The 108985-nt window shown below is 62.1% G+C and carries 69 protein-coding genes and 8 pseudogenes; 36 read left to right on the forward strand and 41 right to left on the reverse strand.

The annotated features are described in order from the left end of the window. From ABIN98_RS12790 to ABIN98_RS12815, 6 genes are all read left to right on the forward strand, one after another. Window positions 1-3305: beta-ketoacyl synthase N-terminal-like domain-containing protein (locus ABIN98_RS12790; RefSeq protein ID WP_346910486.1), on the forward strand; the 3305-nt coding region annotated here is incomplete at its 5' end. Next, entirely contained in the window at window positions 3302-4636 is a 1335-nt protein-coding gene (locus tag ABIN98_RS12795) for an NAD(P)-binding domain-containing protein (protein WP_346910487.1), read from the forward strand. The genes ABIN98_RS12790 and ABIN98_RS12795, both read left to right, overlap by 4 nt. Further along, a complete protein-coding gene (locus tag ABIN98_RS12800; protein ID WP_346910489.1) occupies window positions 4633-25215 on the forward strand; it encodes an amino acid adenylation domain-containing protein in 20583 nt (6860 codons plus the stop codon). Before ABIN98_RS12795 ends, ABIN98_RS12800 begins: the two co-directional genes overlap by 4 nt. Window positions 25216-25312: 97 nt before the next feature. Then, window positions 25313-26179, forward strand: a complete 867-nt coding sequence (locus ABIN98_RS12805) for a prohibitin family protein (protein ID WP_346910491.1) — start codon at window positions 25313-25315, stop codon at window positions 26177-26179. Between the two features lie 70 nt (window positions 26180-26249). Beyond that, the gene (locus ABIN98_RS12810) at window positions 26250-27584 is read left to right on the forward strand and encodes an ABC transporter substrate-binding protein (protein ID WP_346910493.1); all 1335 of its coding nucleotides are present in this window, start codon (window positions 26250-26252) and stop codon (window positions 27582-27584) included. Next, window positions 27581-27784, forward strand: a complete 204-nt coding sequence (locus ABIN98_RS12815) for a hypothetical protein (RefSeq protein WP_346900160.1) — start codon at window positions 27581-27583, stop codon at window positions 27782-27784. The genes ABIN98_RS12810 and ABIN98_RS12815 overlap by 4 nt, the downstream gene beginning before the upstream one ends. 136 nt (window positions 27785-27920) lie before the next feature. Here ABIN98_RS12815 and ABIN98_RS12820 read toward each other — a convergent pair whose 3' ends face one another. The 5 genes from ABIN98_RS12820 to ABIN98_RS12840 form a co-directional block, all read right to left on the reverse strand. After that, window positions 27921-28511 carry a DUF697 domain-containing protein gene (locus ABIN98_RS12820; protein WP_346910495.1) on the reverse strand — a complete coding sequence of 197 codons (591 nt, stop codon included), beginning with the start codon at window positions 28509-28511 and terminating at the stop codon, window positions 27921-27923. Between the two features lie 264 nt (window positions 28512-28775). Next, complete coding sequence (locus ABIN98_RS12825; RefSeq protein ID WP_346910497.1) at window positions 28776-29438, reverse strand: YcjF family protein; 663 nt, start codon at window positions 29436-29438, stop codon at window positions 28776-28778. Then, window positions 29435-30091 (reverse strand): ParA family protein, encoded by a 657-nt coding sequence (locus ABIN98_RS12830; RefSeq protein WP_346910499.1) that lies wholly within the window; start codon window positions 30089-30091, stop codon window positions 29435-29437. Before ABIN98_RS12830 ends, ABIN98_RS12825 begins: the two co-directional genes overlap by 4 nt. A gap of 119 nt (window positions 30092-30210) precedes the next feature. Beyond that, window positions 30211-31263 (reverse strand): DUF3089 domain-containing protein, encoded by a 1053-nt coding sequence (locus ABIN98_RS12835; protein WP_346910501.1) that lies wholly within the window; start codon window positions 31261-31263, stop codon window positions 30211-30213. Window positions 31264-31449: 186 nt separating this feature from the next. After that, complete coding sequence (locus ABIN98_RS12840) at window positions 31450-32733, reverse strand: gallate dioxygenase (RefSeq protein WP_346910503.1); 1284 nt, start codon at window positions 32731-32733, stop codon at window positions 31450-31452. Between the two features lie 186 nt (window positions 32734-32919). Between ABIN98_RS12840 and ABIN98_RS12845 the strand changes: the two genes are divergently transcribed. The 7 genes from ABIN98_RS12845 to ABIN98_RS12875 all read left to right on the forward strand — a co-directional run bounded on the left by ABIN98_RS12845 (window position 32920) and on the right by ABIN98_RS12875 (window position 41586). Further along, complete coding sequence (locus ABIN98_RS12845) at window positions 32920-33813, forward strand: LysR family transcriptional regulator (RefSeq protein WP_346910505.1); 894 nt, start codon at window positions 32920-32922, stop codon at window positions 33811-33813. 88 nt (window positions 33814-33901) lie between these two features. Continuing rightward, window positions 33902-34663: an ABC transporter ATP-binding protein gene (locus tag ABIN98_RS12850; protein ID WP_346910506.1), complete on the forward strand. Its 762-nt coding sequence runs from the start codon at window positions 33902-33904 to the stop codon at window positions 34661-34663. A gap of 18 nt (window positions 34664-34681) precedes the next feature. Then, window positions 34682-37045, forward strand: a complete 2364-nt coding sequence (locus ABIN98_RS12855; RefSeq protein WP_346910508.1) for an FtsX-like permease family protein — start codon at window positions 34682-34684, stop codon at window positions 37043-37045. Window positions 37046-37057: 12 nt separating this feature from the next. Then, the gene (locus ABIN98_RS12860; RefSeq protein WP_346910510.1) at window positions 37058-38263 is read left to right on the forward strand and encodes an HlyD family efflux transporter periplasmic adaptor subunit; all 1206 of its coding nucleotides are present in this window, start codon (window positions 37058-37060) and stop codon (window positions 38261-38263) included. 203 nt (window positions 38264-38466) lie between these two features. Then, window positions 38467-39819, forward strand: coding sequence for an aspartate aminotransferase family protein (locus ABIN98_RS12865; protein WP_346910512.1), 1353 nt, complete (start codon window positions 38467-38469; stop codon window positions 39817-39819). A 2-nt stretch (window positions 39820-39821) separates the two neighbouring features. Continuing rightward, window positions 39822-40898, forward strand: coding sequence for an anhydro-N-acetylmuramic acid kinase (locus ABIN98_RS12870; RefSeq protein WP_346910513.1), 1077 nt, complete (start codon window positions 39822-39824; stop codon window positions 40896-40898). Between the two features lie 70 nt (window positions 40899-40968). Continuing rightward, window positions 40969-41586: a GntR family transcriptional regulator gene (locus ABIN98_RS12875; protein WP_346910604.1), complete on the forward strand. Its 618-nt coding sequence runs from the start codon at window positions 40969-40971 to the stop codon at window positions 41584-41586. Window positions 41587-41593: 7 nt separating this feature from the next. Here ABIN98_RS12875 and ABIN98_RS12880 read toward each other — a convergent pair whose 3' ends face one another. From ABIN98_RS12880 to ABIN98_RS12905, 6 genes are all read right to left on the reverse strand, one after another. Beyond that, a complete protein-coding gene (locus ABIN98_RS12880) occupies window positions 41594-42331 on the reverse strand; it encodes a hypothetical protein (RefSeq protein ID WP_346910515.1) in 738 nt (245 codons plus the stop codon). A gap of 95 nt (window positions 42332-42426) precedes the next feature. After that, window positions 42427-43818 (reverse strand): L-serine ammonia-lyase, encoded by a 1392-nt coding sequence (locus tag ABIN98_RS12885; RefSeq protein WP_346910516.1) that lies wholly within the window; start codon window positions 43816-43818, stop codon window positions 42427-42429. A gap of 128 nt (window positions 43819-43946) precedes the next feature. Further along, window positions 43947-44060, reverse strand: a complete 114-nt coding sequence (hemP, locus tag ABIN98_RS12890) for a hemin uptake protein HemP (RefSeq protein ID WP_346910518.1) — start codon at window positions 44058-44060, stop codon at window positions 43947-43949. A gap of 452 nt (window positions 44061-44512) precedes the next feature. After that, complete coding sequence (locus ABIN98_RS12895; RefSeq protein WP_346910520.1) at window positions 44513-44974, reverse strand: Rrf2 family transcriptional regulator; 462 nt, start codon at window positions 44972-44974, stop codon at window positions 44513-44515. A gap of 138 nt (window positions 44975-45112) precedes the next feature. After that, window positions 45113-46150: a LacI family DNA-binding transcriptional regulator gene (locus ABIN98_RS12900; RefSeq protein ID WP_346910522.1), complete on the reverse strand. Its 1038-nt coding sequence runs from the start codon at window positions 46148-46150 to the stop codon at window positions 45113-45115. A gap of 79 nt (window positions 46151-46229) precedes the next feature. Then, a complete protein-coding gene (locus ABIN98_RS12905; protein ID WP_346910524.1) occupies window positions 46230-47408 on the reverse strand; it encodes an NAD(P)/FAD-dependent oxidoreductase in 1179 nt (392 codons plus the stop codon). 182 nt (window positions 47409-47590) lie between these two features. On the opposite strand from ABIN98_RS12905, the gene ABIN98_RS12910 reads away from it, so the two are divergent. Further along, window positions 47591-48646 carry an AraC family transcriptional regulator ligand-binding domain-containing protein gene (locus ABIN98_RS12910; protein ID WP_346910526.1) on the forward strand — a complete coding sequence of 352 codons (1056 nt, stop codon included), beginning with the start codon at window positions 47591-47593 and terminating at the stop codon, window positions 48644-48646. Between the two features lie 5 nt (window positions 48647-48651). On the opposite strand, the pseudogene ABIN98_RS12915 reads toward ABIN98_RS12910, so the two are convergent. Next, window positions 48652-48927 (reverse strand): annotated as a pseudogene (locus tag ABIN98_RS12915) (aldehyde dehydrogenase family protein); the annotation flags it as partial. Between the two features lie 88 nt (window positions 48928-49015). On the opposite strand from ABIN98_RS12915, the gene ABIN98_RS12920 reads away from it, so the two are divergent. Then, window positions 49016-50050 carry an AraC family transcriptional regulator ligand-binding domain-containing protein gene (locus ABIN98_RS12920; RefSeq protein ID WP_346910528.1) on the forward strand — a complete coding sequence of 345 codons (1035 nt, stop codon included), beginning with the start codon at window positions 49016-49018 and terminating at the stop codon, window positions 50048-50050. A 47-nt stretch (window positions 50051-50097) separates the two neighbouring features. Here ABIN98_RS12920 and betB read toward each other — a convergent pair whose 3' ends face one another. The 3 genes from betB to betI are packed head-to-tail and all read right to left on the reverse strand — an operon-like array spanning window position 50098 to window position 53863. After that, window positions 50098-51561 carry a betaine-aldehyde dehydrogenase gene (gene betB, locus ABIN98_RS12925; RefSeq protein WP_346910530.1) on the reverse strand — a complete coding sequence of 488 codons (1464 nt, stop codon included), beginning with the start codon at window positions 51559-51561 and terminating at the stop codon, window positions 50098-50100. A 17-nt stretch (window positions 51562-51578) separates the two neighbouring features. Further along, on the reverse strand, window positions 51579-53237 hold the full coding sequence (gene betA / locus ABIN98_RS12930) for a choline dehydrogenase (RefSeq protein WP_346910532.1): 1659 nt from the start codon (window positions 53235-53237) through the stop codon (window positions 51579-51581). Next, a complete protein-coding gene (gene betI / locus ABIN98_RS12935) occupies window positions 53234-53863 on the reverse strand; it encodes a transcriptional regulator BetI (protein ID WP_346910534.1) in 630 nt (209 codons plus the stop codon). The genes betA and betI overlap by 4 nt, the downstream gene beginning before the upstream one ends. A 207-nt stretch (window positions 53864-54070) precedes the next feature. Between betI and ABIN98_RS12940 the strand changes: the two genes are divergently transcribed. The 3 genes and pseudogenes from ABIN98_RS12940 to choV all read left to right on the forward strand — a co-directional run bounded on the left by ABIN98_RS12940 (window position 54071) and on the right by choV (window position 56976). Then, window positions 54071-55015: a choline ABC transporter substrate-binding protein gene (locus tag ABIN98_RS12940; RefSeq protein WP_346910536.1), complete on the forward strand. Its 945-nt coding sequence runs from the start codon at window positions 54071-54073 to the stop codon at window positions 55013-55015. An 86-nt stretch (window positions 55016-55101) separates the two neighbouring features. After that, window positions 55102-55950, forward strand: coding sequence for a choline ABC transporter permease subunit (choW, locus tag ABIN98_RS12945; RefSeq protein WP_346910538.1), 849 nt, complete (start codon window positions 55102-55104; stop codon window positions 55948-55950). Further along, window positions 55947-56976: pseudogene (gene choV / locus ABIN98_RS12950) on the forward strand (choline ABC transporter ATP-binding protein). Before choW ends, choV begins: the two are co-directional and overlap by 4 nt. Before the next feature lie 42 nt (window positions 56977-57018). Here the strand turns inward: choV and ABIN98_RS12955 are convergent. The 9 genes and pseudogenes from ABIN98_RS12955 to ABIN98_RS12995 all read right to left on the reverse strand — a co-directional run bounded on the left by ABIN98_RS12955 (window position 57019) and on the right by ABIN98_RS12995 (window position 66462). Beyond that, window positions 57019-58032, reverse strand: a complete 1014-nt coding sequence (locus ABIN98_RS12955) for an adenylate/guanylate cyclase domain-containing protein (protein ID WP_346910606.1) — start codon at window positions 58030-58032, stop codon at window positions 57019-57021. Window positions 58033-58274: 242 nt separating this feature from the next. After that, window positions 58275-58802 (reverse strand): hypothetical protein, encoded by a 528-nt coding sequence (locus tag ABIN98_RS12960; RefSeq protein ID WP_346910542.1) that lies wholly within the window; start codon window positions 58800-58802, stop codon window positions 58275-58277. A 42-nt stretch (window positions 58803-58844) separates the two neighbouring features. Further along, entirely contained in the window at window positions 58845-59045 is a 201-nt protein-coding gene (locus ABIN98_RS12965; RefSeq protein ID WP_394701492.1) for a PKD domain-containing protein, read from the reverse strand. Beyond that, entirely contained in the window at window positions 58978-59472 is a 495-nt protein-coding gene (locus ABIN98_RS12970; protein WP_346910544.1) for a PKD domain-containing protein, read from the reverse strand. The genes ABIN98_RS12965 and ABIN98_RS12970 overlap by 68 nt, the downstream gene beginning before the upstream one ends. Continuing rightward, a pseudogene (locus tag ABIN98_RS12975) lies at window positions 59435-62875 on the reverse strand (PKD domain-containing protein); the annotation flags it as partial. The gene ABIN98_RS12970 and the pseudogene ABIN98_RS12975, both read right to left, overlap by 38 nt. Further along, entirely contained in the window at window positions 62865-63743 is an 879-nt protein-coding gene (locus ABIN98_RS12980; RefSeq protein ID WP_346910546.1) for a hypothetical protein, read from the reverse strand. The gene ABIN98_RS12980 and the pseudogene ABIN98_RS12975, both read right to left, overlap by 11 nt. Before the next feature lie 17 nt (window positions 63744-63760). Beyond that, window positions 63761-64573 (reverse strand): Ig-like domain-containing protein, encoded by an 813-nt coding sequence (locus ABIN98_RS12985; RefSeq protein ID WP_346910548.1) that lies wholly within the window; start codon window positions 64571-64573, stop codon window positions 63761-63763. Window positions 64574-65243: 670 nt separating this feature from the next. Then, window positions 65244-66122, reverse strand: a pseudogene (locus ABIN98_RS12990) (FecR domain-containing protein); the annotation flags it as partial. Between the two features lie 91 nt (window positions 66123-66213). Then, window positions 66214-66462 (reverse strand): hypothetical protein, encoded by a 249-nt coding sequence (locus ABIN98_RS12995; protein ID WP_346910552.1) that lies wholly within the window; start codon window positions 66460-66462, stop codon window positions 66214-66216. Here ABIN98_RS12995 and ABIN98_RS13000 point away from each other — a divergent pair. Then, complete coding sequence (locus ABIN98_RS13000; protein ID WP_346910554.1) at window positions 66461-67186, forward strand: gamma-glutamylcyclotransferase; 726 nt, start codon at window positions 66461-66463, stop codon at window positions 67184-67186. The two genes, ABIN98_RS12995 and ABIN98_RS13000, sit on opposite strands and share 2 nt — an antisense overlap. Window positions 67187-67226: 40 nt before the next feature. Here the strand turns inward: ABIN98_RS13000 and ABIN98_RS13005 are convergent, their stop codons facing one another. Then, complete coding sequence (locus ABIN98_RS13005; RefSeq protein WP_346910556.1) at window positions 67227-67727, reverse strand: DUF4405 domain-containing protein; 501 nt, start codon at window positions 67725-67727, stop codon at window positions 67227-67229. A 305-nt stretch (window positions 67728-68032) separates the two neighbouring features. Between ABIN98_RS13005 and ABIN98_RS13010 the strand changes: the two genes are divergently transcribed. Next, complete coding sequence (locus tag ABIN98_RS13010; RefSeq protein ID WP_346910558.1) at window positions 68033-69244, forward strand: GGDEF domain-containing protein; 1212 nt, start codon at window positions 68033-68035, stop codon at window positions 69242-69244. Window positions 69245-69278: 34 nt separating this feature from the next. Here ABIN98_RS13010 and ABIN98_RS13015 read toward each other — a convergent pair whose 3' ends face one another. From ABIN98_RS13015 to ABIN98_RS13045, 7 genes and pseudogenes are all read right to left on the reverse strand, one after another. Next, window positions 69279-70442: an iron-containing alcohol dehydrogenase gene (locus ABIN98_RS13015; protein ID WP_346910560.1), complete on the reverse strand. Its 1164-nt coding sequence runs from the start codon at window positions 70440-70442 to the stop codon at window positions 69279-69281. Between the two features lie 303 nt (window positions 70443-70745). Next, on the reverse strand, window positions 70746-72134 hold the full coding sequence (locus ABIN98_RS13020; RefSeq protein ID WP_346910561.1) for an aldehyde dehydrogenase family protein: 1389 nt from the start codon (window positions 72132-72134) through the stop codon (window positions 70746-70748). 63 nt (window positions 72135-72197) lie between these two features. Continuing rightward, window positions 72198-73566: pseudogene (locus ABIN98_RS13025) on the reverse strand (glutamine synthetase family protein). Window positions 73567-73659: 93 nt separating this feature from the next. Then, window positions 73660-74711, reverse strand: a pseudogene (dctP, locus tag ABIN98_RS13030) (TRAP transporter substrate-binding protein DctP). Window positions 74712-74833: 122 nt separating this feature from the next. Then, window positions 74834-76156, reverse strand: coding sequence for a TRAP transporter large permease subunit (locus ABIN98_RS13035; RefSeq protein ID WP_346910562.1), 1323 nt, complete (start codon window positions 76154-76156; stop codon window positions 74834-74836). After that, window positions 76156-76752, reverse strand: coding sequence for a TRAP transporter small permease subunit (locus ABIN98_RS13040; RefSeq protein ID WP_346910564.1), 597 nt, complete (start codon window positions 76750-76752; stop codon window positions 76156-76158). The genes ABIN98_RS13035 and ABIN98_RS13040 overlap by 1 nt, the downstream gene beginning before the upstream one ends. Then, window positions 76745-77539 carry an N-formylglutamate amidohydrolase gene (locus tag ABIN98_RS13045; protein WP_346910566.1) on the reverse strand — a complete coding sequence of 265 codons (795 nt, stop codon included), beginning with the start codon at window positions 77537-77539 and terminating at the stop codon, window positions 76745-76747. Before ABIN98_RS13045 ends, ABIN98_RS13040 begins: the two co-directional genes overlap by 8 nt. 254 nt (window positions 77540-77793) lie before the next feature. Here ABIN98_RS13045 and ABIN98_RS13050 point away from each other — a divergent pair, with 254 nt between their 5' ends. Next, window positions 77794-78660, forward strand: a complete 867-nt coding sequence (locus ABIN98_RS13050; RefSeq protein WP_346910568.1) for a MurR/RpiR family transcriptional regulator — start codon at window positions 77794-77796, stop codon at window positions 78658-78660. A 77-nt stretch (window positions 78661-78737) separates the two neighbouring features. Here the strand turns inward: ABIN98_RS13050 and ABIN98_RS13055 are convergent, their stop codons facing one another. Continuing rightward, complete coding sequence (locus ABIN98_RS13055) at window positions 78738-78950, reverse strand: cold-shock protein (RefSeq protein ID WP_346900084.1); 213 nt, start codon at window positions 78948-78950, stop codon at window positions 78738-78740. A gap of 476 nt (window positions 78951-79426) precedes the next feature. Here ABIN98_RS13055 and ABIN98_RS13060 point away from each other — a divergent pair, with 476 nt between their 5' ends. The 3 genes from ABIN98_RS13060 (at window position 79427) to ABIN98_RS13070 (ending at window position 81137) form a co-directional block, all read left to right on the forward strand. Next, complete coding sequence (locus tag ABIN98_RS13060; RefSeq protein WP_346910570.1) at window positions 79427-79759, forward strand: BA14K family protein; 333 nt, start codon at window positions 79427-79429, stop codon at window positions 79757-79759. Between the two features lie 344 nt (window positions 79760-80103). After that, window positions 80104-80448: a BA14K family protein gene (locus ABIN98_RS13065; RefSeq protein ID WP_394701493.1), complete on the forward strand. Its 345-nt coding sequence runs from the start codon at window positions 80104-80106 to the stop codon at window positions 80446-80448. A gap of 344 nt (window positions 80449-80792) precedes the next feature. Beyond that, window positions 80793-81137: a BA14K family protein gene (locus ABIN98_RS13070; RefSeq protein WP_394701493.1), complete on the forward strand. Its 345-nt coding sequence runs from the start codon at window positions 80793-80795 to the stop codon at window positions 81135-81137. 84 nt (window positions 81138-81221) lie between these two features. On the opposite strand, the gene ABIN98_RS13075 is transcribed toward ABIN98_RS13070, so the two are convergent. Together ABIN98_RS13075 and ABIN98_RS13080 are read right to left on the reverse strand one after the other, a co-directional pair. Then, window positions 81222-81680: a YaiI/YqxD family protein gene (locus tag ABIN98_RS13075; protein ID WP_346910572.1), complete on the reverse strand. Its 459-nt coding sequence runs from the start codon at window positions 81678-81680 to the stop codon at window positions 81222-81224. Further along, a complete protein-coding gene (locus ABIN98_RS13080; protein WP_346910574.1) occupies window positions 81677-82900 on the reverse strand; it encodes a TIGR03862 family flavoprotein in 1224 nt (407 codons plus the stop codon). Before ABIN98_RS13080 ends, ABIN98_RS13075 begins: the two co-directional genes overlap by 4 nt. Before the next feature lie 266 nt (window positions 82901-83166). Between ABIN98_RS13080 and ABIN98_RS13085 the strand changes: the two genes are divergently transcribed. Continuing rightward, window positions 83167-84366: an HD domain-containing phosphohydrolase gene (locus ABIN98_RS13085; RefSeq protein ID WP_346910575.1), complete on the forward strand. Its 1200-nt coding sequence runs from the start codon at window positions 83167-83169 to the stop codon at window positions 84364-84366. A 6-nt stretch (window positions 84367-84372) separates the two neighbouring features. Here ABIN98_RS13085 and ABIN98_RS13090 read toward each other — a convergent pair whose 3' ends face one another. Beyond that, a complete protein-coding gene (locus tag ABIN98_RS13090) occupies window positions 84373-85167 on the reverse strand; it encodes a glycosyltransferase family 2 protein (protein ID WP_346910577.1) in 795 nt (264 codons plus the stop codon). Window positions 85168-85769: 602 nt separating this feature from the next. On the opposite strand from ABIN98_RS13090, the gene ABIN98_RS13095 reads away from it, so the two are divergent. Then, the gene (locus tag ABIN98_RS13095) at window positions 85770-86936 is read left to right on the forward strand and encodes an acetyl-CoA acetyltransferase (protein ID WP_346910579.1); all 1167 of its coding nucleotides are present in this window, start codon (window positions 85770-85772) and stop codon (window positions 86934-86936) included. A 333-nt stretch (window positions 86937-87269) separates the two neighbouring features. On the opposite strand, the gene ABIN98_RS13100 is transcribed toward ABIN98_RS13095, so the two are convergent. Next, window positions 87270-88001, reverse strand: a complete 732-nt coding sequence (locus ABIN98_RS13100; protein ID WP_346910581.1) for a LytTR family DNA-binding domain-containing protein — start codon at window positions 87999-88001, stop codon at window positions 87270-87272. Continuing rightward, window positions 87989-89131, reverse strand: a complete 1143-nt coding sequence (locus ABIN98_RS13105) for a histidine kinase (protein ID WP_346910582.1) — start codon at window positions 89129-89131, stop codon at window positions 87989-87991. Before ABIN98_RS13105 ends, ABIN98_RS13100 begins: the two co-directional genes overlap by 13 nt. Before the next feature lie 205 nt (window positions 89132-89336). On the opposite strand from ABIN98_RS13105, the gene ABIN98_RS13110 reads away from it, so the two are divergent. The 3 genes from ABIN98_RS13110 (at window position 89337) to ABIN98_RS13120 (ending at window position 98464) form a co-directional block, all read left to right on the forward strand. Then, window positions 89337-96053, forward strand: a complete 6717-nt coding sequence (locus ABIN98_RS13110) for an autotransporter outer membrane beta-barrel domain-containing protein (RefSeq protein WP_346910584.1) — start codon at window positions 89337-89339, stop codon at window positions 96051-96053. A gap of 272 nt (window positions 96054-96325) precedes the next feature. After that, complete coding sequence (locus ABIN98_RS13115) at window positions 96326-96472, forward strand: hypothetical protein (protein WP_346910586.1); 147 nt, start codon at window positions 96326-96328, stop codon at window positions 96470-96472. Window positions 96473-96739: 267 nt separating this feature from the next. After that, window positions 96740-98464, forward strand: coding sequence for a HAMP domain-containing methyl-accepting chemotaxis protein (locus ABIN98_RS13120; RefSeq protein ID WP_346910588.1), 1725 nt, complete (start codon window positions 96740-96742; stop codon window positions 98462-98464). 87 nt (window positions 98465-98551) lie between these two features. Here the strand turns inward: ABIN98_RS13120 and ABIN98_RS13125 are convergent, their stop codons facing one another. Beyond that, a complete protein-coding gene (locus tag ABIN98_RS13125; protein WP_346910590.1) occupies window positions 98552-99640 on the reverse strand; it encodes a hypothetical protein in 1089 nt (362 codons plus the stop codon). A 215-nt stretch (window positions 99641-99855) separates the two neighbouring features. Here ABIN98_RS13125 and cysG point away from each other — a divergent pair, with 215 nt between their 5' ends. From cysG to ABIN98_RS13160, 7 genes are all read left to right on the forward strand, one after another. Next, complete coding sequence (gene cysG, locus ABIN98_RS13130) at window positions 99856-101301, forward strand: siroheme synthase CysG (RefSeq protein WP_346910592.1); 1446 nt, start codon at window positions 99856-99858, stop codon at window positions 101299-101301. Window positions 101302-101314: 13 nt separating this feature from the next. Continuing rightward, window positions 101315-101614, forward strand: a complete 300-nt coding sequence (locus ABIN98_RS13135; RefSeq protein WP_346910594.1) for a DUF2849 domain-containing protein — start codon at window positions 101315-101317, stop codon at window positions 101612-101614. Between the two features lie 66 nt (window positions 101615-101680). Further along, window positions 101681-103339 carry a nitrite/sulfite reductase gene (locus tag ABIN98_RS13140; protein ID WP_346910596.1) on the forward strand — a complete coding sequence of 553 codons (1659 nt, stop codon included), beginning with the start codon at window positions 101681-101683 and terminating at the stop codon, window positions 103337-103339. Continuing rightward, the gene (locus tag ABIN98_RS13145) at window positions 103326-104087 is read left to right on the forward strand and encodes a phosphoadenylyl-sulfate reductase (protein ID WP_346910598.1); all 762 of its coding nucleotides are present in this window, start codon (window positions 103326-103328) and stop codon (window positions 104085-104087) included. Before ABIN98_RS13140 ends, ABIN98_RS13145 begins: the two co-directional genes overlap by 14 nt. Window positions 104088-104109: 22 nt before the next feature. Then, window positions 104110-104643, forward strand: coding sequence for a DUF934 domain-containing protein (locus ABIN98_RS13150; protein ID WP_346910599.1), 534 nt, complete (start codon window positions 104110-104112; stop codon window positions 104641-104643). 60 nt (window positions 104644-104703) lie between these two features. Further along, complete coding sequence (locus ABIN98_RS13155; RefSeq protein ID WP_346910600.1) at window positions 104704-105315, forward strand: NUDIX domain-containing protein; 612 nt, start codon at window positions 104704-104706, stop codon at window positions 105313-105315. A 48-nt stretch (window positions 105316-105363) separates the two neighbouring features. Beyond that, window positions 105364-106125 carry a glucose 1-dehydrogenase gene (locus ABIN98_RS13160; protein ID WP_346910602.1) on the forward strand — a complete coding sequence of 254 codons (762 nt, stop codon included), beginning with the start codon at window positions 105364-105366 and terminating at the stop codon, window positions 106123-106125. A gap of 306 nt (window positions 106126-106431) precedes the next feature. On the opposite strand, the pseudogene ABIN98_RS13165 reads toward ABIN98_RS13160, so the two are convergent. Together ABIN98_RS13165 and ABIN98_RS13170 are read right to left on the reverse strand one after the other, a co-directional pair. Continuing rightward, window positions 106432-107822 (reverse strand): annotated as a pseudogene (locus ABIN98_RS13165) (aspartate aminotransferase family protein). 47 nt (window positions 107823-107869) lie between these two features. Further along, window positions 107870-108985, reverse strand: a pseudogene (locus tag ABIN98_RS13170) (glutamine synthetase family protein); the annotation flags it as partial.

Consider the following 108985-nt stretch of genomic DNA (forward strand, 5'->3'; position numbering starts at 1 on the left):
CCGAAGACCTGATGATCGATGTCGCCGACATCCGTGACGACGACAGCTTCCTCGACCTCGGTCTCGACTCCATTCTGGCCGTGACCTGGATCCGCAAGCTCAACACGACATACGGCATCGACCTGCCCGCGACCGCCGTCTACGCTCACCCGACCGTCGGCGCTCTGATCGCCCATGTGGCGAAGCTGATCGGGGAGCGGCCTGTTGCAGAAGCGGTCGCGCCCGTACCGGTGCAATCCGAGCCCGTTCAAGCCACGCCTTCGCAGACAAAAAGCGTCGTCGGTCGCCATCGTCAGAAATTGCGCGCTGAGATCGTGTCGTCCCTCGCCGAGGACCTGATGATCGAGACGAGCGAGATTACGGACAGCTCCGGCTTCCTGGACCTCGGTCTCGATTCCATCCTGGCGGTCACCTGGATCCGCAAGCTCAATAATCGCTACGGCATCGAGCTGCCCGCGACTGCCGTCTATGCCCATCCGAGTGTCGGCGGGCTGGTGGATCATGTCGCGACGCTGGTGCCGGCTGCGGCTTCGTGGACCGTTGAGCCCGAGCCCGTTTGCGCTGAAGCCGATCAGAGCCCGGCAGACCTGCCAACCGCTCCGGCCACTGCCCCCACCCAACCGGCGGAAGCCCGCCATCCATCCACCGACGCCATCGCCATCATCGGCGCGTCCGGAAAATTCCCCAAGGCGCGGGACCTCGGCGAATTCTGGGAAAACATCCGCTCCGGCCGCGACTGCATCGACGAGGTTCCTCCCTCCCGCTGGGATATCGGCAAGTACTACGATCCGGACCCGCAGGCGCCGGGCAAGAGCTATTGCAAGTGGATGGGCGCGCTCGACGGCGCCGGGGAGTTCGACGCCCGGTTCTTCAACATCACGCCGCTTGAGGCGGAACTGATGGACCCGCAGCAGCGCCTGTTCCTGGAAACAGCCTGGCATGCCATCGAGGATGCCGCGATCGACCCGGCAAGCCTCGCCGGCAGCCGCTGCGGCGTCTATGTGTCCTCCGGCCCGAGCGGTTACGAGGACCTGATCAGCGAACGCAACACCTACAGCCTGCTCGGCAGCTCTGGCTCGATCCTGGCGGCACGCATCTCCTATCTGCTTGATCTGTGCGGTCCGTGTCTTTCCATCGACACCGCCTGCTCCAGCTCGCTCGTCGCCCTGGCCGAGGCCTGCGAAAGCCTTGTGTCCGGAACCTGCGACATGGCGCTTGCCGGCGGGGCCTGTGTTCTGGTCGGACCGAACATGTTCATCGACACTTCCAAGGTCAGCATGCTGTCGGCCGATGGCCGCTGCTTCTCCTTCGACGAGAGGGCCAACGGCTTCGTTCCGGGTGAAGGCGTCGGTGCGGTCCTCTTGAAGCGCCTCGCCGATGCGGAGCGGGACGGCGATCCGATCCACGCGGTGATCCGGGGCTGGGGGGTCAACCAGGACGGCCGCACCAACGGCATCACCGCGCCGAACCCGAAGGCGCAGACGGCATTGTTGAAAGACGTCTATGAGCGCTTCCGGATCGACCCGGCGACCATCGGCCTGATCGAATGTCACGGCACGGGAACGCCGCTCGGCGATCCGATCGAGGTCGAGGGGCTGACCGATGCCTTCGAGGGCGTGCCGGCCGGCGACCGCTGCGCCATCGGCTCGGTGAAGAGCAATATCGGCCATCTGCTGGCCTCCGCCGGCATCGCCGGTACGCTGAAGGCAATGCTGGCGCTGGAATACCGGCAGGTGCCGCCGTCGATCAACGTGGAAACCCTGAACAGCCATATCCCCTTCGAACGCACGCCCTTTGCCGTCAGCCGGTCCCTGCGGGACTGGGACGGCCCGTCCGGTTCTCCGCGCCGCGCCGGTGTCAGCGCCTTCGGCTTCAGCGGCACCAATGCCCATGCGGTGCTGGAGGAATATGTTCCGGCACCGGCCGCCGCAGGCGGAGGCACGCCGAAGATCTTCGTCCTGTCGGCCCGCAATAGAGACCGTCTGACCGACTATGCCGGCGACATGGAACGGTTCATCACAGCAAGGCCCGATCTGGATCTGGATGCGCTGGCGCGCACGCTGCAGACCGGCCGCTCACACTTCGGCGAGCGCCTCGCCTTTGCCTTCACGAACCGGGACGATCTCCTGCGCAAGCTGTCCTCGGTGGTTGCCGGCACACCGCTCGAAGGCGTTTATCTCTCTGCTGGCGATCCGAACGCCGTCGCGCTTTTCGGCTCTGACGACGACGCAAAGGCGCTCGTTGCAAAATGGCTCAGATCGGGAGAGGCGAACGGCCTGAACAAGGCGGCAGAGCTCTGGGCCAAGGGGCTGGCGGTCGACTGGCCGACGTCTTCTGCTGCCCGGCTGCATCTGCCTGGCTATCCGTTCGAGCGGACCAGCTACTGGGTGGAACCGGCGGAAGACACGCAGCAGCCTGGTGTCACCGTGATCCGGCCTATGACGGGTTCGCTTCTGGGCAAGGTTCCGAAGGAAGGCGAAATCGGCCAGGTTGCGGTGCGCATCAACGGCGATGAGCCGTTCCTGACGACCCATACAAGCGGCACGGAGCGGCTGATGGCCGGACTGTTCCTGCCCGAGATCGCCCGCAATGCGCTGGAGCGGCTGTCCGGCAAACCGGTGCGCAGCCTGCAGCATCTTCTCTGGGGCAGGCCGGTGCCGGTAAACGGCAAGCCGCGCCACCTCACGGTGATAGGCATGTCCGACAGCGAAGGTCTGCTGTATCAGGTCGAGGCCGATGGCGAAGAGGGACGTCCCTGGCATCTCGGCACGGTCGGAGAAGAGCCCGACACTCTCGCTGAGCGCAAGTCACTCGAGGGGACCGGTCCGCTGCCGGGCGCCGACATCACGCCGGTGTTCCGGGACTTCACTGAGCGCTGTGCGATCCATTCCGGTCCACCGTCCGCAGAAATGGCGACGGTCACCGAAGTCCGCCGTGACGGCGATGTCCTGCTGGCGCGGCTCGCCCTGCCGCGCGGATCGGCCGAAGACCGGCAGGGACTGCTGTATGATCCGTTCGTTCTGGACGCGGTCTGGCGTCTGCTGACGTTCCGCGCCGGAGGCTGGGTCGCGGATGCGGGGGCGGGCAATGCGCTCGCCTTCCCGCTGAGTATCGAGCGAATGATCGGCTTTTCCTCGCTTGAGGATCGGGCGATTGTCAGGATCGACGGCGGGTCTGATTCTCAAGGCCTCACGGTCGAGCTTTACGGTGCGGACGGCCGGGAGTGCCTGCGCCTGGAAGGGGTCAGGTTGACGAGACTGGAGCAAAGCCGGGACATCCGGATCGGGGAGGAGGCGCAGCCATGAGCAGCTTGCCGCAGAAGGTGGCGATTATCGGCGGCGGCCCGACCGGCATCGGCGTGGCGCGCGAGCTGATCGAAGGCGGGATCACGGTCGACCTCTACGAGGCCGAAGCCGATTTCGGCGGCGTCTGGAATTCGGATGCGCCTTGCGGACGTGCCTATGAATCTCTCCACCTGATCTCGCCGAAGTTCAACACCCAGGTTCCCGATTTTCCGATGCCGGAGGACTACCCGGCCTATCCCAATCACCGCCAGATGCTGGCCTATATCCGGTCCTACGCTAAGGCCTTCGGCGTCTATGAACGGGCGCATTTCAACGCAGGCGTGGAGACGCTGACGCCGGAAGGCGACGGCTGGCGGCTGAAGACCGCTGCCGGAGACGACGCGGTCTACCCGCTGGTCATCGTCTGCAACGGCCTGCAGCGGGTGCCGCGCTATCCCGAGCCGCCCTATCCGGGGAAGTTCGACGGCGAGGTCATGCATGTTCGTGACTACAAGTCGGCGGACCAGCTGAAGGGGAAGCGCGTCTTGGTCGTCGGCGGCGGCAACTCCGGCTGCGATATCGCCGTCGATGCGATCCGCACCGCGGCCTCGGTCCTGCACAGCACCCGGCGCGGCTACTATTACCAGCCGAAATTCATCGACGGAAAGCCGACGCCTCAATGGATGATGGAGCTTGGCAACAAGTTCGCCACCAAGGAGGAAACCCTCGCCTATATCGAGGAGGTGTTCCGGCTTGCCGGCTATGACGGCGCCGACTACGGCCTGCCGCGGCCGGACTATCCGCTCGACGGCGCCCATCCGGTGATGAATTCGCTGCTGCTCTATCACATCGGTCACGGCGATATCACGCCGAAGGGCGATATTGCCGGCTTTGAGGGCAAGACGGTGCGGTTCCAGGACGGCAGCACGGCCGAGGTCGATCTGGTGCTCTATGCGACCGGCTACAGCCGCGACTTTCCCTTCCTCGACAGGGACCTGCTGGAGTGGAAGGGGTATATTCCAGATCTCTTCCTGCATTCCACGCCGCGCAACCTCGACAACATTCTCTTCATGGGCTTCATCAACGCCGCCGGCGGGTTAGGCGACGGCCTGAAGACCCAAGGCCTGTTCGTCCTGAACTATGCACGGGCGCTCTTCGGCAAGACCCGGGGGCTGCAGCGCTTCCTCGCCGCCAAGAAGACCGATACCCCGGATCTGGGCCAGACCTATTTCATCGACAGCTACCGTCACCAGTGGGAAGCCGATCTCTGGAAGCTGCTCGGCCATATGCGCCGCTACCGGGACATGCTTGCCGACACTGCACCTGCGCAACAGGAGGAGCCGGCCGAATGAGCTCTGGCCCCCGCAACGACCTGCGCGCCCGGATGGCGCAGCTTCTCGACCGGGAACTGGTCGAGCGGGCCGGTGCGCGCCTGTCGGAACAGGCGCAGCAGGCGGGGGCGCAGGCAACGCCGGAAGCGCCGAAAGCGGAATTGAGCACGCAGGACTGGCTTGCCCGCGACGTCTGGCAGATCGCCGCAAAGGCCCTGCGCATGCCGGAGGACCAGCTCGACCCTGAAGAGAACCTTGCCAATCTCGGCATCGACTCCATCGCCATTACCGAGGTGATGGTGCAGATCTCCCGCCACTTCGGCATCTCCGTCGCGCCGACGACCTTTTTCGAGGCCAAGCATCTCGACGATCTGAGCGCGATCCTGTTCGACCGCTACGGCCCGGCCATTGCCGGACACTACGAGCGCCTGGCTGCAGAAGAGGCTCCGGAACCGGAGCCGGTTCAAGCTGCAAGCGGTCCGACCGAAACCGGAAACCGGCAGGAAAGCTGGACTGCCCGTCATCGGGCCGCCGCGCTCCGGCGCCCGGCGAAGGCTGGGCCTGCCAAGCCGGTTGCGACAAGTGCTGAGCCGAAGTCTTCCGACGCAACCGGTGAATCCGTGCCGATCGCCATCCTGTCGATGGAAGGTATGTTCCCGCAAAGCCCGGACCTGGAGGCCTTCGCGGCCCATCTGGCGGCGGGCGACGACTGCATCGAGGAAGTCCCGGCGGACCGCTGGGACTGGCGGGCGGTCTTCGGCGACCCGAAGAAGGGCGCCTTCACGGATGTGAAATACGGCGGCTTCGTTCCGCAAGTCGACCTGTTCGACGCCGCCTTTTTCAACATCTCGCCGCGCGAAGCGGAGCTGATGGACCCGCAGCATCGCCTGTTCATGGAATGCGTCTGGAGCTTGATCGAAAAGGGCGGTTACGCACCCGGGTCGCTGGCCGGCAAGAACATTGGCCTGTTCCTCGGCATCAACCTGCTCGACTATACGGACATGGTGAACCGGGCGGGCATCATGGAGGCCCAGCAGCTGACCGGCCTCGGCCATGCGTTCTGCCCGAACCGCCTGTCCTTCCTGCTCGACATCCACGGACCGAGCGAGGTGGTCGACACCGCCTGCTCCAGTTCGCTGGTGGCGATCCACCGGGCGGTGATGAGCATCCGCCACGAAGGCTGCGAGATGGCCATTGCCGGCGGCTCGAACCTGATGCTGTCACCGACCCAGCACATCATGTTCTCCAAGGTCGGGATGATCGCCCCGGACGGGCGCTGCAAGACCTTCTCCAAAGACGCCAACGGCTATGCCCGCGCCGACGGGGTGGGCGCGGTGCTGCTCAAGCGGCTCGACCTCGCCGAACGGGACGGCGATCCCATTCTCGGCGTAATCCGTGGCTCGGTGGAACACCACGGCGGCGGTGCCACCTCGCTGACCGCGCCGAACCCGAAGGCCCAGGCGCGCCTGATTGTCGAGGCGCACCGGCAGGCCGGCACCGATCCGCGCAGTATCGGCCTGATCGAATGTCACGGCACCGGCACGCCGCTCGGCGACCCGATCGAGATCGAAGGGCTGAAACTCGCCTTCGACGAGCTTTACCGCGACTGCGATCTGGAACAGCCGGCGGAACCGGTGATCGGCCTCGGTTCGGTCAAGTCCAACATCGGTCACGCGGAAACGGCGGCCGGTGTCGCCGGCCTGATCAAGGTCCTGCTCGCCATGGAGAGCGGAACCCGCTACCGGACCCTCCATTGCACCGAGCCCAACCCGCTATTGGAGCTTGCCGGCAGCCCGTTCCACCTGCTCCAGCAGGAAACGCCCTGGCAGCGGCCGGTGGTCGATGGCACCGAGCAGCCCCGCCGGGCAGGCCTCAGTTCCTTCGGCGCAGGCGGCGCCAATGTGCATCTGGTGATCGAGGAATACCGGCAGCGTCCGAAGGGCGACGCGTCTGCCCCGGAAAATCCGGTGGTGGTGCCGGTGTCGGCAAAGACCGAGGCGTCGCTCAGGGACGCGGTTGCCCACTTGCGGAAAGCCGCCGCCACGGCCGATCTCGCCGAACTGGCTTATACGCTGCAGATCGGCCGGGACGCGATGCGCTGCCGGGCGGCCTTCATTGCAACCGACAGGGATGGCCTCCTGCGCAAGATGGAGGCTTACCTCGCCGGTGACAGGAGCATTGCCGCTACCGGCGAGATTCCGCCGGGTCGCCGGGAAAAAGCAGATGCGCTCGATCCTTCGGCCAAGGGCGCAACTGCCATTGCCGAGCACTGGGCCGCAGGCGGTGATGTTAACTGGCTCAGGCTTTACGGCGACGACCGCCCGCATCGGATCACCCTGCCGGGCTACGCCTTCCAGCGCAAACGCTTCTGGCTGCCGGAAGACGCGAAGCCGGCGCAGGCACAGACTGCGGCATTGGTGCCGTCGCCGGAGGGTAAGGGACGGTATGAACTCAGACTGACAGGGCGGGAGGTCTTCCTGGCCGATCACAGGGTCGGCGGAACGCCGGTTCTGCCGGGCGTTGCCTATCTGGAACTCGCCCGGTCCGCCGCCGAGCAGGACGGCATTGCCGATCCGGAACTCCGCCAGGTCGTCTGGATGACGCCGCTCAAGGTGGAGCGGCCCGTTACGGTGACTTGCGAAATATCCCGCCTGGAGGATGGCGGCGCACGGGCGGAAATCGTCACCCGGACGGACGAGGGCGACCGGGTCGTTCACGCGCAGATGCGGATCGTTGCGGGCGCGGAACCGGCGGGCCGAACGGTGGACCTGAACGCCCTTCGGAATGCGTCGGCGCGCCATCTGCCGGCTTCCGAAATCTATGCCGCCTTTGATGCGATGGGTCTTGCCTACGGTCCGGGCCACCGGGTCATTTCGGATCTTGCGGTCGGCTCCGAGGTTCTTGCCCGGCTTGAACTGCCGGAGGCCTTGAGGCCGGTGCTTTCCGACTATGGCCTTCATCCGAGCCTGATGGACGGCGCTCTGCAGTCCGCCATCGGTCTGGCGCTGGGCGAAGCAGGCGATGCACCAAAGATCGCGGCCCTGCCTTTTTCCGTCGATGCCGTCGACATTCTCGGTCCCTGCGAGGCCGCCATGTGGGCCCATGTCCGGGGCGGGTTGGCGTCAGGGGCCGGGCTGCGCAAGATGGATATTGACCTGATCGCGGACGATGGCAGCGTGCGCGTAGCCCTGTGCGGCTTCGCGACCCGTGCGATTGAAAAGACGGACGATACGGAGTTGCTCTGCTTCGAACCGAACTGGCGTCCGTTCGTGAGCGCCGCCGAAGCGACAGACGGCAGGCGGCGCATTGTTCTTCTGACAGCCGGAACAGGTGACGCGAATGCTCTGGCGTTCAGACTGCCGAATTGGGATTGCCGGGAATTGGAAGACCGGTCCGATCTCCCCCTGCAACAGCGCTATTCCGCTCTTGCCGATCAACTCCTGACCATCGGCCAGGAGCTATTGAACAACGGTCCGGCCACTCTCCAACTTGTCCTGTCGGAAGGCGAGGGATCGGAAGCGCTCAGCGGCCTTGGCGCCATGCTGCGCAGCCTGCATCGCGAGCATCCGAAGATCGGCGGTCAGGTTCTCACCATTAGCGCGGGAACGGATGCGGATTCGCTTGTCCGGCTGCTGCGCGACACGACCAATGCCCCGGCCGACGCGCATCTGAAGGCGGACGGTGACAGCCTGTCGATGGAAGTCTGGGGTGAGGTCGAGACGGCTCCCCGAACGGCGTCCGTCCCATGGCGGTCGGGCGGGGTCTACCTGATCACCGGCGGCACCGGAAAGCTCGGTCGGCATCTGGCCAAGGACATCCTGGAAAAGGCTTCGGGCGCGACAGTCATCCTCGCCAGCCGTAACGATCCGGACCCTGAAACAACGGCCTGGCTGGAGGCCGAACCGCGTCTGCATCACTCGCGTGTCGATTTCACCGACGAAAGCGCCGTTGCGGAGTTGGTCGAAGTGATCCGGCGGGACTATGGCGGGCTTGACGGCGTCATTCACGCCGCCGGTGTGGTGCGGGACGGAGCTTTTACGCACAAGACGCCGGAACAGGTTGCCGCCGTCCTCGCGCCCAAGGTGGCGGGCGCGGTGGCGCTGGACAAAGCTATCGGCGATGCGCCGCTCGATTTCCTTGTCTTCTATTCGTCGATCTCCGGCGTCACCGGCAACACCGGACAGGCGGACTACGCCGCCGCCAACGCCTTCCTCGACGGCTTCGCCGAAGCGCGCGAAACCCGGCGCCGGAAGGGCCTGTGCCATGGCCGCACGCTTTCCATTGCCTGGCCGCTGTGGCAGGGCGGCGGCATGGGCCTCGATCCGGCCCGGCAGGATCTCATGCGCCGCACCACCGGACTGGTGCCGCTGGAGACCGGAAGAGGCATCGAAGCGCTATACGCCGCATTGGAAGGGACCTCGTCCCGGCGTCTGGTCACGGTTGGAAACGCCGCCCGGATCCGCCGCTTCATCGGCAGCCTGCAGGAGCCGGACGTCAAGCCCGATCAGCCTGCTGCAATGTCGCCTGCCAAGGTCGCGCCCGCACCATCTGCTGACCTGCGCCGTCTCGTTCTGGCAGGCCTCGTGGACGAGGCCAGTGCCCAGCTCAAGGTCTCGGCCGACGATCTCGATCCGGATGTCGAACTCACCGAATACGGTTTCGATTCCATCGGCTTCACCCAGTTCGCCAACCGGCTGAACGACCGCTTCGACCTGGAGCTGACGCCGACCCTGTTCTTCGAATATCCGACCCTCGATGGCCTGGCAGGTCATCTGAGTGAGGCAGAAACCGGGTCGATGGCTGCAGCCCTCGGCGCTGCCTTGCCGGCCGAACCGGAACAGGAAGAACCGGTTCTGGAGCAGGAACCGGTGCCGGAGCCGCCGGCCCGCCGAGCCATTGCCGAACCGCGATCGACTGCGCCTGTCGCTCAACAGCCGGTAGACGATCTGGTCGCCATCATCGGCATGAGCGCGCAGTTCCCCGGCGCGCCGGATGTGGATGCCTTCTGGCAGGTGCTGAAGGAAGGCCGCGACTGCATTTGCGAGGTGCCGCCGGAGCGTTGGGACTGGCGCGCCTATTGGGGCGATCCCCTGTCGGAACCGGGCAAGGGCAATGCCAAGTGGGGCGGCTTTATCGAAGGTATTGCCGCGTTCGACGCGCCGTTCTTCGGCGTCTCGGCGCCGGAAGCGCGGATGATGGACCCGCAGCAGCGGCTTCTGCTTACCCAGGCCTGGCGGGTGATGGAAGATGCCGGCTATGCGCCCTCGGCCCTTGCCGGTTCGAAGACCGGGGTCTTCATCGGCACGGCCGACACCGGCTACAGCCGGCTGATTTCCCAGGCCGGCGTCGGCATCGAGGGCTATTCGATGACGGCGCTCGCCCCGTCGCTCGGCCCGAACCGCATCAGCTACACTTACGATTTCCATGGTCCCAGTGTTGCCGTCGAGACCGCCTGTTCCAGCGCCCTGATTGCCGTTCACCGGGCCGTCGAGGCGATCCGCTCCGGCCATTGCTCTGCGGCGATTGCCGGCGGCATCAACGCACTGCTGCTGCCGGAAGCCTTCGTCGGCTTTTCCAAGGCCGGCATGCTGTCGCCGGAAGGCCACTGCAAGCCGTTCTCGGCGAGGGCAGACGGCTACACCCGCGGCGAAGGCGTCGGCCTGGTGTTCCTTAAATCGCTTGCCGATGCCGAGCGCGACGGCGACCGCATCCTGGCCGTCATCCGCGCCAGCGCGGAAAACCACGGCGGTCATGCAGCCTCGCTGACGGCGCCCAATCCGAAAGCCCAGGCGGAGCTGCTGCGCACCACCTATGCCCGTTCCGGCATCGATCCGCGCACGGTCGGCTATATCGAGGCCCATGGCACGGGCACGCCGCTGGGCGACCCGATCGAGGTCGAGGCCCTGACCAGCGCCTTTGCGGATCTCGCCCGTGATGCGGAAGCGACCTTCGGTCCAGCCCCGGCGCAAAGCTGCGCCATCGGCTCGGTGAAATCCAATATCGGCCATCTGGAACTCGCCGCCGGCATTGCCGGGCTCATCAAGGTCCTGTTGCAGATGCGCCATGGCGAAATCGCCAGGACGCTCCATTGCGACGAGCTCAATCCCTACTTGAAACTGGCGGGCAGCCCGTTCCATGTCGCACAACAGGAAACGGCCTGGTCCCACATCATCGATGCAGACGGCAACATCCTGCCGCGGCGTGCCGGCGTCAGCAGTTTCGGTTTCGGCGGCAGCAACGCCCATGTGGTGCTGGAGGAATATCCGGCACCGGACGATCTGGTATCTGCTACCGAGGTTTCGACTGAGCCCGAACTGATCATCCTCTCCGCCAAATCGGAGGCGCAGCTCAAGGAGATGGCAGACCGGCTCGCGGCCTTCCTATCCGGGCCCGGTCAGGCGGCAAGTCTCTGCGATATCGCCCATACACTCCAGATCGCCCGCGACCCGATGGAATTCCGCTTAGGTCTTGTCGTGCAAACCAAAGCGCAGATGCTGGAGCGCCTCAACGCCTGGCTGGCAGGGGACACGGCCAAAGGCGTCCAGACCGGCCGGGTGAAGACCAACCGCAGGACCATGTCGGTGCTTGAAAGCGACGGACCGTTGCGCGAAGCGGCCGCCGGGCTTGCCGACAGAGGCCGGGCAGAGGATCTGCTGGCGCTCTGGGCCGGCGGCTTCAATGTCGATTGGCAGTCAGTGCGCAAGGGCCGTCCGGGAAAGCGGATTTCCCTGCCCGGCTATCCTTTTGCAAAAACGGAATTCTGGGTCGGCAAGCGGCCGCAGGCCCCGGCCGAAACACCAACCACTTCGACGTCATTCGGGGTCGAAATCGACGGCTTGGAAAGTTTCGTGCGCGATCATCTGGTCGAGGACGTCAAGGTCCTGCCGGGCGTGATGTCCTTTGAGCTTGTACGTCAGGCGCTGGCGCGCGCCGATACGGGATCGAAGGGTTTCGAACTCATTGGGCACACCTGGACGAATCCGGTCTCCGTGACCGAAGGATCTGAGTGTCTCGAAGTCTTGTTGCAGGAGGAACCTTCGGGGCGGTTCCGGTATACGATTTTCGCCACCGGGCCGACGGGAACACGCGCGCATGCGCAGGGTGCCATCCGTGCTCTCGGCGAGGAAATCGCTCCGAAGATCGATCTGGACGCCGCCAGGTCTGCGGCGATCCGCGCGCTTGATGTTGCGGACATCTATCGTCGCTTCGAAGACCTTGGGCTTCGCTACGGTCCGGCACAGCGTGCCATCGCCGGCCTGTGGCAGGGGCCGGGTCTTGTTGTCGCCCGGCTGGAGCTTCCGACCGAAGCCGACCCTGATCCTGAACTGAACCCGTCCATTCTCGACGGTGCCTTGCAGGCTCTGATCGGTCTGGAGGAGGACGAAGCCAACGGAACCGCTTTGCCCTATTCAGTTCGGCGGGTCGCTGTTCATGGCCGGACCGGCGAGCGGATGTGGGCCGTCGTTCGTGCCGGAGACACCGGCGCGTCCATCGATGTTTGCGATGAGACCGGCACGGTTGCGGTCCGACTGGAGGGTTTCGCGGTCCGCGCCCTCGAACAGCCTGACAGGTCTGCCCCCGCAAGCCCGGCTGTAGAGGCTTCGGCAATCGTCAGCGATGAGGCAAGACATTCCGCAGCCCTTCGGATTGTCACCGGCATTGCCGCACGCACGCTGGAAGTGGATGCATCGGAACTGGATGTGGAAGCCGAACTCGGTGATTTCGGCTTCGACTCGGTCACAATGACCGCCTTTGCCTCGCGGATCAACGCCGAGCTCGGCTTGTCGCTGACGCCTGCCGATTTCTTCGAATACGCGACCCTGGAACGGCTCGCGCGCCATATCGCCGGGGACCTGTCGGAGGAACAACTGGGCATCGCGAGTAATGCTGAAATAGCGGGCGAGACGGTAAAAGAACCGGCTGTGCCGGTTGTCCCGGCACGGGTTCCCGAAACAGGTTTCGGCGCGGATCGGCAGGCCTCACCCAATGACGACGATCCCGTCGTCATCGTCGGCCAGAGTTGCTGTTTCCCGATGGCGGAAGATGTCGACGCTTTCTGGTCCAACCTGATTGCCGGCCGCGACTGCATCACCCGCATTCCGGCCGACCGCTGGGACTGGAAAGAGATCGACGGCGACCCGCGACAGGACCCCGGAAAAACGAACATCCACTGGGGTGGCTTCATCGACCGGGTGTTCGAATTCGACCCGCTGTTCTTCGCCATTTCGCCGCGTGAAGCGAAACTCATGGACCCGCAGCAGCGGCTGATGCTGATGCACGCCTGGAAGGCGATCGAGGACGCCGGTCATTCGCCGAAGAGCCTTGCCGGTCAGAAGGTCGGCGTCTTCGTCGGCACGTCTTCCAGCGGCTATTGCGAGAGGATTGGCGACGATACCGGCAGCGAGGGCTATGTCGCGACCGGGTCCGTTCCCTCCGTCGGTCCGAACCGGATCAGCTATTTCCTCGATCTGCACGGTCCGAGCGAACCGGTGGAGACGGCCTGCTCCAGTTCCCTTGTCGCCCTGCACCGGGCGGTGCAGGCCATCCGCGCCGGCGACTGCGCCATGGCGCTGGTCGGCGGCGTCAATACGATCGTCACGCCGGACGCCCATATCAACTTCGCCCGGGCCGGGATGCTGTCGCCGGACGGGCGGTGCAAGACGTTTTCGTCCGGGGCCAACGGCTATGTGCGCGGTGAGGGCGTCGGCATGCTGTTCCTCCGCCGCCTGTCGGATGCCGAACGCGACGGCGACCCGATCTTAGGGCTAGTGCGCGCAACGGCGATCAATCACGGCGGCCACGCCAATTCTCTGACCGCGCCGAACACGGAAGCCCAGGCGGACCTCCTGCGCACCGCCTATTTACGGGCCGGGGTCGATCCGCGTTCTGTCGGCTATGTCGAGGCCCATGGCACCGGCACCGCTCTTGGCGATCCGGTCGAAATCAATGCCCTGAAATCGGCCTTCCGATCGCTCCCCGAAACCGATAGCCATCTCAACAGTGACGGCTGCCGGCTCGGCTCGGTCAAGACCAATATCGGCCACCTGGAGCTGGCCGCCGGCGTCGCCGGGGTGATCAAGGTTCTGCAACAGATCGAGCACCGGCAGCTGGCGCCGAGCCTCCATTGCGAGGACATCAACCCGTATATCGACCTGAGCGACAGCCGGTTCGAGATTGTCCGAAGTGCGCGGGACTGGACCCCGGTCCGGGACGAGGCCGGTAAACCGTTGCCGCTGCGCGCCGGCATCAGCAGCTTCGGTTTCGGCGGCGTCAATGCGCATGTGGTGCTGGAGGAATATCGGTCGGCGAAAACGCCTTTGCGGGCGAAACCGGACGGTCCCGTCGTTGTCGTTCTCTCCGCGCGTGATCCGAACAGTCTGAAGGAGAGCGCCCGCAATCTGCTGGACACGCTCGAAAGCGGCCGGATCGAAGAGAGGGATCTGGGCGATCTCGCCTTTACGCTGCAGGCCGGCCGGGCCGAACTGGCCGAACGGCTGGCAATCGTTGCCGGAACCGTGGACGAGCTTGTCGATCGCCTGAAGACATTCCTGGACGATCGCGCCGCGCCGGGGATCTGCCGCGGTCGTGCCAAACCCGGCAGCGAAGCGGCGAGCACGCCCATCGGCGATGCCGGGCCACATGGCATCGCGGAACAATGGGTCGCCGGCGGCAAGGTCGATTGGAAAGCTCTCGGTCGCGGACCGCATCGGCGCCTGAGGCTGCCGACCTATCCGTTCGCGCGTGATGTCTATCGCATCGGCGGTGCCGGCCGGCCGAAAGCGATGCCGCATCAGGCGGCCATGGTGCAATCGGTAATCGCGTCCCCGTCGGATGAGGACGGACAGGACGATTGCCACGTTCATCTGAACGCAGACGCCTTCTACCTGCGCGACCACCGGATCCGCGGCAGCCGCATCCTGCCCGGAGCCATGAGCCTGGAAATAATCCGCAAGGCGGCCGCGGAGAAATTGCCGTCCGACGGCCTGCCGCTGGTCTTTTCAAATGTCACGTGGCGCAGGCCGGTGGAATTGGGCAGCGGCGAGATGAATCTCCGCGTCCGACTGAGCGAAACCGGCGAACAGGCCTGGTCGTTCCGGCTGACGGCCGACGACCGCTCCCAGGCCGATTACATGCGCGGAAATGTCGGCATCGCCGCTGCGGCAGACCCGTCACCGCATATGGATCTGGAAGCCCTGAAGCAGGCCTGCCGGACGGAACACGACCCGGACTGGCTCTATGCCTCCTATGCAGCCCTTGGCATCGACTATGGACCGGCCTTCCGCGCAGTGAGTGAATTGAAGTCCGGCGGCGACGGTGTTCTTGCGCGCCTGCAACTGCCCCGGGCGGCGGACGTCGAGGGCGGGGACTTCGTCCTGCACCCGAGCCTGATCGATGCAGCCTTCCATGCCGCTCTCGTGTCCTTCTCCGGTGACGGCGGGACAGGCGCTGCGCTACCCTTCGGCATCGACCGGATGGAGATCCTTGGGCCGACAGCAAAGGCGATGTGGGCGCATCTACGAACCGTGTCCTCGGCCAACGGCATCCACAAACTGGATATCGATCTTGCCGATGACGGCGGCCGGGTCTGTGTCCGGATCGAAGGGTTTTCGCTGCGCCTGCTGCCGCAGGCGTCCGGGGATGGGGAGCAGCCGCTGCGCACGGAAAAGGCGCCTGAGGCGGTTCCCTTCAGGAGCGCTGCAGAGAGGTATTTTGTCGACCTGGTCGCCCGCGAAACGGAGATCGACGCTGCCGCCATTTCCCTGTCCGCGCCGCTTGAGGACTACGGCATCGACTCCGTCCTGATCATGCAGCTGACCGACGTGCTGGAGCGCGATTTCGGACCTCTGTCGAAAACCCTGTTCTTCGAACACCAGACCCTAGGCGCGCTTCTTGGCTATTTCCTTGAGGAGCATGCCGAACGATTGAGTGCCATTGTTGGCACAGCGGAGACGGCGTCTGGAAAAGTCGTCCCGGTTGAGGCGCGCTCAGAAACAAGGCGCGGTCCGGTGGCGGTCGATGAACCGATTGCGATCATCGGCGTGGCGGGCCGCTATCCCGGCGCCCGGTCCCTCACCGAATTCTGGCAGAACCTGGCGGCCGGCCGCGACAGCGTCACCGAGGTGCCGGCCGGCAGGTGGGACCACAGCCGCTATTACGATCCGGTCCGGCAACCCGGCAAGACCACCTGCAAATGGGGCGGGTTCGTCGACGGCCATGACCGGTTCGATCCGATGTTCTTCAACATCGCGCCTCGCGAAGCACAGCTGATGGACCCGCAGGAACGCCTGTTCCTGCAATGCGCCTGGGAAACCCTGGAAGACGCCGGCTATACGCGGGCAACCGTGGCGCCGGACCGGGAAGGCCTTCGCGGCGGCGATGTGGGCGTCTTCGTCGGCGTCATGTGGGAGGAATACCAGCTCTACGGCCCGGAACGTCAGGCGCAGGGCCAGCCGCTTGCGATCGGCACCAGTCCGGCCGGTGTTGCCAACCGGGTGTCCTATTTCTGCAATTTCCACGGACCGAGCATGACGGTCGACAGCATGTGCTCGTCGTCCCTGACGGCGATCCATCTTGCCTGCGACAGCCTGCGTTCGGGCAGTTGTTCGGTGGCGCTGGCCGGAGGGGTCAACCTGACGCCCCATCCGAACAAGTTCCTGACCCTGGCGCAGGGCCGGTTCCTGTCGACCACCGGGCGCTGCGGCAGTTTCGGTGAAGGCGGCGACGGCTACGTGCCGGCGGAAGGCGTCGGTGCGGTGTTGCTCAAACCCCTAAGCCGGGCGGAGGCCGACGGCGATCGGATCTACGGTGTGATCCTGGGCTCGGCGCTCAATCACGGCGGCAAGACCAACGGCTATACGGTTCCCAATCCGGCGGCCCAGACGGCGGTCATCGAAAAGGCCATGGAACGCGCCGGAATCTCGCCGGATCAGGTCAGCTACGTCGAGGCCCACGGAACCGGAACAACCCTGGGCGACCCGATCGAGATCGCGGCCCTGACGAAGGCCTGGCGCAAGCAGGGCGAAGGCGAAACTGTATGCGCCATCGGCTCGGTGAAGTCCAATATCGGTCACGGCGAAAGTGCCGCGGGAATTGCCGGTCTGACCAAAATCCTGCTGCAATTGAAGCACGGCGAACTCGCGCCGTCGCTTCATGCCGAAACGCTCAATCCGAATATCCCCTTCGAGACCTCGCCCTTCCGGGTCCAGCGCCGGCTTGAGGCCTGGCCGCAGGGAATGTCCGGCGACAGGCCGCTGCCGCGGATCGCCGGACTGTCTTCCTTCGGCGCCGGTGGCTCGAACGCGCATATCGTGATTGCCGAGCACCTCGGACAGGCGCGGCCGACCGTTTCCGCAGGTCCCGTGATCTACCCCTTCTCGGCCCGCGACCCGGAACGACTGCGGGTTCTGCTCACAAATTTCCGGTCGACTCTCAACGGTTTGACCGAAGCGAACTTGCCCTCTGTCGCCTTCACCCTGCAGGAAGGCCGGGAGGCGTTCGAGGAACGCCTGGCAATCGTCGCAAGGGACAAGCCGGATCTGTCGGCGAAACTGGATCGGGCTATTGCAGGTCAAAGCGGTGACGAAGGCATTTTCCAGGCGCGCGCTGCAGCCGGCCAACCTGCGGCGGACTTCTCTCTCCCGTTGTCGGCCGTCGCCGAAAGATGGGATAAAGGGGCAAAGGTTGATTGGCCGGCATTGCGCCCGGGTCCGAAGCCGGCGCCGATCAGCCTTCCCACCTATCCCTTTGCCGAGGACCTTTGCTGGCTTCCGGATATCGAGGCCACGGTAAATCCCCCGAAACCGGAGATGAAGCCGGTACAGGCTTCTTTGCCGCTGCTGTTTGCGCCGGTCTGGCGTGAGCAGGTGCTTGCTTTGGATGAAGGTTTGCCGCCTAAGGAGCGTCTTGTCGTGCTTTGCGGCAGTCTGGGTTCGAACCGCAGTCTCGCCAGTCGTCTGGAAAGTCCGGAGACCAAGGTTATTGCGCTGGAGGCTCCGGCAGGCCCTGTCGACAGCCGGTATGAATTCCATGCCGTACGGCTGATGAAGCTGCTGCAGGATCTTGCCCGGAAGCGGCCGCAACAGGCCGTTGTGCAGGTCGTCGTGCCCGCTGATGGCGAGGACAGCCTTCTGGAAGGCCTCGGCGGGCTGTTGCGCTGCGCGGCGATGGAACACCGGAGTCTGTCGTGCCAGCTTGTTGCGGTGGACAGTGATGACGATCTCGCGGCAAGGCTCGCAGCCGATGCTGACTGCGCAGCCGAGCAGAACGCCATTCGCTATCGGCACGGCCGCCGGCTAGTCCGGTCCTGGGAAGAGGTCGCTCCAATGGCTAGGCCGGACCGGTCGCCGTGGAAGCAGGATGGCGTCTATCTCCTGACCGGCGGGGCCGGTGGCATCGGCCTTCATGTGGCCGAAGCGATCGCGGCCAGCGGCGTCCGGCCTTCACTCTGGTTGACCGGACGGTCGCATCTGAAGCCGCAAGCTGAAGAGCGCCTGAAAGACCTGGAAGCCCTGGGTGCGACCGTTCACTACCGCCGCATCGACGTGACGAGCCGGGATGCCGTAACGGACCTGCTGGCCGAGATCGATGTCATTGACGGGCATCTGGACGGGGTCTTCCACGGCGCCGGCATCACCCGCGACGGTCTGCTTGCGAGCAAGGATGAGGCGACGCTGCGCGAGGTTCTGGCGCCCAAGGTGACCGGCACGCATATTCTGGATGAGGCGCTTGGCTCTAGGCCGCTCGATTTCCTCGTGCTGTTCGCGTCGGCAGCCGGCGCGCTCGGCAACCCGGGCCAGTCCGATTATGCCGCAGCCAACGCCTTCCTCGACCGTTTCGCAAGCCTGCGTAATGAACGCGTTTCCGCAGGCACCTGTCATGGCCGGACAATTGCCATCGACTGGCCTTACTGGCGCGACGGCGGCATGCATATGGATGCCCGCACCATCGAGGCCATGGACCGGGAAGCCGGCGTCCGTCCGCTGGAAACCGCTCCGGCCATCGCCGCCCTGACTGCGATCCTGTCTCGGTTGGACGAAGACCAGGTTCTGGTACTGGAAGGCGACCACGATCGGTTACGCGGCCTGATGGCGCCGCCGCAGCCCGCAGCCGCCAAGCCGCAACCGGCGCTGGTCGAAGCAACAGTTGAGGACGTCCGGCGTTCCGAGCCGGTCGTGGCATCCGGTGCACGTGAACAGGTCGTCGCACAGATCAAGGCATGTTTCTCTACCTGTCTCGGCATTCCGGCAGACCGGCTGGCGCCCGACGACACCATCGATCGGTTCGGCGTGGATTCCGTTTCCTCGCTGGAGATTGTCGAGGCCCTCGAAGCGGCGTTCGGCCCGCTGCCGCAGACGATCCTGTTCGAGTTCCAGACCATCAATCGCCTCGCCGAAGAACTGATGACCCGGCAGAGCCCGGTCGCGACGGAAGACCCGGTCGCACCGGCATCACAGCCGCCCGTTGTTGCATCTGAAAAGGCCGAAGAACCGGAACCCGTCGCAGATGGGAACGACCGCGACATCGCGATCATCGCCGTCGCCGGCCGCTATCCGGGTGCGGACACCATCGAGGCCTTTGCCAAGCTGCTCCGGGAAGGCCGCGACTGCGTGACCGAAATCCCGGCAGACCGCATGGACCTGCTGCCACGCTATTCGCCGCGCAAGGGCGAACCCGGCGCCAGCTATTGCAAATGGGGCGGGTTCCTCTCCGATGTCGATTGCTTCGACGCGGCGTTCTTCGGCTACACACCCCGCGCGGCCGATCTGGCGGATCCCCAGGAACGGCTCTTCCTTCAAACCGCCTGGCACCTGTTCGAGCGGGCGGGGCATACGCGCTCCTACCTGGCCGAGCATTACGACAAGCGCGTCGGCGTTTTCGTCGGCTCCATGTACCAGCAATATCCCGGTCTGGCGTCTGACCCTGAAAGCCGGACGCTGCTGGCTCTGTCGTCCTATTCCGGGATCGCGAACCGCACGTCGTTTTTCTTCGACTGCCAAGGGCCGAGCGTCGCCGTCGACAGCATGTGTTCCTCCGGCCTGCAGGCGGTCCATCAGGCCTGCCAGAGCCTGCGTGCCGGCGAATGCCGGCTGGCGGTGGCAGGCGGCGTCAATCTCTCGATCCACCCGGCCAAATACGAGGCGCTGAGCCGAGGCGGTCTCGTCGGCAGCAGCGCCGAGAGCCGTGCCCTGTCCGGCGGCGACGGGTATCTGCCGGCCGAAGGTGTTGGTGCTGTTCTTTTAAAGCCGCTTGGCGATGCGTTTCGGGACGGAGACCGCGTGCTCGCGGTGATCAAGGGCAGCCTTGCCAATCACGCGGGCCATTCCGCGGGCTATGCCGTGCCCAACGCGGATGCGCAGGTGCGCCTGCTTGAGGACGCGTTCCAAACCGCCGGCATCGATCCGGCGACAGTCGGCTATGCCGAAGTGGCGGCCAACGGTACGCAGGTCGGCGATGCGATCGAACTGCGGGCGCTTGGCCGGGTCTATGAAGACCGGAAGCCGGAGCAGGCATCTCTTGCCGTCGGCTCGGTCAAATCGAACATGGGCCACGCGGAAGCCGCCTCCGGTCTGGCGCAGCTCACCAAGGTCTTGCTGCAGTTCGAACACCGCGAACTGTTCCCGTCCTTCGGCACATCCACTACGGAGACCGCCCATCTGCTTCAGGGCACGCCGTTCCGGCCGCAGACCGTGCTGGCGCCTTGGACCGCGCCGGTTGCGAGTGGAAAGGAGCTGGCCCGGCGGGCGACCGTCAGTTCCTTCGGGGCGGGCGGGTCGAATGTGTTTCTCACCCTGGAAGAAGCCCCGGCGCTCCCGGCGCAGCAATCGTCGTCGGAACGGCGCCCGCGCCTGTTCCCACTCTCGGCCCGAAGCGAAGATCGGCTGATCGACTTACGCAAGGGACTGGCCGCCTATTTACGCGAGGCCAAAGACCTCGACATGGCGGCCCTGTCGCGCACCCTGCGATTTGGTCGCGAGACATTCGCCTGCCGCGTCGAGATCGTCGCGACGGATCGAGACGAACTGGCGGCCAAGCTGGAAGACTTCGACTATCGGGCTGATACAGAACCTGCGCTGGTCGCCGCCAAAGATGAAGAATCCCGCACAGGACCGATGCTGGTCCTGCCGGGCTATCCGTTCGCCAGGGAGCGCCACTGGCTGCCGCAGGGCTCCGCACCGGACACTGTACCGCAAGCGCTGCCGGACGAGACCGCACCGGCACCCGAAAACGCACCGGTGGAGGAACGCAGCGAGACCGCAACTCAGCTCATTGCCCGGACACTCGCCTCTGAGCTGGGTTGCTCCGCAGATGACCTCGAACCGGAGAAGACCTTCGAGGCTCTCGGCGTCGATTCCATGGTCCGCATGCGTCTGATCTATGCGGTCGAGGAAGCCTTTGGCCGGGTGTTGTCGCAGAAGGTTCTGGAAACCCATGCGACACCGCAGGCGCTGGCCCGTTTTCTGGAGTCGGAAACCAGCGACACTGCACCGGCACCCGTGCACGAAGAGCCAAATCCGGCAATCGCCGGTCCCTATCGCTGCCCTTTAGGCGAGGCGCAGAAGGGTCTGTGGGTGCTGCAGTCCCTCTATCCCGAAAGCGGCGAATACAATGTTCCGCTGGCCTTCCGGGTGAAGTCCGCCGACGGTGCCGCACTTTCAAAGGCCCTGGACTGGTTGGTGGCGGAATATCCGATCCTCGGCACTCGCATTGTCGAAGAAGACGGCGAGCCGGTCCTTCGTGCAAGGCCGGAAGGTGTGGACCTTCGGCCGCTCGTCATGCCGAAGGAAGTCGAAACCGCCGGCTTCCTGCGCCAGCGCGTTCTATTGCCGTTCGATCTGAGTAAAGCCGTCTTCCGGGTCGAGCATCTTTCCGGAGGCAAGCTTGGGCCGGACGAAAGCATCGTCCTGTTGACCGCCCATCATATGGTCACAGACGGCATTTCATCCGCCGTGATCACGCGCCGGTTCTGGTCGGCCTACGGGAACTTCCGCCGGTCAGCTCCGGTACCGGAAAAGGGTTACAGCGCCGACTATTCCGACTTTGCCGCCTGGGAGGCGGCGTTTGCCGCCTCGGACGAAGGACAGGCGCAGAAGCAGTACTGGCTGGAAAAACTCTCCGACCCCGCGCCGGTGCTGAAACTGCCGGCAAGGCCGGGCACTGGGCGGGCTGCCGCATCGAACGGACAGGATCTGGAAATCCGGCTGCCTGAGGACCTGACCGCAGGGCTTCGCGAACTGGCAAGGCAGCAGGGCGTCAGTCCCGCTTCGGTCTATCTCACCGCCTTCTCAGCTCTCCTCCACCGCTATACCGGCGAGGAAGACCTTGTGATCGGCGTGCCGACGCTGCGGCGTCCGTCGCGCCGCTTCGAGGAAACCGTCGGCTATTGCGCCAACATGATCGCACTGCGTCTTGGCATCGACCCGGGTCTGTCCTTCGGTCCGTTGTCCAAGGACGTTCATGCGGCGCTTGGCGAGGGGCTCGGCAACAGCGATATCCCGTTCACGACCATTGCCCGCGAACACGGCGGCACGGCGACCGGCAAGCCGCCCTATCAGGTAAGTTTCGCCTATCAGAACTTCGTCCTCGATGGGGGGGAGCTGGATCTGTTCGCCCGCGGCGACGTGGCTCTTCTATCCGAAATCCGGCAGGTGGGCGGCGCGCAACTCGGCATTGAGGTTCAGGACGATCCGAAAGGGGCGTCGATCATCGCCGGCTATGACGGCGACCGGTTCGCCCGCGGCACCATCGAGCGCATGCTTGCCCATTTCCGCCGGCTTCTGGAAGCGGCGGTCACCGAGGCTGAAACACCCGTTTCCGCGCTGCCGATGCTGACCAGGCCGGAAACCGACCGGGCCCTGCATCACTGGGCCAGAGGCGAACGTCTTCACGCGTCCGGGGAGCTTGCCCATGATCTGGTCTTTGCCGCAGCGCAGGAACACCCGTCTGCAACAGCGATTGTCAGCGGCGCGAAACGTCTGAGCTACCGGGACCTCGTCCTCCGGTCGAAGCAGATCGCGCTTGCGCTGACGGAACACGGGGTCAGCTCCGGCGATCGGGTCGCCGTTTTCCTGGAACGGGAGCCAGACGGTATTGCCGCTCTGTTGGCTGTGATCGCGATCGGCGCCGTCTGGGTCCCGCTCGATCCCGAATATCCGGACGAGCGCCTGGCCTATATCCTGCGCGATGCCGAGGTTGCACTGGTCCTGAGCCGCGGCTCCCTGGCGAACCGCCTGCGCGATCTCAAGGACAGGCCGGCGGATGTGATCGATCTGGACAGGGCGCGTTACTGGATGCGCAGCCGGTTCGTCCGGTTCCCGGAAGCCGAGATCGCCCCGGATCATCCCGCCTATATCATCTACACATCCGGCTCCACGGGCGTCCCAAAAGGCGTCGTCGTGTCCCACGGCGCCCTGTCCGAACATTGCCAGGTCATCATCGGCGAATACGGCCTGTCGACAAGCGATGCGGTGCTGCAATTCGCGCCGACGGCGGTCGATACCGCTATTGAACAGATCCTGCCGCCACTGGCCGCGGGTGCCCGGCTGGTGCTGCGGTCTGCCGATCTGCAGACGGCGGATGAATTCCGCCGTTTCCTGAGTGAAGAGAGGATCACCGTCGCCGACTTGCCGCCGGTCTACCTGCACGAACTACTGCGCTCCTGGGACCGAAGCGGTGCCGATCTTTCCGGACTGGATCTGCGGCTCATGATCGTTGGCGGAGAGGCGCTGACGCCCGAGGTAGCAGCTGCCTGGAACCGGAGCGGCCTGTCCGGGAAACGGCTGGTCAATGCCTACGGGCCGACCGAGGCAACGGTCACCGCGCTGGTTCACATGGTGAAGCCGGCCGACGGCGACGACACCATTCCCATAGGCCGGCCACTCCCCGGAACGGAGATCTACATACTCGACCGACACGGCAATCCGGTGCCGGACGGTGTGGTCGGCGAACTTCATATCGGCGGCGGACGCCTCGCGCTCGGTTATCACAAGCGCACGGATCTCACCGAAGACCGCTTCCGCATTCATCGTCTTGGGCAGAAGGCCATCCGCCTCTATGCCACAGGCGATCTTGCCTGCTTCCGTCCCAACAGCGGCGGTGTCGTTGAGTTCCACGGCCGGATCGACGATCAGGTCAAGATCCGCGGCCACCGCATCGAGCTTGGCGAGGTGGAAGCAGCACTTGCCGCCTGCGGAGTGGCGGAATGTGCTGTCCTGGTCGAGCGCAACAAGGCGGGCGATCCGGTGTTGACCGCCTGTCTCGGTGGAGAGGCGGAACCCTTCGACGATGCCTTTTTGCGCAAACAACTCTCCGGCCGGCTGCCGCCGCATATGGTGCCCTCGGTCTGGGTCCGGTTGGGCAATCTGCCGAAAACCACCAGCGGGAAGATTGACCGCCGGGCCTTGCTGCGTGCGGAACGTGAAGAGACGGCGGGACACGGCGCTGGCCGGCCGCCGCGGGACCGGGTCGAGGAAGAGCTCCAGACTGTCTGGATGGAGGTTCTGGGCAGGGAACCGGAGTGCCCGATCGGTATTGAAGAAGATTTCGCGGATGCAGGCGGTCATAGCCTGCTTACGGTCCGTCTCCTGAACCGGATCGAACAGACATTCGGTTGTGCATTGTCGGTGACCGATCTGGCGCAGGCCGGAACGATCGCAACCCAGGCGCGCCTGCTCCGCCAGCTGGGGATTTCGAGGGCTCTCCCCGAGGCGGGAGAAGCGGCTGACGCGAAAGACGCCTCGCTGCTTGTTTCCCTGAAACAACCCACGCCGGACGGCGAGGAGGAGAAACGTCCGCCGGTCTTCCTGATCCATCCGATCGGCGGCACGCTTACTTGCTATCAGGCCCTGGTCGGAGAATTGGATCTCGACCGTCCGGTCTACGGCATCCGCGCGGAAGGGCTGGAGCCGGGCGAAACCTGCGCCAAGCGCACGATCGAGGATCTGGCGGCCTCCTATTGCGAAGTCATCCGCAATGTTCAGCCTCATGGCCCCTACACCCTTTGTGGCTGGTCCTTCGGTGGAAACGTTGCCTGGGAAATGGCAATGCAACTGGCCGGGCAGGGGGAAGAGGTCGCCTTTGTCGGCCTGATCGACAGCTATACGCCGGAAGAGGTCACGCACCTGGAAGGCGCCTCCGGTCTTGCCGATGCCGATTTCGACAGCAGGTGCGGGCAAGCCTTCCTGCGGGACCTGTTCGGTGCCGACGTCCAGGTGGCCGGGGGCGAGGACATCGTCGAACGGGTCATGACCCTGCCGCAACTGGAAGCCGTCCTGCCCGGCGCGACCCGGGCTCAGCTTCAGCGCCTCTACGCGGTCTTTGCCGCCAACTATAAGGCCTTTATGGACCATGTTCCCGGCACGGGCGATGCGCCGGTCACTCTCATACGCGCAGCAGTTCCAAACGCGGAGGAGAGTGGCGGGTCCTGGAAAGATCTTGCGGGAGCGTCCCTGGTCGTTCGCCCGGTGGAAACCGATCACTACACCATTCTCCGACCGCCTCATCTGAAGGAATGGATTCCGGATTTCCGCAAGGCTATCGAGAGAATTGCCGAGCCGGATAATCGGGAGGGCGATCCGTCGGCGAAGGCGGGTGAGAATGCTTGAAATCGATTTGGGCAAAGCGGGTTACGCACTGGAATGCCGCCCTATCCCGCCGTATAGTTCGTGTTCGCCCGCGGTTCTGGAGAGGTGAGTCGGCCGAATGGCTTATGACGACGAATTCGACGACTACGAAGAGGTGCTGCGAGGTGAACGCCGGCGTCGCATTCAGCTTTATTTTCTGATTTTGCTTATTGGTCTCGGGGTCGGCCTCGCCCTGATCTGGAACCGGGTCGTCATCACTGTCCAGTCCGGTGAGGCGGGTGTCCTCTACCGTTGGGTGTCGGGCACGGAAATGAACCGGATCTACGGCGAAGGACTGCACATCATCTGGCCCTGGAACCGGATGTATATCTACAATGTCCGGCTGCAGACCAAGGAACGCAACTATACGATGCTGACCCAGGGCGGTCTGCCGATCGATCTGCAGATCGCGGTCCGTTACCGGCCGGACCTCCGGCTTCTTCCACTGCTTCACGTGACCGTCGGCCCGGAGTATCTGGACAAGATCGTCTTTCCCGAAACCGAAGCGGTCCTGCGCCGCGCCGTCGGCCAGTATACGCCCGAGCAGGTCTACACCAGCAAGCGTGGCTTTCTGGAATCCATCGTCGTCAGCAGTCTGACCAATGTCGAGGACCGCTATGTGATCGTCGACGATGTGTTGGTGCGAAGCGTTGAACTGCCGCCTGCCGTACGCCTGGCGGTGGAGCGGAAACTGACCCTGTCGGAAGAGGAAAAAGCCTACAAATACCGGCTCGGGATCGAGCACAAGGAGGCCGAACGCAAGGCGATCGAGGCCGAGGGGATCAAGAAGTACCAGGACATCATCAAGCAGAGCCTGACGGAGGATCTGCTGCGCTGGCAGGGCGTTCAGGCAACCAAGGAGCTGTCCACTTCGCCCAATTCCAAGACGGTCATCATCGGTTCCGGCAAGGACGGGCTGCCGCTGATCCTCGGAAGCGACCGATAGCGCGATGGCTGGCGAAGACCCTCTAAGCCCCGAAGAAGGACCGCAGCGGCGCCCGCGGCGGAAAGGCGTGATGGCAGGCCTGCTCCTGCTGGCGTTCGGGCTGGTCCTGTTCACAGTCTCCGAGGTCAGCGGCAGAAGCGCGATTGTCTCGGGCCTGATCGAACGTGTCGCCGCCCTGATCGGACCGGAGCCGGATGACAGTCTGAGGCTCGTTGCCGTCTTTTCGAGGGACGCCACAGACAGCACCTTTGTCAACGGTGCCCGGATGGCGGTTGCGCAGGTCAACGCGGATGGCGGGATCCAGGGCCGGGAATTGAAACTGGACCTTGTTCCGGAATCCGGCTTTACGGACAAAACGGCCCTGGAAACGACCGTGGCCAAGACCCTGAAATTGTCCGGGGAGGTGGCCCGCACGAAAAATCTCCTCGGGGTCATCGGCCATGAATGGTCGGATACCGCTGTGACCGCGAGTTCCATCTACGGGCGCAATGACATTCTCTACTTGGCAACCCATGCGACAGCGGCCGCCCTCACCAACCACGGTTTCAAGACCGTCTTCGCCTTGCAGCCGGACAATTCCTCCAATGCGCAGATGATTGCCAATTATGCGCTGAGACAGGGCATGCGGCGGTTTATCGTGCTGTCGGACAAGTCGGACTATGGCAAGGAATGTGCGAGTTTCTTTTCCGCAGCCGTCACCAGCAACGGTGGTGATCTGGTCTATCGCGGGTACCTGTCGAGCGGCACCCAGTCGACTGACCAACTCCTGATGTTCATTCTCGACAACAATCTCTTCAATCGATCCGACTTCGACGCCTTTTTCGTCGTCTCGTCTTCGATTCCCGAGACGGTCGAATTCATCAAGCGGGCGCGTTATCTCGGGCTTGATGGCCCGATCCTGGGAATGGAGTACATGTTCTCAGCCTCCATCGAGAAAGCCGTCGGCAAGAAGGACATGAAGGATGTGACCGGCGTGTCGCTTTACGACCGCGACGCCCTTTCGGAACGCGCCCTCAAATTCGTCTCGGAGTTTCGCGACACCTATAAGCATGTTCCCGATCTTGATGCGGCGCTCGGCTACGATGCGGTGACGCTTATTCGCGATGCGACCCGGCGTGCGGAAACTCTCAGTCCGAAAAAACTGTCCGATACGATGAAGGTCGCGCGCTACAAGACGCCTTTTACCGGGGTGACCGGGCCGATCGCCTTCGACCGCAATGGCTTGATAACCGACACGAAGGTGTTCGTCGTCCGTCACGACGGCGAGGAATTCCATACGGTCGGCAGCTATGAGATCCCGGCAAACTGGGATAATCTCAATGAAGGCGATCCGCAGAAGACCAACAGCGACAACGCCCCGCCCGCCGAGCCAGGCTCACCGGAACAGGAGAAGATCGGCCAATGACCATATTCGTGAATCCCTGGATATTCCTGATCTGGGTGGTTGCCAGCTGGATAATCGGAATGCTCGGCCGTGACACCCGCTTCGGTTTTGCCGGAAATTTTCTGGTGTCGTTCCTGTTCAGCCCCTTGGTCGGGATCATCGTGCTGCTGGCATCGGACCGCTGGCGCCGTCCTCCGCCAAAACGGCGCACCCGTTCCTGACGACAGGCATGGCATCCATCGGGGACCCATCTTTGTCCGGACATAAAAATACCGCCGGCGCATAAGCGCGGCGGTATTTGTTTTTGATTGATTGCCGCCGGCTTTTCAGCAGGCGGCGGTCAGAGCGTTCACCTGATCAGGAGGTCACTTCTTCCGCGACGGTCTCGGCTTCGGATTTTGCCTTGTCCTTGACCTTGCGGGCCAGTTCCTTGCCCTTTTCGAACTGCTCCTTGTAGAACTCCCGCATCTTGCCTGCATTGAAGTCCATCAGGGTGCCGCCGCCTTCGTAATGGGCGACGATCGAGCGGCCGACCGCGAAAGTGGCGGCGCCTGCCACCACGGGAAGTGAGACCATTCCGACCATCCAGCCGATGCCCGGGATCAACTTGGTCGCGCTTGCGGCAACCATATAGCCCGCACCGAAACCGAGCACACCGCCGGCCAGCGCGTAGATCACCTTGCGGCCGAGACGTTCGGAGAACGGCTTGCCGTAGAGCTGCGACAGCTTCTGGATCATCCGGAGCTGGATCGCCACCACCGCGGCGATGTCGAAGAACGCGACCGGCACGATGCTGGCCGCGACTGACGCGATCACGTAGTCCTTGATCAGATTGTCAGCGGTGAGATCACGCGTGACGTCGAATTCCGCATCTTCCTCGATGCCTGCAGCTTCCGTTTCCGGTTCCGCCGGCTCGTCCGCCTTGCTTGCGGTAGTCCTGGTTGCCATCGAAAATCTCCTGAGTTTCCTTGAGGCCCCGCGATGGGTGCCCTGTCGGATTGAGGGTGGCCTAAATTCCCCAACGGCATATAGCTCGGGAAGGACGGTACCCTTTCAAAAGGTAAATGAAAAGGGTTAGCGTCGGTAACGCATCATTTTTTGCTGGAGCGCCAAGTATTTCCGCATCGAAAAAAGAACAAAGCCGCATTGCCGAAAAGTGTTGCCTTTCCGCGAAAGGAGAGCTCACCCGCTGAAGGTTTTATTCCGAAACCTTCAGGCAGGAACGGCTTCCGCGCTATCGAGGCCGGCTTGCAGGCGGGTCAGGTAAACATCGCCGATCACGCGGATAAAGATGACCGCGGACGCCGAGGTAATCGCCATGTTCAGGATTTGCGAGCCCGGGGCCATGCTGAGCACCGCCGTCGTCGTGATGCTTGCCAGTCCCGGCGCTGCAAGGCCGGTCAGCATCGCCAGCGCCAGCCGTTTGCCCTGGTCTTCCGACAGGGACCGGCCATAGAGGCGGGTCAGCTTGCGCAGCATCCGTTCCGCGATCACCGCAATGGCGGCCAGATCGACAAACGGCATGGGCACCAGTCCGGCCAGAGCCGCGAAATTGGCATGCCGTTCGATGATCAGCCGTCCCGTGGATTCGCGGAAGGCGGCCTTGCTCGGGCGTTCGCTTTGAACCATGAGGGACCCTCCAACCGGTTCAGGGTCTGCAGGCGCCGAGGCGGCCGGTTCGGGTTGCTTTTCCTGTTTCGCGGCTGCGTCGGACGCTGGTGTATGTGTGGGGTCGGACGGACCTTGCTTCGATGTCGGAGCACTCCGCCGTGGACTGGACCGCCGTTTGGGTTGTTCGGCCTCGAGGGCCTGACTTGCCGCCTTGCGCAGATCGTCAAGGGTCCGGTTGGAGGTCCTGGGCAGTCGCTTGCTCATGCGGTCAGAGCCTTTTTGGTGGCAAGCAGGGCTTCGGCTTCCGTGGCAATCGCGGATATGTCCTGCGAGGCCGGGCCGTCGGGCATGGTCAGGCTCGGCGTGGCCCCGAACAACCCGGCCTCTGCATAGGCGACCCGGTTCGGCATGTCATTGGCAAGAAGCGGAAAGCCGCCTTCCTCCAGTTCCGCGCGCACGTGGCGGGAAATCACGCTGCCGCGAATGGTCTGGGTCAGCACGCAGCGGAAGGTCGGAGCCCAGCCTTTCACGCCGCTCATCAGCACCTTGACCGTATCCATCATGCGATCGACGTCGAGCGGCGAAGCCTTGACCGGGATCAGAACCAGGTCGGCAACCGCAAGGGCCGCAACCGTGATGTCGCTGTCGAAACCCGGCGTGTCGACGACGGTGACGCCATGTGAACCGCTTTGTTGCTTGATGGTGTTCCAGACATTGGCATCCGCCTGCTCGAGAAGCGCGACCCCTCCGAGCGCCTGTTCCCGTTCGGCGAGCCTCATGACGGATTTTTGCGGGTCGGCGTCAATCAGAAGCGGCTTGTAGCCCTTTAGATGCCAGTGGACCGCAAGACAGCAGGCGAGGGTGGTCTTGCCGCTTCCGCCCTTCAGGGAGGCTATGGTGACAACAGATCCGCTCATTGGCCGCAAGTCCCGCTGATTCCAGGCTCAGAGGGCGAAATGTTAACAAAAAAGAAACGGAAAGCCACGGCGTTGCGCAAACGCGAAGGACTTACGCACTTTTATCGGGTCCGTATTCCCTAACGCGGCCTGGAGAGATAGGCCTCGATCCGCTGTGCCGCATTGGCCCTGATGTTTTCGAAGAACAGCGAATAATCGTAGCTGTGATAGACCCCGGCCGGAAAAAACGGGCTCGCAAGCAGGCTCGGGTCCTTCGGTGTGACCACCAGCCCGCCGTCGGCGATCTGGGCGGACGTGAAATGGGGCAGGGTCTTGGACGACTGGTCTTTGTTGAAGAAGGTCGAGCCGCGGTTGAGGCTTGCCGGGGCCAGGGCTTCGTCCCGCGTCCATGTGAGCGGATTGACGACAACGGCGCCCGGCAGGATCATCGGCGCGTCCTTCTGGTGTCCGGCGGCCACGGAATTGTAGCTGATGAAACAGCCGGTCTGATGCGGCTCGTCACAGATGGTGATCTTCGGATTGGCCTTCAGGTCGTCGTCCGTGATCGACCAGCCGATCACATAGGCCGCGATCATGCGGTCCTCATGACCGACCTGGCCCCAGTGGTGTAGGGCCAGCTGGGTCAGCACGTAGGACCCTTGGCTGTGGGCGGCGATGATGAACGGCCGTCCGTTGTTGTAGTGATCCAGATAATATTTCAGCGCCCTGCGGACATCGTCTTCGCCATAGGCGGCGAGCGCGTCCCCCTGTTCATTCGGCAGGTTGAAACCGGACAGGTTCATCTGCCGGTAGAACGGCGCATAAAGATTGGCCAGCCCCGAAAAGGCGTGCGCTTCGGTGTCAACAGTTTCCTGCGCGCCGGCAATCAGATCCTTGCGGGTGATATCCATCAGCCAGGCGGAGTTGTCGAAAAGCACGGTCGGATAGATCCAGACGAGGTCGACGGCAAACTGGTCGGGATCTTCCGGTCTGGCGAGCCAGCTTGCGTCGTCTTCATAATTCGGTGCCGGCGGCACGTCGGCGGTGGTGAACGGCGGCAGCTCGGCGGTGCCGGCGACCGCGGCGGTCTTTGCTGAAACGAGTAACCCGGCAAGCATCAGCCCGGTGAGGAGGAGTATTGCCGTTCGCGACAGTTCAGTCAGATGCAAACGGTTCCGGACGATGTAGCTCATGGCTTCCCCCGAGGCGCAGCGCATCGCAACGATGCGGCATTGGCCAATAATGCAGCCCGATCAAGCTACCTCAGGCACGCGACAGAACGCAACGCCCACGCGTGGTTTGTGCCGTTAGCCCGAACAAAAAACGGCCCGGAAAACCGGGCCGCTTCCAGAAGCTTTGCCGTAACGGCGCGTGTCCGCTTAGGCGTTATCCATTTCCTCGGCTTTCGCGCCGCCCGCGACCGAGTATTTGATCGGCACCTTGCGAGTCTTCATGAATTCCTCCAGCGTCTCGCCGCGCATGCTGGCATAAACCTCCGGGTTGGAGACACCGACGACGGCGGCCATCTTTTCCAGAACGAAGAAGCTGACGCCCTTGCGGATCATCTCGATCCATTTGCGTTCCGAAATCAGGCTGCGTTCTTCCGCCGTCAACTTGTACTCGTCCGCCAGGGCGTCGAAGTCGCTCAGGAACCGCTCGCGGTGTTCGGGAGTGACCAACCGGTGCAGGAAGTCGTTGATGCGGAAGCATTTCAGGCTCCGATCAAGCGTGAACGGATAGGTGCCTTGCAGGGTTTCCGCGCCGGCGAGTTCATAGCCCATGTGGGCACGGTAGGCCTCCAGGTCCGCCTTGTCCGGCGTGTCGCCCTCATCTTCGAAGACCACCGTAGCGATATTGGTGACGGACGGTGCGTAGGTCATGGAATGGACCTTGGTCACCTTGTCCGATAGCGCGCCGCGCATGACCAGCCACATGATGACCTCGGCCCCTTCCATGCCGCCGAGCACCGCATAGTCGGCAAGCCGCTTTTCCACGAGCTTTTCCGGTGCGCTTTCGAGAAGGTTCAGGAATTCCTGGTCCCAGTCCTCGTTGACGAAGCCGGCACGTTCTCCGTGGACCTGGTGCGACAGGCCGCCGGTCGCGACGATTGCCACGCGCAGGCTGTCGTCCGGGAAGCTCTGGATCGCCTTGCGCAGGGACTTTCCGAGCTTGTAGCAGCGCCGGGCATTCGGGATCGGAAGCTGCAGCACACCGACCTGCAGCGGAACGATGCTGCCGCCCCAGGGGCCGGTCTCGTCGCCCATCATTGACAGGGGCGACATGCAGCCGTGGTCGAGCGGCTTGCCCTGGAAGAAGGACATATCAAATTCGTCGGCCACCAGGGCTGCGGCAACATGCTGTGCCAGCGCCGCATGGCCTTTTGCCGGCGGCACGTCGCGTGGTCCGCCGCCTTCATCGGCCGGGTAATAGGTCTCGTCCACACCGAGCGCGAAGGCCGAGTAGTGGTCGAAGAAGAACGAGGTGATGTGATCGTTGTAGATCATGAACAGGACGTCGATGTCCTTGCGCTTCACCCAATCGCGGACCTCGCCGAAACCTTCGAAGATCGGCGCCCAGGCTGGGTCGTTCTCTTTATGGGTGTCCTTGGCGAAGCCGATGGTCGGTGAATGGGAGGCGCCGATGCCTCCGACGATTTTTGCCATTTCCTCAATTCCTCTTTTGCCTTGGGAGAAACGCCGTCCGGCCGGGCTCGCGCCGCGCTGCATTGCTGCGCCGGTGCCGGCAGATCTCCTCCTCCTGATCGGCAGAGACCATACGGAACTTTGAAAATTGGACAATTCATGCGATAGAGACGCAATGTTTCTATTTATGGACAATGACAAGGTATCATGAAGTGGACGATTGATGACGTGCCGGTCTTCGTTGCGGTGATCGACCACAACGGCTTCACCGCCGCCGCCCGGGCTCTCGATATGCCGAAGTCCACCGTGAGCAAGGCCGTCAGCAGGCTTGAAGAGGCGCTTGGCCTGCGCCTTCTGGACCGGAACTCGCGCAGCCTGCGGATCACGGCCGAAGGCGAGACTTTTTACCGCCAGGCGCTCTTGATTATGGAACAGGTTCGGGAAACCGATGCGGCCATGGCCGGACTGAACGCCGTTCCTTCGGGCAGGCTCATTGTCGCCCTGCCGCCGGCCTTCTGCCAGGAAATCGTCTCGCCCAATTTGGCGGCCTTCCACGGAGACTATCCGCAAGTCGATCTCGAACTGGTCATCACCAGCCACGGGACCGATATTTTGCGGGATCAGATCGACATTGCGGTGGTGGTGGGGCCCCAGGAAGATTCAGACCTGATTTGCAGGACGCTTTTTGCGGGACCGTTGATCTGGGTTGCGAGCCCCGACTATCTGAACACCTGCACCCTTGGTGATAGCCCGGAGGACCTGCTCAGGCACATTCGGATCTGCGAAACCCGCTACGGGTTGCGGCGGGTGCCGTTTCATCTCGAGGGTCAGGCCGATCATTTCGATTTCGCGCGCGGCATCACCCATGTGAATGACCCGCTGTCCGTCCGCAAGGCCGTCGTCTGCGGCGCAGGCGTCTCGCTCCTGCCGGAACTTTATTGCCGTCAGCAATTGCGTGACGGCAGCCTTGTGGAAGTCTTCAGAAATATCTGCCTCGACCTGTCCGCCTCGAAACTTTCCGTGGTCTATCCGAGCCGCCGCCTGATGTCGCCCAAGACACGGGTTTTCCTCGAGTTCCTGGACCGGATCTGCAAGGCCTGAGCGGTCTGCCGGGTCTTTTTTGCCGGTTTTGTCTTTCGGTTTGATTGAGCGCATGGTCTTATCCCGCCGGTGCGACAAGGATGGCGGCATGCAGAACCCGATTGCAGAAAAGGCCGAGGCGCAGCCGGAGGAGATTGGCGGGACCGCGAAGACGACCCTCTCGGCTCGCAGCCTTTCGAAGGTCTACGGCTCCGGGGCGCTTGCGATCCGGGCCTTGGATAATGTCGACCTCGATCTTTATGAAGGCGAATTGGTCGTCCTTCTCGGCGCGTCGGGCAGCGGCAAGTCCACCTTGTTGAACATCATCGGCGGGCTCGACCGGCCAAGCTCCGGCCAGGTGTTTTTCGACGGCACCGAAATCACCGCCTTCGACGATGCCGCGCTGACGCGCTACCGGCGGGATCACGTCGGTTTCGTCTTCCAGTTCTACAATCTGGTGCCGAGCCTGACGGCGGAGGAAAACGTCGCTCTGGTCACGGAAATCGCCGCCGATCCCATGTCACCCGCCGACGCCCTGAGACTGGTCGGGCTGGGCGAACGCCTGACCCATTTTCCGGCTCAGCTCTCCGGCGGTGAGCAGCAGCGTGTCGCCATCGCCCGCGCCATTGCCAAGCGGCCGCGGGTTCTTTTGTGCGATGAACCGACCGGCGCTCTCGACAGCCAGACCGGCGTCATCGTTCTGGAAGCGGTGGAACGGATCAACCGGGAATTGGGTACCACCACGGCGCTGATCACCCACAATGTCGGCATCGCGGCGATGGCCGACCGGGTGATCCGTCTGGCCGACGGCGCAATTCAGGACGTCAGCGTCAATCCGGACAAGGTCGCCGCTTCCGAGATCCACTGGTAGAGGACAACAGGCCCCGTCATGCACCCGCTGGACCGGAAATTGCTGCGCGACCTGTGGCACCTGAAGGGGCAGGTGCTGGCGATCGCCGTGGTGATCGCCACCGGCGTCGGGGTGATGGTGCAGTCGCTGGGCGCGATCCAGTCGCTGCAGGCAACTGCGGATGCCTATTACGAGCGCTACCGCTTTGCCGACGTCTTCTGCCACCTGAAGCGCGCGCCCAAGTCGCTGGTCCCCAGGATCGCGGATATTCCCGGCGTCCAGACCGTCGAGCCGCGGATCGTCGAATATGCAACGCTCGACATCGCCGGCTTCGAGGAACCGGCAACCGCTTTGCTGTCCTCCCTGCCGGAACGGGGCAAGCCGCTGCTCAATCAGCTCGCCCTGCAGAGCGGCCGGCTGGTGGATCCGGCGAAGCCGGAAGAGGTGGTCGTCAACGAAAAGTTCGCGGTGGCGCAAGGCCTGACCTTGGGCGACACCGTCAAGGCGGTAATCAACACCCAAAAGCGCACCCTGCGGATCGTCGGTATCGCCCTGTCGCCGGAACACACATATGCCATCGGCCCGGGCGCGCTGATGCCGGACGACAAGCGCTATGCGATCTTCTGGATGGGGGAACGCGCGCTCGCCGGCGCCTTCGATCTGGACGGCGCCTTCAACGATGTCACCCTGACGCTTCTGCCTCATACGGCACCGGAAGGCGTCATCCAGAGGTTGGACCGGATCCTGGCACCCTTCGGCGGCAGCGGCGCCTATGCCCGCAAGGACCAGATTTCCAACTGGTTCCTGATGAGCGAAATCGACCAGCTCTCCACCATGGCGCGCCTGCTGCCGTCGATCTTCCTGATCGTGGCGGCCTTCCTGACCAACATGGTGGTCGACCGTCTGATCGCGACCGAACGCGGCGTGATCGGTCTTCTGAAGGCCTTTGGTTACTCGGATCTCGAGGTCGGCTGGCACTACATGAAACTGGTCATGGTGATCGCCCTGATCGGGGTGGTGTTCGGTTCGTTCCTAGGCGCGGGGCTCGGCCAGTGGACCACGTCCATCTATGCGCAGATGTACAGCTTCCCCTTCTTGCTGTTCCGCCCGCTGCCCGACAGTTTCCTGATCGCGGGCGGCCTGAGCCTGCTCGCCGCCATGGTCGGCACGGCCAGCGCGGTCCGCCGCGCGGTGCGACTGGCTCCGGCCGAAGCCATGCGCCCGCCGGCACCGCCGTCCTTCTCCCGCTCCTATCTGGCCCAGACCGGGCTTGCCCGGCTTCTGGATCAGCCGACCCGGATGATCTTCCGACAGGTGTTCCGGTGGCCCCTGCGCTCAGGGCTAACCGTGATCGGTATCGGCATGTCCGTCGCCGTTCTGATCATTGCCCTGCAGTGGATCGATTCCATCAACCGCATGATCGACGTCTATTTCGTTGCAGCCCAACGCCAGGACGTGACCGTCAGTCTGACCGATATCCAGCCGCCGTCGGTGCTGAGAGATTTTGAAAACCTGCCCGGCGTTCTTGCCGTGGAAGGCCAGCGCAATCTGGATGTCCGCGCCCATCTGGGGCCACGGAACAAACGGCTGCAGATTAACGGCCTGCCGGCCAGACAGGGTCTTTACCTCGCCTACGACGACGAAGGTGGTGAGATCGATCTGCCGCCGGACGGACTGGTGATCTCGACCAAGCTGGCCGAGATCCTGGGAGCGAAGACCGGCGACCTCATCGAGTTGGAAGTGCTTGAGGGCCAGAGACCCGTCGTCGAGGTGCCGGTGGTGCGCATCTTCAACACCTTTATCGGTTATCCGGCCTATATGCGCCGGGAGGCAGTCAACCGCATGATGCGCGAAACCAATGTCGTCAACACGGTGCATATGCGCATCGACCCGAACAAGCAGGCAGAGCTTTTCGCCCGGCTCAAGGACACGCCGCATGTCGCCTCGGTTACCCTGCGCCAGGCGGCCATCGACATCTTCAACGAAACCATGGCCAAGACCGTCCTGGTGTTCGTTGGCATGTTCGCCGGCTTTGCCTCGGCTTTGGCCATTGGTGTCGTCTACAATTCCGCGCGCATCGCCCTGTCCGAACGCGGCCGGGAACTCGCCACCCTGCGGGTGATCGGGTTCACCCGCTTCGAGATTTCCTACATCCTGCTCGGGCAAAGTCTGCTTCTGACGGTGATGGCGCTGCCTGTCGGCTGCCTGATCGGCAACTGGCTGGCGCTGAGCATGGCGAAGTCCTTCGATACCGAGCTTTACCGGATACCGGCGGTGATCGAGCCGTCTTCTTTCGGCTATGCCATGCTGGTAACCCTTGCAGCCGCTGCAATATCGGCCCTGATGGTGCGCCGCCGCCTCGACCGGCTGGACCTGATCGCCGTTCTGAAGACGCGAGAATGACGGAAAAGAACCATGAGCATCACCTTTCGCCGCATTGTCATCTGGGGGCTTCTGTTGTTGGCCGTCGCGCTCAGCGTCGCCTATGCCCTGTGGCCGCGCCCGGTGCCGGTGGATCTTCATGTCCTGAAACGCGGCCCCCTGACGGTGAGCGTCGACGAGGAAGGCGAAACCCGGATCGAGGACGTCTACGAGGTCAGCACGCCGGTGACAGGGCGACTTCTGCGGATCGACAAGGAAGCCGGCGACGAAGTGAAGGCGAAGCTGGACGTCATCGCCGAGCTGCAGCCGATCGATCCGGAATTCCTGGATCAGCGCACGGAAGCTGAAATGCGCGCCTCCGTCCAGGCGGCAAAGGCCGCGCGCGACCTTGCGGAAGCGAATGTCTCCCGGGCAGATGCCGAACTGGAGTTCGCCAGGACGGACCTTGCCCGGATTCGGCAACTGGCGGGTCGGGAAACCGTCTCCAAGCGGCGCCTGGACGAGGCGAAGCTCGCCTTCGATACCAAGAAGGCCGAACTGGCAACGGCGGAAGCGACCCTGGAAATGAGAACCCATGAATTGGAGCGCGCCCGAAGCCAACTGATTTCACCAGCCGAACTGGTCAATCAGCGCGGCGCCTGTGCCTGTATCCCGATCTACGCACCGGTCGACGGCAAGATCCTGCGTGTCCTGAAGAAAAGCGAAGGCGTGTTGCAGGCCGGAACGACGATTGCCGAAGTCGGTGATCCGAGGGACCTTGAAATCGTCGTCGATCTCCTGTCCGCGGATGCGGTCAAGGTTTCGCCGGGGCTGAAAGTGGTCATCGATGACTGGGGCGGCGACACGCCGCTGAACGGCGTCGTCCGCCGGGTCGAGCCGTTCGGTTTCACCAAGGTCTCAGCCCTTGGCATCGAGGAGCAACGGGTCAATGTGGTGATCGACCTGACCGATCCGCCCGAGGCCTTTGCCAAACTCGCCCACGGTTTCCGCGTCGAGGTATCGATTATCCTGTGGCAGGGCAGCGATGTTCTCACCCTTCCGCTGACGGCGCTGTTTCGCGAGGGTGAGGACTGGGCTGTCTTTGCCGTCGAGGACGGGCGCGCCATGATCCGCAAGGTGAAGGTCGGCCACGCCAACGGCCTCTCGGTCGAGATCGCCGACGGCCTGAAGACGGGCGATACGGTGGTGCTTCATCCGGGCAACAACGTGGAAGAGGGCGTGGCCGTTATCTCCCGCTGAAGCTCCTGTGAGGTCACTTTTGATAGGAGGGAGTCCGGAGCCTGCACAGGGCTTGGGCACTGGTCGGCCAACTTGCCACAGTTGCGGATGATTTGCCGATTTTACGTGAAAAGCGGAATTTTCAGGCGTAGTGTCCCAGCAGCGCGGGCCGCCCGGCCTGCTAGTGAAAAAATCCAAGACCCCGAAATTCCCTGAGGATGACGATGACCCATCTCCCCAATTCCATTGAAGCGCGCGATATCGCCTACCAGCTTCACGCCTACACGGACGCGCGCAAGCACGAAGAAGTCGGTCCGATGGTGATCGAGAAGGGAGACGGGATCTACGTCGAAGATAACAGCGGCAAGCGCTATATCGAGGCTATGGCCGGCCTGTGGAGCGTGGCGCTGGGCTTCGGTGAAAAGCGTCTGGTGGAAGCCGCGACCCGCCAGATGGAGAAGCTGCCCTTCTACCACACCTTCTCCCACAAGACACACGGCCCTTCGGTGGAACTGGCCGAGATGCTGGTGAACATGGCGCCGGTGCCCATGTCCAAGGTCTATTTCACCAACTCCGGTTCGGAAGCCAACGACACCGCGATCAAGCTGATCTGGTACCGGTCCAACGCGCTCGGCCAGCCCGATCGGAAGAAGATCATCTCCCGCGTCCGCGGTTACCACGGGGTGACGGTCGCCTCCGCCAGCCTCACCGGCCTGCCGAACAACCACCGCTCCTTCGATCTGCCGATCGCCAACATTCTGCACACCACCAGCCCGCATTACCGGACCATGAAAAAGGACGGCGAGGACGAGGCGACCTTTGCCAAGCGTTGCGCGCAGGATCTGGAAGACCTGATCCTGGCCGAAGGCCCGGAAACGATCGCGGCCTTCTTCGCCGAGCCGGTGATGGGCGCCGGCGGTGTCGTCATCCCGCCGGACGGCTACTGGGAAGCGGTCCAGCCGATCCTGAAGAAATACGACATCCTGTTCGTCGCCGACGAAGTCATCTGCGGCTTCGGCCGGACCGGCGAAATGTTCGGTACCAAGACCTACAATCTCGAGCCGGACATGATGACCCTGTCGAAGCAGCTGTCTTCGTCCTACCTGCCGATCTCCGCGCTGATGGTGAACGAGAAGGTGTACGGCCCGGTTGCCGACGAAAGCCACAAGATCGGCGTCTGGGGCCACGGCTACACCGCCAGCGGTCATCCGGTTGCCGCCGCTGTCGCGCTTGAAAACCTGAAGATCATGGAAGAGCGGGACATCCTGTCCCACATCAAGTCGGTGAGCCCGAAGTTCCTCTCCCGCCTGAACGGCTTCAACGATCATCCGCTGGTAATCGAGACCCGGGGCATCGGCCTGATCGGGGCCATCGAACTGGCCCATGACGAACTGTCCAAGACGCCGGGTGCGCTTGGCGCGAGGGCCAATGCGGAATTCCATGCCAACGGCCTGATCTCGCGCAACATGATCGACGCGCTGGCCTTCTGCCCGCCGCTGATCATCACCGAAAAGCAGATCGACGAAATGTTCGATATTGCCGAGGCCTCTCTGGAAAACCTCGCCAAGGCGCTCTGACCATGTGGTCCGTGGTCGGCACCATCAGCGGCACCTCAGCCGATGGCATCGACCTTGCCGAAATTGAAACGGACGGCCGCACGGTCGCCCGTTTCGGGGCCGCTGCAACGGCAGACTATGCCTACGAAACCCGCGCGGCCGTTCTGGAAGCGATCGCGCGCGGGCCGGCGGACCGATCGGACTGGCCGGAAATCGCACGGCTCGTCACCCGGGACCATGCGGACGCGATCCGCGCCTTCATCGCCGAACACGGGCTCAGAGTGGACTTCGTGGTTTTCCACGGCCAGACCGTCTGGCACGATCCGAAACACGGCGAGACGGTCCAGCTCGGCAATCCACAGGCACTGGCTGACGATCTCGGCATCCCGGTGGTCGGAGATCTGCGTCTGGCCGACATGGCCGCGGGCGGGGAGGGTGCGCCGCTGGTGCCCGTCTACCACCAGGCCCTGTCGCTTAATCTTCCCCAGCCGTTGTGTTTCCTGAATATCGGCGGCGTCTCAAATCTGACCTATGTCGACGGTAGCACGTTGATCGCCTTCGATATCGGACCGGGCAACGCGCTGCTCGATGACTGGATCCGCCAGCACCAGGCCGGCGATCATGATCTTAACGGAGAGATTTCCGCAAAAGGCCGGGTGGACCAGGCGTGGCTTGAAAAGGCTTTGACCCATGCCTTCTTCGACCGTCCGGGACCGAAATCCCTCGACCGGAATGCCTTTGCGCTCGATCTGGACACGGAAACCTCCTTGCAGGACGGCGCGGCCACGCTCGCCGCCTTCACCGCCGCGGCGGTTGCCAGATCCGTGGCCCTGCTGCCATCCGACCCGAAGCTCTGGATCGTCTGCGGTGGCGGGCGGCTGAACCCGTCCCTGATGCGTGAGCTTGGCGAGAGGCTGACGGGCGAGGTCGTTCCGTCGGATCGTTTCGACATCGATGGTGATGCGCTCGAGGCCCAGGCCATGGCCTTTCTCGGTGCGCGCCTGCAAGCGGGCCTTCCGACCAGCTATCCGGAAACCACCGGCGCGCGCGAACCTGTTGTCGGCGGCAGGCTTTTTACGCCAAAGTCCCAATCTGTCTGAGAAGGGATTCGGGCGGCCTGAAACGGGATTCGGGTTGGAGGAGCGAAAAAACGTGGTAACACCCGTCATCATGAACGGATCAGAAATCTACCGCAGGCTGATCGGCCTGATCGAGGACCGTGTGCTCAAGCCGGGCGACCGGCTGCGGGAGGCCGAACTGGCGGAGGAATTCGGCGTCAGCCGGACGCCGATCCGCGAAGGCCTGAAGCGCCTGGAAGCGCAGGGACTTGCCGTCCATGAACCGAACCGGGGCATGGTTATCCCGACCCTCGATCATGGCCAGATCAACGAGGTCTATTATATGCGCGAGGTGCTGGAGGGGACGGCCGCGGGCCTCGCCGCCAAACATGCCTCCAAGCCGGAAGTGGAAATCCTGCAGGATCTGGTCAAGGCGGACCGCAAGCGCATCGAGGATCAGGACAGCCTGGTCCGCTCCAACCGCGAATTCCACCGCCGCCTGTGCCTTGCCTCGCACAACCGTTACCTGGTCGACCTGATCGATCACCTGCGCCTGTCGCTGATCCTGATGGCCGGCACCACGCTGGACACACCGGAACGCCGCGAAACGGCGGTCGAGGAACATGCGGCGATCGTCGATGCCATTGCAGCCGGCGACAGCGAAGCCGCCACGGCCGCAGCCAAGCGCCACATCGCGCACGCCCACAAGACGCGTCTGAAGCAGAATTAGTGACGCTTTAACCTCGCGGCCCGCCGCTTGCGCGTTGTTCGGGTGTGAGAACCGGCGGCTTTTCCACTTTTGCCGCCTCTTCGGCGGTTGCCGTGTAGTGCAGGCCGTAACTGCCAAGCGTGATGTCGTCGATGGCACCGTTGCTCAGGAAATTTTCGGGCGCAAGGTGCGCGGTCACAGCCTGATCCAAAGCGTCGGTATCATAGGCCGTCACCAACACCATCCACGGCATCGCCTGGTCGCGACCGCGCAGCGCCTGTTCCTTGGTCATCGGTGGCGGCGGAACCGGCTGGAACAGATGCGCGCTGACGATCCCGCGCCGGGAGGTGATCGCAGTCAGGACATCCTGTGCGATCCAGGTGAAAAGCCGATTTTCCTTTCCTTCGGCCGGCAGGAAACGTACGGCCATGGCTGCCTGTCCGAAGCCAAAGCCGGAACCGGCGGTGATGTGGCAGAATCCGCGAATCATGCCGCGGAACCGGGGCATCATCTCGCTGGTCCAGGACGTCGGATCGTTCAGCCGGTCGAGATAGCCTTTGGAGGTCGCGACATCGACATCGCTGACTTCATAGGTGACCAGGTATCGGGGCTCAGCATTCCTTGCCAGCCAGCGTGTGGCGCGGCGGAAGCCGGGCACGGAAAGCCGCTCATGGAAATGCTCGTGACTGTGCCAGTCGTCGTGATCGGCGGTATTGCCGTCGATATCGTAAAACAGAACCATCGCGGCATCGCTGTAAAGCGCCATTGCCGAGCCTCCCTCGCCGTCGAATCCGGGGCGACGTTAGCCGCCGGGGTTCGCAGTGGCAACGGTGCCGATGCCGCAGTCAGGAGGTATGGTGCTCAGCACTCGACGACATTCACGGCAAGCCCGCCGGTGGAGGTTTCCTTGTACTTGTCGCCCATGTCGAGGCCGGTCTGGCGCATGGTTTCGATACAGCCGTCCAGCGGAACGAAATGGCTGCCATCGCCGCGCAGCGCCAGAGAGGCGGCTGTGACCGCCTTGACCGCGCCAAGGGCGTTGCGTTCGATGCAGGGTACCTGAACGAGGCCGCCAACGGGATCGCAGGTCATGCCGAGGTGATGTTCCAGCGCGATTTCGGCGGCGTTCTCCACCTGCTCGTTGCTGCCGCCGAGTGCGGCGCACAGGCCGGCGGCGGCCATGGCCGAGGCGGAACCGACCTCGCCCTGGCAGCCGACCTCGGCGCCGGAGATCGAGGCATTGGCCTTGATGATGCCGCCGATGGCAGCAGCCGTCAGCAGGAACACGCGGATACCTTCCTGGTTCGCGTGCGGGCAATGGTCCAGATAATAGCGGGTCACGGCGGGGATGACGCCGGCGGCCCCGTTGGTCGGCGCGGTGACGACGCGTCCGCCACTGGCGTTTTCCTCGTTGACCGCCATGGCATAGACGCCGAGCCAGTCCATGACCGTGTGCTCGTAGGGCTGGTTGGTGCGGCCTTCGCGGATCAGCTTCTGGTAGATCTCGCCTGCCCGGCGTTTCACCTTGAGCCCGCCCGGCAGGATACCGTGTCCGGAAATGCCCCGGTTGATGCAGGCGTCCATGGCGGACCAGACCCGGTCCAGCCCCGTATTCACTTCCTCGGCCGATGAGCCGGCGCATTCGTTGGCAAGCTTCATCTCCGCAATACTGCAGCCGGTCCGCTTTCCCATCTCCAGCATCTGTTTTGCGGAGGCGAACGGGTAGGGGACGTCCTGGTTCTTCAATTCGTCCCGCGCGTTGCGTGTGTTCCGCATTTCCGCCTCGGTAACGACGAACCCGCCACCGATGGAGTAGTAGACGAACTCGTCGACCATCTCCCCGTCGGCGCCGAGCAGGCGGAAGGTCATGCCGTTGGAATGAGCGGGAAGCGGTGGCCCGTAATCGAAAATGACGTCCGTTTCCGGGTCGAAATCAAGCGGCGGCAGGCTGTCGAAATTAAGCTTTTTATCGCGGGCCAGCTTTTCCAGCATCGGCGCCACGGCATCCGGATCGAGCGTGTCCGGTGTTGCCCCCAAAAGACCCAGACACACCGCGTGATCGGTGGCGTGGCCTTTGCCGGTAAAGGCCAGCGAACCATGAAGGGTGACGGTGATTCGCCTGGCCCGGGATTCCATCTCCGGCAGGTCGGCAAGGCGGTCCAGATACCGCCGGACCGCGACCATGGGGCCGACGGTGTGGGAACTGGACGGACCGATGCCTATTTTGAAGATGTCGAAGACACTGATGAACATGCACGACCATTCCACGCAGAACCGTTCATGCAATCATGGCCCGCTTTTCCTCCCGCGTCACCCGCGTGAAGCGGACAATTCTTGTTCGCAGGCGACATCGGTTGGGCGAGCGGGGGCATCGGGCCCCGCTATTTGGTGAGGATGAGTTTTCCGAGCTTGGTGATGGTCAGGCGGTAGGTTTCCGAATTGTGCTGAATTTTCAGCTCTCGCCGTCCCTTGAACAGGGTTCTGGTATCCAGCATATCCGTCCCCGGCTGGCTGGGGGCATCGGATGCCCTGCGGGGGGAAGGAAGCGAGAGCCTTTCGCGGCGAGGTTTCGTGGTCTGCATCGAAAATACCCGATATTTCAAAAGTTTAGAACGGTTCTAAAGTTGAGTATTTAACTCAGCTTTATACTTGACACAGATACTCAAGTTTAAGTATGAAGGCAATGCCTGATTTGCGGCGAAGCGGAATTCGCGTCCTCTGCTAGTCGCTCAGGTCGGCTGAACAAGCCGAAATGTCCGGCAAGCCAACCGCCCTCTCCTCTCCCTCAGCGGTAAGCCAGCCAGGACATTTTTTCAAAGCGGGAAGGGCGGTTCATCCGGCCTCATTCAGACGCAAAAATACCGCTGCATCGCGCGCGGCAGGCGCAAAAAAACCCGCCGCATCGCGCGCGGCAGGTCACCTCAAAACAATCTGACCGTGAAAAGCTTTAGTTGGCCACAGCCATCGGCTGGTCGATCTCGATCTTCAGCAGATCGCGAATGTTCATGCGATCCTCGGCCAGGTCACCGATCGTCTTGGTGTCGAGCACTTCCATGAAGGCCTCGAGCGCTTCATGGAGCAGGCCGTTGAAGCCGCAGGACAGGACCAGCGGACAATCCTTGCGGCCACTGTCGAAACACTCGGCCAGCAGGAAACTTTCTTCGGCCGCGCGTACGACCTCGCCGACAGTGATTTCCGATGCCGGCCGGGCCAGCATGACGCCGCCGTTCCGCCCGCGGATGGTCCTGATCAGATTCGCGTCAACGAGCACCTTCATGATCTTGAAAAGGTGCGTTTCCGACATGTCGAAGCTGGCCGCGATATCCGCAACCTTGCTTGGTTTGTCGTTGTTGACCGCGCAATAGATGAGAGCACGGACGGCGTAGTTGGTTTGTTGGGTCAGGCGCATGCTAATAGATATGGGCGCTCTGACTGCGATCGTCAACGGTTATATTTGAGTGTCAGATGCACCTTTTAGTCGGAAAATCCGATTTTGTGAATATTAGAGCATCTTAAGACACCCTATACCCCAAGGCAGCTCCGGACCCTAAGGCAGCTCCGGCAGATTGTCTTTCATGAAGATGTCGATGCCGATGGTTTCCTGATCGTCGAGAACGGGTGTGCCATCGCAAAGCGCCTTGAGGATTCGGGTGGCGCTGCGCACTTCATGCCCGGCATTCTGGGCAATCAGCGCATCCATCGTTCCGCTGATGAGCGCTGCGCGGGTGTAGGGCGTCAGTTCATGGCCGATGAAGGTAATGTCCCCGGCGCGATTGCTCTTTTCCAGGGCGGCGATCACGCCGCGGTTGCCGGCGCCGATGTTGTAGAGGCCGGAAAGATCCGGATGCTCTGACAAGAGCTTGCCGACGATGTCCTCGTTCTTGCCGTTGTCGTCCCGCCCTTCGCGGACTTTCAGAATATCAAGATGCGGAAACTCTTCCGCGAGCACTTGCGCGAAGCCGCCATGCCGTTCCGCATGGTCGCGCAGGCCGAGAGATCCGGCGATCACGCCGATCTTGCCCTGCGTCCTGGGGAGGAACCTGCCCATGAGCCGCCCGGCGGCGCGTCCGGCTGCCATGTTGTCGATGCCGATGAACCGTCTGCGCATGGAGGCTGGATGGTCGGACACCAGCGTCACCACGTGAACGCCCCGGTCCTGCAGCCGGTCGATGGCGGCGCGCACTTCCGGAAAGGCGGGGGCGACCACGGCGACCCCATCGCAGACCGACTTGTCCAGGATCGCCAGTGTTCCGGCGACCCGGTGCGCGTCGAAGGCGTCGATCGGTTCGATGTGAATGTCGACCCGCTCGCGCGCAAGCGTTTCGGCATGCTTGCGCGCTTCTTCGCTAAGGTCTTCCATGAAGGCGTTCGGGCCGTTTGGGATCAGGAACTGAAACCGGTAATTGCGTTTCTTGGCAAGATTGGCGGCGAAGATGTCCCGGGTATAGTTCAGTTCGTCGGCGGCCGCCTGCACCTTCTCGATGGTGATCTTGCGCACGCCGGTGCGTCCGTTCATCACACGGTCAACGGTGGCAAGGCTGACACCGGCCTTTTCCGCCACATCGTGGATCGTTACCCGCCTCATGAATGCTCCCCGTTTTTTGCCGATTATAACGGCATCTGAGGAACGGTCATCTTTTTATTGTGCAAAGCAGCAATTTTGGTCAGGCGGCTTGGCCGGCCGCATGCCCGGAGGACCAGGCCCACTGGAAATTGAAACCGCCGAGATGTCCGGTGACGTCGACCACTTCACCGATGAAATGAAGCCCCGGAACCTTTGCCGCTTCGAAAGTCTTCGACGACAGTTCTTTGGTATCGACGCCGCCGAGCGTGACTTCCGCGGTGCGGTATCCTTCCGTGCCCGCGGGCACCAGTTGCCAGCGGTTGAGAAGATCGCCGGCACGGCGAAGCACCTTGTCGGAGCAATCCGCCAGCCGGCCGGACAGCTTGAACTCGGCCGCCAGTTCGTCCGCCAGACGTTTCGGCAGGAAGGCGGCAAGGGCGGTTTTCAGATCCTGCTTCGGTGTATCCGTCCGCGCCGCCCGCAGGGTTTCGAAGACGTCCCGGTCAGGGGCGAGGTTCACGGTAATCGGCTTGCCCTCCTGCCAGTAGGAGGAGATCTGCAGGACCGACGGGCCCGACAGGCCCCGGTGGGTGAAGAGCAGGCCTTCGCGGAACAGGGTCTTCTGGAAGGACACAATGGCGTCCACCGAGACGCCGGCAAGCTTCGCGCACAGGGCCTTGTTGGCGTCGGAAAAGGTCAGCGGCACCAGGGCAGGGCGCGGCTGGATCACGTTCAGACCGAAGCGCCTGGCCACTTCATAGCCGAAGCCGGTCGCACCCATCTTCGGGATCGACGGCCCACCGGTGGCGATCACCAACGAGGTGGCCCGGAGGGTTTCGGTATCCGTTTCGACGGAAAACCGGTCGTCGGGCTTGGAGATACCGGTCACGGATGTGTCCAGCTTCAGCGTGGCGCCCGCCTTGCCGAGTTCTGAAAGCAGCAGGTCGATGATGTCCTTGGCGCTGTCGTTGCAGAAGAGCTGGCCAAGGGTCTTCTCATGCCAGCCGATACGGTACCGCTCGACGAGCGCCAGGAAATCGTGCTGGGTGTAACGCTTCAGGGCCGAAACGCAGAACCGGGGATTTTGCGAAAGGAAATTCTGCGGCCCGCAATGCAGATTGGTGAAGTTGCAGCGTCCACCGCCGGAAATCCGGATCTTTTCCGCAGGCTTCTTGGCATGGTCGATCACGAGCGTCCGCCGCCCGCGCTTGGCCGCCTCGATGGCGCACATGAGCCCGGCCGCGCCGGCCCCGATTATAAGGACATCCAGATCTCGCATGACGTCGGCTTATAGCGATCCGATGCGGAGAAGGCTGTAAAATTTTTCCGGACGGCCTCAGAGAGTTCTTTGCATAATGCGACAAATAACTTGCCGTGACGCGCCATTTGGTTTGACATCCGAACAGGCGGAGGGCTAGCGTTTGAAGGTCATTGCAGTCTGATCGGGCGCTGGGGGAGCGTATGGCCAAGTCACCTGGAAAGATTTACGCGCAATTGCTCGTAAACACCCGGGCGCAAGCGGAAGCCCTTGGCTTTGACTGGTTCAAGATGGCAAGGGACATCGGGTTTGACCCGAAGGTAACCGATGACCCCGAAGGGGCGGGACCGTCGGAAGTCTACCTGGAAGTTCACGAATATCTCGCCAGAATGACCGGCAATGATGCCATGGGCGTGATCCTCGGATCACAGGTGAAAATGGGGTCGATGAAGGTCTTCGACTATGTCGCTCTCACGGCGCCCACGATTGCCCAGTCTCTGGAGAACTGGCGGCGTTTTGAACGGGTCCTGTCCAACATCACGCAGATATCGCTCAACGACGTGGACGGAAAACGATATCTGTCCTGGCACATCAGCAATCTCTACGGCCCGCATGTTCAGGTGACGGCAAAGGCAATGTCGTTTTCGGCAAGCCGCCTCCGGCACATGTTGGGCGGCAGGGAGGTGGATCTGACCTTCGAATTCACGCAAGGCAAACCCCGCCAGGTCGAAACCTATTACCGGATCCTGGGGAGAAACATCCGCTTTGGCTGTGAGCAGGACCGGATCGGCATTCCGCTTGAGGTCATGGATGTTGCGCCTGTGGGGTCGGAGGAGCATCTCTATTCGCTGATCGAGAAGACCGCGCTTGCCAGGCTCGCCAGCAACCAGATCGAAGACAATGACCTGGACAATATCTCTCGTGCCATCAACGAAGCCTTGAAGGAGGGCGATCCGTCTCTCGACGCGGTCGCCCGGAAAATGGCCATGTCGAAACGGGCATTGCAACGGAGAATGGAAGAAAACGGGCTGACCTTCCGCCAGGCCGTGGACCGGGTGCGCAAGGCTCTGGCCGAGCAGTATCTCTTGGACGGCAAGCTGCAACTGAGCGAGATCGCCTATCTGCTCGGCTATTCAGAATTGAGCACGTTTTCGCGGGCGGCAAAGATCTGGTTCGGGGTGTCTCCGAAAGCCTACCGGCGCGGAGAAACCTCAGGTGCGCCTGACGGTCAACGGCCTGCGACCCTTCGTGCGGGGTAGTCTGGCTAGAACGCGGCTTCCACGTCGCCCATTTCCACGTAGACACTCTTGAGCTGGCTATAATGCTCAATGGCCGCGTGGCCGTTTTCGCGTCCCATACCGGATTTCTTGTAGCCGCCGAACGGCATTTCGATTGGCGTCAGGTTGTCGGTGTTGATCCAGCAGGTGCCGACCTGCAGGGCAGCGATCACCCGGTGCGCCCGCTGGAAGTCCCTGGTGAATACGCCTACGGCCAAGCCGAACTCGGTGTCGTTGGCGCATGCGGTCACGTCCGCATCGTCTTGTCTGCGAGGGGCTCACTTGGTCAAACTTGACAGCTCAAACCAAAAATTTGACATTTGATTCCGAGGGAAAATTGGTGATGCGCGAATGTCAGTGCCTGGGGATGACGCGAAAAGCGGAGCGACTGTTTCGGCCAATGGAATTCTGCAGATCGCGGCATCAATCCGCTCGCGAGGGCTCGATTGGGAACGAATAGCGCGTGCGGTCGGTCTCGATCCCGACCGGCAATATGATTTAGCCGATCATGTGCCCTTGAAATGTGTCATGGCTCTCTATGAAGCGTGTGGCCTGGAAACCGGCGATGACGCCTTTGGGATCAAGGAGGGTTATGCAGCGCCGATCGGGGCTGCAACGGTTTTCGATTATGTCGCTCTTGCCGCACCCACCATGGGACAGGCGCTTAAGAATTGGGTGCGCTTTCAAAGCATTCCGGCAAATTCCATCCCGATTGGATACATTGAAGAAGACCGGTATGCTTTCCTTTGCTGGGAGATATCCGACAGTTTCGGCCCGCGTGCGCAATTCATCGACATGATTATTGGCTTCGCGGCCAACCGCATTCAATTCATTGCCCAAGATAAGAAAATTCATTTTAAGGCTGACTTCAGCCATAAAATGCCGAGGAACCTAGCGGAATTTAACCGCATTCTCGGCTCTGACATTCGGTTCAATCAGCCCTGCGACCGCCTGGGCGTGCCCTTGGACTGCCTGTCGATCGTGCCGCCGTCCAGCGAACCGCATTTGCTGCAAATTGTCGAACAATCGGCTTTGCGCGAACTTAGGGAGCGGGAAGACCGTGCCGATCGTCTCTTTATCATTACCAATCAGATCAGCGATGCGCTGAAACGAGGCGATGCATCGCTCGGAGCAGTTGCTCAGGAGCTTGGCATGTCGCGCCGAAGCCTCCAACGTGCACTTGAGGGTTCCGGAACCACTTACCGCCAACTTGTCGATCATGTGCGCAAGGCGCTGGCGCAAAGGTATCTCGTCGACAGCGACCTCCAACTCAGCGAGATCGCCTATCTTCTTGGATATTCGGAGCTAAGCGCGTTCTCGCGGGCTGCCAAGGCATGGTTTGGGATGTCGGCAAATGCCTATCGCAAGAATTCGGCCCGCCGCTGATGGCGCCAAATGATACGGACCGGTAGAACTTGCCCTGCCGTGAGAATTCAGAATGCGGCTTCCACGTCGCCCATTTCCACGTAGACACTCTTGAGCTGGCTGTAATGCTCAATGGCCGCGTGGCCGTTTTCGCGTCCCATGCCTGACTTCTTGTAGCCGCCGAACGGCATTTCGATCGGGGTCAGATTATAGGTGTTGATCCAGCAGGTACCCGCCTGCAGGGCATCGATTACCCGGTGTGCCCGCTGAATGTCCTTGGTAAACACGCCCGCGGCCAGGCCGAACTCGGTATCGTTGGCGCGCGCAATCACGTCCGCCTCGTCGGTGAAGTCGAGCACGCACATGACCGGACCGAAGATCTCCTCGCGCGCGATCCGCATGCCGTCGCTCACGTCGGCAAACACGGTCGGTTCGACGAAGAGACCGTCCGGGAAGGCGGGCACATCGGCGCGCTTGCCGCCGCAGACAAGCCGCGCACCTTCTTCCTGGCCGAGCATCATATAGCCCAGCACCTTGTCGAGTTGCGGTTTGGAAACCAGCGGGCCGATACTGGTCGCCTCATCGAGCGGATCGCCGAGAACAGCATTGGCCGTCCGCTCGTTGAGCCGGGACAGGAACCTGTCCTTGATGGCGTCATGCACGAAGACACGCGTCCCGTTGGAGCAGATCTGGCCGCTGGAATAGAAGTTGGCGTTGATCGCGGCCGAGACCGCGTTGTCAATGTCCGCATCGTCGAAGATGATCAGCGGCGACTTGCCGCCAAGCTCCAGCGTCGTCTTTTTCAGATGTTCGCCGGCAAGGGTTGCCACCTTCGCGCCGGTCGGTACCGAACCGGTCAGCGAGACCTTGGCGACCGCCGGATGGGACACCAGCTGCGTGCCGACATCGCCGTAGCCCTGCACCACGTTGAACACGCCATTCGGCAGGCCCGCCTCGGTCAGGATTTCGGCGAGTTTCAGCGCGCTGAGCGGCGTGACCTCGGACGGCTTGAAGATCATGGCATTGCCGCAGACCAGCGCGGGCGCGGCCTTCCAGCAGGCGATCTGGATCGGATAGTTCCAGGCCCCGATGCCGACGCAAATCCCGAGCGGTTCCCGCTTCGTGTAGGCGAAAGAACCGCCCAGATCGATATGCTCGCCGGTCAGTGTTGCCGCCAGTCCGCCGAAATACTCAAGGCAGTCGGCGCCCGAAGCCGCATCGGCAATCAGCGTTTCCTGCAAGGGCTTGCCGGTGTCGAGCGTTTCCAGGATGGAAAGTTCGCGATTTCTCTCGCGGATAAACTCGGCTGCCTTTCGCAGGACGCGTCCGCGTTCCGCCGGTGCCGTGGCTGCCCAGACCCTCTGACCCTCGACGGCGGCACTGACCGCCGCCTCGACGGTGGCTTCGTCGGCGCTATTCAGGGACGCGATCGCTTCGCCCGTCGCCGGATAGATCGATGGGAAGGGATGCCCGTCCGGGCTTTCGACATACCGGCCGCCGATATAGTGGGAGGCTTTGGGCTGTGCGCGCATCTGCGTCCTCTTGCGTTCTATCGCTGGTGTGTTTCCCATTCCGGATGGATCCAGGGTTCCGCGTTGGAAGCGGGCAGGGGATCCTTGCCGAGAATGTGATCGGCCGCCTTCTCGCCCACCATGATCGAGGGGGCGTTCAGGTTGCCGTTGGTGATCTGCGGAAAGACCGAGCTGTCGGCGACCCGAAGGCCGTCCACGCCGATTACCCGGCATTCCGGATCGACGACGGCCATGGGATCGCTCGCCTGACCCATCCGGCAGGTGCCGCAGGGATGATAGGCGCTTTCCACGTGTTCGCGGATAAAACCGTCCAGATCTTCGTCGCTTTGGACGCCATCGCCCGGCTGGATTTCCTTGCCCCGGTAGGGGGAGAACGCGTCCTGTGCGAAGATTTCCCGGGTCAGGCGGATACAGGTCCGGAAGTCCTGCCAGTCGCTTTCCTGGGACATGTAGTTGAACAGGATCGACGGTTTAGCGAGCGGATCGGCGGAGGTTAGCCTGACACGCCCGCGCGACCTGGAGCGCATCGGCCCCACATGCGCCTGGTATCCGTGGCCTTCTGCCGCCGCCTTGCCGTCGTAGCGAACGGCGAAGGGCAGGAAGTGGAACTGGATATCCGGATAGTCGATACCGGCCTTGGAACGGATGAAGGCGCAGGATTCGAACTGGTTGGAGGCGCCGAGCCCTTTGCCGGTGAACAGCCACTGCGCGCCGATCAGGGCCTTGGAGACCAGGTTCCAGTGTTTGTAGAGCGTGATCGGCTGGATACAGGCCTGCTGTATATAAAGTTCCAGATGGTCTTGCAGGTTTTCCCCGACACCCGGCCGGTCGGCGATCACGTCGATCCCGTGTTCGCCAAGCTGAGCGGCAGGTCCGATACCGGACTGCAGCAGAAGCTTGGGCGAGTTGATCGCGGAGGCCGACACGATCACTTCGCGCCGGCATCGAACCGTTCGCACGTCGGCGCCTTTCTGGTATTCGACGCCCGTTGCCCGCTTGCCGTCAAACAGGATCCTGCGGGCAAAGGCGCCGGTGATCAGCGTGACGTTCTGCCGTTTCAGCGCCGGCTTCAGATAGGCGTTCGCGGCGGACCAGCGCCGGCCCTTGCGGACCGTCATCTCCATGTCGCCGAAGCCTTCCTGCTTCTCGCCGTTGTAGTCGGATGTCGTCTCGTAGCCGGCTTGCGCTCCTGCCTCTACGAAGGCATCGAACAGCGGGTTCCACTTGGTGCCACGGGTTACATGCAGAGGGCCGTGCGTGCCGCGCCAGTCGGAACCGACCCCATGGGCATGTTCCAGGCGCTTGTAATAGGGCAGAACGTTTTTATAGCCCCAGCCGGCGGCGCCCAGCTCTTCCCAGGTGTCGAAGTCGCGCGCATGGCCGCGCACATAGACCATGCCGTTGATCGACGACGACCCGCCGATCACCTTGCCGCGCGGGGTCGCAAGCCGCCGTCCGCCCAGATGAGGCTCGGGATCGCTTTCATAGCCCCAGTCGTACCGGGCCATGTTCATCGGATAAGATAGAGCCGCCGGCATCTGGATGAACGGACCGGCATCGGTTCCGCCGTATTCCAGAACCAGAACGGAGACGGACGGGTCCTCCGACAGCCGGTAGGCAAGCGCGCAACCGGCGGATCCGGCGCCGACAATGACGAAGTCGAACGTGTCGCTCATCGCGAAGCCTCGTCCTGCTCATCCTCACCACCCGAACGTTTGGATCGGTGGACCAAGATCTGCGCTTCGACGTAGTCCTCCACCATGCGGATCGCGGACATCGCGTCCGGAGCGCCATCCTTCAGCGCCCGCCGGATCCACACACCGTCGATCATCGACGCGGTTCCCTCCGCAATCCGTCTGGCCTCTTTTGCCGCCATGAAGGCCTTGAGGTTGAAGGTCAAGTTGGAGACGAGGCGGGCGGAATAGATCCGCAGCAGGCGCCGGCTCGTTTCCGTCGTCTGCGCCTGAACGTAAAAGGCGAGCCAGGCGGCAATGACCGCCTCGCGGAACTGCTCCGGCGCAAAATTGCCCGTAATGATCGCAGAGATCCGTTCGCGCGGCGTTTCCGCCTTGGCAAGACGGGAACGGATCTGCTCCCCGAGATCATTCAGCAGGTGGCGCATGGTGGCCGCCAGCAATTGATCCTTGGAGCCGAAATAATGATGGGCCAGACCGCCGGAGACACCGGCGCGGCGGGCGATCTGGGCGATGGTGACATCGCAGAACCCGTTTTCGTGGATGGCATCCACGGTTGCCGCAATCAGGCTGCGCCGGCGCTCTTCTTCCATACCGATCTTGGGCATCTGCGATCTCCCGTATGATCCGTGCTTAATTTTAATTGAACAGCCAATCAATGAAAACTTGTAAAAAATAATGGATGATGTTTCATTTGTCGCAATTCGAAGGGGTAAGCGCGGACAAACGCGCGAATTCGAAACGAGACCATTGTTTCCAGTGGGCATTTTGCTGTCCAATGGCGGAAACAAGGCGTGAAAAAAGGGGAACACACCATGAAGAAATATTCCGCTTTTCTTGGAGGTCTTGCGCTGTCGGCCATGGTCGCAGGCACCGCATTCGCCGCAGAGCCTGACAGCTGCAAGGACATTCGCTTCTCCGACGTCGGCTGGACGGACATCACCGCGACCACGGCGGCCACGACAACCGTCCTGAAGGCCCTCGGCTACGAGACCGAAATCAAGATCCTGTCCGTGCCGGTGACCTATGCGTCTCTGAAGAACAAGGACATCGACATTTTCCTCGGTAACTGGATGCCGACCATGGAAGGCGATATCGCCGCCTACCGCGACGATGGCTCTGTGGAGACCGTTGGCGTCAACCTGGAAGGCGCCAAGTATACGCTCGCCGTGCCGAAATACACCTTCGACAAGGGACTGAAAACCTTTGCCGACATCGCCAAGTTCAAGGACAGCCTGGACGGCAAGATCTACGGCATCGAGCCCGGCAACGACGGCAACCGTCTGATCATCGGCATGATCGACGAGGATGCCTTCGGCCTGAAGGGCTTCGAAGTGGTGGAATCCTCCGAACAGGGCATGCTGGCCCAAGTGGCCCGGGCCACCAAGCGCGACGAGGACATCGTCTTCCTCGGCTGGGAGCCGCATCCGATGAATGCCAATTTCGACATGGCCTATCTGGATGGTGGTGACGACTATTTCGGCCCGAACTACGGCGGCGCGACCGTCTACACCAATGTGCGTGCCGGCTATACGGAAGAATGCCCGAATGTCGGCAAGCTGCTGAAGAACCTGAAGTTCTCGCTCGCCATGGAAAACGAGATCATGGGTGCGATCCTGGACGATGGCGCCGAGCCGGCCGATGCGGCCGCAGCATGGCTCAAGGATCATCCGGCGACCTTCGAAGCCTGGCTCGACGGCGTGACCACCCGTGATGGCGGCGATGCATTCGCAGCCGTCAAGGGCGCCCTTGGCCTTTAAGCCGAACGATCGACGCCGGAGGCGAACAGTCTCCGGCGTTCCCGTATTTCGAAACGATCTGACATGGCACGGGCGGGGACATCCCATTGGAATGGCTGACCGACCATAAAATCCCGATCGGAAAGGTGGCGAAAGCCTTCGTCGATTGGCTGACCGACAACGCCTATTGGTTTTTCGATGGCATCTCCTATGTGCTCGAAACCATGATCGACGGGATCCTGTGGGTCTTGCAGACGCCACACCCGCTTGTCGTCGTCGCCTTCGCGACCGGCCTTGCCTGGTTCGTCCGGCGCAACATCTCCTTTCCCCTGTTTGTCCTGGCGTCCATGCTCCTGATCATCAATCAGGGTTACTGGGAGGAAACCACCGAAACGCTTGCGCTTGTGATCGGTGCGTCGGTCGTTTGCATGGCGGTCGGGGTGCCGATCGGTGTGGCCGCGGCGCACCGTCCGAAACTCTATGCTGCTCTTCGGCCGATCCTCGACCTGATGCAGACGATCCCGACCTTCGTCTATCTGATCCCGGCTTTGATCCTGTTCGGTCTCGGCATGGTGCCGGGCCTGATCGCGACCGTGATCTTTGCCATTCCCGCCCCGATCCGCCTGACCCAGCTCGGCGTCTCGTCCACGCCCACCCAACTTCTTGAAGCCGGCCAGGCTTTCGGCGCGACCAAGTCCCAGCTTCTTTGGAAGGTGGAGTTGCCCTATGCCCTGCCGCAGATCATGGCCGGCCTGACCCAGACGATCATGCTGTCGCTCTCCATGGTCGTGATCGCCGCGCTCGTCGGGGCGGACGGTCTCGGCGTGCCGACGCTTCGGGCGCTGAACACGGTCAATATCGCCAAGGGGTTCGAGGTCGGCGTCGCCATCGTTCTCGTCGCCATTGTGCTCGACCGGTTCTTCCGCGCGGGGCCCGGCGAAGGAGGACGCTCATGACGGCGCCGGTGGTCTCCTTCAAAAATGTCGATATCGTCTTCGGCGCCAGGCCGGAAGCCGCCCTGCCGATGATCGATGCCGGCAGGAGCCGGGCGGACATCCAGTCCGAAACCGGGCAGATCCTCGGTGTCGCCGGCGCGACGTTCGACATCAACGAGGGCGAAGTGATCGTCCTCATGGGCCTGTCCGGATCGGGCAAGTCGACCCTGCTTCGGGCGGTCAACGGGCTCAATCCGGTGATCCGGGGCGAGGTTCTGGTTCGCAATGGCGACAAGGCCGTAAATCCGGCAACCTGTTCGCCAGAGGAACTGCGCCAGCTGCGCCGGCACCGTATCGCCATGGTGTTCCAGCAATTCGCCCTTCTGCCCTGGCGGACGGTCGCCGAAAACGTCGGTTTCGGTCTCGAACTGGCGGGCATGGGGCAGACGGAACGGCGGGCGAAGGTCTCCCAGCAGCTGGAGCTCGTCGGCCTTCAGGGCTGGGGCGACAAGCAGGTGCATGAGCTTTCCGGCGGCATGCAGCAGCGGGTCGGCCTGGCGCGCGCCTTTGCCACCGAAGCACCGGTTCTACTGATGGACGAACCGTTTTCCGCCCTCGATCCGCTGATCCGCGATCGTCTGCAGGACGAACTTCTGGACCTCCAGGCAAGCCTCAACCGCACGATCATCTTCGTCAGCCATGACCTCGACGAGGCCGCCAAGATCGGCTCCCGGATCGCGATCATGGAAGGCGGGCGCGTCATTCAGCTCGGCACGCCGCAGGAGATCGTCAAGAAACCGGCCAACGACTATGTCGCCGATTTCGTCGGCCACATGAACCCGCTCAATGTGCTGCGGGCCAAGGATATCATGTCCGCCTGCGACCGGACCCAGGTACCGGAAGGCGTGGTCACCTGCCGTGCCGCGACCCCCGCTGCGCGATGTCATAAAGCTGAAGCGCCAGTCAGAAACCGAGATCCTGGTCGCCGAGGAGGGCCGGGTGCTGGGCCGGATCGGCGAGGGCGAATTGCTCGACAGCATGATTTGAAGATCGGGACTGTCGTCCGCGCATGACCTGCGTCGGCGCGGCTTACTGCCCGGCCTCGCTCTGTTTTTCGACGGCTTCCTGCGCGCTCGGCTGATCGTCTTCCTCCCCCGGCAGCTTGACCAGTTCCACCGCATAGACGGAGATCGGCTGAGACTTGCCTTTCACGTTGATCGGCGCGAGTGGAGCGAAGCCGAATTCGGTCATGTGCTTGATGTCGTCGTAGACCGCGTCTGAAATCATGGTTTCCTTCGGCGCGGCCGCCGAACACAGGCGGGCTGCGAGGTTCACGTGGTCGCCAAGGACCGTGTAGTCCATCCGCTCCGGGCTGCCCATGGCGCCGACGACCACGTCGCCGACATCAATGCCGATGCCGATATCGAGTTCCCAATCCGGATTTTCCCTGGAAGAAGCCTCCATGATGTCCTGGATTTCGGCCGCGCAGCGCACCGCATCCGCGCTCATATCCGGGCCGTGGAACACGGCCATGATCTGGTCGCCGACGAACTTGTCGATATCGCCGTTGTTGCGGGCAACAGCTTCGCCCTGATAGGCGAAATAATGGTTCAGGACATCGACGACCACCTCCGGCTCGCGGCTCTCGGAAAAGGCCGTATAGCCGCGGATATCGGCAAATAGGATTGCCGCCCGCTTGCGGGATCCTCCGAGATTTACGCTGCCATCACTGGAATCCTGAATGGCGTCGATGGTGCCGTGGGATACGAATTTCGCGAGCTGGAACCGCTCGTTGATCTGCACGATCATTTCGTTGATGCGGCCGGCAAGTTCGCCGATTTCGTCGCGGCTCTTAACGCCGGTGACGCGCGCCTGGAAATTGCCCTTCCCGACCTCAATGGCCGCCTGTCCGATTTTCAGGATCGGCCGGGAAATGCCGAGCGAGAAGAAGATCGCCCCCAGGCCGGCGACGGCCAGCCCCGCGCCGACCCAGATGATGAGGTTCCGGGTCATGACGTCGATCGTGTAATAGGCCGCCGCCTCGCTCTTTTCCGCAATCACCGCCCAGTCGAAGGGGCCTGGGAAGGAAAAGGCGCCCAGCATGACCTCGCCGTCGGGCCGGGCATAGGGTTTGATGCTGATCACCCGGGTCTGCAGGGCAAGCAGGCTGGTCGCCTCGTTGACGATATCGAAATCGGACAGGTCGTCCTCGCCGGAAGCAAAGATACGCTGGCCCTGCTTGTTGACGATCGTAATGGTACCGATCTTGGTGAAGGCGTGGGCGTCGATGAAGTCCTTGATACGGCTGATGTCGATCCGGGCCGACAGGGTTGCCGGCCTTCCGTTCAGCGGATTCTGCAGGGGCAGGATGATGGAGGCGAGCCAGATGTTGGTTCCCTCCAGATGCTGGACCTGGCGGGCAAGACCATGGTTGCCTTGACGATAGTCCTTGATCGTCGCCGGATTGATACGTAACACGGCCTTCGGCTCCAGCCCGGCCTCGCCGAGTTTTTCGAAAAGCCTTCCCGCGTGACCAGCAAGGGCCGTTGGCTGCCTTCCACCGTAATCTGAAGGGCGACGATATCCGGCAGTTCGGCAATACCAAGGGTCAGGAGCGCGATCTTGGCGTCGACGCTGAGCTTTTCATTGTCGACCCCGTTGGCGATCAGCGACAGGGGCGCGGCCCAGGCATTGCGGTAGACACTGTTGATTTCCGTGGTGACCTGACGGGCGGTTTCCGTCAGCTGGTCGTTGGCCGAACTCTTCAACTCGTCGCGCGCGATGCGAATCAATGTCTGACCCGCGATCAGCAGAGGCAGTACCGCGATCACCGCGGCAAATATCAGGAGCTTCTTGCGAAGTGTCAGTCGCATTCCATGGGGTCCCCACCACAGTTGCGGGGCCCAAATGGAAGCTTAGTAGGCTTCTCTTTCCCGCACCTTCACCCTGATCGTATCAGATGCCGTGCCGCAGGAAAGGCCGGAACCGTCGGAAACCGTCAGTTTGACCTCGTAGTCGCCCGGCGCGGTGAAACTGTGCGCTACCCGCTCAACCCGACTGCTGGCCGTCCGGACCGAAGTCCCAGGTATGGGACAGATCCGTTCCGTCCGCATCATAGGACCGCCACGCGCTGAAGACCTCCGCGTCGTTAGCACCGCCGGTGAAGACTTCACGATCCGGACCGGCATCGGCCGTTGGCGGTGTGTTGACGACGACAGTCATCCTGTCTTCGCGAGTATCACAGGAAGAGCCGGAATCGTCGATCACCTTCAGCGTGACGTCATAGGTGCCGGGTCGGGCATAGGTATGTTCCGGGGTCATGCCGATAGCGGTCTCGCCGTCGCCGAAGTTCCACTCGACTCTGGAAATCCGGCCGTCCGGATCGCTCGACGCGCCGGCATCGAAGGCCACGGCCACGCCCGGGCAGGCGGCGAGATTGCGTCCCGGCAACCGCATTCGGTGGCTGATTGACCAGAATGACCTTGGAAGCCTGCCGCTGGCTGGAGGTGCGCCCCTTACCGTCGTCGACCAGCACCGAGACATTGTACCGGCCAGGAGAGACGAAGCGTTTGGTCACCTTTTCCGCGTCTGCGGTGGTGCCGTCTCCGAAAGACCAACTGAAGGCGCTGATCGGAGCTTCACGGCTGGTGGAGCGGGCCGCGGACAGCGTGACCTGCTCGCCCACGCAGACCGCATCGGGCGCATCCAGCACAGCCGTTGCCCCGTCGCTGACGATCACGGTCACCGTATCGGTCGCGCTGGAATTGGTGAGGCCGGCCGTATCGGTCACCGTCAGCTTGACGTTGTAGCGTCCGGGCTCGGCGTAGCGGTGACGGATGGCGACACCGTTTGCGGTCGTGCCGTCGCCCAGGTCCCAGACGTGGCTGGCAATCGCTCCTTCTTCATCGCTGGAGCCGGAGCCGTCGAGTTCGAATTCCTCGTTGACGCCGACGACGATGTCCTCACCGGCATCGGCGACCGGGGCCGCGTTGACCGTGATCAGTTGGTAGCCGGTGATCATGTGGCAGTCGTCCGACTTGGCCGTGCTGTCGACCGTCAGCGCCACCCGGTAGGAGCCGGCCTTTTCAAAGGTATGGGTCTGCAGGGCGCCATCGGCGCTCGTACCGTCGCCGAAATTCCAGGACCAGCCGGTCACCACGCCGCCGTCCAGATAGGACCGCGAGCCGTCAAAGCTGACCGCTTCACCGACCGGAACGGCGGAGACGGCTTCGATCAGCGGCACCGGAGCGGCGATCACCTCGACATTGACCTCGTCAGTCGCGCGGATGTCGCACTGTCCGACCCGGTCGCCCTCAATGGTGAGCTGCGCCCGGTAGGTACCGGCGCGCCGGTAGGTGTGTTTCGGCTTGTCGCCGCCGCTCGATCCGCCGTCACCGAAGTCCCACTGGAACCGGTTGACGACACCGTCCGCGTCCCACGACCTGGAACCGTCGAAGGTTGCTTCCGTATTGGCGCAGATCCGGATGTCCGGGCCGGCGTCCGCGACCGGCGCCTGATCGACGGTAACGGCGATCTGATCGCGCGCGGTGGCATTGCCCAGCCCTGAGTCGTCGGTCACCGCCAGCGTGACCGGATAGACGCCGCCGCGCCGGTAGGTCTTGGTCGGATTGACGATGTCGGACCCGGAGCCGTCGCCGAAGTCCCAGGCGTATTTCAGCACTCCGCCATCCGGATCGGACGACTTGCTGCCGTCCAGAACCAGAATATCGCCGGTGCACAGCCGCTGGTTCTCGCCGGCAACGGCGACCGGGGCATTGTTGATCGTGACCGTGAGCGCGTCCCGGCTGGTGCCGTTGGCAAGCCCGGTGCCGTCGCTGACGGTCAGGATGACGGGGAAGCTGCCTCCGGTCGCAAACGTGTGGGCGACCTGGGCGCCGGTGGCCGAAGTCCCGTCGCCGAAGTCCCAGGTGTAGCTCAGGCCGTCGCCGTCCGGATCGGAGGACGCGCCGGCGTCGAAGATCACAAGGTTCTTGGCGGTAAAGACGTCCTGCCCGGCATCCGCCGTCGGCTGATGATTGACGCGGATCGTGATCTCATCTTCGGCCAGGGCGTTGTCGGCGCCGCTGTCATCGGACACCGTCAAAAGGGCGGTGTAGGTGCCCGGTTCGTCGAACTTGATCTCATGAGCTTTCGCATAGACGGGCTCGTTCCTGCCGGCAATGTCCCATCGGAAGTCGGTGACCGTTCCGTCGCTGTCGCTCGACCGGCCTGCGTCGAGGGTGAACAGCTGGCCCGGGGCCACCCGGATATTGTCGCCCGCATCGGCAACCGGCGGGGCGTTGATGATGACCTCCGCCTCGTCATAGTCCACGGCCCTGGTCTGGCCGGTGTTGTCGGTTACCTTGAGACGGACGAAATACCGTCCCGGCTTATCGAAGGCATGGGTCGCGATTTCACCGTTTTCGAGCGTGCCGTCCTTGAAGTCCCATTCGTATTCCGCAATGTCTCCGTCGGGATCGATGGAGCGGTTGCCCTGGAAGGTCAATTCTTCGCCGGGCGCGCCGATCAGGTCCGGACCCGCATCGGCGATCGGCGGGGTGTTGACCACCACCTGCATCGTGTCCGAGGCGGTGTTGCGGATGGTGCCGGACGCATCGGTCACCGTCAGCCGGACGTCGTATGTGCCGGGCGTCTTGTAGACATGAGCCGGCGCGGCGCCGCTCCCGGTCGTGCCGTCGCCGAAGTCCCAATGATAGTCGGCGATGCGGTCATCGGCATCCGAAGATCCCGATCCGTCGAAATGGACCGCGCTTGCCGTCACCACCTGATCCTTGCCGGCCACCGCCACCGGCGGTGCATTGACGCGCACGGACAGGGTATCCGACCGACCGCGGGTCTTGGTGCCGGAATCGTCGGTCACCGACAGGCGGACCTGATAGGTGCCCGGCTTGGCGAAGGCATAGGTGATTGTCTCGCCATTCGCACTGGCGCCGTCACCCAGATCCCATTGGTAGGAAATCAGTTTTCCGTCAGGGTCCCGGGAGCGGCTGCCGTCGAAGGTGATCACCTCGCCGGTGGCAACGCTCAGATCGTCGCCTGCAACCGGAACCGGCGGCGCGTTGACGATCACCTGGGCCGTGTCGGTGGCCTTGCTGTTGGCAACGCCGGCATCGTCTTCCACGGTCAGTGCGACATCGTAGGTGCCCGGGGTCTTGAACGCGTGCCCGACGCTTGCGCCGTCCAGGGTGGTGCCGTCGCCGAAGTCCCAGCGGTAGGAGATGATCTTGCCGTCGGTGTCGTAGCTCTTGCCCGCGTCGAAGCTCAGCTGCGCGCCGACTTCGGTGCGCCGGTCCGCTCCGGCCTCGGCAACGGGCTGCGCATTGACCCGGATCGGAATGTCGATGGTGCCGTTGTCGCACGGGTGGCCGGAATCGTCGGTAACCGTGAGCGAGACGAGATAGTCGCCCGGATGCTCAAACACGCGGGTTACCTGCGGCCCTTGCGCCGTGAACCCGTCGTTGAAGTGCCAGTCGAAGCGGGCGATGTCCGCCGCTTCGCTCGACGAGGTGTCGGCATTGAACAGAACGCTCTCGCCGGTTCCCACGACCGCGGGCGCATTGATCCGGGCGACCGGCGGATGCTTGACGAAAACATCCAGCGTCTTCGCACTGCCGTTGCCGATCTGGCCGGAATCGTCGCGGACTTCGAGCCGTTCCTTGAATTGGCCGGTCGCGTCGTAGTCTTTCACCACGGCCGGGCCGGTCATGATCGTGTCGTCGGAGAAGATCCACTTGAACGACAGGCGGTTGCCGTCCGGGTCCCGGCTCTGCGACGCGTCGAAGGCAACGGCACGGCAGCCGTCGAGGAAGGTCGCCGTGGCGCTGATTTCCGGCCGGCGGTTGGGGATCCAGTTGAACGGCGGCAGGTCGAGCGGCAGGAACCTGTCCGCCTTCACCGTGATGTAGAAGGTGGCGTCATTCGGCATTTCCGACCCGCCCTGCAGGGTGATCGCCGCCGGCTGGCCCTGCTCGTCTGGCAACAGGCTTGACGGTCTCGCTGCGCCACTGGTCCTGGCCGGACGGTTTCAGCGGCACGGAGCGGAAGGCGGTGGTCAGGTTCAGCTTGCCGTAGGCCGCATCGAAATTGTCGATGGAAAGCTCGGTTTTCTGATCCGGCACCTGAAACCGCAATTCGGTCAGGGTCGTCTTGTTGGGGACGCGGATCGTCGGCGCATAGGAGAACAGTTTGACGCCGTCAGGCGGCACGGCGCGACGGTCCCGCAGGCTGATGGCGACACCATAGAGGTTGCCGTCGTTGCCGCTCGTTCCTTCCACGTTAAGGCGGAAGATCCGCTTGTCACCGCGCTTTTCCCCCTCGGAGGGAGAAAACAGCGCCATCGTGGTCCACTGCCCGTCGGTGCGCGCATCGTCGGTGTAGGTCTTTTCCGAGAGCAGGGTGCCGCCCGTGATCTCCACCGGTTCGCCGTTGTCGCCGATCGTGCGGTCGCCGGCGAATGCGCCGTCGCCGCCATAAAGCGCGAAGCGGGTTTCGGAATTGGCCGGTCCGTAGAGAAGGTCGTGATCGCCGCCGCTTTCCGGATCGAACAGGCGCAAATAGACCCGGTCCTCCAGCGTATCGGGAAGCTCGATATAGATGATCTGTCGGTGGGTGGGATCGCCTTCGCGCGTCGGGGCGTCGGCCCCGTAGGTGACCAGCAGGGGCACATCGATCGGCTTCGCCTGCTGGGCTGAAGCCGGCGCGACCATCGCCAGCGGCGCAAGCAGAACGGCTGTGGCGACAACCGGTTTCTTCCTGCGGATCTTCCCAAAGCGGCGCGCTTCGACTGAAAACATTCCCGCGACCATCCCCGTCATTTCAACCGGACCCGGATCCGGTTTCCGGCATCGTCCTGCAGTTCGATGCCTGCAAGACGAACCCCTGAAATATCAGCCGAGGCGACCGCCACTGCGCCCCTGTAACTTCTGCTGAGTTTGTTGTAGCGCAAGAAACCGTCCACTTCAGTCCCATTCGACAACAAGGTAAACGGCGCGGCCTTCGCCAGACCGCTTGCATCTTCAGCCATGACCTCCACCGTCACCCGGCCGCCGCTACCGGGCTTGATCGTATGGCTCACATAGCTCGGCGGGCTCTGGTCGAGGGTCACGGTCCAGGTTTCGACCGTGACGTTGCCGGCCAGATCGCTGGCCGACATCTCGATGGTGTTTTCCCCTTCTTTCAGGGTGATGACCTCATCGAATCGCTTGTCCTTGAGCGGAATCTCCCGCCCGTTGAGCTGCACCGTGCGGCTGTCGGTCACCGTGCCGCGCAGCGCCAGGAACTCTGTCGAGGTGAGGCGGGGCAGGGGCGAGTCGAGCTCGATCGCCGGTGGGTCCCGGTCGATGCTGACCATGAAACTGTCCTGGCTGGAAAAGCCCGATGCGCTGGTCACGGTGATCTTAAAGTCGCCTTCATCGGTGCTGAGCGGAAGCGTGAAGGCGAAACCGCCGTCGCCGTCCGTCGTTGCACTGGCGCGGAGGACGCCATCCGGGCCGAGCACCTGTAATTTCGCGTTCTTTTCCGTTTGGCCGGACAGGGAAATCTCGCTGCCGCTTGCGACGAAATGCCGGGCCGAAACACGGGGGATTGCGACGCTGAAGGTGATTTCCGCCGTCGCGTCCGGCATATGCACCACTTCCCGCGACACTTTCGTTTCATTGCCGGCAGCATCGCGGGACAGGACCGTCAATACGTTCGGACCGGGCTTTAGCGGAACGGCGAGAGAGTAGTGCCCCTGATCGTCGACCGCAGCTGCGGTCCCGTTGACGGAAACCGTTGCGCCCGAGCTCGCTTTCGCCTTTCACCACGACCGAGGCTTCCCGGTAGATGTCGCTGCTCACCGGTGCGTCCAGTCGCAGGTAAGGCGGCGCGTTATCGATCCGCATGTCGAACCGGTGCGACAGGCTGCGCGGCCCCGGCAGACCGAACTGGTCGAGCGCGGAAATCCGCCAGTAGTAGATGCCGGTATCCAGGTTCTCCAGCGTGAAGGACGTGTCGGGCAGGGCCGATACGGAATCCACCATGTGATTGAAGTTCGGATCGCGGGCGACCTCCAGCCAGTAGCCGGCGGCGTCCTTCACCGGGCTCCAGGAGAGGTCCGCCATCCGGTTATAGACCTCGCCGTCGTCGGCGGGCGCCAGCAGATCGGGCGTACCCAGCAGCTCGACCTTCTTGCGCGGGGCTTCACCCGAGCGGATGACCACGCCTTCGTTGCGGCCGAGATCGACCCGGTCCCCCCGGGCGGCGATTTCGACGCGCCTGTCGTCGTAGTTGGTGAACTTGGCGCCGCTGACATCCTGGCGGACCCAGAAATCGCCGGAATCGATCTGCGCATTCACATCCGGAACGTCGACCTGCAGCGTCTTCCTGTCGGAATCGCCCCCGAGCAGGGCATAGAAGTCGCCTTCCACCAGAGAGACCTTGGCGTCTTCCCGCTTTTTCAGCGGATCGACGCGCATTCGCTGGATGACGGCATGGGAATTGGCGTTCAGGCGAAGCCTGCCTGTGTCCCGGAACGTGATCTGTGCCGTCGAGCGGGACAGCGTGCGTACCTTTTCTTCCTCGACCAGGACCGCATTGATCTGACGATCCTCCCAGCCGAGGTCTTCCGGGCGCTGGCCTTCCACCCAGCCTTGACGGTCGCTGAGGCGCGCCTCGGCCGCCTGGTCACGGTTTTTCTCTGCCAGAGAGTAAGCTTTGGAAGCCAGGCCCTCGGCGGCGACGGCAAGCTCGAGCGTCTTGCTCCAGTCGCCGGCTTTCTGCTCGGTCAAGGCGTCATCGTGCAGGCGAATGGCCTCGTCGATCTCATCGAAGGCGAAGACCTGAGCTCCGGCGGCATTCGCATCCTGGATCCGGGCATTGGAACTATTGAGCGCGGTGCGGGCCGCGGCAACCTCTGTGGTTGGAACGGTCAGGCCCTGTCCGGGTCTCAGATCGGTAATCCGGTCGATGCCGCTGGCCTTCAGGATGGAAGGCCAAAGATCCGCATCGCCGAGATACGTCTTTGCGATCTGGCGCAGATCGGCGCCTGGGTCATAAGGCACGGTGATGGCGGCAAGGGCGGGGCGCGTAAGCAATGAAGAGGTCAGATAGACGAGCGCAATTGTCTTCACGGCCCTTGTCAGAGCACGCGAACGATTGATTTCCCTCGTCGAAAATCCACTACCCCATCCCATGTAAAATCCTGGACCTAGGTAATTTTACGCTGTCAATCATAGCAGAACTCTTCCCCTGCGGCACCTGCAGGGGCGTAATATTTAGAATTGGTTAATCACGACCGATCCGGATATTTGGCGGATCGTAAAAATTACGAATATCGATACTTCGTCCGAAAATCGGGCGACCATAAGGCCGGATACCGTGGAAGCCGGGTTGATAGGTCAAATTGGCTTGAAAAAAAGTGAACGGCCGGTTCGCCACTTCTGGTTTTGTGACAAGGCCTTCAAGGTTGGCTAAAAACAACTGAACCGTTTCGAAAGAGCCATCCCGAAGAACCCGAGGCATCAATCCCGACATGCAGGACGCTGCGAACCCGTTTCGTCACCATCCGAACCTTGCGACCAAGATCATACCCGCGGATGAATCCCGGTTCCGCACGCTGGACCTGAGCCACATGGACCGCGAGATGCGGTCGATGGGGCTGCCGGAAAACTGGCGCAGAAGCGATGAAGACCGGGAAGCCTCGAGACGGCAGACGCTGGAGGGCCGCTGGGGGCAGGACATGTGGGTCTTCGCTTATGGCTCGCTGATGTGGGATCCGGCGTTTCATTTCACCGAGGTGCGCCGGGCGCGCCTGGAGGGCCACCACCGCCGCTTCTGCCTGCTGTCCGAGGTTGGTCGCGGCACGCCCGAACAACCCGGCCTGATGGCGGGACTCGATACCGGCGGTACCTGCAACGGGCTGGTGTTCCGTCTGGCTGCGGAAACCCTGGAGGAGGAAAGCAGATACCTGTGGCGTCGGGAAATGATCCTGCGGTCCTACAAGCCGGAGTTTCTGACTTTGGAGACCGCCCACGGTTCTGTCGAGGCCATGGCATTCCTGGTCAATCCGGCTAATCCCCTCCTGCTGCCGCCCATGAGCCTGGAGGAAACCGCAAGGCGGATCGCCGCCGCCGAAGGCTATCTCGGACCGAACATCGACTACCTGGAAAATCTCGCCGACTATTTCGAAGTACTCGACCTGGAAGACGATGAGCTTTTTCAGCTTCGGGATCTCGCAAGAACCTTCCGCAACGGATAAGGAAGCCGCCCGCTCCCCGAAGAGCGCGGGCGTTTTGCGTCTAGCGCTTCACCTGGGCGAGAGCGAAAATCACGTCGCGGCCGCTCTTGTCGCTGGCGCTGGCGACCTCAAGCAGGGTCTGGTCGGGCGAGGTGACGGTCAGACCCTGGCTCTTGAGGGCGTCCATCATGTCTTCCGGGGTCTTGCCATAGAGCGCGGCAACGGCTGTGACTGGTGCGTTCTGGACAGCGCCGGCCACGGCAACCAGCGGGTTTCCGCCCGTGCTTCCGTCCGAAGACGGAATGGCAAACGGGATCGCAGCAGCCACGGACAGGGCGAGCGCGATCGTCATCGGCAGGCGTTTGAAATAGTTCAGGAACGGCCGCCAGTTCTTCCAGATATGGGCGACAAACGGCACGATCAGAACCATGCTCAGCCACTCATGCATGCCATGGAACGTGGCTCCTCCGACATGAAAGAACAGGGCGATGCCGGACACCAGGGAAACCATGAAAAGTCCGGTGATCAACGGGGTGGCATAACGGGAAACAAAGGAGAGCATTGGTGTGGGGCTCCGGGGTGGTTACGTCTTGGGAGGCCTTGACCATAACCCATGTTTTTCGGAACGTCCGTTGAGATAGATCAATAATTACAGTCTGTTACACTTTGGGAATGGTCAGATACAGGTCCGGGAAAAATAAGGCCGGAAAGATCGTTAGGAATTGGGTGTAGCTCTTGGGGTATTCATGAACGGTTAACCATCCCCTCGGGAAATCCCGTGTATTCCAGAGGGTGTCGGACTACTTAAAGTTATGGAAACAGATAAGGCCGCAGTCTTGTTATTAACGTAGCGGAAATTAAGCGAAAGTGACGGACAGCCGAATGCACCTCGATGCCATGACATTTATGGTTTCAAGCACTCTGATAACGGCCTTCGCCTGTCTGGGGCTGCTGGGAGCATGGTTGCAGTTCAACCGGATGCCTGCGCTCTTGTGGTGGGCCGGTGCACACGGAACAAATGCAATCGGCCTTGGCATTCTGGTGTCCGGGCTAACGCTTCAGCTTCCGTTCCTGAACGCCATCGGGGGATTGTTGCTGACCCTGGCGCCAGCTATGATTTGGGCCGGTGTCCAGCGCTTCAGCGGCAGGAACGTGTCCGTTCCGGTATTTCTCGCTGGCATGGGTGCCGTGCTTTTGGTTGTGGTGGTACCGGTCGAACTTGATCGCCAAAAGTGGCTGGTATCGGTCGAGTTTGGGAATTGGGTCGTGTATCTGCTGCTGTCGGTTGCAAGCCTGTGGTCGGTACGCGAGGAAAAGCTATATGCGCGCTGGCCGTTGATGGGGCTCCTGACCCTGCATGCGATGGTTTTCCTCGGAGGGGTTTATGAGCAACTCAGCGGCACTTTTGATCCCGATGCTCCGCCTGAGCTCTTCACTTGGTTCGGCATGATCCATCTGGACACCATCTTCTATGCCGGAGGAACCGCGGTTCTTCTGATCCTGATGAGCAAGGAACGCAGCGAGCGGCAGATCGTGGAAGCTGCTAAAACCGATAGCCTGACAGGTGCGGTCAATCGCCAGGCCTTTTTCGAAGGCGCCGAACGGCTCCTCCACCGGTGCAGCAGGGACGGATCACCCTATTCCATGGTCATGTTCGATCTCGATCATTTCAAGACGATCAACGACACGCAGGGTCATCAGGCGGGGGACCGGATCCTGATCGCGTTTGCGAATACGGTCCGGAATTCCCTGCGCCCGAATGACCTGTTCGGACGCTATGGCGGCGAGGAGTTTCTGGTGGTTCTGCCGGATGCCTCGATCGAAACGGCCTATGTCATTGCCGAACGGGTGCGCAAGGCGTTCGCCGACGACCACAGGTTCTTCGACGGGGCACCGCTGAATGCCACCGTCAGCGCGGGCGTGGCGTCGATCAGGACATCCTCCGACCTCAACGATATTGTCGCGTCGGTCGATCGGGCTATGTATGCGGCCAAGCACAATGGCCGGAACCGCGTCGAACGGGCGCCGGATTCGAAGGACGCTGCGGTTCAACGTGGTATTGTTGCGCGAATAGCCTGAGGCCGCGTCGGCGCGGCCTCCGCTATCTCTATTCTCAGACTTCGCCCGAAAGCGCCTTGTCGAAAATCTCCAGGGCGCCTTCCTTGGTGAGTTCCACCGGGTTGCCGCCTGCAGTCGGGTCGATCACGGCCATTTCCGCGATCATTTCCCGCTTCTCGCCGTCCACATTAATGCCGGCCAGCGTGTGCGGCACACCCAGGTCTTCGCGCAGTTTCAGGATCGCGTCGAGGACGCCCTGATAACCACCCGTGAAGCCGAGGAAGCCGGCGAGGCGTTCGAATTTCTGTTCGATCGCCGGCTTGTTGTATTGCAGCACATAGGGCGTGAACACCGCATTGGTCATGCCGTGGTGCGTGTCGTAGATCGCGCCGACCGGATGGGACAGCGAATGGATCGCACCGAGACCCTTCTGGAAGGCGACCGCACCCATGGCGGCGGCGCTCATCATGTGGCCGCGGGCCTCCAGGTCAGACCCGTCGGCGACGACCTTCGGCAGGTTTTCAAAAACGAGCCGCATGCCTTCCAGCGCGATGCCTTCTGACATCGGGTGATAGAACGGCGAGGAATAGGCTTCCAGGCAGTGGGCCAGCGCGTCCATGCCGGTGCCGACGGTGATCATGCGCGGCATGCCGACGGTCAGTTCCGGGTCGCAGATCACGGTCGCCGGCAGCATCTTCGGGTGGAAGATGATCTTCTTGGTGTGGGTTTCCTCGTTGGTGACCACGCCTGCGCGGCCGACCTCGGAGCCGGTCCCGGCCGTGGTCGGAACGGCGACGATCGGCGCGATGCCGGCTGCGTCGGCACGCGTCCAGTAGTCGCCGATATCCTCGAAGTCCCAAACCGGACGGGTCTGGCCGGACATGAAGGCAATCACCTTGCCGGCATCGAGGCCGGAGCCACCACCGAAAGCAATCACGCCATCGTGGTTGCCGGCCTTGTAGGCGGCCACGCCGGCTTCGATGTTGCTGCCGAGCGGGTTCGGTTTCACATCGGAAAAGACGGCGGCCTCAAGGCCTGCTTCTTTCAGGCTTGCAATGGCATCGGCGACCATCGGCAGGCCGGCAAGGCCCGGATCGGTCACCAGCAGCGGATTCCGCATGCCTGCGGCCGACACCACTTTGGGAAGTTCCTTGATGCGGCCCGCGCCGAAACGCACGGATGTCGGATAGGACCAGTTGGCGGAAGGAAGTGAGCTCATGGCGGTCTCTTTGGGTTAAGAGGGAAAACAATTCGGGCGCCAGAGGGATCTCTGAACGCCAATTTCGAGATCATGAAACCGAGCGGTGCCGCATGCATCCCTCTCCCCCCTTGAGGGGGAGATGTCGGCAAATGCCGACAGAGGGGGGTGAACGGCGTCTCGGCAATTCTGAAAGTCTAAGGATGCGGCAAGGCTGCTACCCCCCTCTGTCTCCTGTCGGAGACATCTCCCCCTCAAGGGGGGAGACGGGAGGTTGACGAAAGGCTCTTGTTGCGTCCGGCCAGTCACACCGCATCCTTTCGATTAGTGCTCGATCCGGAAGTGATAGGACTTGGGCCGGGTCAGGTTGTGGAAGCCGACTTCCGAAAGGGCCGCGCCCTTGCCGGTGTCCTTGACCCCGGTCCACACAAGACCCGGATCGACGTAGTCGCAACGGTTCATGAACACGGTGCCGGTCTCGACCTTGTCGCCGATCTCGGCGGCCGCCTCGGCGTCTTCGGTCCAGATCGAGGCGGTCAGGCCGTAGGGGCTGTCGTTCATGAACTGCAGGGCTTCTGCGTCGTCCTTGACCTTCATGATGCCGACGACCGGGCCGAAGCTTTCCTCGCGCATCACCGACATCTGGTGGTTGACGTCGGTCAGCACCTGCGGTGCCAGATAGGGCGTGCCTTCCTTGTTTTCCGGGAAGGCGGACATGTCGATATGGGCCTTGGCCCCTTTGCGCACGGCCTCGTCGGTCTGTTCGCGCACCCAGGCGGCAAAGCGCGCCTGCGCCATCGGCCCGAGGGTGGTTTCCTCATCCAGCGGATTGCCCAGCTTGTACTGGCTGGTCAGGTCGACGAAGCCGTCGACAAACCGGTCGTAGAGGCTTTCCTGGACATAGATGCGTTCGATGCCGCAGCAACACTGGCCCGCATTGTAGAAGGCGCCGTCGACCAGATTGCCGATGGCATAGTCGAGATCCGCATCGGCGCGGACATAGGCCGGGTCTTTGCCGCCGAGTTCCAGTCCCAGCGTCGCGAAAGTGCCCGCGGCCGCCTTTTCGATCGCCCGTCCGCCGGCAACGGAGCCGGTGAAGTTGATGTGGTCGATCAGGCCGGAACCCAGCAGCTTTTCCGTGCCCGCATGGGTGAGGACGATGTTCTGCAGGACGCCCTTGGGCAGGCCGGCCATTTCGAAGGCCTTTGCCAGCCGCTCACCGACCAGCAGCGTCTGGGCGGCATGCTTCAGGATCACCACGTTGCCCGCCATCAGCGCGGGCATGATCGTGTTGATCGCCGTCATGAACGGATAGTTCCACGGCGCGATCACCATCACGATGCCGAGCGGCACATGCTTCAGATAGCGGGTGAAGCCCGGCTTGGGAGCCGGGATATGGTCGGCAAGTGCGGCTTCGGCGATATCGGCCATATAGCGCGTGCGCTCGTCGATGCCGCCGTACTCGCCGCCGAAGCGGACCGGGCGGCCCATCTGCCAGGCGAGTTCGGGAACGATCTCGTCGTTCATCGCCTTCAGCGCGTCCAGCGCCTTCAGGCAGTAGCCGACACGGTCTGCGATCGGTGTGTTGGCCCAGTCGATCTGGGCCGTACGAGCAAGCGAGACGACTTTCTCCACTTGGGACTCGTCCAGTGCGGCACGCTCCGCATAGACCGAGCCGTCGACGGGAGAGACGAGCTTGATGACTTCAGACATGATGCACCTCTAAAGGCCGCAACAAAGGCGGCTTAGGTCAGTTTCAGAATGTTGAGCCCGGGGTCAGGCGCGTTCGAAGCCCCGGGCGATTTCGTAATCGGTCACGACACGGTCGAATTCCTCGATCTCCCATTCCGCCGCCCGGGCGTAATGGTCGATCACCTCATCGGAAAACGCTTCGCGCAGCATCTTCGACTTGCGCATCGTCTCGCGCGCGTCGCGCAGGGTGCCCGGGATTTCCCGTGCACGCTTTGCCTCGTAGACGTCGCCGGACGCGGGTGGATCCAGCTCCAATTTCTCCTCGATCCCCCGGATGCCGGCAGCAAGCTGGGCGGCGATCGCCAGATAAGGGTTGAGGTCGGAGCCGCCGATCCGGCACTCCACGCGGACTGCCTTGGTGCCGTCGCCGCAGAGCCGGAAACCGGCCGTGCGGTTATCGACGGACCATACGGTCTTGGTCGGTGCGAAGGTGCCCTTCTGGAAGCGTTTGTAGCTGTTGATATAGGGCGCCAGGAAGTAGGTGTAGTCGGGCGCATACTTGATCAGCCCGGCCATATACTGGCGCATCAGTTCGGACATGCCATGGTCGCCGGTCGGGTCTTGGAAGGCGTTCTCGTTCGCCTCGTTCCAGATCGACTGGTGGATGTGGGTCGAACTGCCGACCTTGTCCGCGCGCCACTTGGCCAGGAAACTCGCGGAACGACCGTTGGCCCAGGCGATTTCCTTCACCGCATGCTTGGCGATGGTGTGATAGTCGGCGCAGTTCATCGCTTCCGAATAGCGAATGTTGAGTTCTTCCTGCCCGGTCTCGGCCTCGCCCTTGGTGTTTTCGACCGGGATGCCCGCCTTGTAGAGGTGGTTGCGCACCGGGCGCATCACGGCCTCTTCCTTGGTGGTCTGCAGGATGTGGTAATCCTCGTTGTAGCCGGATATCGGCTCCAGATCGCGGAAGCCGGACTTGCGCATGTCGTCGAAGCTCTTCTCGAACAGGAAGAACTCCAGTTCGGTGGCGCATTTGGCCGTGTAGCCAAGCTCCTTCAGGCGCGCGATCTGTTTTTTCAGCATCGTGCGCGGCGCGTGGGGCACTTCCTCATGGGTGTGGTGATCGAGGAGATCACACAGGACCATGGCGGTGCCTTCCAGCCACGGCACCAGCCGCAGGGTCGAAAGATCGGGCTTCATCACGTAGTCGCCGTAGCCGCCGGCCCAGCTCGTCGCCGCATAGCCTTCGACCGTGTACATCTCCAGATCGGTGGCCAGCAGGTAGTTGCAGCAATGAGTTTCCTGCCAGGCGCTGTCGATGAAGTGCTGGGCATGGAACCGCCTTGCCCATCAGCCGGCCCTGCATGTCGACGATACACGTGAGGACGGTGTCGATTTCGCCCGATGAAACCGCAGCCTTGAGCGCATCGAATGTCAGATTGCCAGCCATTTGGATCTTTGTCCGTTCTGAAGAGATAAACTGTCTTTATGTCAGGGAACCCGGTCCGGAGCAATGCCCCGGACCGGTCCTTCGCAGTACTGCTTAGCCGTAGCGGTAAGGCCGGCCGGCCTTCTGCATGTCGGCGTTGTACTTCTTGAAGATCTCGACGACCTTGGCCTTGGTTTCGGACTCGGCCGCGATTTCGTCCCAGAACTTCACAGCGGCTTCTTCGACCGTCGCCCATTCGGCATCCGGAATGGAGGTCAACTCCATCTTGGTGCCGTTGACGCGAAGCGAAGCTTCGCCGCCCCAATACCACCACTGGCGATAGTAGTGCGAGGAATCCATCGCGAGCTGGAGCAGGGTCTTCAGGTGGTCAGGCAGCTCGTTCCAGCGCTCCATGTTGGCGAAGAACGATCCGGCCCACGCACCCGAGATGTTGTTGGTCAGGAAGTAGTTGGTCACATCCGCCCAGCCGACGGTGTAGTCCTCGGTGATGCCCGACCATGCGATGCCGTCCGAGCTCGCCGGTCTGCACGGCGACTTCGATGTCTTCCCAGGGCAGGGTGACCGGCACGACGCCGAACTGGGCCATAAAGCGGCCGGCCGTCGGGGAACGTGAAGACGCGCTTGCCCTTGAGATCTGCCAGCGAGCGGATCGGATCCTTGGTTGCGAAGTGGCACGGATCCCACGAACCGGCCGAAATATGCTTGACGCCGACCTTTGAATATTCCGCGTCCCAGATTTCGTTCAGGCCATACTGATTGAAGAGCACCGGAACGTCGAGCGAGTAGCGCGAGGCGAACGGGAAATAACCGCCGAAGACGGTGACTTCGGTCGGAGAGGCCATGGAGTCGTCATCGGACTGCACGGCATCGATCGTGCCCTGCTGCATGGCGCGAAACAGCTCACCGGTGGGGACGAGCTGGTCGGAGGTATAAAGCTCGATGACCATTTCGCCGTTGGCAGCCTTGTTGAAAGCGTCGATCGACGGCTTGATCACGTGTTCGGCAAGAGCCGGACCGGCATAGGTCTGCAGGCGCCACTTGATCGGTTCCTGACCAAGAACCGCCGGGGCGGCCAGCGTGGAGGCTCCGGCGGCAGTAACCGTTCCGAGGCCGGCTTTCTTAAGAAAATCGCGTCTATTCGTCATTTTCAGATACTCCCCTTTCGAGTGATCCTCTATGGCCCTTCGTGCCTTCCGGCGATTGATTATCGAAGCGCCTGTTACAAACTTCAATCTTCCAAGCTATTGTTCTTATTTATTAATTAGCGCTAATGGTTGTACACATAGTTCGGCAGCATCAGCGCGATTTGCGGAAACACCATGACCAGCACCAGCGCCACGACCATCACCAGAACGAAAGGCGTGATCGAGGCGTAGATGTCGCGCATGCTGATTTCCGGTGGAGCCATGGCGCGCATCAGGAACAGATTGTACCCGAATGGCGGTGTCATGTAGGCGATCTGGGTGGTGATCGTGTAGAGCACCCCGTACCAGATGAGGTCGAAGCCGAGCGCACTGACCAGCGGCACGTAAAGCGGCGCGACGATCACCAGCATGGCGGTGTCGTCGAGGAAAGTGCCCATGATCAGGAACGACAGCTGCATCAGCACCAGGATCATCCAGGGCTCCAGGCCGAGCTGTTCGGTGAACAGGTTCTCGATCGCCTTCACCGCGCCCAGTCCATCGAACACGGCGCCGAAGCCGAGGGCGGCCAGGATGATCCACATGAACATGCAGGAGATGCCAAGCGTATGCTTCAGGCAGGTGATCAGGATCTCCCAGGTCATCCGGCGCTTGACGACAGCGGCCAGGAACGCGGTCAGCGCGCCGATGGCGGAGCTTTCGACCAGGCTCGTCCAGCCGTTGACGAACGGAACCATCATTGTGGCGAAGATGACGACCGGCAGGATCCCGGAGGCCAGAAGCCTGTATTTCTCGCCCTTGGAGGCTTCGCGTTCTTGCGCAGACAACGGCGGGCCGAGTTCGGGCTGGAGCCGGCAGCGGATAGCGATGTAGATGACGAACAGCCCGGCCATCATCAGGCCCGGCAGAACGCCGGCCAGCCAGAGCTGGCCGACCGGAGCCCGGGCGATCATCGCATAAAGCACGAGGACAACGGACGGCGGTACGAGAATACCGAGAGACGACCCGGCCTGGATCACGCCCGAAACCATGCGTTTGTCGTAGCCACGTTTGAGGAGTTCCGGCAGGGCGATCGTCGCGCCGATGGCCATCCCCGCGACCGACAGGCCGTTCATCGCGGAGATCAGGACCATGAGAAAAATCGTGCCGATCGCAAGCCCGCCCGGGACCGGTCCCATCCAGATGTGGAACATCTTGTAAAGGTCGTCGGCAATCCGGGATTCCGACAGGACATAGCCCATGAAGATGAACATCGGCAGCGTCAGCAGCGGATACCATTTCATCAGCTTCATGGCGGCCGAGAACGGGATGTCCTCCCCGCCGGTCCCCCACAGGGCGAGGGCGGCGATGGCCGCAATGCCGCCGATGGCGCCGAAGACGCGCTGCCCGGTAAGCAGCATCACCATCATCGACGAGAACATGAGAAGAGCGATCATCTCATAGGACATCAGATCTCTTCTCCCTTGATCCGGGCGATGTCTTTCAAAAGTTCGGAAACGGACTGCAGGAGCATCAGGACGAAGCCGAAAAGCATGATGAACTTGACCGGCCAAAGGTAGGGCCGCCAGGCGGTCGGGCTGCGTTCGATGTAGCCCATGACCTCCTTGGCGGCATCAGGCCCGCCGGTGACAAAGGCAACGATCAGGTCCTTGAAGAAGGTGAAGCTGTCCTTGCCGAAATAGCCCAGCGAATAGGCGGTCGAATTGACAGCGCCGACCAGCAGGACGCCGAGATAGAAGATCAGCAGAAACACGGTGAAGGCGTCGAACCAGGCTTTCTTCTGCAGCGACCAGTCGGCATAGAACAGATCCATGCGGACGTTGGCGCCAAGCTGGATCGAATAGGGACCGCCGAGAACATAATAGGCAACCATGGCGAACTGGGCGACTTCCAGCGTCCACAACGACGGCTGGAAGAAGGTCTTGGAGATCGACGACCACAGCAGGATCCCCGCCATCCCGAAGACGCCCCACATCATGATCCTGCCGAGACCGCTGTTGAAGCCGTCCACGATTCGGATATACGCGTGCGCGGCTCTAGGCATTCAGGCCCCCTGCGTTTGCATGCGAAACGGTTTTCAAGGCGTCCGCCAGGACACCGGCAAGAAGCTGCGCCCAGACCTTTTCCGCCTCAGGCGTTGTCACCCTGTCGTTGCGGATTTCGATCATCAGCGGCACCAGGCCCCGGTTTTCTCCGTGCCGGGTCAGCGTGTAATAGACCCCATCCGCCGGTGAATAGGGATCGTTGTCGCCTACCTGCCAATCCGATCTCTCCTTCAGGAGGGAAAGGGCAGGGTCCGCGAGACGACGGTCCTGGTCCGAAATCAGGCCGATTTCGCAGTCCCGATGGACGCCCTTGTAAACCGGCGTGAACGTGTGGACCGAGACCAGGGCCGTTGGTTGTCCGAGGCGCTGCCGTTCATCCAGCACCGCGTCGATCGCGGCGTGGAACGGTGTATGCGCCAGCGCGACCCGGCGCGCGCGCTCGTCCGGGGCGAGGCCCTGGTTGCCGGGAATGACGGTCTGCTCGCTGATTTCAGGGATGAGATCGACGGCCGACTGATCCCGGTTGCAGTCCACCAGCAGGCGGGACAGCGTCGAATGAATCAGAGGAGCGTCGAGGAGACGGCTGAGTTCAAGGGAAACGCCGAGCGCGCCTGGATCCCATGCGATATGGGCCACCCGGTCCGCGTCAGACAACCCCAATCCTCCATAGGCGGGAGGCATCCGGTTGCTGGCATGATCGCACACCAGCACGAACGGTCCGACGCCGCCGGGATTGTCCACGACGACCGGCGCATCCTCACTTTCGACAGGCAAAACGACTGCCATCAATCAAGTCCCCTCGTGAGGTTTACGTGACTGTTAACGTTTGTATTTTTTGTTACAGGATTGCGTCAACAGTCAAACCTTGTATTATTTGATACACACTTTGCGGTGAAGTCAAACGGAAATCTTGGAGCATGTCTCCCAAAAGTGGGTACCGGTTTCGGGACAAAGACATGCGGCAAAACAATTCAAGAGAGCATGTGGCGTGAATGTAATGAACGCGACAGGCTATCGGCACGCGGAGTGGGAGGAACCCCATGATACCACCCCTGCTGGATGAGATCCGAGAACGGCTCGACGAGTTCACTGCGACCGAACGCAAGGCGGCTCATGCGCTTCTCGCCAATTACCCGATGCAGGGTCTTGGAACCGTGGCCCAGTTCGCCCAGGCCGCAGGGGTCAGCTCGCCTACGATTTTGCGGTTTGTCGCCCGGCTGGGATTTCCGGGGTTTGCCGATTTTCAGGCGCGTTTGCGCACGGAGTTGGAAAACCAGCTGAACTCGCCGCTCGCCCGCAGCACGGTCATGGAAACGGATGCCTCCATCGACGGCGATCCGCTGATGGACAAGCTGGTCGACAATGTGCGCGAAACCTTCGCCCATCTGCCGCGCGGCGAGTTGCAGAGCCTGATCCGGATCCTGGCCGATGAGAAGCGCACCGTTTATCTGCTCGGCGGCCGGTTCACCGATGCGCTGGCACGTTATACGGCCGCCCATCTCCGGATTGTTCGCCCGAATGTAGTGCATGTGGCCGGGCAGCAGGGGAACTGGCTCGACCAGTTGATCGGCATGGGGCCGAAGGATGTGCTGGTCGTCTTCGATATCCGCCGCTACCAGGCGGAGATCGTGCGCTTTGCGGAAGCCGCGGCCCGCCAGGGCGTGACCGTCGGCCTGATCACGGACAGCTGGCAGTCGCCGATCGGCCGCATCGCGGCCCATGTCCTTCCCGCTCGCGTGGCGGTGCCGTCACCGTGGGATTCCAGCACGGCGCTGATGGCGATTGCGGAGCTGCTGATTGCGGGCGTAACCCAGGAAAATGCCGAACGCAGCCAGACGCGCATGAAGGCGCTGGAGGATCTGCGCAACGCCTATGATCCGAAGCGCGCCGGCGATGATCTCCTGTAGGAGATCGTGAAAACAAAAACGCCGGCGCAAATGCACCGGCGTTTGGTCAATCCCGAGGGATCGAAAATTGAGGCCAATCAGGCCATTTCGAGCTGGGCAGCCTGCTTGCCGCGGCCGCGCCGGTCGTCTTCGGTCACATAGGTGACCTTGGCGCCTTCTTCCGGCGCCGGAATGCCGGCCTGCTCGAAGGCGGTGATGTGAACGAACACGTCCTTGCCGCCGTTTTCAGGCGTGATGAAGCCGAAGCCACGGTCGTAGTTGAAGAACTTGATGGTGCCGTTTTCGCGCATTTGGAAACCTTTCCGTTAAGTGGCGTGGGCCCCCTAGTCCATGCCGCAAGGCCCACATAAACGAGCAGTCAGCTAGAAACGGAAAAGCTTCGAAATTCAGAGCAGAGTGGCTGAAAACGGCCGGCCCCTGCCGAAAACAGTCTTTACCGGGTCTATTTCGTGTCCCGATCGGCAAATCAATCGCCGATGCGCGAAATGTAAGGCGACCCGCGCGTCTTTACAAGCACCCGTAGTCCGATTGCTCCGCCGAAACCCGCCAGACGGACCGGGGCCTCCTCTCACGATATGCGCCGCGCTCAATAAGCTGCGTATACGTCATATCTGACGGAATTAAGAAAAGAAGAAATAAAGGAGCCATGTGATCGCTGTCACAGATCGTATTGGATCGATTTGCTAAAGTCACAGTCATTGCAGGAAGGTCCCATCATTGAGATGGAGCTTGGGGAATATAGAAAAACGGATATTGGAGTTTGGAAATGTTTAAGAAAATCGCAAAAACAACTACGATTGCCACTGCCCTCGCGGCTTCGGTGCTTGTGTCTGTCGGTGCGACTACGGCTTCCGCCGGCGGGGGCTATCATGGCCCGAAAAAGCACCACGGCCACCATTGGAAACATGGTCATCGCTGGTATCCCGGTGTCTTTGTCGGTCCGTTCTATAGCGGTCCGCGCTACGGGGCTCCGGTCTACTACCGTCCGGCTCCCTGGACCCCGCAATGGTATCGGTACTGTTCGTCCAAATACCGGTCGTTCAACCCGAATACCGGCTATTTCGTGACCTATTCCGGCCATCGCAAGTTCTGCCGGTAACCGGCACCGGCCACATCAAAAAGCAGCCTTTGCCCCTGGCACGGTCGTTTTGACCGTGCCGGGGGCAAGTCTTTTGTGGTGGCGGCAGACGACAGATAGGCGGCACGGGTGCCATGCCGGTTTCCCGGTTCCGGCACTGACGGCCGCCGGGATTAACCGCTTGCTAACCCTTCCGGTCATTTCCCGCACTTTTTTCGAAAGCGGCCGGCTTGTGACACCCATCACAGCGAGCGGCTACGGCCTCGCCTAAGGTCATCTCCATCGACGGACACACCGTCACGCAAATGAAAGCAGAGAACGCAAACACAGCGTTCAAGACAAAGACCGACAGAGGAGTATCAGCAATGTTCACGAAAGTCGCAGCAACCACCCTGGCCGTCGCCGTTATCGCAACGTCCGCAATGACCGTTTCCGTCCAGACCGCAGATGCCAAGAACGGCCGCAACGGTGCCTTCGCCGCCGGCGCGGTGATCGGCCTGGCCACCGGCGCTATCGTTGCCTCGCAGGCGCAGCGCCGTCACTATGCACCGCCGCCGGCCTATTATCCGGCTCCGGCCCCGGTCTACTACGCTCATCCGGAGCCGTGGACGCCCGCATGGTACCGGTATTGCTCGTCAAAATACCGGTCCTTCAACCCGAACACCGGTTACTTCGTGACCTATTCCGGTTACCAGAAGTTCTGCCGCTAAGCGAAGCGGTCACATCAAAAAGCAGCCTTTGCCCCTGGCCCGGTCGTTTTGACCGCGCCGGGGGCAAGTCTTTTGTCAGGTGGGGCAGCCTGACAACATGCGGAGCGGATCTCTTCGACGGTCGCCGGTTCCGGTGCACATGCCCGCCGGTATTATCCGTCCGCTAACCCTTCCGGTCATTTCCCGCACTTTTTTCGAAAGCGGCCGGCTTGTGACACCCATCACAGCCGGCGGATGCGTCCTCGCCTAAGGTCATCTCCATCGACGGACACACCGTCACGCAGATGAAAGCAGAGAACGCAAACACAGCGTTCAAGACAAAGACCGACAGAGGAGTATCAGCAATGTTCACGAAAGTCGCAGCAACCACCTTGGCCGTCGCCGTTATCGCAACGTCCGCAATGACCGTTTCCGTCCAGACCGCAGATGCCAAGAACGGCCGTAACGGCGCCTTTGCCGCCGGCGCTGTCATCGGCCTGGCCACCGGCGCCATCGTCGCCTCCCAGGCACAGCGTCGTCACTATGCACCGCCCCCGGCCTATTATCCGGCTCCGGCCCCGGTCTACTACGCACATCCGGAGCCGTGGACGCCCGCATGGTACCGGTATTGCTCGTCAAAATACCGGTCCTTCAACCCGAACACCGGTTACTTCGTGACCTATTCCGGTTACCAGAAGTTCTGCCGCTAAACAGACCCAACCAAGCACGGGCGCAAACCGGCTTGCCCCCGGCGACGGTCAAAAAGACCGCGCCGGGGATTTTTTTGTTCTGGTCTATTCTGGCGCCATGCGTTTCGCGGCCCGCATAATGGTTTCGAGCTGATTGAGAAACCGGGACCGGTCGGCCTTCGTAAACGGGGGGCCGCCCTCACGGATCTCGCCGGTTTCGCGCAGATGCGTGTTCAGGTCCCGCATGGCAAGGCGCATTCCGATCGCGTCCTCCCGAAACGGCTTGCCGTTCGGCGAAATGACCAGCGCGCCGGCCTTGACGCAGCGGGCGGCAAGCGGAACGTCGGCGGTCACCACCACATCTCCGGTGGCGGCCCGTTCGGCAATCCAGTTGTCGGCCTCGTCGGGGCCTTCCGGCACGATGACCCTTTCGACGAGATCGCTTTCCGGCAGCCGCATCCAGCTGTTGCTGACGATCCGGATTTTCGTTCCGTGGCGCTCACCCACGCGGACAGCTTCGTCCTTGACCGGGCAGGCATCGGCGTCGACATATAGGATGGTCATGCGGTCTCGGTCTCTTTCCCGGTATTCAAATACTCCAGAATGCCGTTGGAGGCTCGTTCGGACATGGAAAAACACGCCTGCAGCAGGTAGCCGCCGGTCGGGGCTTCCCAGTCCAGCATTTCTCCGGCAGCAAAGACACCCGGCAATTTCTCAAGCATCAGATTTTCACCGACCTCTTCCAGCGCGATCCCGCCCGCGGAGGAAATCGCCCGGTCGATGTCGTAAGGAGCGCTGACGGCAATGGGCACCGATTTGATCAGCCGGGCCAAAGCATCCGGGTTGTCCGGTATCTGCCCGTTTTCCCTAAGAAGGGCGATTTCTGCGGCGGATAGCCCGGCCGCCTTGCGGAGAAAATTCGACAGGGATTGTTTTCCCCGCCCCGCCGACAACCGCGCGACGAGCTTTTCAAGCGGCATTTGCGGTTTCAGGTCCGCTCTGAGATCGGCCGTTCCGGTCTGTTCGAGCGCGTCCCGGATTTCTGCGGACAGGGCGTAGACGGCCCCGCCCTCAATGCCCTGTTCGGAGAGAAGGGCTTCCCCGGAAACGGTGTTCGTGCCCAGGTTCAGGCGGATGCGTTTGAGCGGCGCGCCGGCAAACCGGTCGGTCAGATGCTGGCTCCAGGCAACCCGGAAGCCGCAATTGGCCGGCTTGAAGGGGCGGATTTCAATGCCGTGCTTCTCCAGTGCCGGTACCCAGGCTGCATTGGAGCCGAGCCGCGGCCAGCTCGCGCCGCCGAGGGCAAGCAATGTCGCTCTGGCGCGGATTCGGTGTTCGGCACCGGTTTCGCTGATGAATTGACTGGTTCCGTCTAAGGTGATGCCGGTCCAGGTCCATCGGGTTTGCAGGGTGACCTTGTTCCGTTCCAACCGCCTGAGCAGGGCGCGCAGAAGCGGCGATGCCTTCATTTTCTGCGGAAAAACCCGGCCGCTGGAGCCGATGAACGTGTCCTCGCCCAGATCATGACACCAACGCCGCAAATCCTCGGGAGCAAAAGCATCCAGCATCGGTGCAAGGAAATGTTCCGCTTCCCGGTACCGATGCTTGAGATCGTCCAGGTCTTCGCTGTGTGTGAGGTTGAGGCCGCCGCGTCCCGCCATCAGGAATTTCCGGGCCGGAGAAGGCAGTCTCTCTACCACGAGCACGGAATATCCTTTGGCCGATATCCGGTCTGCCGCATAGAGGCCGGCAGGGCCGGCGCCGACGATAAGCACATCCAACATGCGCGCCTTATAACCGAAATTGCGGAGAAACAAAGTGGAAGGCCGTTGCTCAGACGATCATTTGATTTAAAATGTTATTGTTATAATTACGAATGAATAACTTATTGAAAAATATCGAAAATACAATTTTTTAGTAATTACTACCGTATAGAAAGGTATGAGAGGATAAAACGAAACTAAGGTGTCGCAAGTCGTATTCAGGATGCTTACATCAGCTTTGAGCCGGAGGGAGCCGGAAACCGAAGCGACAACTTGGGAGGTCGCGGATGGAACATAAGCGCGTTGATCAGATATTGGTCGTCGACAACGACGCCAAGGTGCTGGAAGCTTTCGTTCGTCTGTTTCAGGATAAGGCCAAGGTTATCACCTTTCCCGAAACCGAAGCGGCCCTGAAATGGCTCAAGGAGAACGGTGGGGTCTCGGTTATCGTCACGGCCCTCAATGTCCCTGGCCGCGGCGGTTCGGCCTTTCTTCAGGCATCCGAATCTTTTGCTCCTCATGCGTCGCGTATCATCCTGACCACGGAGACTTCGGTTGACCGGCTGAAGGAAGCGGTCAATGAGCGGCATATCTTCATGTTTCTCAACAAGCCATGTTCGGCCACCGAACTAACGGCGGCGGTCGATGGGGCCCTGGCCCACCACGCCCAGATCGCTTACGAGCGGCTCATGCTGGAAAAGACCCTGTCCGGCTCGGTCAAGCTCCTGATCGAAATGCTTGCCCTGTTTCATGCGGAAGCCTTCCGGCGAACGCCGGTCATGCGCGCACAGGCGCTCAAGATCTCAAAGAGGCTTTCGGTCAAACGGACATGGGAGCTTGAAATGGCGGTGATGTTCTCGCCGCTTGGCGAGGCTCTGCTGCCGAGAGAAATCCTGGGGCGCTATCGGGCGGCGAGGACCCTGACCGACCAGGAGCGGCGCGTTCTGGCAACCGCTCCCGCACAGACCAAGCAGCTCCTGAAGAACATTCCCCAGCTGGAGAAGGTGGCGGATGTCCTGTATCTTTCTGGCCGCGGGTTCGACGGTTCGGGGTTTCCCGAAGACGGGCCGACCGGAAAGGACATCCCGCTCAATTCGCGTATCATCAAGCTGTTGACCGACCTTTGGTATGCCAGCCCGGAAACCGGCGTGGACGCGGCGGCCTTCGAGGCACTGACAATCAACAAAAAGCAATATGATCCGCACCTTCTGGCAATCGCCAAGGCGTGTCTGCTTGATGAGGTGGAGGCCCCGCTGGAGCGTAAGATCTCTGCCTGCTATATTCGGGCGCTGAAGCCGGGCGATACCCTGATCGATGACGCTCTGACAGAAGGCACACATGAGCTGGTTCTGTCGAACGGCCATGTGCTGACGGAGACGACGATCCGCAGGCTGGAGCAGTTCGACAAGATTTCCGGCGTGCGCCAGCCGATCCGCGTGCACCGTGCCGTCAAGCTGGAAGAAGAGCGGAAAGTGGTGAATGCTTGAAGCTTCTCAGCGCTTTGGCCGATCGGACTTTTCCAGAAGCTCGGCCTCGTAGTCCTTGGCAATCCGCAGAAACCTTGCGTGGGCGTAATTCATCGACAGGATCAGTCCCCACCAGCCGTAGCGCCAATAGCTGCGCAGCACATAGGCCTTGAAAAAGGCGACCGGGAACTCGCTCAGGAGCCGCCAGCGGGAAAGTCTGCGTCCGCGGCCGCGCATGTCGGCGACCTGCATGTTTGAATAGCGGTTGTATTTTCCGACCTGAAAGTCGAGCGACCGGATCGACCGGTGCGCGATGATACCGTCCAGTGACCGGATGGCCGCGCCGGCTTCGGGGCGCACCGTGTCATGGACGGTGGACGCTGAGAACCGGCCCTTGTTCCGGTCGTAGAGCCTGATCTGGTGATAGCCATAGGCCCAGGACGCGGGTGCGTCTTCATGGGCATAGACGTCACGGATCATGATCCGCCATCCGTCCGCATCGCGGTAGGAGCCATCAGCGAATCTGGCCTGGATTTCCTTCGCCAGATCCGGAGTAACCTCCTCGTCCGCATCCAGGTTCAACAGCCAGTCGTTCCGGCACTGGTCTTCGCCGAACCGTTTCTGGGGGCCGTACCCGGGCCAGTCGTTGTGGATCACGCGGGCGCCCAGTCCTTGAGCGACATCCACCGTATCGTCGGTTGAGCCGCTATCGACGACGATGACTTCATCCACCCAGCCGGAAACACTCTCGATCGTGCGTCCGATCCGGTCGCCTTCGTCTTTCGCGATGATGAAGACCGAGAGGGGGAGGGAAGACGTCATCGGGGAAGGGATCCCTGCTAGCTGTCCTGCGGGTTGGAATGATAGAGGGCGGGAGCATCGTCCGTCCCCTGGCTGCGTCTCTTTAGAATCCCGATGCCGATTTTGAAAGTGGGAATCATCGGGCCAATCCGGCCCTTTCCGGTCGCAAGGCAGCAGTCAGCGCGCCAGGGACGAAGAACGAGGGCCGATGACTGGCCGCATTCCGCAAGGAAAAAAGGCCGACCTCTGCGTGAGGCCGGCCCGAATTCTGAAAAGTCGCAAAGTAAGGTTTTTTTGCAACGACAAAACCTTACGGGACCAGAATGACAGTGTTGTGAAGACGATGTTGGTGCAGGGCAAAGTGCCCGATTTCAAACCCGTGGCCAGTGTCCAAACTATCGAATGGTGAGATAAAAATTAAGTTATAAATACCTGAAATATATATAGAAAATAAAATTATATGACCTTTTAGTCAATTAGCTCTTGTCAAGTCCCGCGCAAGGTGAAAATCTCTGCTCGTCTGATGCAATGCAGCATGGACGTTTTCCAAGACCGGTATCATGCTGCAGAGAAGTTTCGTGAGCCACGTTGTCCCCACGACAACGAAACGGGAGGAGTTTGAGATGACCGCAGCCATCGTTGGTTGGGCGCATTTGCCCTTTGGAAGACATAGTGAAGAGACCGTCGAAAGCCTGATCGTCAAGGCGGCGACGGATGCCATTCATGATGCCGGCATTGCGCCCGAAGATGTGGATGAAATCCTGCTCGGCCATTTCAACGCAGGCTTTTCCGCCCAGGACTTTACCGCTTCTCTGGTACTGCAGGCGGATCCGGCGCTGCGCTTCAAGCCGGCGACCCGTGTCGAAAACGCCTGTGCGACCGGCTCCGCCGCCGTGCATCAGGGCGTGCGCGCCATCGCCAGCGGCAGTGCCCGCTTCGTGCTTGTCGTCGGCGTGGAGCAAATGACCACGACGCCCGGTCCGGAAATCGGCAAGAACCTGCTGAGGGCTTCCTATCTGAAAGAGGAAGGCGACATTCCGGCCGGCTTTGCGGGTGTCTTCGGCAAGATCGCTGACGCCTACTTCCAGAAATACGGCGACCAGTCGGATGCGCTCGCCAAGATCGCGGCGAAGAACCACAAGAACGGGGTCAACAATCCTTATGCCCAGATGCGCAAGGATCTCGGCTATGAGTTCTGCCGTGCGGAGAGCGAGAAGAACCCCTTCGTCGCCGGTCCGCTGAAGCGCACGGACTGCTCGCTCGTCTCCGACGGAGCCGCGGCTCTCGTCCTGACCGACCCGGCAACCGCGCTCGGCATGAAGAAGGCGGTTGCCTTCCGGGCCCTGGCCCATGTTCAGGACTTCCTGCCCATGTCCAAGCGCGACATCCTGAAGTTCGAAGGCTGCTCGAAAGCCTGGGGACAGGCACTCGGTGATGCGAGCCTCACGCTGGACGATCTGTCCTTTGTCGAGACCCATGACTGCTTCACCATTGCTGAGCTCATCGAATATGAGGCCATGGGCCTGACCAAGGAAGGCGATGGTGCCCGTGCGCTCATGGAAGGCTGGACGGAGATGGACGGCAAGCTGCCGGTCAATCCTTCCGGCGGTCTCAAGGCAAAGGGGCATCCGATCGGCGCGACCGGGGTGTCTATGCATGTGCTTACCGCCATGCAGCTGCTTGGCGAAGCCGGCGACATCCAGGTGAAGAACGCCGAAATCGGCGGCATCTTCAACATGGGCGGTGCTGCCGTCGCCAACTACGTCTCTGTCCTGCAGGCGATGAAGTAAAACGCGGCCCGGCCGGTCTTCGTCCGGCGGAAAACGGCAATACCAACAAAAGAAACGCCAGGCATTTGCCCGAATCCCCAACCTGAATGTGGGCGTCTGGTACAAGCTTAAACCGAACCCCTGGGTCCAGCAGGACTTTTGGGGTTCGGACACGCTTTAAAATTCTGATACAAGTAAAAAACTGCGACTTCCCCCTGCGGTGGTAGGAACGCAATTCGTCCGCTTTGCGCCCCATTTCAGTCGTTTGAGTTCAAAAATACGCTTTCGCGAACCGGACATTGGTGGCTTGGAGCTTGAACACGATTGATATCCTTTCTGTCACCCTGCACGCACTTACAAAAGGGAGCGCAGTCGTTTTGAAGCTGGCCTCCCAAGTTCAACGACGTTCGTGCCGGTGCTGAAGTGAATGCTGCTTCGGCCGGAAGCATGCCAGTCGACGCGCCGGATTTGTGCGCTGTTCACGATGGTGGAGCGGTCCAGCCGGTGAAAGGGTGGTGCTGGAAGTCTGTTCTCAAAGACGCGTAAGAGACCGTTGGCGAGATGCTGCTGCCCGTTTTCCAGATAGACACGGGTGTAGTCTCCCTCTGCCCGCAGAAAGGAGATCGCCTCGTGGGACACCAGGATCGACGTGGAACTGGTCTTGAGTTGAAGCCGGTCCTGCGCTGTTTCCGGTGCGGGGGACGCGCTTTTCTCCTGAGCAGACGGACGCATCGGCAGTCTTTCGCGCAGACGGCCGATAGCGGTTTCCAATCTTTCCGGCTTGACCGGTTTCACGAGAAAATCGAGCGCGGCCACATCGAAGGCATCGATCGCATAAAGGTCATAGGCGCTGACGACGATCACGAAGGTATCCGGCGGCAAATCTGCCGCAAGGTCCAGGCCTTTGCCGTTGGTCAGTTCCACATCCAGGAAAACCGCATCCGGCCGAGCCCGGTTCATCATGTCTCTGGCAGAGACAAGGTCTCCAGCTTCCCCGGCAATCGTAATATCAGGAAATCTGCTGAGCATGCGCCTCAGGCCGCGTCTGGCCGAAGGCTCGTCGTCGACCAGGACTACACGGAGCATGCCGGGCCTTTCAGCAGAATGCGGGCGACGACCGTGCCTTGCCCTTCGCTCAGGCTGAACTCGTGCATGTCCGGATAGTAGAGCTGCAGACGTTTTCTGAGGTTGGCATGGCCGATCGACTTTCGCGTCGGGTCGGCTTCCGAAATCTTCCCGGAATTCGTGACTGCAACCTCGACCTGATCCTTGCCGAGACCGCTGACGGAGACGTGAATGTCGATGCGGTTCGACTGATGTTTCAACCCGTGCTTGACGGCATTTTCCACGAGCCCCTGCAGGATCATGTGCGGAACGATCATGTCCCTGACGGTTTCGTCGACGCTAACGGTGCATTGAAGCTTGTCTTCAAACCGGATTTCCTGGATGCGCAGATAGGCATTCATCGCCTCCACTTCTTCCGACAGCGGACAGAGGTCCCGGCGCTGCTGGTTGAGGCAATAGCGCAGGTAACCTGCAATTTCCCGCACCATTTCAAGCGCGGTGTCGGGCCGCTCGTGAATTTCCGACGCGACGGAATTGAGCGCATTGAACAGGAAGTGAGGCGCAAGTTGCAGCCGCAGCTGTTCAAGTTCGGAGCGCATAGCCTCCGCAAGAGCCTCGCTGCGCCGCAATCGCGCGATCCGCGCCTCGTAATCGGACCTCAGGCAGAAATAGGCCAGCATCCAGCCCAGCAGAACCGAAGTGTAATAAACGACCGGCGTCAGAGGCGTGTTGAAGGGCAGCGCTTCAGGAAAAAGCAGGTCGCGCGCGAACCAGGCCACATACATCTGCAAGGTACCGCCCGCGAGCGAGAACACAGCCGCCCCCAGAAACACCGGAATCGTGATCAACCGCTGGACTTTCCGGAGGAAATAAAGATGCGCCGCGCTCGTCAGCAGAAAGCCGACCAGGTCCATCGAAAGGGTCAGCGTGAGCGCAAGCCGGAAGTCGGAAAACGTCACCACCCGGGCGAAAAAGCCATAAACGGCTATGAACAACCAGCCGCCGATCTGAAGTTTCCAGAAGAGAAGTTCGGTCTCGGGCTGCAGGCGCTCCTCGTGATGAGGCGGACTGACGGCATGCACGCGGACGTCTTCTCCTGGAGTGGAGACTGTCCTGCGTGTCGTAGCCGGAATGGCTGCATCTAAAAGCATGTTTCAAGCAATCTCGTTCTGAACAGGCGATTTTCAATATAGGACCGCCCTGGCGGCCCGACCCACGATTTCATCGATGAATTCAGCTGGTTCATCGAATTTGCAGTGAAAACCTCAGGCCCGCAACCATAGTGGCTCCTGACGAACAAGATCAAAAAAGTTCCGTCTCAAAACGTTTTAAGACAATTGTTTCAGGGATAAGAAAATGGGCCGCAGCCTTGAAATCGGCGGAAAAGACCAGGTTTCCCGTCTTTCGGCCAGGGAAAACATTCGCGTAAAATCGCTCCTGCTGTCCACCGCATCCGTTGCGAGCCTTTGCCTTTCCTCCCCCGCCCTGGCGAATTCCCTGTGTGACCAGTCCGGCGACCCGTGGATTTGCACCTTCAACGTCGGTGCGGAGGTCACCTACGTCAACCTGACCGCAACGGGAGCTTCCGCTGGTGCGCAAGCCCCCGGGATCACGATCCAGAATTACAGTCAGCAGAATATGGTCATCCCAACCAGCCAGGGCCTTTATGCAAACTGGTATGTCGAATCCAGAGGTTCGGCAGGCGAAGACTCCGGCGCAGCCGGAGCGGGCGGAACCGTTACGATCGTCAATCAGTCAAATATCGACATAAACGTGTCGGAAGTCAGCCAATTTGCCATGGGCATCTTCGCTCAGTCCAGCGGCGGCGAAGGCGACCAATCCAACGGGGACAACAATTCCAACGGCGGCGCCGGCGGCAACGGCGGCTCGGTTCAGGTCACCAACAACGGCATTGCAGGCTATACGGCCTTTGGTTACGCCAATTTCGGATTTGCCACTTTCGTTGCCGAAAGCAAAGGCGGAACAGGAGGCAACCAGAACAACAGCGTCCTCTCCGACCAATATGGCGGCAAGGGCGGTGACGGCGGCAGCGTCACCGTCGACAACACCGCGCCGAGCAGCTTCAGCGTTGGTTCGAGCGATGATCGTTTCCAGGGGCTCGGAGAAGGCGGCGGGTTCATTGCAAGGTCCCTGGGCGGCAGCGGCGGTGACAACAACGGCAATGCCGGCGCCGGTGGAACGGTCACGATCGACAACGCCATGGATGGCAATATCTATTGGGATGTCACCACGAGCGGCGGCGACGGCCTGTTCGTCCTCTATGGATTGAGCGCGGGCGGCGCGGGCATCGCCTCGACCGACAACAGCGACGACGGCGGTGATGGCGGTAACGGCGGCAATGTCTCGATCACCAACGCGTCAAGGCTCGTTCTCGACGTCACCGGCAACAACTATGAGCCGAGCGCCGCAATCGGCGCGAAAAGCATTGGGGGCAAGGGCGGCACCGGCCCGACCAAAGACCAAAGCGGCGGCAATGGCGGCACGGCCGGATCCGTCTCGGTAGCGCTGGAAAACGGAAAATCGATCGAGACAAGCGGCGTCAACGTTTACGGTGTGCTGGCGCAGAGCATCGGCGGCGAAGGCGGTAACGGCAGCGACGGCACGGCTCTCGCCGGCACCGGTGGCGGCGGCGGTTTCGGCGGTGATGCCGGCACGGTTTCAGTCACCGTTTCGGGCGGCACCAGCGTTGAGACAAGCGGCGCCTTCTCCGCAGCGATCGCTCTGCACTCCATCGGTGGCGGTGGAGGAACAGGGAGCGATTTCCAAAGCGTCCTTGGCGGCTCCGGCGGCAATGGCGGCAATGGCGGCGACGCCGGAAACGTCTACCTCTCGCTTGACAATGCCGCGGTTGCGACCGCCGCAGATCATGCATTTGGTATTGTTGCGCAGTCGATCGCCGGCAGCGGCGGAACCGGCGGGATCGACGCCTCCACCTTCGTCGGACTGGGTGGGGATGGTGCCGGCGGTGGCGCGGCCGGCACGGTAACGGTCAATTCCAGCGCCGGCATTACGACCAATGGGTTCAATTCGCTCGGCATCATCGCTCAATCGGTCGGCGGCGGCGGCGGTGCGGCCGGCTCTTCCAGCGGGTTTGTCAGCATCGGCGGCAGTGCCGCAGGATCGACAACGTCAAACGGCAGTTACGTCGGGGTTTCAAACACGCAGAAGGTCACGACCAAAGGCGATTCCTCGACCGGAATCCTGGCGCAATCGATTGGCGGTGGCGGCGGGTCCGGCGGCGATGCCACCGGTACTGTCGGCGTAGGCGGTCAGGGCGCCGCGGGTGGGAATGGCGGCACGGTCGCCATTACGAATATCGGGAGCATTGTCACCTCCGGCGGCTATTCGCCGGGAGCTGTCTTCCAGTCGATCGGAGGCGGCGGCGGCAACGGTGGCAGCGTACAGACGTTATCGACAATCGCGTCCATCGGCGTCGGCGGTTCTGCCGATCTGGGTGGTGACGGTGGTGAGGTCTGTGTCGACAACACCGGCGGGTGCGTTTACTCCGACCTCCCCTCGCTGCAGGCTGCCACAAGCAACGGCCACGCCCACATCACAACAACCGGCGTCTTCGCACCGGGGCTGATCGCCCAGTCCATCGGCGGCGGTGGCGGTAACGGTGGCAGCGTCAAGAATTTCAGCGTCCTGTCTTTCCTCGCTTTTCAGATGGGCGGCAGCGGTGGCGATGGTGGGGGCGGCGGAACGGTTTCGCTCACCCAGGATCAGCTCTACGCCGCGACGTCGGGGGCTCAATCGACAGCCATACTCGCCCAGTCCATTGGTGGCGGCGGCGGCACGGGCGGCAGCGCGAATTACTTCGACGCGACCATCGGCTTCAACGCCGCATTTGTTCTCGGCGGCAGCGGCGGCACAGGCGGCAACGGTGACGACGTCACGATCACCCTGTCGGACAGCAACATTGCCACCGGGCTTTCCAGCTCTTCCACGTCCAAATACGCTCCCAACAACGCCACCGGCATACTCGCCCAATCCATCGGCGGCGGCGGCGGCAATGGCGGGTCGACATCGGCCGGCGATCTGCTGGTCGCGGCCCCCACCGGCACCGGCGTTCCGCTCGCCTTCAACTATGTGGCCACGGTCGGCGGCAACGGCGGCAATGCGGGCGCGGGCGGCAACGTGACCGTTTCCTACGATCAATCCTCCAGGCTCACGACAATCGGCGATGCCTCTCATGGCATCCTGGCCCAATCGGTCGGCGGCGGCGGCGGCAATGGCGGCGATGCTTCCGCCCTGACGGCAACGCTTGGCGACAAGGACACGGTGGAATCCACGGCAACCGTTGCTCTTGGAGGCGGCACCGGAAACGTCCTGAGCGACTTCAACTCCGATTATGCTTTCACCACCTCTGGCGGCGGCAACGCCGGGGCGGTCAATGTCACGCTCGGGACTTACGGGTCGTCTTCCAATTCGGCCGGCACCACCGCAACGAAGCTGACGGGCCTTGCCCCGGAAAGCACGCTTTTCACCTTCGGCGACGGTGCCCATGGCCTGCTCGCGCAATCGATTGGCGGCGGCGGCGGCAATGGCGGCCTCGGCAACAGCAACGCCTATTCGCAAGGCGGCATCGCCTCGCTCGAGGCCAAGATTTCCCTGGGCGGACAGGGTGGTTCGGGCGGCGACGGCGCTTCCGTTGAGATTCATGACTTTGCCGGCTACACGATCCAGACGCAGGGGTCGGGCTCCAAGGGCCTCGTCGGACAGTCCATCGGCGGCGGTGGCGGCAATTCCCAGGGCGGCACCGTTTTCCTCGCCGCAGGTGGCGGAAGTGTCTCCGGCAGTATGGACCTGGGCGTTGGAGCGGTTGGCGGCAGCGGCGGTGACGGCGGTACGATCTACACCGAACATTACGGCCGTATCGAAACCTTCGGCGGCGACGCGGACGGTATTGTCCTGCAATCCATCGGTGGTGGTGGCGGCATCGGCGGCTCACTTGGCAACGATGCTTCGTCCCACAAGGTTCTCGATGCCATCGGCGCGTTGAAGAAACAGATCAAGCGCCTGTCGGATTCCGGAAGTTCCTATTCGTTTACGGTCGACGTTGGCGGTGGCGGCGGATCCGGCGGGAACGGCAATCAGGTGAAGTATTTCCACCAGGGCCAGATCATCACGCAAGGTGCCTGGGCGGACGGGGTCGTGCTGCAATCGATTGGCGGCGGCGGCGGTCAGGGCGGATCCTCCAGTGCCAGCGGCAGCGAAGTCAGTGCCTCCGTCGAATTGGCCATCGGCGGCAAGGGCGGGTCCGGCGGTGATGGCGGCGAAGTCGCAATCTGGCTGCCTGGAAGTGACAACAGTTTCATCAATACCGCCGGGTTCGCCGCCAGCGGCATGACGATGCAATCCATCGGCGGCGGCGGCGGCCAGGGCGGCGACGGCTCAGATAACCAGACCGGCACGCTGGCAATCGGCGGCGATGGCGGCGGAACAGGCGGCGCGGGTGGCGACGGCGGCGAAGTCCACACCTATGACACCAGCGCGGTGACGATCACGACAAGCGGGAACGATGCCACTGCCTTGGTCGCCCAGTCCATCGGCGGCGGCGGCGGCACCGGCGGCGTCGGTAGCAGCGCGGAGACGACCCGTGTCGACGGCAGCGAGCTGAGCGTCTCGGTCGGTGGCTCGGGCGGTGTCGCCGGTAATGGCGGCACAATAGATCTGGCAATGGACACGACGATTACCACCTTCGGAAACCGCTCGCACGGCGTCCTGCTCCAGTCCATCGGCGGCGGCGGGGGCTATGGTGTTACCGGCAGTGTCGAGGGCGGACTTGATCTGGCTATCGGTGGCACAGGCGGTGCAGCCGGCAATGGCGGTGCAGTCACCTTCCAGCTAACCGGCGGCGCCGGCATTCAGACCAGCGGCGAAGGCGCTTTCGGCCTGGTGGCACAATCCATTGGCGGCGGCGGCGGATTGGCCGGCGATGCGACCGGCGGCTCGATGACGACCGCCACCGCGAACCTGACCTCCGGTGGCGCCAATGGCAACGGCGGCCAGATCACGCTGGAAATAGACGCTCCGATCAACGTCACGGGTAACGGTTCAATAGGTATTGTCGCTCAGTCCATCGGCGGTGGCGGTGGCATTTCAGGCACAGGCACGGGTGGTGTGGCAGGCCTCATGTCGACGGACAGCGTGGGAACCGCGGGCACCATCGATCTTGAAATCACAAATCAGGTGGCTGCCACAGGATCGCGCTCGTCAGGCGTCTTCGCGCAAAGCCAGGGAGCAGACGGCAACGGAACAATCGGCATCACCGTTGCTGGAGACGGCAATGTCCAGGGGGGCACGGATGCGGATGCAGCCGCTATCAGGGTCTCCGGAGGGCTCAACAATACTTTGGTTCTGAATGACGACGCGATCGTCCAGTCAGGCGCGTCGCGAAACGGCACCGACGACACGGGCTCCTATGCGGTCTGGTACACCGGCGCGGGAACGACAGCAAACGGGGCGATCCTCGACGTGACCATCAACGGCACTGCATCGCTTTATGGCGATGTCGTCCTCACCAATGCCAGCGGCGGCAGCGCCGGCACGGTCACCAACAATTCACCCAACACCCTTGCTGACGGCTATCTGTACGACGCAAATGTCGTCAACAATGGTCGCTTCGTGCTGGGCCGCGAACGCGACCCCGGCAAGACAGTAATCACCGGAAACTTCACGCAGAGCGCACAGGGCTTTCTGTTCGCGGACATTGACCTGAACAACACCGATTCCGATTGGCTGGAAGTCCGCGGCGACGCAACGCTGGCCGGAACGCTCGGCCTCAAGACAATCAGCCTCCTTCCAGCCAGGAAAACCAATGTTCTGTCGGTCGGAGGCTCCGTTTCAGGCACCCTTACCCCGCAGAACTCTCTTATCTTCGATTATCTGTTCAACGCCGAGGGCTCCGACTACTATTTCCAGGTGACCGGCGCCGACTTTACGCCCAACGGCAAGGCCACGCTTAACCGGGATCAGAAGGCCGTCGCAGAAAACCTTCAGGATATCTGGGATCGCGGCGGCAACAACGTCTTTGGAAGATTGTTCGGTGCCATTGCCGAAGAGGTCGACAATCAGTCCGGGAGCTATCCTGAGACCTTGAACCAGCTTCTGCCGCGCACCGGACTTGCCGCCGCCGTCGAGCAGACCTTCGAAATGCTGGCTTTTGGCGATAGTCTGATGAGCTGTCCCGTCTTTGAAGATGATGGCGCAGGCATCGCAGAGGGTTCCTGTGGCTGGGCTCGTGCAACCGGCGGTACGGGCCACCGCGCAGCCATCGGCAATTCGCCGAGCTACAATGCCGACGCCTTGACCTATCAGCTCGGCGGGCAACGGGAAATTGCCCCGGGCTGGTTTATCGGCGGCGCTGCGGCCTTCCAGCAGTCCTGGATTTCCCAGGCCTCCGGCACCGTCAAGGGAGACGGCAAGGCAGGATATCTCGGGGCAAGCCTGAAACGGGAATTGGGGGCCTGGACCTTATCGGCAGCCGCTGCCGGCAGCTATGGAACCACCCGGTTTGACCGTAACCTGTCAATCTCCGATCTCTCCGAGACGATCTCCAGCTCGCCCGGCGTACTGGCAGGCTCCGTCAGGGCGCGGATCGCACGCACTTTTGCGACGAACAGTGTCTACGTTAAACCCTATTTCGACTTCGATGCCATCTATTCCAGGGTCGGTCATCACCGGGAAAGCGGTGCATACGGGCTAGAGTTCGAGTCCACCGGGCAATGGAACTTTGCGGCAACCCCCTCTGTCGAGCTTGGCAGCCGCCTGCGTTACAAGGATGGCACCGACCTGCGGGTGTACGGGAAACTCGGTCTGTCGTTTCTGTCCAGCGACACGTGGGAAACCGATGCGCGTTTCACCAACCGGACCGCTGGTACCAGCTCATTCAAGACTTCTCTCGAGCATGAGGATCTTTTCGCCTCGATTGGCGCCGGCATACAGATCACCTCCATCGAAGGTGTCGACCTGCGGCTCGAATACAATGGCCGGTTCTCGGAAAAGCTGGCCACCAACAGCGGCTCGCTCAGGTTCAGTATCCCCTTTTAGTCGGGCTGTGAGTAAGGCGAATTACAGCAAGCTAAACGTGGGAAATCGAGTGGAAAAATCACCTGAAGAAATTAAAGGGAGCAGGAACGTAGAGCGCTGCAAGCAGTAAGCTTGAACAGCTTCAGATAACAGTTTTCAAGTATACAAGAGCTATACGAAAGCTTGCCCAATTTATGGTGGCTCGTATCCGGCAGAAACAAAGAAGTTCGCGCATTCTTGTGGTTCGGTCTGGGAGATGAAATCGCGCTAAAGTGCGCCACCGGGCTTCGATTGTGCGTTCTGCCTTGGAGAAGACGGTCGCCTTCCGCGCGCTGGCCCATGTCCAGGAGTTCCTGCCCATGTCCAATCGCGACATCCTGAAGTTCGAAGCCTGCGTCGGCCGGTTACTTCCGGTTCCAGGCCAGATAGCGCGAAGTTGAGATCAGCGCCGGGTGAATGCTCGGCGTTTTTCTTTGCGTTCGCTGGTTTTTGTTCACAGAATTACCTAGGGTTGAGGTTAAAAACATAAGGTTTTCGAATTATATATGTAGATATATGTTTTTACGTATGGCGAAATTTTCTACAAATCTGAATAAGTTAAATATTTAGGTACTTTTTAGGGGCAGGTTTATCCTTGAAACGACGCAGAGGAATGCGTCCGGGGTTATCCCAATAAGCACATCAATGTGCGCCGGAAGAGGACCGACATGAATTTCCGAACCCTGAAAGCCAAAGTGATTTGCGCGATTGCCGTTTTCATTGTTGTGATCGGCACCATGAACGTGGTGTCCTTGCAGTTTATTCGTTCGCTTGAGAAAACGGGCGAAGATATTGCGGAAGACGCGCTGCGCTTCTCCGGCACAGGTCTGGACCTGACCCTTCTGCTCAAGGACACGCAGTTCGACATCGTGCAGGTGCAGCAGTGGCTGACGGACATCTCCGCCACGCGCGGTTTGGATGGCCTTGATGACGGGTTTGCCTCGGCCGCGGAATTTGCCACCCGGTTCGAGGATGACAGCCGCAAGGCCCTGGAACTCTCCAAGAAGCTTGGCTACACGGAACTCGCCGGCAAGATCGAGGATATACGCACGCTGTTCCCCGCCTACTATGAAACCGGCAAGGCCATGGCAGGAGCTTATGTTGCTGAAGGACCGGCCGGCGGGAACCGCATGATGGCGGAATTTGACGCAACAGCAGAGGCGTTGACCGAAGCGCTCGGCGCCGCATTGGAGATCCGCTCCCGCCAAATGGAAGATGAGCGAGCCCTGCTTGCCAAGGAGGCGGAGCTAAACCAAACCGCTGCCCTGCGTATGGATATGATGGCTTATGCCAATATCCTTGTCGTCCTTCTCGGGACCATCGCCGCGGCGTATGGCTTCCTGCGCTTCGTGCTCCGGCCGTTGACCGACGTTTCGGCTGCCGTCATCCGGATCTCCGACGGGGATTATTCGGTGACCCTCGCAGAAGCCGGGCGCCGGGACGAAATCGGCGGCATCGCCAAGGCCATTCATATTTTACGCGACAAGGCTGCCGAACGAAACACGCTGGCAGAGGCACAGGCCAAGGTCGATGCCGAGCGCATGGAACGGGTGCAGGCGCGCGAGAAACTGATCACGACCTTCCGGGCGGAAGTTTCCGAACTAATCGTCGACGTTAACCGGACCATGGAGCAGCTGGAAGAAACCGCGCGCAGCCTGATTGAAGTGGCTCAGGATACGACGTCGCATGCTCAAGGGGCGTCTGCCGCCTCCGGTTCGGCAATGGCAAATGTTGAAACCGTTGCGTCTGCGGCCGAGGAATTGTCTGCCTCGATCGAGGAAATCAATCAGCGGGTCACCTCCACGACCGCCGTGGTCGCGGAAGCCGCGGAGACGACGCATGAGACCAATGCCAAGGTCGGAACGCTTTCGGCAGCAGCCCAGGAAATCGGCGAAGTCGTCCAACTCATTTCCACCATCGCCGAACAAACCAATCTGCTGGCCCTGAACGCCACCATCGAAGCGGCCCGTGCCGGCGAGGCTGGTAAGGGATTTGCGGTCGTTGCCAATGAGGTGAAGGCTCTCGCCAGCCAGACCGCCAAGGCCACCGAAAGCATCACCCAGCAGATCGCGGCGATCCAGGGTGCGACCACGGACGCGGCGTCCTCCATTCAGGAAATCTCCGACATCATGGGCAATGTCACCGAGGAAACGACGGCCATTGCCTCCGCGGTGACCGAACAGAGTGCCGCGACCGGTGAGATTGCCCGCGGGGTCAATGAGGCGTCTTCAAGCACCCAGGAGGCAAGCCGCAGCGTTTCCGGCCTTGAGGGTAATGCACAGCGCTCCACGGATGCAGCCAACCAGGTGAGCGATGCCGTCAAGTCCGTTGCGACGAGAACCCAGAACCTGACGCTTCAGATCGAAGGTTTCATCAAGGCTTTCGCCGCCTGACGTTGGCGTCAATACCTGAAAGCGAAAACGGAATGAGCCGGCGGATCATGGGATCCGTCGGCTCTTTCTTTTGTGGATGATTTGTTGTCAGTTCGCCGCTTCCGCGGCCGCCCGGTAGAAGTCCGGGTCGGTCAGTTCGGGGGGCGACAAGGTCGGGCCATCCGCTGGTCCCGTCACAGTGTCGGAAACCCCGTAAACGAAGATGCCGCCGGCGGCGCGCGGAACGATGGCCACCCGCTCCACCAGGTCGGTGTCGCCCGATGTGCAGTGGGCATAACTGGTGAAGAGCTGCTTGCCGCCCTCGCTCGCCTGCTCGGTGCCTGACTGGAAGCTGCCTTCGCAGCTCTTGGCTGAAGCGGCGATGATCTGCGCCATCAGATCCTGTTCGCTTGCGTAGCCGCCCGGTTCGAAGATATGGGCGACAACCGTGCGACCGTCCTTCATTGCGACGGCATACAATCCCTTCAGGCTGTCTTCCCGGTCCTGGTCGGGGATCAGTTTCAGACCCGAAAGACCCGCCTGGGACATCAGGTTGAACAGCGCCTGGGTGGCTTCGACCTGTAGCGCCGAATTCGCCGGCGCGGTCTGCGAGCCGCCCGGTTGCGCCCCTCCCGGTTGAGATGGCGCAGAGGTGCCGGGAGCGGGTGCCGAAGGGGTGGAGGCAAGTCCAAAGCGGGCAGAGTTGATCTGGACGCAGCGGCCAAGCCGCGCCATCAGCTTCGACGTGCCGGTGAGGCGGAATTCATAGGTGTTGTTGCCGTCAAAGACCTGGAGCAGGCGTCCGCGCCGGAAGTGGTAAACCAGAGAACCGTTTGCCGGCATCTGTATCCGGACCATGGTCGCGGTTCTCACCTCGCCGTTTGCCTGTTGCCATGCGCCGCGATCGATCCGGTATTGCAGTGGGATATTTTGACCGACCGTCATGTTCCAGCTGCTGGAGGAGAAACCGATGAACCAGTTGTAATTGCCGTCGACCTGAACGGACATGGCAATGCCGCTTCGGTATTGGGCCGAGGCGACGCAGGAGCTGAACCGGTTGTTGGCGTCATCGACATAAGCGTCTCCGACCCAGCCGCCCAGGCGGAAACGGTCCACACTTCGTGCATCTGCGGGAATGGAAAGAAGCCCGCCGCAGATTGCGGCAATACCGGCGGCGACAATCGATTTTCGTAACATATGCCTGTGTCCCCCTGTGGCGGATGTTGGAGAAACGACCTTCCGCCTTCATATCTTACCGCTGTGCACTATGCCTTGAAATCGTTTCGATCCGGTTCGGTTTTTCGAAAACCTTTTCCCTCTTGCGCTCAGCCTTTGAAATGCGATGCCCCGCGTTTTCGCCCCGGAATGACTAGATTCAGTCCATGGATGCGAATGTCCGGGAGAGTTTCCCAATGAACGGGATCGACTGCGAAAACACGAAACGGCGCCTCGATGTGTTTCCGGCCTTTTTCAAGGTCCGGGGGCAGAGGGTGATCGTCGTCGGCCATGGCGCGGAAGCCGCTGCCAAGGTGCGTCTGCTCGGCGAAACCAATGCGCGGATCGAGGTCGTCTCTCGCGAGATTGAACCTGTTCTGCGGCAGGCAATCGCGAGCGCCGGCGCGGCGCATGTCGATGCCGATTTCCGCCCCGGACTTCTGGCCGGCGCTGCACTGGTCTTCACCGCGCGCGAGGATGAAGCCCTCGACAGGGCGGTGGTTGAGGCCGCGCGGGCGGTAGGCGTGCCGGTCAACGCGGTCGACCGGCCGGACCTGTGCGACTTCTATACTGGGGCCCTGGTCAACCGGGCACCCGTCGCCGTTGCCATCACCTCCACAGGCGTCGGGCCGGTCCTGGCGCGCCATATCCGAGCGCGGATCGAGGCCATGTTGCCGCTTGCGACCGGCGATCTGGCGCAGTTGGCGGAAAGTATCCGCGAGACGGTTTCAAGGGTCATCGGGGATGGCGCGGCGCGCCGCCGGTTCTGGGCGCGGTTTTTTACCGGACCTGTCGCAGCCCACGTTCATGCCGGCCGGAACGATCTGGCGCGCGCTGAGACCCAGCGTTTGCTGAACGGCCGCGCGGACGAGACCGGCTTCGTCTGGCTGGTCGGCGCCGGGCCGGGGGCGGAAGACCTTCTGACCCTGCGTGCGCAGCGTCTCCTGCAGGAGGCCGATGTCATCGTCTACGATGCGCTGGTGCCGGCCTCGGTCGTCGCAATGGGACGCAGGGACGCGGAACGGATCTCCGTCGGCAAGCGCAAGGGCGCCCATTCGGTTCCGCAAGCGGACACCAACCGGCTTCTGGTCGAGCTTGGCCGACAGGGCCACAAGGTCGTCCGGCTCAAGTCCGGTGATCCGCTCGTCTTCGGCCGGGCCGGCGAGGAAATGGCCGCGCTCAGGGAAGCCGGGATCGGCTTCGAAGTGGTTCCAGGCGTGACTGCGGCCTTTGCTGCTGCCGCTTCCGCACAGCTTCCACTGACCCTGCGCGGCGTGGCGTCAACGCTGGTGTTTGCGACCGGACACAACACCCGTTCTGAAACCTTACCCGACTGGGCCGGTCTTGCGCTGAAGGGCGCGACGGTCGCTGTCTATATGGGCCGCAGTGTTGCCGCTTCCGTTTCGGCCAGGCTGATCGACGCCGGAATGAAACCCGCAACGCCGGTCGCCATTATCGAAAATGCCGCCCAGGCCGGCGAACGCCAGTTCTCCGGCGTTCTTTCCGACCTGAGCCTTCTGTCAGACCGCGACGACGTCGGCGGTCCTGTCCTGATCATTATCGGCGATGCCGTCGGACACGCGGGGCTGGAAAATGCCGAGCCCCTGGCCGCGTCCGCGGTTTTGCGTGAAGCCGCCGCCTGAGGAGTTGAAGTCCATGAAAGTCGTTACCGCATACCGCCTGCTCGATGGCGAAGTCGTCTGGCTCGGGGTGGAGGGCAACTGGGTTGGGGACCTGTCCCGGGCAAACGTCCTGGAGGCGAAGGAAGACGTCGCGGCCGCCATGGCGACCGCTCAGCAGTCCATCGCCGATCGGGAGGTCGTCGAGGCCTATGAGGTGGACGTTGTTCTGGAAGACGGCTGTCTGACGCCCAAGCGTCTGCGCGAACGGATCCGTGCCGGAGGCCCGACCATCCTTCCGGACCTGGGCAAACTGACCCGCGCCGCAACGGCCTGACATCGCCCCCACGAGATTGACCAAAGGCAGCGCCGGCTGACCGGCAGCGCCTGAATGGAGAAAGACATGTACCGCTACGATGAATTCGACCATGGTTTCGTCACCGAGCGCACCGACCAGTTCCGCGATCAGGTCCGCCGCCGCCTGGCCGGCGAACTGACGGAAGAAGAGTTCAAGCCGCTGCGCCTGATGAACGGGCTTTACCTGCAGCTTCACGCCTACATGCTGCGGGTCGCGATCCCCTATGGCACGCTGAATGGGCGCCAGATGCGCAAGCTCGCCCATATCGCACGCACCTACGACAAGGGCTACGGCCACTTCACCACGCGCCAGAACATCCAGTTCAACTGGCCGAAGCTGTCGGATGTGCCGGCGATCCTGGAAGAACTGGCCGAAGTGGAAATGCACGCCATCCAGACCTCCGGCAACTGCATCCGCAACGTGACCGCGGACCATTTCGCCGGTGCCGCGGCAGATGAAATCGCCGACCCGCGGCCTTACGCGGAAATCCTGCGTCAGTGGTCGTCGCTGCACCCGGAATTTTCCTTCCTGCCGCGCAAGTTCAAGATCGCCATCACCGGCGCGCCGAACGACCGCGCCGCCGTTCAGGTCCATGACATCGGTCTGCAATTGACGCGGAACGCGGCGGGCGAGGTCGGCTTCACCGTCTTCGTTGGCGGCGGTCTCGGCCGTACGCCGATGATCGGCCGAAAGGTGCGCGACTTCCTGCCCGAAGAAGACCTGCTTGCCTATTCGGAAGCGGTGCTGAGGGTCTATAACCGCTACGGTCGCCGGGACAACAAGTACAAGGCGCGCATCAAGATCCTTGTCCACGAGACGGGGCTCGAAGAACTCAAGGCCGATATCGAGGCGGAGTTCGAAAAGATCCGCTTCGGCGTCCTGCGCCTGCCGGACGAGGAAGTGCGCCGGATCGAGGCCTATTTCGCACCACCGCCTCTGGAGGTTCTGCCCACAGTTTCTGCGGCGGTCGAAGCGCGTAAGTCTGCCGATGCGGCCTTCGCCCAGTTCGTTGCTCACAACCTCAATCCGCACCGGGTACCGGGCCACGTCAGTGTGACGGTCTCCATGAAGCCGATCGGCGGCATTCCGGGCGACGCCTCTGACACGCAGATGGAGGTCATTGCCGATCTGGCGGAGCGCTACGGCCAGGATGAAATCCGCATCAGCCACGAGCAGAACGTCATCCTGCCCCACGTGCGCCTGGACGATCTGCCGGCTCTCTTCGACAAGCTGGTCGAGCATGGCATGGCGGAAGGCAATGCGGGCCTGATCACCGACATCATCGCCTGCCCGGGCATGGACTATTGCGCCCTGGCGACGGCCCGCTCGATCCCGGTCGCGCAGGAAATTTCCGAGCGCTTCGGCAGCGCGGAACGCCAGGCGGAGATCGGCGATCTGAAGATCAAGATTTCCGGCTGCATCAACGCCTGCGGCCATCACCATGTCGGCCATATCGGCATTCTCGGCCTGGAGAAGAAAGGCGAGGAATTCTACCAGATCACCCTTGGCGGCTCGGCCAACGAAAACACGTCGATCGGCGAGATCGTCGGGCGCGGGTTCTCTTCGGAGACTGTGGTCGATGCGATCGAGACCCTTGTGGACACCTATCTGTCGCTGCGGTCCGGTCGGGAGGAGACCTTCCTGGACACCTACAGACGGCTCGGCGAGGAGCCGTTCAAGGAAGCGCTTTATGGCACTGCTTAACAGCCTGACATCCGCCGTGGATCCGGAACTGGCGCTTGACGCCGAAGTCCGGGCGCTCAACGCCCAGTACGAAGGCGCAGAAGCACAAGACGTGCTGCGCGCGGCCGTGCGTGAGCAATATCCCGGAGAGATTGCCCTGGTGTCGAGTTTCGGCGCGGATTCCGCGGTGCTATTGCACATGGTCGCCGAAATCGACCCGGCGACACCGGTGATCTTCGTCGATACCGGCAAGCTGTTTCCGGCCACGCTCCGCTACCGGGACGACCTCGTCGACCGATTGGGTCTGACCGACGTCCGGTCCCAGAAACCGGCTTCTGAAGATCTGGCAGAGAAGGACGCGGGCGGCATGCTCTGGATGAGCGACACGGACGCCTGCTGCCACATCCGCAAGGTCCTGCCTCTGGACGTGGCGCTGGACGGTTTTTCGTCATGGATTTCGGGCCGCAAGCGCTTTCAGAGTTCTTCCCGGGCAAGCCTCGGGCTGTTCGAGGCCGATGACGGCCGGGTCAAGGTCAACCCGCTCGCGGACTGGAGCGCGGGCGACGTTCTGGACTACGCCAGGGCTCATGACCTGCCGCCGCATCCGCTTGTCGCCCAGGGCTATCCGTCCATCGGTTGCCTGCCGTGCACCGACAAGGTGAAGCCGGGCGAAGATCCGCGTGCGGGCCGCTGGCGCGGCCAGGACAAGACCGAATGCGGAATTCATCTTCCCACCCATGGCCGCGAAATCGACGGCAGCGGCATCTAGAGGTAAAGGGACGCGAACACAAATGACGACCATTTTTTCCAACGGCGCTTTCTTTGAGGAAAGCTGGACCATGATCGAGAGCAGGGACGACCTGCCGGCTCAGGGAAATGTCACCGTTCCTTTCGGCTTGTTCCTGGAGGAACCAGACACGGTCCTGCAAGGTGGTGTAAAGACTGCCGTCCTGATTGCCGCGGGCGAGAAGGCTGAAGAGCTCGGGCCGTATCTGGAGCGGATCTCGCTCGTGATCGTCGCCTTTCCGAAATTCACCGACGGTCGCGGATTTTCGGCCGCCCGCATACTGCGTGAAGAACTCGGCTACAAGGGCGACATCCGTGCGACCGGTGATTACATCCTCGACCAGGTTCCCCTGATGCGCCGTTGCGGGATCACCAGTTTCGAGATTTCCAAGCCGGAAGTCGTGAAGGCATTGAAGGACGGCGAATGGCCGGAAGTCACCCGCTATCTGCAGCCGGTCGGCACGGTGGAGGAAATTCCCGCCGGTACCCGTCCCTGGGCACGGCGGTCGCTCCGCGAAGCCGTCCAGGCCGCGGAGTAACCGGCCCTTAAGTCCCCGGATGTGACATGTAGGATGCGCTGCACCATCCGGGAGACTTCCATGACCGATTCGCCGGCAAGACCTGCCTCAACTGAAGTCGAAATCCTGTCCCGCCGGCGCGTCTATGACGGGTTCTGCAAGGTCGACGTGATCGAAGCGGCCTATACCCGCCTCGACGGGACCCCCGGCAGGATCACCCGAGAACTGCATCATCATGGCAATGCGGTCGCCGTCTTGCCCGTGGACCGGGGCCGCAAGACGGCGCTTCTGGTCCGGCAACTCCGGATTCCGCCGCTCGTGGAACACGACACCGGATTTCCGCTGGAAGTCTGCGCCGGTCTGATCGATCCGGGCGAAAATGCTGCCGAGGCGGCTGCACGCGAAATGGAGGAGGAGCTCGGATTCCGACCGCGCAGCCTGCAGCCCATAGGCGCGATCCTGCCAAGTCCCGGTATGCTCGGTGAGAAACTGGATCTGTTCCTGGCCGACTACAGTCACAGCGACAACGGCGGTGTCGGCGGCGGGCTTGCTGACGAAGGCGAGGATATCGAGATCCTGGAATTCACCTGCCGGGATCTGGCCGACCTGTTGCGCAAGGGAGACCTGCAGGACGCCAAGAGCGTCGTGCTGGTGCAGCGCCTGATGCTCGACGAGCCGGACCTGTTCGCATGATTGCACCTGTCCCGTTCATTGACTAACGTCTCCTCCAAATCGGGAGGAATGAAATCGATGACTGGAAGACTGGAAGGCAAGGTAGCTATCGTCACAGGTGGTGGATCGGGCTTTGGGGAGGGCATCGCCAAGCGCTATGCCGCAGAAGGCGCAAAGGTGGTCGTCGCGGACCTGAACGAAGGAGCGGCGGCACGTGTGGCCCGGGAAATAGGTAGTACCGCGATCGCGGTCACGGCGGACGTCACGCAAAAGGCCGGCGTGACGGCGATGGTTTCGGATGCTGTCGATGTGTTCGGCCGTCTCGACATTCTCGTCAACAACGCCGGCTATACCCATCGTAATTGCGGCCTGCTCGATGTCAGCGAAGAGGATTTCGACAAGGTCATGGCCGTGAACGCCAAGGCGATCTACCTGGCGACCCTGCAGGTCGTGCCGATCATGGAAAAACAGGGCGGCGGCGTGATCATCAACACCGCATCGACGGCAGGCCTCAGGCCGCGTCCCGGATTGACCTGGTACAATGCGTCCAAGGGCTTTGCTGTCATCGCCACCAAATCGATGGCGGTGGAGCTGGCGCCGAAGAAGATCCGGGTCAACGCGCTCTGTCCGGTCGCGGGTGAGACCGGCATGCTGGACCGATTCATGGGCGAGGACACGCCGGAGCGCCGCGCCGCCTTCAAGGCGACCATTCCGCTCGGCCGTCTGTCGACACCCGAAGACATCGCCAACGCCGCCCTTTACCTCGCCTCCGACGAGGCGGAGTTCATCACCGGCGTCGCCCTGGAGATCGACGGCGGCCGGTGCGTCTGAGTGGCTAACGAAAAACGGGCGGAACCTTGAGGCTCCGCCCGAATTTGACAATCCTCGGGAACTATTGAACGTGCCGCCTGCGCCCCTCTCCCCCCTTGAGGGGGAGATGTCACCAAAGGTGACAGAGGGGGGCAACTGCGTTGGCGGTATTCTCCGGCGCTTCGATTTTCCGATAGGCTAACACCCCCCTCTGTCCGCTGTCGCGGACATCCCCCTCAAGGGGGGAGACGGGAGTGTGCGGCATTGTTGTCATCAGTTCACATGACAGAACCGCGCGGCAAGACGAGCGCCCGATTTCAAAAGGCCTCAGACCTTCCCCTGCCGCTTCAGCTCTACATAAGTATCGTCCAGCGTCTTGCGGGCGATGGCGACCAGCTGATCGGCCTCGTCGTGGGAGAGCACCAGCGGCGGGGAGATGATCATGCTGTCTCGGACGCCACGCATGACCATGCCGTTCTTGAAGGAAATATCGCGGCAGAGCGTGCCGACGGTTCCCTCGTTGGCGAACTTCTTCGTCCGGTCGCCCTTTTCCGGGACCAGTTCCAGCGCACCCATCAGGCCCTTCATGCGGGCTTCGCCGACCAGCGGATGGTCGCCGAGCGCCGTCCAGCGGGTCTGCAGGTAGGGGCCGATATCATCGGCGACATAGTCGACCAGCTTTTCCTGCTGCATGATTTCCAGGTTGGCAAGCGCTGCGGCGGCACAGGCCGGGTGACCGGAATAGGTGTAGCCGTGATAGAACTCGCCGCCCTTGTCGATCAGGCCTTCGGCGACCCGGTCGGAGACCAGCACGCCGCCCATGGGCAGGTAGCCCGAGGTCAGGCCCTTGGCGATCGGCATCAGGTCGGGCTTGAGGTCGTAGGTGTCGGAGCCGAACCAGGTGCCGAGCCGGCCGAAGCCGCAGATCACTTCGTCGATGACCAGCAGGATATCCCGCTCCGCCAGGATCTTCTTGATTTCCGGCCAGTAGGTTTCCGGCGGGATGATGACGCCGCCGGCCCCCTGGATCGGTTCGGCGATGAAGGCGGGCAACCTTGTCCTCGCCGATCTCGTCGATCTTCTCAGCCAGCTTGCGCGCCACCTGGATGCCAAACTCTTCCGGGCTCATGTCGCCGCCTTCGCCGTACCAGTAAGGCTGGTCGACGTGGTGGACACCCGGGACCGGCAGGTCGCCCTGGCCGTGCATGGCCTTCATGCCGCCGAGGCTGGTACCGGCGAGCGTCGAACCGTGGTAGCCGTTCCAGCGGCCGATGATGGCCTTTTTCTCCGGCTTGCCCATCTGGTCCAGTAGAAGCGCGCCATGCGGAAGACGGTGTCGTTCGCCTCCGAACCGGAGGAACAGTAGAACACCCGGTTCATGTGGGCCGGTGCGAGTTCGGCAAGTTTTTCGGACAATGCGACCGCGGGCGGATGGGTCGTCTTGAAGAAGGTGTTGTAATAGGACAGCTCGCTCATCTGGCGATGAACGGCATCCGCGATCTCCTGCCGGCCATGACCGACCTGCACGCACCAAAGCCCGGCCATGCCGTCGAGGATGCGGTGCCGTCGGAATCCGTCAGCCAGACGCCGTCCGCATGGGTAATGATCCGGCTGCCTTCCGCGTTCAGCGCCTTGGTATCCGTGAAGGGATGGATGTGGTGGGCAGCATCGGCTGCCCGCAAGGCCGCGGTCGGATAGATGTTGGATACAGCCGTCATTGGTAACTCCGTGGCGAAAGACTTGGGATGATCCGAAAGACTTCGGATCACACGTTGAGCAGGAGGTATTCCCGCTCCCAGGGACTGATGACCGACATGAAGGTTTCGAACTCTTCATATTTGATCGCGCGGTAGGTGGCGACGAACTTCTCGCCGAAGACCTCGATGATGTCGGCATTGTTCTCAAACAGGGCCAGGGCCTCCGGCAGGCCACGCGGCAGCGCCTTCAGCAGATGTCCGCAGTCGGTGGTCTGAGGCGCATCCGGCTTCAGGCCCTTCTGGATGCCGAGATAGCCGCAGGCGAGCGAGGCCGCGATGGCGAGGTAGGGGTTGGCATCTGATCCCGGGACCCGGTTTTCAAGGCGCCGGGCCTGGGCGTTGGAATAGGGCACGCGCAGCCCGACCGTGCGGTTGTCGTAACCCCAGTACACGTTCACCGGCGAGGTCGAATTGCGGGCAAAGCGCCGGTACGAATTGACGAAGGGCGCCATGATGCAGGTGACATAGGGCAGGTACTTCTGATGCCCGGCGATGAAGGACAGAAACTCAGGCGTTTCTTCGCCATTCTCGCCGGAGAAGATGTTCTTGCCCGTCGCCTTGTCGATCACCGACTGGTGGATGTGCATGGCCGAACCGGGCTGATTCGACATCGGCTTGGACATGAAGGTGGCATACATATCGTGCCGCAACGCGGCCTCGCGGATCGTGCGCTTGAACAGGAAGACCTGGTCCGCAAGTTCGAGGGATTGCCGTGGCGGATGTTGATCTCCATCTGCGCGGCCCCCTCCTCGTGGATGAGGGTGTCGATTTCCAGCCCCTGCTGTTCCGACAGGTCGTAAATGTCGTCGATGAGATCGTCGAATTCGTTGAGCGCCGAGATCGAATAGGACTGACGACCGACCTCGGGCCGGCCGGAGCGGCCCGTCGGCGGCTCGAGCGGATAGTCGGGGTCGGCGTTGGGCTTGACCAGGTAAAACTCGATTTCAGGCGCGACCACCGGCTCCCAGCCCTTTTCGTCGTAGAGCTTCAGGATGCGCTTGAGCACATTGCGCGGAGCGGTCTCCACCGGCGCGCCTTCACGCGTATATGCGTCGTGGATGAGCTGTGCGGTCGGGTCCGTTTCCCACGGCACCGAGGTCAGGGTTGCGTAATCGGGTCGGAAA

This window comes from uncultured Roseibium sp., from assembly GCF_963675095.2.
Taxonomy (GTDB): Bacteria; Pseudomonadota; Alphaproteobacteria; order Rhizobiales; family Stappiaceae; genus Roseibium.

Coding starts and splice junctions, on each gene's coding strand:
- ABIN98_RS12795 (WP_346910487.1), top strand. CDS start 3,302: ATGAGCAGCTTGCCGCAGAAGGTGGCGATTATCGGCGGCGGCCCGACC.
- ABIN98_RS12800 (WP_346910489.1), top strand. CDS start 4,633: ATGAGCTCTGGCCCCCGCAACGACCTGCGCGCCCGGATGGCGCAGCTT.
- ABIN98_RS12805 (WP_346910491.1), top strand. CDS start 25,313: ATGGCTTATGACGACGAATTCGACGACTACGAAGAGGTGCTGCGAGGT.
- ABIN98_RS12810 (WP_346910493.1), top strand. CDS start 26,250: ATGGCAGGCCTGCTCCTGCTGGCGTTCGGGCTGGTCCTGTTCACAGTC.
- ABIN98_RS12815 (WP_346900160.1), top strand. CDS start 27,581: ATGACCATATTCGTGAATCCCTGGATATTCCTGATCTGGGTGGTTGCC.
- ABIN98_RS12820 (WP_346910495.1), bottom strand. CDS start 28,511: ATGGCAACCAGGACTACCGCAAGCAAGGCGGACGAGCCGGCGGAACCG.
- ABIN98_RS12825 (WP_346910497.1), bottom strand. CDS start 29,438: ATGAGCAAGCGACTGCCCAGGACCTCCAACCGGACCCTTGACGATCTG.
- ABIN98_RS12830 (WP_346910499.1), bottom strand. CDS start 30,091: ATGAGCGGATCTGTTGTCACCATAGCCTCCCTGAAGGGCGGAAGCGGC.
- ABIN98_RS12835 (WP_346910501.1), bottom strand. CDS start 31,263: ATGAGCTACATCGTCCGGAACCGTTTGCATCTGACTGAACTGTCGCGA.
- ABIN98_RS12840 (WP_346910503.1), bottom strand. CDS start 32,733: ATGGCAAAAATCGTCGGAGGCATCGGCGCCTCCCATTCACCGACCATC.
- ABIN98_RS12845 (WP_346910505.1), top strand. CDS start 32,920: ATGAAGTGGACGATTGATGACGTGCCGGTCTTCGTTGCGGTGATCGAC.
- ABIN98_RS12850 (WP_346910506.1), top strand. CDS start 33,902: ATGCAGAACCCGATTGCAGAAAAGGCCGAGGCGCAGCCGGAGGAGATT.
- ABIN98_RS12855 (WP_346910508.1), top strand. CDS start 34,682: ATGCACCCGCTGGACCGGAAATTGCTGCGCGACCTGTGGCACCTGAAG.
- ABIN98_RS12860 (WP_346910510.1), top strand. CDS start 37,058: ATGAGCATCACCTTTCGCCGCATTGTCATCTGGGGGCTTCTGTTGTTG.
- ABIN98_RS12865 (WP_346910512.1), top strand. CDS start 38,467: ATGACCCATCTCCCCAATTCCATTGAAGCGCGCGATATCGCCTACCAG.
- ABIN98_RS12870 (WP_346910513.1), top strand. CDS start 39,822: ATGTGGTCCGTGGTCGGCACCATCAGCGGCACCTCAGCCGATGGCATC.
- ABIN98_RS12875 (WP_346910604.1), top strand. CDS start 40,969: ATGAACGGATCAGAAATCTACCGCAGGCTGATCGGCCTGATCGAGGAC.
- ABIN98_RS12880 (WP_346910515.1), bottom strand. CDS start 42,331: ATGGCGCTTTACAGCGATGCCGCGATGGTTCTGTTTTACGATATCGAC.
- ABIN98_RS12885 (WP_346910516.1), bottom strand. CDS start 43,818: ATGTTCATCAGTGTCTTCGACATCTTCAAAATAGGCATCGGTCCGTCC.
- hemP (WP_346910518.1), bottom strand. CDS start 44,060: ATGCTGGATACCAGAACCCTGTTCAAGGGACGGCGAGAGCTGAAAATT.
- ABIN98_RS12895 (WP_346910520.1), bottom strand. CDS start 44,974: ATGCGCCTGACCCAACAAACCAACTACGCCGTCCGTGCTCTCATCTAT.
- ABIN98_RS12900 (WP_346910522.1), bottom strand. CDS start 46,150: ATGAGGCGGGTAACGATCCACGATGTGGCGGAAAAGGCCGGTGTCAGC.
- ABIN98_RS12905 (WP_346910524.1), bottom strand. CDS start 47,408: ATGCGAGATCTGGATGTCCTTATAATCGGGGCCGGCGCGGCCGGGCTC.
- ABIN98_RS12910 (WP_346910526.1), top strand. CDS start 47,591: ATGGCCAAGTCACCTGGAAAGATTTACGCGCAATTGCTCGTAAACACC.
- ABIN98_RS12920 (WP_346910528.1), top strand. CDS start 49,016: ATGTCAGTGCCTGGGGATGACGCGAAAAGCGGAGCGACTGTTTCGGCC.
- betB (WP_346910530.1), bottom strand. CDS start 51,561: ATGCGCGCACAGCCCAAAGCCTCCCACTATATCGGCGGCCGGTATGTC.
- betA (WP_346910532.1), bottom strand. CDS start 53,237: ATGAGCGACACGTTCGACTTCGTCATTGTCGGCGCCGGATCCGCCGGT.
- betI (WP_346910534.1), bottom strand. CDS start 53,863: ATGCCCAAGATCGGTATGGAAGAAGAGCGCCGGCGCAGCCTGATTGCG.
- ABIN98_RS12940 (WP_346910536.1), top strand. CDS start 54,071: ATGAAGAAATATTCCGCTTTTCTTGGAGGTCTTGCGCTGTCGGCCATG.
- ABIN98_RS12955 (WP_346910606.1), bottom strand. CDS start 58,032: ATGCTGGGCGCCTTTTCCTTCCCAGGCCCCTTCGACTGGGCGGTGATT.
- ABIN98_RS12960 (WP_346910542.1), bottom strand. CDS start 58,802: ATGCGACTGACACTTCGCAAGAAGCTCCTGATATTTGCCGCGGTGATC.
- ABIN98_RS12965 (WP_394701492.1), bottom strand. CDS start 59,045: ATGATGCGGACGGAACGGATCTGTCCCATACCTGGGACTTCGGTCCGG.
- ABIN98_RS12970 (WP_346910544.1), bottom strand. CDS start 59,472: ATGTCTCGGTGCTGGTCGACGACGGTAAGGGGCGCACCTCCAGCCAGC.
- ABIN98_RS12980 (WP_346910546.1), bottom strand. CDS start 63,743: ATGTTTTCAGTCGAAGCGCGCCGCTTTGGGAAGATCCGCAGGAAGAAA.
- ABIN98_RS12985 (WP_346910548.1), bottom strand. CDS start 64,573: ATGCCGGACGCGACGGCGGAAATCACCTTCAGCGTCGCAATCCCCCGT.
- ABIN98_RS13000 (WP_346910554.1), top strand. CDS start 66,461: ATGCAGGACGCTGCGAACCCGTTTCGTCACCATCCGAACCTTGCGACC.
- ABIN98_RS12995 (WP_346910552.1), bottom strand. CDS start 66,462: ATGTCGGGATTGATGCCTCGGGTTCTTCGGGATGGCTCTTTCGAAACG.
- ABIN98_RS13005 (WP_346910556.1), bottom strand. CDS start 67,727: ATGCTCTCCTTTGTTTCCCGTTATGCCACCCCGTTGATCACCGGACTT.
- ABIN98_RS13015 (WP_346910560.1), bottom strand. CDS start 70,442: ATGAGCTCACTTCCTTCCGCCAACTGGTCCTATCCGACATCCGTGCGT.
- ABIN98_RS13020 (WP_346910561.1), bottom strand. CDS start 72,134: ATGTCTGAAGTCATCAAGCTCGTCTCTCCCGTCGACGGCTCGGTCTAT.
- ABIN98_RS13035 (WP_346910562.1), bottom strand. CDS start 76,156: ATGTCCTATGAGATGATCGCTCTTCTCATGTTCTCGTCGATGATGGTG.
- ABIN98_RS13040 (WP_346910564.1), bottom strand. CDS start 76,752: ATGCCTAGAGCCGCGCACGCGTATATCCGAATCGTGGACGGCTTCAAC.
- ABIN98_RS13045 (WP_346910566.1), bottom strand. CDS start 77,539: ATGGCAGTCGTTTTGCCTGTCGAAAGTGAGGATGCGCCGGTCGTCGTG.
- ABIN98_RS13050 (WP_346910568.1), top strand. CDS start 77,794: ATGATACCACCCCTGCTGGATGAGATCCGAGAACGGCTCGACGAGTTC.
- ABIN98_RS13055 (WP_346900084.1), bottom strand. CDS start 78,950: ATGCGCGAAAACGGCACCATCAAGTTCTTCAACTACGACCGTGGCTTC.
- ABIN98_RS13060 (WP_346910570.1), top strand. CDS start 79,427: ATGTTTAAGAAAATCGCAAAAACAACTACGATTGCCACTGCCCTCGCG.
- ABIN98_RS13065 (WP_394701493.1), top strand. CDS start 80,104: ATGTTCACGAAAGTCGCAGCAACCACCCTGGCCGTCGCCGTTATCGCA.
- ABIN98_RS13070 (WP_394701493.1), top strand. CDS start 80,793: ATGTTCACGAAAGTCGCAGCAACCACCTTGGCCGTCGCCGTTATCGCA.
- ABIN98_RS13075 (WP_346910572.1), bottom strand. CDS start 81,680: ATGACCATCCTATATGTCGACGCCGATGCCTGCCCGGTCAAGGACGAA.
- ABIN98_RS13080 (WP_346910574.1), bottom strand. CDS start 82,900: ATGTTGGATGTGCTTATCGTCGGCGCCGGCCCTGCCGGCCTCTATGCG.
- ABIN98_RS13085 (WP_346910575.1), top strand. CDS start 83,167: ATGGAACATAAGCGCGTTGATCAGATATTGGTCGTCGACAACGACGCC.
- ABIN98_RS13090 (WP_346910577.1), bottom strand. CDS start 85,167: ATGACGTCTTCCCTCCCCCTCTCGGTCTTCATCATCGCGAAAGACGAA.
- ABIN98_RS13095 (WP_346910579.1), top strand. CDS start 85,770: ATGACCGCAGCCATCGTTGGTTGGGCGCATTTGCCCTTTGGAAGACAT.
- ABIN98_RS13100 (WP_346910581.1), bottom strand. CDS start 88,001: ATGCTCCGTGTAGTCCTGGTCGACGACGAGCCTTCGGCCAGACGCGGC.
- ABIN98_RS13105 (WP_346910582.1), bottom strand. CDS start 89,131: ATGCTTTTAGATGCAGCCATTCCGGCTACGACACGCAGGACAGTCTCC.
- ABIN98_RS13110 (WP_346910584.1), top strand. CDS start 89,337: ATGGGCCGCAGCCTTGAAATCGGCGGAAAAGACCAGGTTTCCCGTCTT.
- ABIN98_RS13120 (WP_346910588.1), top strand. CDS start 96,740: ATGAATTTCCGAACCCTGAAAGCCAAAGTGATTTGCGCGATTGCCGTT.
- ABIN98_RS13125 (WP_346910590.1), bottom strand. CDS start 99,640: ATGTTACGAAAATCGATTGTCGCCGCCGGTATTGCCGCAATCTGCGGC.
- cysG (WP_346910592.1), top strand. CDS start 99,856: ATGAACGGGATCGACTGCGAAAACACGAAACGGCGCCTCGATGTGTTT.
- ABIN98_RS13135 (WP_346910594.1), top strand. CDS start 101,315: ATGAAAGTCGTTACCGCATACCGCCTGCTCGATGGCGAAGTCGTCTGG.
- ABIN98_RS13140 (WP_346910596.1), top strand. CDS start 101,681: ATGTACCGCTACGATGAATTCGACCATGGTTTCGTCACCGAGCGCACC.
- ABIN98_RS13145 (WP_346910598.1), top strand. CDS start 103,326: ATGGCACTGCTTAACAGCCTGACATCCGCCGTGGATCCGGAACTGGCG.
- ABIN98_RS13150 (WP_346910599.1), top strand. CDS start 104,110: ATGACGACCATTTTTTCCAACGGCGCTTTCTTTGAGGAAAGCTGGACC.
- ABIN98_RS13155 (WP_346910600.1), top strand. CDS start 104,704: ATGACCGATTCGCCGGCAAGACCTGCCTCAACTGAAGTCGAAATCCTG.
- ABIN98_RS13160 (WP_346910602.1), top strand. CDS start 105,364: ATGAAATCGATGACTGGAAGACTGGAAGGCAAGGTAGCTATCGTCACA.